This window comes from Nonlabens sp. Asnod2-A12, from assembly GCF_045063745.1.
Taxonomy (GTDB): Bacteria; Bacteroidota; Bacteroidia; order Flavobacteriales; family Flavobacteriaceae; genus Nonlabens; species Nonlabens xylanidelens.
The window spans coordinates 2,652,891-2,768,233 of sequence record NZ_JBEFOB010000003.1; the positions used below are offsets into that span (position 1 = coordinate 2,652,891).

The following is a 115,343-nucleotide window of genomic DNA, read 5'->3' on the forward strand; positions in this document are numbered from 1 at the left end:
ATTAAATCTTAACTATTAATTATTTTTTAAATCTACTAGCAACCCCTCGTAAAAATATCTTTTGGTCCCATAGCTGCATCATAAGTATAAATCATTATGGCTTCTTTATCACTAATTTTGTCTAGATAAATGTTCCAGTTGTCATTTTTTAAAATGATAAATAGTGCGTCTTCATGACTCTTTATTCTACCATCCACATAATAATCGTATTTATCTTTATGAATGTTTATAATATCAACAGGGTCACCTATTAATGTTTGGGCGGTTTCACTTTTTGAAGACCCTTCTTTTAAATGTTTTTCTACATCTTCCCATGTGCTACCTTTGACTGCTTTTTTATCTTTCTTATATATGCTTTTAACCCATTCATTTACTTCTTGCGCTTTTTGTTGAGCACTATATCCTTTATCAAAATCTTTTACCCATGTTATAGTATCGTTACTGGTACTTTTAAAATCATAATCTGGGTGATTTTCATTAAAATACATTTTCAAAGAATTCACTCCATTGACTGGCATGATCTGTACTCCTTTGTTTCCGTTTTTTTCTATGAATTCTTTTGCCTTCTCTTTGGTAACTTTTATGTTATTAATGTAATAGTTCATATTATCACCAGAGTTTTTTATATAATCCATAGGATTTGCTGGCGGCGGTGGTGGCGGTAAATCTTTTTGATCTAGATATTCTACGGTTTTATCCTTCACATCTATCTTATTTCCCCAGCGGTCATAAAAAGCCTTGTCATTATCTTTTATGGTGTAATAATGAATTTTTCCATCCACTTTAATATATCCTTGATTTTCAGATGGAGCTGCAGGTGGCGGTGGCGGAGGTAAATCAGGTAGTGGTTGTGCGTCACTTTTTTGTGATGCACTCATCTTATCATATATAGATTTATACTTAACCAAATCCTTCATTTTAATGATCGCATACTCATTGTTGCTATTTTGCTTTGCTGCTTTATTTTGATAATTAACCTTTTTTGCCCAGTCGTTATATGCGACAAATTCTTCTTCACTTACAGTTTTAGGATCTGTAGGCGACGGCGGTGGAGGAATATCTCCTGGAGTCATATCATTATCCCAATATAAATAAGGCCATGGTTCATTTTCTGCTTTTTGCTGGTCACTCATAGAATTAAAAATAAGTTGCATGCGTTTTGTGTCTTCTTTAAACACTACTACGTGGCCTTTTTCTTCTATAAATTTTTGATGCTTTTTTGCTTGAAAATTATATTCTTCAATGTCTTTAGAAGTTACATTTTCAAGAACTTCAATGATCTCTATCTCTTCATCTGTTCTTCTTATTTCATAACCTTGACTTTCAAAATCTTGAAGCTCGTCGAAGGAGTTGTAAATATCTATTTGATCACCATTGATCTTATAGTAATGAGGCTCTCCGTTTATGACGATTTTACCTTCAGGATCGTTAGGATCAACGATAATAAACTTCTGGTTTGAATCGTCTTCTACGATTACAATTTCTTCAATTTCTTGAAATTCGGTTTCTTCCTTACCACAACTTATAATAAGTAAGGCAAGAATAGGTATAAGCGCTAGACTTCTTAGGACTAGGCTGGTATTTGATGTATGTGTTTTCATGATATTAAATCTTTTTTTGATGATAGGAAATGTAAACGTGTTTGCCATCGCCTGTTGGTAGCTAGTGGTAGCATGTTTTAATAAAACCTCTTGATAGGATACCGTAGATATTCCTTGGTTTAAAACAGCGCTATCTGCAAGGAATTCATGATTCAGCTTTATGGAATACCTGATGATGTATAACAATGGGTTGAACCATAGAACGACTAAAAGCAACTCAATAAATAGTATGTCTAGTGAGTGCTTTTGATCTAAATGCGCTTTTTCATGTTCTAGAATAACCGTGGGTATGTTGTTGGATTCGTGGTCTTTCTTTGAAATGAAAATGCGTTTGAGAAAGGAATGCGGTATAGTTAGTTGATTGCGCAAAATAAGTTGATAGGCTTTGTAAGAACTGATCTCATCTTCTTGTTGGATTCTAAAAGAGCTCAAATTCTTGCCAAAACGCCAAAGCATAATTGCAACACCTATAATGTAAATACCACTGAATACATAAAACCAATTGATCTCAAAACTAGGTTGATCTACCATAGTTTCTGTTAGTACTAGAGGACTATAATTTACAAATGGAATTTCTTCCATAGGTATAATTACAGTTTTCACAACTATAAAAGGTATGATCAACGATATGATAAGTGCACCTATCAAATAGAACCTTTTAAAAGTATGCCATGAAGTATTTTCTATTAAAAGCTTGTAAGCTAACCATAAAGTAAACAAGCAAGCTGTAGAGTTGATTAAGAAATGTTCCATAACTACTTATCTTTTATTTGTTGATCGATAATTTTTCTAAGTTCTTCTAACTCGTTTTTAGTCAAGTCGGTTTCCTTAGTAAAGAACGAGGCAAATTGTGAAGCGCTATCATTAAAGAAATTCTTGATCAACCCATTTACATGTTTAGAGAAATAGTCACTTTTCTTAACCAGTGGTTTATACTGACGGCTTTTACCAAATAGTTCATAGCCTACAAAACCTTTGTCTGTCATACGTTTTAAAAGAGTAGCAATAGTTGTGGTTGCTGGTTTAGGCTCTTCATATTCTTCTAACAGTTCTTTCATAAAAGCTTTTTCTAGCTTCCATAAATGACTCATAAGATCTTCTTCGGTTTTTGATAATTTCATTTTCTCAATAATTTATTAGAATCCAACTCTACAAATGTAGAACAATATTTTAATTCTACAAGTGTAGAGCATTTAATTTTATATTGATTACAGTTTTAGTATGGTAAAAATGGCTTAGCTTTTTATTAAATGTATTTCTTTTTAATCGGTCTGAGAGCCATAGATGTAGGGTGTTTGTTAGAATCTTGTACCTATTTATGATCACATATGTGAATTAAAAAGTTCCGCTTTCGCGAAAGCGGAATTATTAAAACAGCTTTTAGTCGTGTTATTTGTGTATTAAATCGACAAAGTGAGTTAAAAACATGAGTAAAAACGTTAAAATTCTAAAATTTATTTTAAAATAAAGCTGAATATTAACTACTGTTAATTTATTTGAAGAGTTGTTTTTATTATCTCTCTAATTTTGTAAAACAAAGACGACTATATGAAATCAGCTATTACATTTATCATATTATTTGCTACCGGAATAGTTTTCTCACAGGTAGGGATTAATACTAATTTACCAGACCCTAGTGCTATGTTAGATATCTCATCTGACGATAAAGGACTTTTAGTGCCTAGAATGACCACGGCCGAAAGATTATTAATAACCGCGCCGGCAGATGGTTTAATGGTGTACGATACAGACTTACAGGATTTTAAATACTATCGTAGTGGCGAGTGGAATTATATAGGCAGGTCGCAAATAAGAGAAAACTATAAACTAGTAAAAGATATTTCAGATTTATCTGACGAGTTGATCGCAGGGTCTGGCTCTCAGTATTTATTAAATACAGATTTCTTATATGAAATTAATGGAAATGTGACATTTGACTTTCCGATTAATTTAAACGGTGCGTATGTGGAAGGTGTAGATTCTGGAGAGGATGTTATCATAAACGCTAGTGGTGCGGCATTTTTTCAGGGAACGTCTGGTGGTAGTTTGAGGAATTTAACTGTTTCTGGTAATGGGAATCCTATTTTTGATATTACTGGTTCAGGGTCAGAGTTATTAGTTAGTAACAATACTATTTATTTAGGTGCCAGCGCTGTAGGTACTCTAGATTCTTTGGGTACTGTGTTTTTTAGTATTTCGCAATTTGTAGGTAATACAGATGGTCTTGCAGTTTCTAATATGTCTACCTTTTTAATGAGTAATGTATTCTGGACGGCATCTAATACAGGAACGTTTATTGCTTTTTCTGGTACGTTCAATAATTTACAAATGAGTAGTGGTAGAATAGAGGCAGATACTGGTGAAGTAGGTGTGGATGTAAGTGCAAATCCTACTATTAATAATGATGCTACACTGTCTCAATTAAGTTTTGTAGGATCTGGTATGCATGTAAATCCTTATACCGTTGGTACTTATACAGGTTTTAATTTTACAAAACACTGGAATGTTAATTGTTCTGGACTTCCTGTAGAAACAGATCAAGTATCCGTAGCCGATATTAATTTTAATTTTACTGCTGGTGGTGGTGCTGGGACGACTTTTGGTAGTGTGAGTAATGGTACTCCTATAAAATTAGCCGGTGCAACAACATCTAATAATTTATTTAGGTTCTCTAGTTCTGGTAATAATAGAGTAGTTTATGAAGGGAAGAAAAAACGTTTTTTTAATGTTTCTTCTAGTGTCTCCTTTGAAGGAAGTACGCCAGGAGATCGTTATATCTTTTATATAGCTCGTGGACGTGCTGGAGATCCAACACCTACGGTAATAGACGCTACAGGTGTGTGGAAAGTAGTAAATAACGCTGCTTCTGTGCCTCCTTCTACAACGGTGCGCGATATTAGTGCCGTCCCTATTGTGGGTGTTTTTGATCTCGAGCCTAACGATTATATTGAGGTATGGGTAGAGCGTTTTAGTGGTACTGGGCAAATATTTACCGTGGCGTTAAATCTAGCAATCAATTAAATTATATATCGCTTTCGCGAAAGCGTAACATGAAAAAATCCCATTCTATAGAGAATGGGATTTTTTGTTTACCAGTAAGTAACTATATCTATTTACTCATCTCAGTAAAGTGTTTATAGAAATGAGGTATGGTTTCTATACCTTTAAGATAGTTCCATACACCAAAATGCTCATTAGGTGAGTGAATTGCATCGCTGTCTAGTCCAAAGCCCATTAAAATAGATTTAGAGTTTAGTTCTTTCTCAAATAAGGCAACAATTGGTATAGAGCCACCACTACGTTGTGGTATAGGTGTTTTACCGAATGTATCTTCATATGCTGCACTTGCTGCTTCATATCCTAAAGAGTCAATAGGTGTTACATAAGCAGTACCACCGTGATGTGGGTTTACTTTAATCTTTACACCAGCTGGTGCAATGCTCTCAAAATGTTTTTTGAAAAGGTCAGTAATTTCATGCCAGTCTTGATCTGGTACTAAACGCATAGAGATTTTTGCATAGGCTTTGCTAGCAATAACAGTTTTTGCTCCTTCACCAGTATATCCACCCCAAATACCGTTTACATCTAGTGTAGGTCGTATGCTGTTGCGCTCATTAGTGGTATATCCTTTCTCACCATGTTCTTGTGCGATGTCTAAGGCTTTATTGTAAGCTTCTTGAGAGAAAGGAGCTTTAGCCATTTCAGCACGCTCTTCTGCGCTTAATTCTTCTACTTTGTCATAGAATCCGGGAATGGTGATGCGGTTATCCTCATCTTGTAATTGTGAGATCATATCACAAAGAATGTTGATAGGGTTTGCAACGGCACCTCCATAAAGTCCAGAGTGTAGATCGCGATTGGGACCTGTAACCTCTACTTCGACATAACTTAAACCACGAAGTCCGGTGGTTATACTAGGTACGTCTTTTGCTATCATACCAGTATCAGATATAAGGATTACATCGTTAGCTAGTTTTTCACGATTGCGTTCTAAGAACCATCCTAGTGACTCACTACCTACTTCTTCTTCACCTTCTATCATGAATTTTACATTACAAGGTAAGTCGTTATTTGCGGTCATGTATTCCATGGCCTTAACGTGCATGTACATTTGTCCTTTATCATCGCATGCTCCACGAGCAAAAATAGCACCTTCTGGGTGTAGGTCTGTTTTTTTAATTACAGGTTCAAATGGTGGGCTGTCCCATAGATTGATAGGATCTGGCGGTTGCACGTCGTAATGACCGTAGACTAATACCGTAGGAAGGTTGGGATCTATGATTTTTTCTCCATAAACGATAGGGTAACCAGGGGTTTCACAAATTTCTACTTTGTCACAACCTGCTTCTAGAAGAGAGTTTTTTATAACCTCACTAGTCTTAATTACATCATCTTTATAAGCTGGGTCTGCACTGATAGATGGGATTTTGAGTAATTCTACAAGCTCGTTTATAAAACGATCTTTGTTTTTCTCAACGTATGATTTAGTGTTCATTTCAATTGTGTTTGATGTAAAGATAAGAAAGGTTGAAAATTTTTCTAATAAAGAATTTGTAATTGTCGAAAAGAGTGTATATTTGCCGTCCCAAATAGGGACACCAGTAAGCGGATGTGATGGAACTGGTAGACATGCTAGACTTAGGATCTAGTGCTTCACGGCGTGCAGGTTCGATTCCTGTCATCCGCACAAAGGAAAAGCTCTTCATTTATGAAGAGCTTTTTTGATTTATAGTTATTTGTAAAATATTTAATTAGTGTTGTTGTGTTTTGAATTTCAATAATTTATCGGTAGCGTGTGTTTTACTTTGATTTAAAAATTGGGCATAAAAAAACCGCTATAAAGCGGTTTTTAAAATATGAATGACCAGTTTTTAGTTACCGTTCATTTTATCTTTTAAGCTGTTAGTAGCTTTGTCAGTTGCGTCTTTAGCCTTAGCAGCAGCATCATCTACCGCTTTTCCAGCTTTGTCCATACCTTCTTGTGCAGCTCCTTTTACAGTTTCTCCAGCTTCATTAACACCTTCTTTTACTGCTTCCATTCCGTTGTTAGCTCCTTCTTTAACAGCATCGATACCGTCATTTGCAGCTCCTTTTACAGATTCTCCAGCTTCGTTTACGCCTTCTTTTACTGAATCTAATCCGTCAGCGGCAGCATCTTTCATGTCTCCTGCAGCGTCTTTCATAGAATCACCAGCTTCTTCCATTCCAGCTTTTGCGTCATCCATTCCTTTTTCTACTTCTCTACAGCTTACTGTGAAGATTAATCCTAAAGCTACTGCTCCTAAAAATACTTTTTTCATGGTTATGTTGTTTTAATTGTACGCAAATTTACATATTTATAGAACTTCTAAAATTTTGTTTTTATAATTATACAAATAGTCGTTTAAAAGCTGTTTTAATAGTTTAAATGCGTTATGATTACTTGTTTATGGTCGGTTAATTACGTCCTAGCAGTTTTCTTAATTGTATATAGATAAACTGGTTGGTCTTAACTCTATAAAGAGATAGTGCGCAAACAGTGGCAACAAATATGATTGCACCGGCGCCAGCCTGGTATGGATTGAGGTTTTTACCTATGATTTGATGTAGGCCTACACCTGTTAGGCTTCCATAAATAATTACAAAGTGTATGACGTATATGGATAGTGTTTTTTGACCTATTTTAAGTATCAACGATTGTTTGATATATTTTTCAAAACAGTAAAATATTCCCAATAGAATAAGTACGTTACCTAGCCTAGTGAATAGATAGTTATAATAAGCGACTTTTTCAAATAGATTTATATCGGACTGAAGGTAGATCCAATTAAAAAATTTAGAAGAATACCATATAAGAGTTGTTCCTATTATTAATAAGCTTGTGACTAATATAGTTTTAAATTTATTTTTTTCTAAAAAGCCGTAGAATAAAGTAGCAATGAAAGAGCCGTATGCCATATAGCCAAACCATGGAATGATAGTGAATACAGAGCCATTTGTTTTAGTAAAATAATTTGCAATAAATAATGGTAGGTGTGAGGTGTCTAGAGATCTGTACAAGGGCTCGCAAAGAAATACCGTTGTCCCGATACTAATCATGACTAGTGAGAATACTGCAGACTTTTTAAAAGTAGCTAGATATATAAGTATGGTAAGTAGTATAGAAAGTCCTATACATTGTAGTACGTCTACAATTAAAAAGTAATCTTTAAACACACCTTGTATCCAGTCAAAAACAGGAGCTCTTAATGCGTAGCCTATTGCTATAAGCATCGCGCCTCTTATAGCGCCTTTTTTAATACGGATGTTGCTGGTTCCATTCTTCTTTGACTTCATCAATAAGTATGTAAAGATGATTCCAGAGATGGTGAAAAAAGTAGGTGCTGTAATGCCTCTGAAGTATTTCCAGATTTGAAAAGCTAGATTATCCTCGTCTCTGTATTCTACAGCAAGTAATGTATCTACAAAGTGACCTTGTAGCATCATTATGATAGCAAAGGCTCTAACGGCATCAATGAAAAATAAACGATTGGCTTTCAAGGGAGGTTGATTGGTATTACAAAACTACGGTATTATTTCGATTGGAAGTGTTTGTAGGAAAAAGGAAAGGATTTAAATATTGAATAGAATGCTTAAATTCTTAAACTTCTATAAAACAAAAAAGCCTCTCCGTTTGGAAAAGCTTCTCAAAAAGTAATCTATGATTACCTTCAAAGTCCTCAATTGTATCTGAGGACACACAACTTGAATTGCATACTAAAAAGTATTGCGGTCTGGACGGGATTCGAACCCGCGACCCCATGCGTGACAGGCATGTATTCTAACCAGCTGAACTACCAGACCGTGTTCTAAAGAACGTTGCTAACTCGTTTCCTGCGTTAGCGGTTGCAAATATACGACTGTTTTGTAAACTGGCAACACTTTTTTAAAAATAATTTCAAATTAATTTAATTGTAGCGATAGTTTTGTGAGGTTAATTAGGTTTTTATTAGTTTAACTGTCTCGTATTCAGTGTTTAAAAAGTATGTAGCCATAAAGAAAAAAATAATTTAATTATTCTAAAAAAATATATATTGATCGCTGTATTAATATTAAAGAATGATGTAAATAATTATCTTTGAATTATGATAAAACTTTTTGCAACAGACATAGATGGTACTTTATTAAATGATAAAAGATACCTATCAGATAGAACAATTGCTTCTCTTGAGAAACTAGACATGCCCAAAATCCTTATTTCGGCAAGGATGCCACAGGCAATGGTTTACCTTCAAGAGGCTTTGGGTATAGTGAAGTCTCCTATGATATGTTATAACGGTGCCCTTGTATTACATGAAGAAGAGGTGTTATATGAGTTGAGTATTCCTTTTAATGAAATAAAAGCGTTGTCTGAAATAGCTCAAGAGAACGGACTTCATGTATCTCTTTATAGAAAAGAGGAGTGGTTTGTGCCTTCTATGGATAAATGGTCTGAGAGAGAAATTCATAATACTAGAGTGCAGCCTACTGTGCAGGATGTTTCTGTTACTTTGGATTATTTAGAAAAGACCCAAGATAAAGGTGGTGCGCACAAGATTATGTTTATGGGTGATAGAGATGCTATTGATTCCGCTTTCGCGAAAGCGGAACAGAAAATAGGTCCTAGTGTACGTCTTTATAGATCTAAAAGTACTTATATCGAGATCACGCCTAGTGGAACATCTAAAGAAGTAGCCTTAAGAAAGCTGTTGGATTTTAGATTTTCTGATATAGGAATGGAAAATGTTGTTGCTTTTGGTGATAATTACAATGACGAAGATATGCTAGGTGCTGTAGGTTATGGTGTAGCAGTAGAGAATGCAAGAGATGTGGTTAAAAAGGCGGCAAAATATTCTACAGTGCATCATGCAGAGGATGGTGTTGCTCTTTGGTTAGAACAAAACGCATAAAAAAAAGGCAGCCCTAATAATTAGGAGCTGCCTTCTTCATGAGTGATTAGGTTATTATTCTATAACCATAATGTCTTGTGTATCTAATCCTACAGCGTTCATAACTGCGTCATAGTTGTTTATATCTAAGTCTGAGCTAAAAAGTCCGACAGGAATTCTGACGATTCTAAATATTTGATTAGAGAGGTGTTCAGTACTTAGTTGGTTTAAATCTGTTGAGGCTGGAGAATTAATAAAAATTCTTGTATCAGTAGTTGTAGCATCGTAATTATATTGAAATTCACCAAAGTCAGTATAAAGTACTTGTGGTAATAATTCCCATACATCTCCAGCGTTTTCATCTACTTCAAAAAGCCTATATACTAATGTCATATCGTATTCAAACTGGTCAATATTATTAGGTGTTTGGATCACTACTTCATAATCAGGAGCAGTAAAGTTAACTGGTCGTGTTTCAAAAGACTGTGCGATAGTATCAGTGTCTGTGTCAATAAAATCGTCGTTACTGTTGCACGATGTTAATGTAATAGCGAGAGCAAAAAGAATAGTGATGTATTTCATAATAAGTAGTTTATATTTTTAGTTTTCAATAAGTGTGCCTAAATTTAGAACATGAGAAACTATTTACTTATTTTGTTATTATTAATCTTTGTTAAAATGCATGGACAGCTTGCTGCTGCAGATAGCTTACTATCGATAGGAGATTATAAGAATGCTATCGAGATTTATAAAACTACCGATGATAGTTATTTTAAACTTGCGAGAGCTTACAGCCAGTTAGGTGACGTGCATAGCGCTCTATCTAGTTATCAAGAAGGTTTTAAGAAGGATAGTTTAAGTGTACAGCCTAGATTTGAGTACGCTCGTCTTGCTTTAGGAAATAATAATCCTGCTACTGCTTTTGATGTTCTAGATAAATTAATAGTTGAATTTCCTGAGAATGCTACATACCGTTATTATATGGGTAAGACTTATGTAGGTTTGGGCAGGGAAGATGATGCTGTGTCTTCTTTCGCGAAAGCGGTATCATTAAATGTTTCTTACAGAGCGGCTAGAATAGAGTTAGTAAAAATTCTTATTAAAAAAAGGATGTTTAATAATGCTATTCTTAATGCAAAAAAGGGTCTTGCTTTATATGAGAACGATTTGAAACTAAATAGTCTTATTGCTCAAGCTTATCTAGGTGCAAAAAGATATGACATGGCGATTAAGCATTTTGAGTTGCTTTTTAAATTGGGGTATGATACCGATTATAACCGTAAGAATCTTGCGTGGTCTTATCTTAATGACAGTCAGTGGCAGAGAGCTGTGGATAATTATAAAATATATAACGAGGTTTATGAAGATGGTAATTCTCTTATATACTTTAATATGTCTAGAGCTTATTTAAAACTAGGTGAATTAGATCTCGCACAACAATGCATAGAAAACTCTATTGCTTTTAAAACACCAGAATTGCATCAAGAATTCTTGCAACTTGCAACTATTTATGTGAAGAAAGGAGATTATAAAAATGCGTTTTATGCTACTAAAACAGCTAAGAAAGAGAAGCCTGAAAATGATTTTATAGGTTATCAATATGTTCTAGCTGCTGATCAATTCTATGCAGATAAAGCTAAGAAGTTAGAGTTTTATGAGGAGTTTATAAGTCAGTATCCTAATAGTTCTTTTATGGAATATGTAGAGGCGCGTAGTAAGGATTTACGTAAAGAGATCTTTCTAGCTGCCAAAAAATAGAAAGGTTGTAAATTAGCTCTATGAATAAAGGGTGTTTTGTTTTAATGATACTTTTCTTAAGTGTTGGTGTTTCTTGTTTATCTGAGGAGGACAAAGAGGAGCGAGCGCTGGATATGGCTAGAAAAGAAATGCAAAATATCGATATGGATTATGTAGATCGTTATCCTGTATTTGATGATTGTGATGAGATGCTTACTACGTCAGATTGTTTTTATGAGACATTATGTAATGTTATAGATCAAAAATTGAGAGAAGATTACATCGCTATACAGCTGGAACAAAGAGACAGTGTCTATGCCTCTATAAGCGTTGATAATAAGGGTGTGATAGAGTATGATAGTATTTTTAAATGCGCTCGTACTATTAATAAGGAGCGACTCGATTCTATACTAAAAGATCGGTTAACTGATTTTCCAATTATAAAGAGCGCTGTAAAACGATCGATACCAGTATCTACTACTTATAGATTACCTATTGTTTTTATTCCTGTGGATTCTCTAGGGAATTAACTTTCCTGCCTTGCCATTTTGGTTTTAATAGGCTTTTTAACGCAATTAAAATTACTATAAATGGATATATGGTAAAGTTAATTATGGCAACTTTCCATTTTACATTTTTAAATATTTGATCTCCTATCGATAGAGTAATGAAATCCGTAAACGCCTTTGTAAGAACTAGAGCTAGAAATGTCTTGCTTGAAATTAATGAAAAATGCCATAATATAGGGCTAGAAATAAATAATAAGCTCATGGTTAAAACCTGAAAGCTTACTAGTTTATTGAGCAGGCTTTTAGTTTCACTGCCCTTTTGAGCCCAGCGTGCACGTTGGGCTATCATGTCTGCTATGTTGTTTTTAGGTTGTGTATTTACAGTTGCGTTTTTAGATTTAAGGTAATGGCATTTTGTAACATCTTTACTAGCTAGTTTTTCTAATAAGAAAATATCGTCACCACTAGATATATGATCATTGCCGTGATATCCATTTACGTCATTAAAGGCCTTTTTAGTAAAACTCATATTTGCGCCGTTGCACATAAAGGGTTTGTCAAAAGCAAAACCACCTATAGTGACTAATTGCAAGGCAATCATTTCTTGTTGTTGGAGGCTAGAAAGTAAGTTGTGATCTTCTTGTATTTGAACCGGTGCTGCGATAAAATGAGCGTTTTTATGCTGTTGATATTTTGCGTTATAGCTAGAAATCCATCTAGAAGGTAAAATACAATCTGCGTCAGTTGTAATAATATGTTTGTTTTTAGCTTGTTTTATGGCTTGAGTAATTCCATCTTTTTTTGCGCTGGCAGACTTAGGTATTCTTTCTAGTAATAAAATAGTTAGTTTAGGATGGTTGTTTTTAAAAGAGTTTAAAATATGAATGCTTTGATCTGTAGAGCTATCGTTAATAAAAATCCACTGTAATAGATTGTAGTCATATTCTTGATTTCGTATTGATTCAAGTAATGCAGGTAGGTTGTTTTCTTCATTGCGGTAATTAATGATCACGGTGAATGGTAGTGGGGTACCGTCTGTAATAGCTTTTGTTTCTGGGTAGGTTAAGCCTTCTTTAGAAAGTAATAGAATAATAAGAACGTAGCCTATCATGATTGTAGAGAATAGCCAGATCATTCTTCAACAGTTTTTAGCTTTTGAAAAGGTAATAACAAGCAGCCTAGAACTGTAGGTACGATGGAGTTAGTAAACCAGATAAGGGTTGTAATTATAATTGTAGTTTCTGAGTTATGGAAAGTTTCGGTAAAAACGTATGCGGCGACGGTCCATTTTACAGCTATATCAAACAATTGAAATACGGGAATGATAGAAACGGCTAGGTAAAAGATAGTAATGTTTCTAATCATTATTAAAAGGGAAGAGTCGTTATCTAGAAGTGCTAGTATTATTAACCAATTGCTTGAAAAAATAAGATATCTTAATAAAGAATAAGATAATATAGACCACCACTTTGTGTTATCCATAGATCCTGAATCCCATTTTTTAAGTATCCATAGAGTTAGTATAACTGCAAGCAAGCAAAGTAGTGTAACTGTAAATAAAAGTAAGAATACCGATTCTATGATTAGGTTTTTTTGCAAATAGAATAGTATCCCTGTAATCCCTAAAATGGTAGTGATTATCATTTGCGACGTGTTGCCAGCTAGTATTCTTGATAATATGCTTTTGCGTAGAGACTTGTTGTAATATAAGGACTTGACAGCAAACTCTCCTGTTCTAAAAGGAGTTATAAAGCTGGCTGCTTGCGCGGTGAGGTTTTGAGTTACACTTTCGCGAAAGCGTAACAAATAAAGGTCATTTATTAAGTATTGCCATTTTTTACTTTCTACCATCCAGCTAAGTATGCTTATTGCGATCATTAATGGTAATGTGTAAAACGGTAAATTTTTAATGGTAGACCAAATAATGTCTGTGTTTATAGAGCGATCTTGCCATTGTGAATAAAGTGCATATGCGCAAATTACAACAATGATGAATTTGATCAATGGAGCGAGGAATTGCTTAGATTTGTGAAGCGCGAGAAACATGTGCGAAAAATACAACAATTGGCAACAGAAAAAATTATTCTAGGTGTAGATCCTGGTACTGCAATCATGGGTTTTGGTATCATAAAGGTAAAAGGCAATTCCATGAGTTTTATCCAGATGAATGAGTTGGATATGAGGAAAATAAAAGATCCGTACGTGAAGTTGCGTCGTATATTTGAGCGTACTATTGAGTTAATAGACACTTATAATCCAGATGAAATGGCTCTAGAGGCACCGTTTTTTGGTAAAAATGTACAGTCCATGCTCAAGTTAGGTCGCGCTCAAGGTGTGGCGATGGCAGCAGGATTATCTAGAGATATACCAGTTTTTGAGTATGCGCCACTTAAAATTAAACAAGCGATTACTGGAAAAGGAAGCGCTAGTAAAGAACAAGTGGCAAAGATGTTGCAGAGTCTTTTAGGGATTAAAGAATTGCCTAAAAATCTCGATATGACCGACGGACTTGCTGCTGCTGTATGTCATTTTTATAACAGTGGCCGTATCGAAGTAGGTAAGAACTACAGCGGTTGGGCATCGTTTGTAAAACAAAATGAAAAGCGAATTAAAAAATAAGTTATGAGACGTATTTTAAGTTTAGTGATATTCACCTTTTTTGTTACCTATTCTACTATTGCTACTGGGCAAGAAAAGGAAGTTGTGCAAAATGATATTCCTGAATTATTAGAGACTTATAATAAAATGACTGTCCCATATTTAAGTGTGCAAAATTTGAAAACAGATTATGATCAGTATGTAATTTTAGATACTCGTAAAAAGAAAGAGTATGAAGTCAGTCACCTGCCAGGAGCCATATGGGTAGGTGAGAAGTACTCTAGTAAAAGGATGCCAGAGTTAGCCAAAGATGTGAAAATAGTAGTTTATTGTAGCGTGGGAATACGCTCTGAAGGCTTTGGAGAGAAGATGCTTAAAGATGGTTATACAGATGTTAATAATCTTTACGGCAGTATATTCTCGTGGAAAGACGCCGGTTATGAAGTTCTAGATTTAAATAATACTCCTACAGATAATGTACATGTATATAGCAAAGTGTGGGGTAGATTTTTAAAATCAGGAGTTAAGGTTTTTTAATCATTATTTCAGCCACTTTACTTTGTATAGTTGACTAGTAGTAAGCGCTTCGTCTTCTCCTAGTTTTATGTTAGTTGCTTCAGAAGATAGGTAGTACGTTTCTTTATTGCTATCACTGTGGATTGATATAATTCCTTCTATCTGTGCGCCACCTTCTATTAAAAGCTCTTCTTTTTTTGCGAACTCAAATTTGCCGTTTTGATAATTTATTCTGTACACAAATGGAATTAAGTTGCTGTTATAGCCGCATACGGTTACGGTGTTAGATCCATTATAAGTAGCTCCAGTAACTAGACCTTTAATGTTGTAGGATGTAATGTTTTGAGCAGTTTGACGTTGTTTATTTTTATCTATTTTATAGATAATTGTCGTTTGATCCTTCCAGTCTTTAGAGAGCACATAAAGATTTTCTTCTATCGCGACTATTGATTCTGCGTCATAAGGGTGATTTTGCTCGCCTCTCTCAAATGATTTTTGATCAGGGTAATTGATGTTTAACCGAGTTACTGTAGCGTTTTCATTTTGTAAATCAGTTAATGCAATTTTAAATATCGTTAAGTCTTTGCGGTCGCCATAGTTATTTCCTAAATCTGCTATGTAGAGGTACTCGTCATCCTTTGTTACATCTTCCCAATCGATAGCTGTCATGTGCTTGTATGTTTTATGATAGAGAAGGTTTCCTAGAGTGTCTAAAAAGTATAATGTGGGCGTGTCACCGCTATCGTTATGAGTAATGATCTGATTTTGATAATATTCTAGACCAGATGTTTCTGTGATTATTTGCGCTAAGTCTGTTACATGGTTGGTGGTTATTCTTTGAGGCTTATCGTGTGGGTTTGACTCTTGTTGTACTGTTTTGCAAGAGTGTATTGATAGTGCTATTAAAATAATCAGGACCAGTTGTTTCATTCTATAAAGTTCGTAAAAGTTAATTGAAGCAACGATTAATAAAAGTATTTTAACTGTTTCGCTTTCGCGAAAGCGGAATTTAAAACAAAAAAAATCCGATTCAGTTTAAAACCAAATCGGATTAATTATTATAGTAATAAAGCTTAATTAAGCGATAGATACTCTTTTGAAACCTACAACATCAGCACCTTTAGACTCTACAAACTTAGCAACAGTTTGCTTATCGTCCATGATGAAGTCTTGGTCTAATAACGCTTGCTCTTTATCAAGAGAAGTGTTGTCAGCAACAAAACGCTCTAATTTTCCAGGTATGATTCTATCCCATATAGCTTCTGGCTTTCCTTCAGCTTTAAGTTCAGCTTCATAAGTAGCTTTTGCAGTTGCAAGAGCTTCGTCAGTTAACTGAGATCTAGAGATAAATAATGGAATGTTTAAAAGATTTTTACCTAAACGTCCACGCTCGATATTATCTTTTTCGATAGCAGCGATACGAGAAGCAGTTTCTGCTTGTACATATTCTGCGTCAAAATCTTTGTAAGATAATGTAGTAGCACCCATAGAAGCTACTTGCATAGAAACAGATTTTGCAACCTCTGCTGCGTGATCACTACCAGTAGAAAGACCAGTTAAAGCACCGATTTTATTACCATGTACATAACCACCTACAAATGGAGCTTCAAAAGCTTCAAAACCACCTATTTCAATTTTCTCACCGATAACACCAGTTTGCTCAATAAGTTTTTCTTCTACAGTCATGCTGTCATCAAATTTAGAAGCAAGAACTTCTTCTTTTGAGTTACAGTTATGAGCTACAGCAGCAATCTTATTTGCTAACTCTACGTAAGTGTCGTTTTTTGCAACAAAGTCAGTCTCACAGTTAAGAGATAAAAGAATACCTCTAGTGTTACCTTCATTAATATTTGCAACAACAACTCCTTCAGAAGAATCACGGTCAGCACGCTTTGCAGCTACTTTTTGACCTTTTTTTCTAAGGATCTCAATTGCTTGATCAAAATCACCTTCAGCTTCAACAAGGGCCTTTTTACAGTCCATCATTCCAGCTCCGGTTGTTTTTCTTAGTTTTCCTACTTCAGCAGCAGATATTTTAGCCATTTTGATAAGTTTTATACTAGTTAACTAGCGTTATAAGTTTATTCTTCTTCGTCTTTTGCAGGAGCAGCAACTTTAGCTTCTTCAGCTTTTGGAGCTTTCTTTTCTGCTTTTGCAGCTTCTTTAGCTTTATCTTCAGCGTTCTTTTCAGACTTGCGATCTTCAAGACCAGCTTTGATAGCACCAGTAACTTCTTTAATGATAATGTCAATAGATTTTGAAGCATCATCGTTAGAAGGAATTACGTAATCGATATCACGTGGGTTTGCGTTAGTATCAACCATTGCAAAAATAGGAATACCTAATTTTAAAGCTTCTTTAACTGCGATGTGCTCACGTACAGTATCTACAACAAAAAGTGCGGCTGGCATACGAGTCATGTCAGTAATAGAACCTAAGTTCTTTTCTAGCTTTGCACGCATACGGTCTACTTGAAGACGTTCTTTTTTAGAAAGAGTTTCATAACGACCATCTTTCTTCATGCGGTCTACAAGAGCCATTTTCTTAACAGCTTTACGGATAGTTACAAAGTTTGTAAGCATTCCACCAGGCCATCTTTCAGTGATGTACGGCATGTTAGCTTCACCAGCATATTGTGCAACGATATCTTTTGCTTGCTTCTTAGTAGCAACAAAAAGAACCTTACGACCAGATGCAGCTATCTTACGTAGCGCTTCTGTAGCTTCGTTTAACTTTGCAGTAGTTTTATAAAGATTGATAATATGGATCCCGTTACGTTCCATATAAATGTATGGAGCCATGTTAGGGTCCCATTTACGAGTAAGGTGACCGAAGTGGACACCTGCGTCAAGTAATGACTTGACATCTGAAGTATTTGCCATAATAAATAGTTTACGTTCTGTCGATAGCAATAAAAAAGTGGTCATAAGCAATGCTTAATCGCCTTCATTATTTAGATGCTAAACTGAGCTCTGGTGGCAACCAGGCGTGACAGCAAATTAATATAAATAAAAAAAGAACAAATCCCGTTTAATTGTGAAATTAAACGGGAGTAATAATAATGTATTAACGCTTTGAGAATTGGAATTTCTTTCTCGCTTTCTTTTGACCGAATTTCTTACGTTCAACCATTCTAGGATCACGTGTCATAAGACCTTCTGGCTTCAATGCTAGACGATTTTCTTCATCTATCTCTACAAGAGCTCTTGAAATTGCAAGACGAATTGCCTCAGCTTGTCCAGTGATACCACCACCTGTTACAGTAGCTTTTACATCGTATGTGTCAGTTGTTTCAGTTAAAGTAAAAGGTTGTTTTACTTTGTATTGTAACATTCCTGTTGTGAAATAGTCAGAAAGTTCTTTTCTGTTAATTGTTACGTCACCTTTACCTTCTGAAAGGTAAACACGAGCAACGGCAGTTTTTCTTCTACCAATTTTGTGTAATGTTTCCATATTACTTTACCTCGTTAAGATTAATGGTTTTAGGTTGTTGTGCTTCATGTCCATGCTCAGAACCAGAATACACTTTTAGGTTGCGATAAATAGCGCTTCCTAACTTGTTTTTAGGTAACATACCTTTTACTGCGTGCTCTACAACACGTGCTGGATCTTTTTCAAAAAGCTCAGTTGCAGTAAGACTACGCTGTCCACCTGGGTAGCCAGTGTGTCTGATATATGTTTTCTCGCTCCACTTGTTACCGCTTAGCGATACCTTGTCGGCGTTTATTATGATTACGTTGTCACCACAGTCTACGTGTGGAGTAAAATTAGTCTTGTATTTTCCTCTCAAAAACTTTGCAGCTATTGAAGACATACGACCTAGTGGCTGTTCAGCAGCGTCTATCAGTACCCATTCTTTGTTTACTGTTGCGCTGTTTGCTGAAACCGTTTTGTAACTTAAAGTATTCACCTTGAAATAGTTTTAATTCTGTGTATGATTTTACTAACTAAAATCGGGCTGCAAATGTAATCTTTTAATTCCGATTACCAAGCGCCTTTTTTTAATTTTATTATAAAATTCTAAACTAAGAATATTTTTTGCAATAATATGACTTTGTTTTAGTTATGCGTCGTTTTTAATTCGATTCTTTTTTAATTTTTTACTTTTTAACAAAGATGTTGATTTATGCTTGATTTGTGATTGTATCTAATAACTACTTGATTCATAGTTATTAGGTAACTTTGCTTTATATTTAGATAAATTTTGATATTATGAAAAATGTTTTCTTTTTATGTATACTTATCTTATCGTTAAGTGGTTGTGAAAGTGATGACGCTGCTAGGTCTTCTTTAAACTCTACTGTCGCTGGTGATTACATTCTTACTTCCCTTATTTCTAATATCCCTGTAGATTTTAATGGAGATGGTGTCAGTAATGTAGAGCTGTTACTAGAGGCGTCTTGTTTTTCTTCTATGGATGTGTCATTCTTAATAAATGGTGACTTTACAAGTACTGTTGCTGAGCCGTCTTTTGATAGTAATAATAATTTGAGTTGTCCACTAAGTTTACAGTCTGGTAATTACTCGTTAGATACAAATAGTGTCCTTACTGTAATAGCAAATGTAAATGGTGGTACTATTACAGACAGTAAACAAGTGATTTTTACGCCTACTACTTTTGAATTTACAGTTACTGGTGCTGAAATGGATCGTTATATAAGTGGTCGTAATTCTACACCTGCTGCTGGTGTTACTAGTTTAGTGGCGGTTTATACAAAGAATTGATAGTGATAACAGTATATTTTAAAAGCCACAATTTCAAGTTTATATGAAATTGTGGCTTTTTAAATGTTGGTATATGGTGTGAACTATTCTTGTACTGTCACGCCTTTCCAGAAAGCTACGTAACCTTCTATTTCTTTTGCTGCATGTTTTGCTTCAGGATAATACCATGCGGCATCTTTGTTCTCACTGCCATTTACTTCTAAGGTGTGATAACTTGCTATACCTTTCCATGGGCAATTAGATTGTGTTTGACTAGGTTTAAAGAATTCTTTCTTTATACTGTTTGCAGGAAAGTAATGGTTGTTCTCAATTACTTTTGTTTCATTACTTTCTGCAATGATTTGATTGTTCCAAATGGCTTTCATATTAGTTTTTTTTAAATAAGTAGTTTTTGAACAGTTTTTTATTGTCTTCAAATATCTGAGTTATTTTAAGTCCAGATTGATTTGCTAACCATTCTACTATTTGGTCGTCATATTTTTGAGAAATTTCAGTATGAATGGTTTCCCATTTATTGAAACTTACTTTTAGATCTAATTTTTTAATATGAACGTCACATGCTTCGGTGGCCAAAAGATAACTCTTAGCTGTTCCTGTTTCTGGGTCATAGGCTTCCCAATGTTCAAATTGGTCTACGTTAAAATCTGCTTGCATTTCTTTATTTAATCGGTGTAATAAATTGCGATTAAATTCTTGTGTAACGCCAGTAGTATCAGCATAGGCATTTTGAATGGTTAGCGGATCTTTTTTCTGATCAAACCCCATAAATAAAACATCTTCTGGAGACATTATTTCCTGAATTTGTTTTAAGAAATTGATTGCTTCGTCATGAGATAGGTTACCTATGTTAGATCCTAAAACTATAATGGCTTTGGGTCTCTGATTGTATTTTGCTAACTCTTTAAGAACGTTGAAGTAAGTTCCTTGTTCTCCTTGCACGTCCATATTAGGCCATGTTCCTTTAATACTGCTTGCTAGATCGTCTATAGCATGTTGGCTTATGTCTATCGGTATGTAAGTGAAGTTAGTGCCGTTTTCATGCAGCTCTTTAAGGAGTACTTTGGTTTTTTTACCGTCTCCAGCACCTAATTCTATGAGGTCAAATCCTTTGTTGTTTTCAAAAAGCATTCTTAAGTCTGCTTTATACTGATCAACTATATTGTACTCTGCATTAGTTAAATAATATTCTGGTAAGGCCATGATTTGCTGAAACAGCTCATCTCCTCGATCGTCATAAATATATTTTGAACTCAAAAACTTAGGAAAAGCTTTTAGTCCTTCTGTTACGTGTTGTTCAAATTCCAGTTGGAATGATTCTTTTTTTGTCATAATGATTTTGCAAGACGCAAGCTTGTAAATTGCCATCTAAGTGGCGCGTGAAAAAAGTTTCTATAAGTAGGTCTAGCATGGTTTGCTGGTGTAGCGATAGAGCTGCCTCGCAATACCTTCTGGTTGACCATAAATTTACCATTGTACTCTCCTAGAGCGCCATCTGGTTTTTTATAATTAGGGTAGGGTAGGTAGGCGCTTTCTGTCCATTCCCATCTATTACCATGATTAAAGTGTGATTGTGCAGCTTCCCATTCAAATTCTGTCGGTAGTCTCATGCCTTTCCATTGAGCAAAGGCAAATGCTTCGTAATAAGAAATGTGAGTTACAGCTGCGTCTGGATTTATAGTAGTGTTACCTTCTAATAAATAATTATTCCATTGTCCATTATTGTTATGCCAGTACATAGGTGCTGTAATTGAGTTTTTCTTTACCCAATCCCATCCTTCAGTATGCCAAAGCATAACTTCAGAATAGCCGCCGCTATTAATAAATTCTATCCATTCTCTATTTGTTACCAAAGTAGTGCAAATTGAAAACGGCTCTAAAAACACTCGGTGTCTAGGTAATTCATTGTCATAGCAAAACTCCTCAGAGTCGTGTCCTATGTTGTAAATACCTGATTCGATTTTGATAAATTCTTTCTTCTCAGTCTCAATTAATTGCTCATTTGAGAAATCTTTATATTTAGGTTGTAATGGATTGTTACCTAGTATATATTTAATATCTGTAAGTAGTAGTTCTTGATGCTGTTTTTCATGATGTATACCTATCTCGAGAATAGGAGCAAACTCTTCATTAAAGTGATTTTCAATTAGCTCTATCATGTTAGACGTCACATGATGTCTGTACTCATAAATTTCTCTGACACTAGGTCTAGAAAGATTACCGCGATCCGTACGTACGACTCTTTTTCCTATACTCTCATAATAGCTGTTAAACACATAGGCATAGCTATCGTGATACCTTTTGTAATTAGGTAAGTAAGGATCTAATAAAAATTCTTCAAAAAACCAGGTAGTATGACCTAGGTGCCATTTAGGTGGCGATACATCAACAATAGGTTGCACAACATAATCTTCCGTTTGTAACGGTTCACATATGTGTTCAGAATCTGATCTCGTTTCTTTAAAAAGAGAAAGAATTTTGTTTTTAGGAATCATCTTCTCAAATTTATGGTGTTTTTTCTTTAAGTCTATTGTTCTCATAGACTTTTATGAAATTGTTGTGTTTTTTTATTGTTCGCTTTCGCGAAAGCGTTAACAAAAGTTAAACAACTAGCAGGTTTTCTATTCTACCTTAAGTATACTGTTAATGGGTATAGTGACTCCTTTTTTAAGAATAATTGATTTTTGGGTAAGTCCCCATATGGTTGTGTTGATCATTAAAAGATTGTTTAAAGAGTCTTTGAACGTGATGAATACCTTGTTTTTGTACAAGTTGCCTAATTGCATGCCGCGATATAGCTCATGAAATCTTAATTTCTGTTCATTTTTATCTTCTAAGACATCTGCAGTGTCAAATTTTACTAAGTAAAGAAGTTCTTTTTGTGTGCGGTAAACTTGAGATGGATATTTATGCATAGTCTATTTTTTTTATAGTGAGATAATAGTATAGGTGTGTGGTCCTATCGCTTATCGCTAATTAAAAAATAAGATATCACAAAAAGAAAACGTAAAGATCAATTTTAGATATCATTTGAGTTTATGACATACATTTTATAAAAAGACATCGTGTTAATAAGTGCAGTCGCAAATACTTTAATTCCAGCCTCGGTTATTCTTGCGGTAATTAATTTGAGAGGTTTTGTCTTTAGTAAGATAGCCTACCAGCCATATGATCAATACTATTAACACGGCTAGAAATAGTACTATGATAACTAGAATAACTACTTTAGGAGTGATGCGGTTTGCGCGTTCATCTGCTGCCTGTAGACGTAACTGTTCATAACGATATTCTTGTTCTATTCGTTTTTTATCGCGTTGTTTTGCCTGTTTTTCTTTCTCAACTGCGCGATAGTAACTTTTAGGGCTTACAGGAGCGTAGTTTCTAGCTTTGGCATCTGCCAGGTTTATTGAAATGGGTTCTCCTTTTTGTTTATAGTATAATGGGTATATAGTGAATAATCCGTTTTCAGGAAACTCTGCTATGTTAGTATAGTGTTTCTGTCTATAAATAATTTTATTAGTATCTGGATCGCGCATCTCTATCATGTGATAGGTAATGTTCTTTTGGTTTTTCCATTCTAAAATTACTTTGCCAGCGTTATGAGATTCTTTTATGGTAAGGTCGTATAGGTATAACGCATCAGTAGGTTTATACTGCGTGGTGTCTATAGCGTGATAGTTTGCATATGGATCTTCAATCGCAGTGGAAACACTGCAAGAGATTATGAATAAAAATGCAATAATTAATCTCATAAGTGTAATTTAAACCGCTACTATTCCCTTGATTGCAGGATGTGGGTCGTAGTTCTCTAGTGTAAAATCTTCATATTTAAAGTCAAATATGTTTTTCACATCTGGATTTAATTTCATTTGTGGTAATTCTCTAGGTTCTCTAGTTAATTGTAAATCTACCTGTTCTCTTAAGTTATTGTATATATGAACATCTCCAAAACTGTGTATGAAATCTCCATACTCTAGATCGCATACTTGTGCAACCATCATAGTTAATAGTGCATAGCTCGCTATGTTAAAAGGTACGCCCAGAAATACGTCTGCACTGCGCTGATATAATTGGCAACTTAATTTATTGTTAGACACATAGAATTGAAAAAAGGCGTGACATGGTGGTAAGGCTGCTTTTCCATTAGCAACGTTTTCAGAAAAACTCTTGCTAGTATCTGGCATTACACTAGGATTCCATGCGGTTACCATCATCCTGCGGCTGTTAGGATTAGTCTTAAGTGTGTCAATAACCTCTTTGATTTGGTCTATTCCCTGACTATCCCAGTTGCGCCATTGGTGACCATAAACAGGTCCTAGATCTCCATTTTCGTCGGCCCATTCATTCCATATTCTGACATTATGATCTTTTAAATATTGAATGTTAGTATCGCCTGATAAAAGCCATAGCAGTTCATGTATGATAGACTTAAGGTGTACTTTTTTAGTAGTTACTAGAGGGAAACCTTTTTGTAAATCAAAACGCATTTGATAACCAAAAAGGCTGCGTGTACCAGTGCCGGTACGGTCACCTTTATCAGTTCCGTTATCAATTATGTCTTGTAAGAGGTCTAAGTATTGTTTCATAAGAGTCTAGTAAATGATGATTCCGCTTTCGCGAAAGCGAATACAATATACAAAGAACTTGAAATTTTAGTTCAAATGATAATAAAACAAACTAAGATTACAGATTTATTAATTTAAAAGAGAGTCTGGGTTTTCTGAAACAAATGAACTTGCCCACTCTACAGCGCTTTCTACGTTATTAAAGTATCCAAATGAGCCACTGTATAACGACTGTTCACTTGCGGCTTGCATTTTTTGTTCTTTAGAAGTGCCTATTATGGCAATCCCTACGATCATTTTGGAATCAACTAATTTGTACACCTTAGGCTCTACAGCATGTCCGAACTCACGATTTGAAATAAAAACGATTTTATTTTTACCGTAAAATTCATTAATATCATTGAGAATCTTAGTGGCTATCTCATTATTTACGACAACATCTGTATGTAGTTGACCAACTACATAGTTATCATAGCAATAGATTTTGCCAAAGCTATAATTGAAAAGGTTTTTGTAGTCTTTAAAGTCCAATGCTTATCAGTTGTTATAATTTATAACAAATTTACAACATTTCTTTAACATAAAATTAGGTTAAAGAAAAAGCGATTAAATTTATCCAAAAAGCATTCCAGCTATAGTTGCAGTAAGTAACGCGGCACATGTACCGCCTATTAATGCTTTTACACCAAAGGCCGCTAGGGTTTTACGCTGACCAGGTGCTAGTACGCCTATACCTCCTATTTGAATACCGATAGAGGCAAAGTTTGCAAAACCGCAAAGTGCGTAGGTTGCGATAATGATAGATTTAGGATGGAGTATTTTACCTGCTTCTTTTAACTCTTTTAGAGATCCATAGGCTATGAATTCATTAAGAATTGTTTTTTCACCTAGCAACTGTCCTACTAGAATTATATCTTCAGAATGTACACCTATAATCCATGCAATAGGTGCAAATAGATTACCTAGTATATATTGCATAGAAAGGCCATCGTACCTACCATCGCTAGAAGATGCGATAATAGAATTAAGTCCAGAATATTCTCCTATAAGGTCTTTAAGTCCAAAGTTTACCACTGCTATTAAGGCTGTAAATACTAGTAACATAGCACCTACGTTAACAGCTAATTTTAAACCATCTGTCGTACCTCTAGAAATGGCATCTAGTATGTTCGTACCTATTTTATCCTTTGATACTTTGAGGGAGCGGTCTATCTTGTTATTTTGATCTTCTGGGTAAAGCATTTTTGCAATTACAATAGCTGCAGGAGCACTCATTATAGATGCGGTAAGCAGGTGTTTTGTAAATAATATTTGTTGCGCTTCACTTTCTCCACCTAAGAAACCGATAAATGCCGCTAGTACACCACCGGCTATGGTGGCCATACCGCCTACCATAAGACAAAGCATTTCTGATTTGGTCATTTTTTCAAGGTAAGGCTTTACTACTAATGGCGCTTCAGTCTGCCCTATAAAAATATTTGCTGCTGCTGCAAGAGATTCAGCACCACTTAATCTCATTGTTTTGCTCATAACCCATGCGAGTACATAAACGACTTTTTGAAGTATGCCTAGATAATAAAGTAAAGATGTAAATGCAGAGAAAAATACAATCGTAGGAAGAACCTTAAATGCAAATACATAGCCCCAGTTACCACTAGCGTCAATGAAGTTACCGAATACAAACTCAGCACCAGCCTCACTAACAGCTAGGAATTTTACTACTCCTGTAGATATTCCATCAAAGATGTATGCGACACTTTCAAATTTAAGTACAGATATAGCAAACACCACTTGTAATGTTACACCGACTATTACTAGTCTCCAGTCTATTTTCTTCCTGTTATTACTTAATAGATAACAAAATCCAAGGATAAAAAACATACCTATTAAACCACGATAGAAACTTTCAAAGCTAAAGCCAAGGTCATTTGATATTTGAACATTATTAGAGGTTGCTGCGACAGTTGTTTCTTCTTTTTTGATTAAGAAATGATAAGTAATATCTTTATTTTTAATTGATAAGCTATCGTTATTTACCTTTTTTAAATCAAACTGCTTTAATTGTGTATTATTTGAGTTAGGGTATAGGGCGATAAAATCATTTTGGATTATAAATCTACCGGTAGAATTAAGGCTGTCTACTCCTGTGTAAAATTTGTAATTTTGTTGTGAAAAGGAGATACTGTCTAGATCTTGAGCGTTTGCTTGTGTGTTATCAACTATTGTTGCAGTATCAAATATCCAAGTTCCTTCTATTGGTGTGTTCTCTTGTGCATTTCCTATAAATGAAAAGCAAAGTAATGCTAAAGCAGTAAAAAATCTGGCTATAAAGGATTTCATAGAATGGTAATGATTATCGTTTAGATATTTCGTCTCTAATTTGCGCTGCCAGTTCGTAGTCTTCGTTAGAAACTGCTTCGTCGAGCATTTTGTTAAGTTCTGATATGGAGAATTTGCTGTAGTCATCCACTTCTTGCGCTGCAGCGTTGATTAATTCTTCTATCATTTCTTCTCCGTCTAGCTCTTCCATTTCCAGTTCTTTGTCTGGTTTAATGTGCTGTTGTATACCTGCTTCTTCAAGAATGTTTTCATAAGTAAAAACAGGGGCTTTAAATCTTACAGCTAGTGCTATGGCATCGCTAGTGCGAGCATCTATAATTTCTTCAATTTTATCTCTTTCACAAATAAGACTGCTGTAAAAAACACCATCTACTAGTTTGTGAATGATTACTTGTTTCACCACAATAGAAAATCGTTGGGCAAATGTTTTAAACAAATCATGGGTGAGAGGTCGCGGCGGACTCAATTCTTTCTCTAGTGCAATAGCTATACTTTGAGCTTCAAAAGCTCCTATTACAATAGGTAGTTGTCTTGATCCGTCTACTTCTTTAAGCACAAGGGCGTATGCGCCATTTTGTGTTTGGCTGTAAGAGATGCCTCGTATGTTAAGTCGTTTTAGACTCATTATGTTTAATTGCTATAAATAAAAAAAAAGCTGTGCAAAAATGAGGTTTTTCTCCTATTGCACAGCCTTAAATCTAATAAATTCTTAACTAATTATTAAGAATCTTAAGCATTTGCAGCTTTAAAAGCCTTTAATTTCTCGATTAGAGCAGGTACTACCTCAAAAGCATCACCTACAACACCATAATCTGCAGCCTTAAAGAAAGGTGCTTCTGGGTCTGTATTAATAACAACTTTAACCTTTGAAGAGTTAATTCCTGCAAGGTGTTGTATCGCTCCAGATATACCGATAGCGATATATAAGTTAGATGCAACTGGCTTACCAGTTTGCCCTACGTGTTCACTGTGTGGTCTCCATCCCAGATCACTTACCGGTTTAGAACATGCTGTTGCAGCGCCTAGAACGTCTGCTAGTTCTTCTACCATACCCCAGTTTTCTGGACCTTTTAATCCACGACCTGCGCTTACTACTATTTCAGCATCTGCGATAGTCACTTTGTCGGTAGCTTTATCCACAGATTGTACAGTTACATTAAAATCTGCATCGTTTAAAGTAGGTGCAAATTCTTGTACGGCACAATCGGTTGCGTTCTCTTTAAGACCGTAAGCATTTTTAGAAAGTCCTACTAGTTTTACATTAGTAGTAATAGCAGTGTTAGAAAAAGCTTTGTTAGTAAACACAGTTCTTTTAACTGTAAATGGCTCTGTAGAAGAAGGTAGCGCTGTAACGTTAGATACATAACCTGCTTCTAGTTGTACGCTTACTAGAGAGCCTAAATACTTAGAGTCTGCACTAGAGCTGATAACGACTACTGTCGCTCCTTCAGCTTTGGCAGCTTGTGCAATAGCGCTAGCATAGGCAGCGGCATTAAATTTTTCTAGTTTTGAATTTGCTACGTTGTGTAATTTATTTACACCATATGTACCTAGTTCTCCAGCGTCATTTGCATTAAAAGATATAGCGGTAACAGTTGTTCCCATCATATCTGCAACACCTTTTGCATAACTAGCTACTTCATAAGCAGTCTTTTTAAAACCACCGTTTTCTGATTCTGTATATACGAGTACTGACATATATTTTATTTTTATATAAACATCCTAGTTATAAGGACGATTACTTGATTTGTTGTGGGTCTCGCTTTCGCGAAAGCGAAACTCTTAATAATTTTAACCTACAAGATTTAGAACCTTGAACTTTTAACCTTTAAAGATTAAATCGCTTTTGCCTCGTTGTGAAGTAAGTCGATTAATTTATCAAGATCTCCAGCGTCTACAAGAGTTACCTGGCCTTTAGGCTCTGGCTTTTCAAAAGAAACGCTATTAGTCTCTGTACTAGCATCTGTTGCTGGTACAACATTAAGAGGTTTTTTACGAGCCATCATAATTCCACGCATGTTAGGAATTCTTAGGTCACTTTCCTCTACGAGACCCTTTTGTCCACCTATTACTAGGGGTAGGCTAGCGGTAACAGTTTCTTTACCACCATCGATTTCACGTACAGCAGTTGCGTTAGTTCCTTCTATTTCTAGAGATATACATGTATTTACAAAACTAGCTCCAGTCATAGCGGCTACCATACCTGGTACCATACCACCATTATAATCGATAGATTCACGACCTGCGATAACTAGATCATAACCACCGTCTTTTATAACTGCAGTTAGTTGTTTTGACACCTGGTAACCGTCAGTTGCTGGGGTGTCTACTCTTATTGCTGTGTCTGCACCTATTGCTAGAGCTTTTCTTAAAGTCGGTTCAACTTCTGCACCACCTACAGTAACTACATCTACACTAGCGCCTTGTTTTTCTTTAAACCACATAGCTCGTGTAAGACCAAATTCATCATTTGGGTTGATGACAAATTGTACACCGTTAGTGTCAAATTGAGTATCGTTATCTGTAAAATTGATTTTGGAAGTGGTATCTGGCACGTGGCTGATACATACTAATATCTTCATATTTTATAGTCTTTAAAGTCTTTTTCAATCGTTTGCGAAGTTAGGAAAAAAACAAGTAATAAACTATGCATGCATAATAAATTTTTGTTTAATATTTCCTCAAGTATTGATTTTCAATATTTTTCATTCTAGGGTGTAACTCTTGTCTATCTTGATGTTTAGACGGTTCAGGAATGTTCTGTATGATAATAGTATGTAAAAGAGATATTTTTTAGCCTAAAAATCTAGCATACTAAGTTCATGTAAGTTATTTTTGTTTTCTTGAAAAACTGAATAACATCATATCCTAATATATGAAGACAATACAATTCCGCGAGGCAATTTGCGAAGCGATGAGTGAAGAAATGAGACGCGACGAGTCTATTTACCTTATGGGTGAAGAAGTTGCAGAATATAATGGAGCTTACAAGGCTTCTAAAGGTATGCTGGACGAGTTTGGTGCAAAGCGTGTGATTGATACACCTATTGCCGAGTTAGGTTTTGCTGGTATAGCCATAGGTTCTACCATGACTGGTAATAGACCTATCGTGGAGTATATGACGTTTAACTTTTCTCTTGTTGGTATCGATCAGATAATTAACAATGCGGCAAAAATACGCCAGATGTCTGGTGGACAGTTTAAGTGTCCTATCGTTTTTAGAGGGCCTACTGCAAGTGCAGGACAGCTAGCAGCTACTCACTCACAAGCTTTTGAAAACTGGTTTGCAAACACACCAGGTCTTAAAGTAATCGTACCATCTAACCCTTATGATGCAAAAGGTCTTCTCAAGGCAGCGATACGTGATGACGATCCAGTAATTTTTATGGAGTCTGAGCAAATGTATGGTGATAAAGGTGAGGTGCCAGAAGGTGAGTATGTTTTACCTATAGGTGTTGCAGAGTTAAAAAGAGAAGGTAATGATGTGACCATCGTTTCTTTTGGTAAAATTATCAAAGAAGCTTATAAAGCTGCAGACGAGTTAGAGAAAGAAGGTATCTCTTGTGAGATTATCGACTTAAGAACTGTGCGTCCTTATGATAAAGAAGCGATTTTAAAATCGGTAAAGAAAACAAATCGTTTAGTGATTCTTGAAGAAGCGTGGCCATTTGGTAACGTCTCTACAGAGATTTCTCACATGATACAGGCTGAAGCTTTTGATTACCTAGACGCTCCTGTTTATAAAATAAATACACAAGATACACCAGCGCCATATTCTCCAGGTTTACTTGCAGAGTGGTTACCAGATTATACTGATGTGGTAGAAGGTGTTAAAAAAGTAATGTACAGAAAGTAATTTCTGACAACATTTTTGATCAAAGCCCATCTCGTTAGAGGTGGGTTTTTTTGATTTATAGCTAGATATAATTTTTTTTGACTTAAGTTACTATCATTTACGTCAGTAGCCCTACTTTTGACTTTTGCCCTTTGCTTATGAAAACTCTTTATAAAAGTTACGCTTTCGCGAAAGCGATAACAGAATCAGTCCTGTATATAGGTATATTACTTTTCACCTTAACAAGTGTTGCACAGACTAAAGTTGGTGGTGTGATTTATGACGATTTTGGTGATACGGTGCCTTTTGCAAACGTTGTATTTCCTGGTTCTAGTGAAGGAACAATCACTAACGATAATGGTCGATTTTATTTACAATCAGAGAATACGTATGATAAAGTTGAGTTTTCTTTTGTAGGGTATAAAACGCAAACCATAAAATTAGATAATAGAGTGAATCTAAATATGAAGGTTACACTTGAAACTGATACGGCAGAGTTAGATGCGGTGGTAGTATATGCTGGTAAAACGTCTAAAAAGAATAACCCTGCTATCGATATACTACGTAAAGTATGGGAAAATAGACGTAAAAATGGTCTTTCCCAATTTAAGCAATACCAGTACGATAAATATGAGAAGTTAGAATTTGACATGAATACCATAGATAGTTCTTTGATCAACTCAAAGCTTTTCCGTGGTATGGAGTTCGTATTTGACTATGCAGACACGAGTAGAATAACAGGTAAAACCTATTTACCTATTTTTATTAATGAATCGCTTTCTACTGTTTATGGAGATAACGAGATCAATAAAGAACTAGATGATGTTAAGGCAAACAAGAACTCTGGTTTCTCAAACAACCAGACTTTAATAGCATTTGTAAAAGATTTATATAATGACATAGATGTCTATGACCGTTATTTAAAATTCTTTGATAAAAGTTTTACGAGTCCAGTGGGTAAAAGTGGTATTGACACCTATAACTATGTGTTGAGAGATACGGCTATAGTGGATGGGGTAGAGGCGTATAATATAGTTTACTATCCGCGTCGTAAAGGTGAGCTTACTTTTAAAGGTGATTTTTGGGTAGCTACAGAGTCGTATGCGATCAAGGAGATCAATATGCAAGCGACTAAAAGCGCTAACATAAACTGGGTAAAAGAAATCTATATAGAACAGGAATATGACGTACTTAATGATAGTCTGTTCTTAATTACACGTGATTATTTCTTAAGTGATTTTGCGCTTAACAAGAAAGAGAAGTCCAAAGGTATTTATGGAAAACGTACCACCTTATTCAATGACTATAAGTTTGATATAGCAAAAGAGCCAGATTTTTATAGACGTAGAGTTAATGATTATGATCCAGAAATTTATAATCGCGATGAGGCTTATTGGGATGAAAATCGATTAGAAAAACTTAATAAAGATGAGAAACAAGTGTACACCATGCTGGATACACTTAAAAAGAACAAGAAGTTTAAACGTCTTTATAATATAGGTACTGTACTAGCGTCTGGTTATTATGAATTTGATGGTTTTGATTTTGGACCTATATTTTCCACATTTGGATTTAACGATGTAGAAGGTTTGCGATTGCGTGCTGGTGGTAGGACATACTTTGGCGCTAATGACCCATGGAGAATAGAAGGTTATGGCGCATATGGTTTTGATGATAAAAAATTTAAATTCGGTATAGGTGGTAAATGGTTGTTAGATAAACAAAGTCGTTTGATACTAAGTGGTGGTTATAGAAAAGATGTAGAACAACTAGCTGCCAGTCTTACTAAAACTAATGATGTTTTGGGGCGCAGTCTAGCTTCTAGTGCGATAGTAAGTGCAGGTAATAATGGTAGGTTATCTAATATTAAACTAGGTCTTGCTGCCATTAGTTTTGAGCCGTTATATAACTTAGAATTTAGATTAGGTACTAGTTATAGAAAGATAACGACGGCTAATCCTGGATTCTTTAGTCTGGATTATTTTGATGCAGACTCTCCAGGCGGCATACAGTCAGAAACTAACCAGGCTGAAGTGGACTTTTCTATGACTTATAAACCAGGACGTAAAACGACTAATTATGGTGTAGATCGTACGGTTATAAATGAAGGAGCTTATCCTATATTATTCCTAAATTATTCTAAAGGTTTTAAAGATCTCTTTAGTAGCGATTTTGATTATGATAAGTTTCAATTTTATTATAGTCATCCTATCCAGATAGGTGCTTTTGGTAGATTAACGGCGCGTATAGAAGCTGGTAAAACCTTTGGAGAAGTGCCACTAGCATTACTAGATGTGATACCTGGTAACCAGACTTATTTCAATGTGTCAGGATCATTTAATACGATGGATTTTTATGAATTTGTAAGTGATGAGTATTTGATGGTGAATCTTGATCATAATTTTAACGGTCGTATTTTTTCTCGCATTCCTGGTTTGAGAGATTTGAATCTACGTGAGTTAGTAGGTATAAAAGCTGCTTATGGTAGAATTAGTGATGAAAACGTAGCCTTAAATGCAAGCGGTCTTAATTATCTAGCTCCAGAAGATATTTACTGGGAATATAGTGCTGGTGTAGGTAACATCTTTAAAGTACTGCGTATAGATGTAAGTTTTAGAGGTGGTTATAATTACCTGCCAGACGCTAGACAGGTAGCTGTTACTGGTAGTTTTGGTTTCTTCTTTTAATGGGTTCACTATATGAATTTATAGATTATTATTTATTTTAAAACCCCATTTACGATTAAGTAAATGGGGTTTTTTAGTTTCCGACTTAGCGAAAAGTAATAGCATAAATCTCTCTTTTTTAGTAATGTGGTGTGATAATCTTCTATTTTAGCGCAAAATATATTTTTATGAGGCTTTTTACTTTTGTAGCTGTTTTGTTTTGTGGGTTGGTTGCAAGTGCGCAGACTGCTGATTTTAGAATGACTGTTAATCCACGTTCTGGAACTGCAAGTAGAATAATAGATTTTATTATCACCGCACCTGGTACGGTATCGGTGAATTGGGGAGATGGCACTGTAGATACCTATTCAAATCAAATAGATCAACAAATATCACATCAATACCCATCTAGTGCTGGCAATTCACCAACTATTACAATTACTGGACAAATAGATGGTATCAAAGTTTCATCTAGCCGCACTACTATTTTGCAATGGGGTAATTCTCAGTGGAAAACTATGTTTGAAACGATGAGGGGTTGTCAACGATGCGCGATACAGGCGACTGATATTCCAGATTTGCGCCAAGTTACTGATATGTCATATATGTTTACTGGTTTTGACAATTTCACGGATAACAGTTTCACAACAAGAGTCGCGATGACACCCTTGAATTGGGATACTTCTAACGTAACTAATATGGAATTCTTGGCTGCTGGTAATTTTAATGAAGATATATCTATGTGGGATGTTTCAAGCGTTACTAATATGTCTGGGATGTTTATAGGTGCTGATGATTTTAATCAGACTATAAATAGCTGGGATGTTTCTAATGTTACTGACATGAGTTCAATGTTTGAGGGGTCAGAGGCGTTTAATCAACCTCTTGATAACTGGGATGTTTCTAATGTTACTGACATGAGTTCAATGTTTGAAGGGTCTGAGGCGTTTAATCAACCTCTTGATAACTGGGATGTGTCAAGTGTAACAACAATGCAATATATGTTTAAAGATAATATGGTTTTTAATAGTAGTATTGATGCGTGGGATATGACTAATGCTCCTGATCTTTCATACATTTTTGAAAATTCGATATTTAATCAACCTTTAAACAATTGGAATGTATCAAATTATACAGACTTAAGTTACGTGTTCAGAAATTCACCTTCATTTAATCAGTCATTGAATAATTGGGATGTTTCTAATGTTACAACAATGAGAGGTATGTTTCAGTCAGCAACGTCTTTTAATCAAAGTGTAGATAATTGGAATGTATCGAATGTAACTGATTTGAGAAGTATGTTTCATTCAGCATCTTCATTTAATAAAAGCCTGAACAGTTGGGTTATTTATAATAGTCCCAATTTTAATTTATATCTTGACTGTGAGAATATGTTCTATAATGCAACTTCATACAATCAGCCCTTAAATTGGGGAGTGAATAATTCCTTTAAAATCGGTGGTATGTTTTACGGTGCATCTAGTTTTAATCAAGATTTGTCCTCATGGAATTTTCGAGAAAATAGTTCATTAGGCAGTTTTATACGTGATAGCGGTTTAGATACTGAAAATTATGATCGTTTATTACAGCGGTTTGTCAATTTGCGAATTAATAACTCATCATGGTCTACATTACAGTTTAATGGCACTAATTTAGAATATTGCGATGCTTACACCAGAAATATTTTAATTTCAAGAAGATGGCGATTCACAGGAGATACACAATCTAGTATTTGTCCGGATAACAATGTAAGTGGTACCATACTTTATGACATTAATAACAATGGTTGTGATGCAAGTGATGCACCAGCAAGTAATATCGCTGTAGAAATTAATGACGGCACAAATTCTTTTAATATTTTTACAATCAATGGTCAATACAGCGTAAACCTACCACCAGGAACCTATACTATAACACCACTGCCTAATCCTAGTATTTTTGTTTTATCTCCAGCGAGCACTACAATTACCGTTGGTAATTCCAGTACATCAATAGAAAATTTTTGTTTTACAAGCTCAACTACATCAAATGACCTAGAAATAACCATTTTACCATTAGAAGATGCCAGACCAGGATTCGATACAGACTACAAACTCATCTACAAGAATAAAGGAACAACAAGATTATCTGGAACGATGGATTTAACCTATCAAGATGACTTCATGGGTTTTCTAACTGCAAGTCCAGCAACTACATCTTCAAATGTAGGAATGTTAAGTTGGGATTTTTCAAACCTAGATCCATTTGAAACTCGTGAGATTGAATTCTCCATGAATCTTAATACACCTACAGATCCTACCTTCCCATTAAATAGTAATGATCTGTTAGACTTTAGTGCGACTATAAATCCAACGGCAAATGATGATACACCACTAGATAATGTATTTGATTTACAACAAACGGTTGTGAATTCTTATGATCCTAATGACAAGACTTGTTTACAAGGTGAGACTATTTTACCGACTATGGTTGGAGAGTTTGTGCATTACCGCATCCGTTTTGAGAATGAAGGAACGGCAAGTGCGGTAAACGTAAGAATTGTGGATTATATCGATACGACTAAGTTTGATGTCGCTACTTTAACACCTTTAAGTGGTAGCCACGATTATACAACAACAATTACAGATGGAAATAAAGTAGAATTTAATTTTGAGAACATCATGCTGCCATTTACTGCGCCTGCCAGTCAAGGTTATGTGTTGTTTAAAATTAAAACGGTAGATACATTAGTTTCAGGAGATGATTTTTCTAATCAAGCAGAGATTTACTTTGATTTTAATTTTCCGATTATTACTAACTTAGAAACTACAGGGGTTGCTGTTCCGTTAAGTTTAAATGATAATAATTTATTACAAGTTAGCCTTTACCCTAATCCTGCTAAAAATAAGATTAGTTTAATGAGTAATATAGAATTCAATGAATACACTATTTATGATACTTTGGGTGCCATCGTTTCTCAAGAAAAGTTAGATGCTGCTATAATGAATAAAGATATCACATTAGATCATTTAGTTTCGGGATTGTATTTTGTTGAGGTAAAAGGAGATCAAATGAATTCTGTTTTAAAACTGATTAAAAAGTAAATCCATAACAATTTAAAGTATTCAAAAACCCATTTACTTAATCGTAAATGGGTTTTCTTCTTTTAAAGCTGCAGAGCAATCATACTTCAATAAATAACAAAAAAAACCTCCGATTCAACTAGTTGAATCGGAGGTTTTTGAAATATATAAACTTTCTAATATTTACAATTCAAAAGCTTTCTTAACTTCTTCTACAAAGTCTAATTTTTCCCAAGTAAATAACTCTACTTCTCTTTCTACTTTTCCATTGTATGGAGATTCAAAAACAAGTTTTTCAATACGTGGTGTTCTACCCATGTGACCATAAGCAGCCGTTTCAGAATAGATAGGGTTTCTTAATTTTAATCTAGATTCTATTGCAGCAGGACGCATGTCAAATATCTCTGCAACCTTTTTAGAAATCTCACCGTCAGTTAAGTTTAATGTAGAGGTACCATAAGTTTCTACATTAATAGAAGTAGGTTCTACCACACCTATGGCATAGGAAACCTGTACAAGAACCTCGCTAGCAAGACCTGCAGCTACTAGATTCTTTGCAACGTGACGTGCAGCATATGCAGCACTTCTATCCACCTTAGAAGGGTCTTTACCAGAAAAAGCACCACCACCGTGAGCACCTTTACCACCATAAGTATCTACTATAATCTTTCTACCAGTTAATCCAGTATCACCATGTGGTCCACCTATAACAAATTTACCAGTAGGGTTAATGTGATAGGTAATGTCATCATTAAATAAATCCTGAGCATAAGCAGGTAATAATGCAGTAACACGAGGAATCAATATTTCAACAAGATCTTTTTTGATCTGAGCTAGCATTGCAGCATCATCTTCATTAAATGGATCGTGTTGTGTAGAGATTACGATAGCATCGATACGTTGTGGCACGTTATCATCACTATACTCTATAGTTACTTGTGATTTTGCGTCTGGTCTTAAATAAGTAATTTCCTTATTCTCACGACGCAATGCAGCAAGCTCCACTAGTAATTTGTGTGATATGTCTAGAGCAAGAGGCATGTAATTCTCTGTCTCGTTAGTTGCATAACCGAACATCATACCTTGGTCTCCAGCACCTTGCTCTTCCTTAGTAGCACGATCTACACCTTGATTAATGTCTTGCGACTGCTCATGGATTAAAGAAATTACTCCACAAGAATCACCAGAAAACTGGTAAGCACCTTCCGTATAACCTATTTTATTGATCACATTACGTGCAATTTGAGCTGCATCGATGTAAGTGTTTGATTTTACCTCTCCGGCAAGAACCACCTGTCCAGTAGTTACAAGCGTTTCACAAGCAACCTTTGATTCTGGATCAAAAGCAAGAAAATTATCTAATAAAGCATCACTGATCTGGTCAGCAACTTTGTCTGGATGTCCTTCACTAACGGACTCTGATGTAAATAAGTAGGGCATTTTATATGTGCGCTTTCGCGAAAGCGTAATAAATACAAATCTCGCGTGATTAATAATATAAGAAAATAAAAGTGGCTGTATTGTTTTGCGCAGTACACTGTTTTAGCGTTTATGTTTTCTTTTTTGAAAACGAGGTCGCAAGCAGCCAAATCTTTCCCCTTAATTGAATTGCAAATTTAATGAATGTAATTATTTATTGGCACATCACTTATAAGATTATTAACATGTACTATAATAAGACTTTATAGATATTTTTAATTCCCTACAGATTAAGTAGGGTAAATAATGTACACGTTCATATATGATAAATTTAAAATAGAGATAAATAACATTGGATATCATATTTGGATCATTGTTTAATTTTTGATATACAGATGGTTAAGTGTAATTAATGCTGTTTGGATAACAATGGCAATATGAATTGTCTAGTGAGGGACCTAATTGCAAACTTTAATTTTGAATCGATATTCTATCATCTAAAATAATAGAAGAATTATAAGGAAGTAAGTTAACGCTTGCCCTTAAGATTTAAAAATTAAATATGTCACTCACTAAATATAGTAAAACAGTAACCCAGGATCCTACACAACCAGCTGCACAAGCTATGTTGCATGCTATAGGTCTTTCTAAGGAGGATCTGCTCAAACCATTTGTAGGTATTGCGAGTACTGGTTATGAAGGTAACCCATGTAACATGCATCTTAATGATCTTGCAAAATTGGTTAAAGAAGGAACTTTAGATGCTAACCTAGTTGGATTAATCTTTAATACGATAGGAGTAAGTGATGGTATTTCTATGGGAACACCTGGTATGCGATATTCTCTACCGTCACGAGATATTATAGCAGACTCTATGGAGACTGTGGTGCAAGCGATGAGTTATGACGCACTAGTAACAGTTGTAGGTTGTGATAAAAACATGCCAGGTGCATTAATGGCAATGATAAGACTGGACCGTCCTTCTATACTAGTTTATGGAGGTACGATAGATTCTGGCTGCCATAAGGGTAAGAAGTTAGATGTAGTTTCTGCTTTTGAAGCTTGGGGTAGTAAAGTTGCAGGTACTATGGAAGAAGAAGAATATCAGAATATAGTAGAAAAAGCGTGTCCTGGTGCTGGTGCTTGCGGTGGTATGTATACCGCAAATACCATGGCAAGTGCGATAGAAGCATTAGGAATGTCTTTACCGTTTAATTCTTCTAACCCTGCATTAAGTGATGATAAGAAAGAAGAATCTGTCAGAGCAGGACAGGTAATGTTAGAATTACTAGAAAAAGACATCAAACCGTCTGATATTATAACACGTAAATCGTTAGAGAACGCAGTACGATTAGTCACTATTCTTGGCGGTTCTACAAATGCAGTTTTACATTTTCTAGCGATAGCAAGAGCAGCACAAATAGATTTTACACTTAAAGATTTTCAAGATATAAGTGATAACACACCTTTTCTAGCAGATTTAAAACCTAGTGGTAAGTATCTTATGGAAGATATTCATCGCATAGGTGGCATTCCTGCAGTTATGAAGTACTTACTTTCTAAAGGGTTAATTCATGGAGACTGTCTTACGGTAACTGGTAAAACAGTATCTGAGAATCTAGCAAGCGTAAAAGATCTTTCTGAAGAACAAGATGTGATTAGAGCTGTAGAGAACCCTATTAAAATTTCTGGACACTTGAGAATGCTTTATGGCAATCTTGCTAGTGAAGGTAGTGTTGCAAAAATCACAGGTAAAGAAGGGTTGCAGTTCTCAGGAAAAGCTAAGGTTTTTAATGGTGAGTATGAAGCAAATGATGGCATACGTGATGGACTGGTAGAAAGAGGTGATGTAGTAGTCATAAGATATGAAGGGCCTAAAGGAGGACCAGGAATGCCAGAAATGTTAAAGCCTACAGCAGCTATTATGGGTGCAGGACTAGGTAAAGACGTGGCGCTTATTACAGATGGTCGCTTTTCTGGCGGTACGCATGGCTTTGTTGTAGGACATATCACACCAGAAGCTCAAGAAGGTGGTGTGATTGCTCTAGTTAAAGATGGTGATGTCATTACTATCGATGCAGAAGCTAATACAATACAATTAGAAATCTCAGATAAAGAATTAATTAAACGTAAAGAACAATGGCAGGCACCAGAGTTGAAGTTTAAAAGAGGTGTTCTTTATAAATATGCAAGGACGGTTTCTAATGCTTCAAAAGGTTGTGTTACAGACGAGTTTTAATAGCTTATCCCTGTAAATACCTACTCAACAAATAGAATAAAAAATTACAATAATCAAAATCGATGATTATGAAAGAACATGCGCTAATAAATTCCCCTACTTCAAGCATAGTAACAGAAAAGATATCTGGTGCAGAAGCTATCATAAAATGTTTCCTTGCCGAAGGTGTTGATACGGCATTTGGTTATCCAGGTGGTGCGATTATGCCGTTATATGATAAACTTTATGGCTATCAAAAAGAGTTGAAACATGTACTCACCAGACATGAGCAAGGAGCAACACATGCAGCACAAGGTTATGCACGTATATCAAATAAAGTTGGAGTTTGTATAGCCACTTCTGGTCCAGGAGCAACAAATCTTATCACTGGACTGGCAGACGCGATGATAGATTCTACACCTATGGTATGTATCACTGGTCAGGTAGCTTCTCATTTATTGGGGACAGATGCTTTTCAAGAAACAGATATTATAGGTATTTCTACACCAGTAACTAAGTGGAATGCTCAAGTAACTAAAGCAGCAGATATTCCTAAGGTTCTAGCCAAAGCTTTTTACATCGCTCAAAGCGGTCGTCCAGGTCCTGTATTAATTGATATTACAAAAGATGCACAGTTTGAAGAGTTTGATTTTGCATATGAAAAATGTAAATCGATAAGAAGTTATGTGCCAGTTCCTGATACAGATTTACAAACGGTAAAGGACGCTGCTCTCTTAATTAATAACGCTCAGAAGCCTATGATTATTTGGGGTCAAGGAGTCGTATTGAGCGAGGCCGAAAAAGAATTGCAATCGGTTATAGAAAAAGCAGGAATCCCATCTGCATGGACCATTCTAGGTGCAAGTGCTATTCCTACTTCTCATTCACTTAATGTCGGTATGGTAGGTATGCATGGTAATTATGCACCTAATTTATTAACTAATGAATGTGATGTTTTAATAGCGATAGGAATGCGTTTTGACGACCGTGTTACTGGTGATTTATCTCGATATGCAAAGCAAGCCAAAGTGATACATTTTGAAATAGATCCATCTGAGGTGAATAAGAATGTAAAAGCAGATATTGCTGTTCTTGGTGATGCAAGAAACACTTTAGAACTGTTACTTCCTTATTTAGAACAAAGAGAGCACCCTAAATGGTTAGCGAGATTTAAGGAACTTTATGAAGTAGAAGTAGATAAAGTTATAAGAGAAGATATGGAACCATCTGTAGATGGACTTACTATGGCTGAGGTTATACAGCAAATTAATGTACACTCAAAAAGTGAAGCAGCTATAGTAAGTGATGTGGGCCAGCACCAGATGATAGCATGTCGTTATGCTAGTTATAATCAGACACGTAGTAATATAACATCAGGTGGATTAGGTACTATGGGATTTGCACTTCCGGCAGCTATAGGAGCACAAGTAGGTGCGCCAGATAGAGATGTCGTGGCAGTAATAGGTGATGGTGGCTACCAGATGACTATTCAAGAATTGGGAACCATTTTTCAGACTAAAGTGCCTGTAAAAATTGTTGTGCTTAATAACGAGTTTTTAGGAATGGTACGTCAGTGGCAACAGCTGTTTTTTGATAAGCGCTATGCCAGTACAGAAATGACAAATCCTGATTTTATAAAAATAGCCGAAGGATATCACATCAAAGCAAAACAAGTAACAGATCGTAAAGATCTTGCTGGTGCCGTAGAAGAAATGATGAAGAGTGACGAAGCATATTTTCTTGAAGTGAGAGTGCAAAAAGAAGGAAACGTTTTCCCAATGATCCCAACAGGAGCATCAGTTTCAGAGGTGCGCCTCCAGTAGAAACGCATCGCATGCGTTCAAGCAGTGACGCACGGCATGCGTTTCTTGCAGTGACGCATCGCATGCGTCCGAAAACAAGGCGTTCAAGCAATGACGCATCGCATGTGTCTGGAATAATGCACATCGCTTGTCGAAGACGACGATATCGAGAAAAGTAAAGCAAAGCTGTTCATTAACAGCTGAACGAAATAAAAAATTATGGAAAACCAAGAACAACTTTTTACCATATCCATTTATACAGAAAACAATATAGGGTTGCTGAATAGGATTTCGGCAATATTCCAGCGTCGTCATGTGAATATAGAAAGCATAAACGGTTCTGCATCAGAAATAGAAGAGGTTTCAAAATGGACCATTCTAGTAAACATGACCGAAGAAAACATGAAGAAAATCATCGGTCAGATAGAGAAACAAGTAGAGGTTATAAAAGCCTACTATCACTCTGACGAAGAGACCATTTATCAAGAGTCCTGTCTGTTTAAAATTAAATCTGACCTTCTTTTTGAAGAACCTCAGATTCAAAATATAATTAAAGAAAGTAACGCACGCATAGTAACGGTAAATAAAGAGTTTTTTGTTTTAGAAAAATCTGGAAGAAGAAGCGAGGTCGATTTATTATACCGAGAATTAAGTGCCCACGGCATATTACAGTTCAATAGATCTGGACGTATAGCTGTAACTAAAGAACCAATGGAAATTTCAAAAATGCTAGAAGCATTAAACTCATAAAATAAGTACCATGTCAAATTATTTTAATACCCTATCACTTTCACAAAAATTAGAACAATTATCTAAATGCAGATTCATGCAACAAGCAGAATTTGAAGATGGTGTTAACGCTTTAATAGGAAAGAAAATCACGATAGTAGGTTGTGGCGCACAAGGATTAAATCAAGGTCTTAACATGAGAGATTCTGGATTAGATATTTCTTATGCATTAAGACAGGCTGCTATTGATCAAAAAAGGCAGTCGTTTAAAAACGCTAGTGAAAATGGTTTTACTGTTGGGACTTATGAAGAATTAATCCCTAATTCAGATCTAGTTTTAAACCTAACACCAGATAAACAACACGCAGCTGTGGTAAAGGCGATTATGCCACACATGAAAAAAGGGGCAACACTTTCTTACTCTCATGGATTTAATATAGTAGAAGAAGGACAGAAGATAAGAGAAGATATTACCGTGATTATGGTGGCTCCTAAATGTCCGGGCTCTGAGGTAAGAGAAGAATATAAAAGAGGTTTTGGAGTCCCTACTTTAATAGCTGTACATCCAGAAAATGATCCAGAAAATAAAGGATGGGAGCAGGCCAAAGCATATGCCGTAGCAACAGGTGGACACAAAGCAGGAGTTCTTGAATCTTCTTTTGTTGCAGAGGTGAAGAGTGATTTAATGGGAGAACAGACCATTTTATGTGGTGTTTTACAAACGGCTTCTATACTATTGTTTGATAAAATGATCGCACAGGGCGCAGACTCAGAATACGCATCTAATCTTATTCAATACGGTTGGGAACGTACCACAGAGGCTTTAAAACATGGTGGTATTACTAATATGATGGACAGACTAGATAATGCGTCAAAGATTAAAGCGCACCAACTGTCTGAAGAGTTAAAAGTTATTTTAAAACCACTTTTTGAAAAACACATGGACGATATTATGTCTGGTCATTTTTCACAAACCATGATGGAAGACTGGGCAAACGACGATGTAAATCTATTAAAATGGAGAGCCGAAACGGAGAACACGGCATTTGAAAAATCTACAGCCTCTACAGAAAAGATAGAAGATCAAGAATATTTTGATCATGGTGTAGCGATGGTTGCCTTTATTAAATCTGGTGTAGAACTCGCATTTGAGACTATGGTAGCATCAGGTATTGTAGAAGAAAGTGCTTATTACGAGTCTCTTCACGAGTTGCCATTAATTGCAAACACGGTAGCTAGAAAGAAATTATTTGAAATGAATCGCATTATTTCTGACACGGCAGAGTATGGTTGTTACCTATTTGACCATGCATGTAAGCCTTTAGTTTCTTCATTTGTAGATGGTCTCGATGCGGCTGTTATTGGTAACGCTTTCGCGAAAGCGGAATACAAAACAGACAACCTAGAACTAATAGCAGTCAATAAAGCTATAAGAAATCACCCTATAGAAAAAGTAGGAGCAGTGTTGAGAGATTCTATGATTGCAATGAAAACCATCTAGATAATAAGTTAGGATAGATGCTGGTGATGCTAGAAATTTTGAACAACAAAATTCTGTCTATATAGTACGCAGTCGAGAATCATTACTAAGTGAAAAAAGATTAAAGTGTGAGTCTATAGGACTTCTCTTTAATGAAAAGCAAAGCTGTTATGCGACGGCTGGACCATAAAAGATATGAAAACAGTGACTTATTATCCAAGATTAGAAGATGTAAAACAGGCCGCAAATCGTTTACGCGAGGTGGCCTGTTTAACACCTCTAGAGTTAAATGCACTTTACTCTGACAGGTATCAAAGTTCTATCTATTTTAAGAGAGAAGACTTGCAGCCCGTGCGTTCTTATAAAATACGTGGTGCATATAATAAGATCTCTACGTTGAGTAAAGAAGATTTATCAAACGGAATAGTTTGTGCCAGCGCAGGTAACCATGCCCAAGGAGTTGCGATGTCTTGTAAGTTACTCAAGATACATGGTACGATTTACATGCCTACACCTACACCAGTACAAAAAATCCAACAGGTAAAAATGTTCGGTGGTACGTACGTAACTATAGTCATGCATGGTGATACCTATGATGACTCTTACTATGCTGCTATGGAGGAGAATAAAAAACTAGGGAAAACATTTATCCATCCTTTTGATGATGAAAAGGTGATAGAAGGTCAGGCTACTGTAGGACTAGAGATTATGGAACAGTCTAAAGTCCCTATAGATTATGTAATCATGCCTGTAGGTGGTGGCGGTTTAAGCGCTGGTGTTTCTAGTGTGTTAAAGTACTTATCTCCTCATACTAAAATTATAGGAGTAGAGCCTAAAGGAGCTACCTCTATGGCGACTTCTATTTTTAATAGAGAAAATACGACACTTGATAAGATAGATAGTTTTGTAGATGGTGCTGCTGTTAAAAGAGTAGGAGAACGCAATTTTGAAATATGTAAACAGAATCTTACAGAAACTATTAATGTAAGTGAAGGTGCCATATGTCAGACTATTCTAGATTTATATAATAGTCAGGCGATAGTGGTAGAACCTGCAGGAGCCATGTCTATTACAGCATTAGAAACTATTAGAGAAAAGATAAAGGGAAAGAATGTGGTATGTGTCATAAGTGGTAGTAACAATGATATTACTAGAACAGCAGAGATTAAAGAACGCGCCTTATTAGAGTCGCAACTAAAACATTACTTTATAGTTAGGTTTCCGCAACGAGCAGGTGCGCTGAAAGAATTTGTAGAGAAGGTTATAGGACCTAATGACGATATTACTCATTTTGAATACACTAAGAAAACAAATAGAATAAACGGATCTGCGGTAGTGGGAATAGAATTGAAAAACACATCAGATTTTGATTCTCTAGTACAACGTATGAAGTCACTTAATTTTTATGGAGATTATATAAATGACAATCCTACACTTTTTGAGTTTCTAGTGTGATCTACACACTTATCGATTTAATAGTAAATTGTTATTTGTTTCCTTTTAAGAGTTCGTGATATATGTTTACTTATAGTTTGTATTTAATAATTCTTATAACAGATTATTATCAAAACACTAAATTTTAGAAGTTTGTGTAGGTTATTGATGACTAGTCCAAATAAATACTTACATTTACCGCATGAATTTATCTAGAAATAAAAATATATCCTTACCGGTGCGCTTTACGTTGCGACGCCGCTGTGCTTAATCTCACTTAGCATTTAGATATAATTTTTATTTTTTTTACATTGAATTCACTTCCATTAACATTTACTGCTTTTCTAACTGCTCCTTCTAGGAACGGTTTTTCTGTGCGTCCTACTTTACGACGCCGACGCCCGTAAGGGGTCTTTCTTTTTGGGAATTTAGGTGCGTCCGGTTCTTCTTTTCACAACTACACTTTACACTTTTTAATTTATAAAATCAATCACAATGGAAATTGTCATTGCTCATAAATCGCATTCAAAATATGCGCAAATCATTTGTGATACCATAGCCGACGCTGCCAAAGTGCGCGGTACAGGAATCGCAAAACGTACACCAGAATATGTCACTACCAAAATGGAAAATGGCAACGCGGTTATCGCACTGGATAACGGGAAATTTGCAGGCTTTTGTTACATAGAGAAATGGGGACACGGCAAGTTTGTCGCAAACTCAGGCCTTATTGTACATCCAGATTATAGAAATCTAGGACTGGCCAAACAAATTAAAGAACGCATCTTTTTACTATCAAAAGAAAAGTTTCCTGATGCAAAGATATTCAGTATCACCACTGGACTTGCTGTTATGAAAATGAATAGTGATTTAGGTTATAAGCCTGTTACTTTTTCTGAATTAACAGACGACCAGCAATTCTGGAACGGTTGCCAGACCTGTAAGAACTATGACATCTTACAACGCACAGAACAAAAAATGTGTTTGTGTACAGGAATGATCTATGATCCTTCTAAGAAAACAACCGAAGAAAAGAAACCTATTAAAAAGTCTGTTTTCAACAGATTAAAACAAATTAAGCAAACGCTTATTCTCAAAAAAGATCAAAATGAACAATAATAAAAAATTAGTAATAGCCTATAGTGGCGGACTGGATACCTCATATTGCGCCGTATATCTTTCACAAGATCTAGGTTATGAAGTGCATGCTGTGTGTGTGAACACAGGTGGTTTTACTCAAGAAGACCTTAAAACTATAGAATCTAATGCTTATAAAATGGGCGTGAGCACTTTTAAAGCCATAGACGCTGTCAGTACTTTTTATGATAAAGTCGTTAAGTATTTGATTTATGGAAACGTGTTGAAGAACAATACGTATCCACTATCGGTAAGTGCAGAGCGTATTGTGCAAGCCATTGAGATTATAGAATATGCAAAAACCATAGACGCACAATTTATCGCTCATGGAAGTACTGGCGCCGGAAATGATCAAGTGCGTTTTGATATGATTTTTCAAACTCTAGCACCACATATAGAAATTATTACACCTATAAGAGATGGTAAACTATCTCGTAAACAAGAGATAGATTATCTCATAGAAAACGGAATAGCCATGTCTTGGGAAAAGTCTCAATATTCTGTCAATAAAGGACTGTGGGGAACTAGTGTCGGTGGAGCAGAAACTCTGACTTCGCTCAAAGCATTACCAGAAGAAGCTTATCCATCACAACTTCAAAAAGAAGGAAAGGAACAAGTAAAACTGACCTTTAAAAAAGGAGAGTTAATTGCTGTAAATGGGAAAGAGCAATCTTCAGAACTGGCTATACAAGAGCTCAATGATCTTGCTTCTTCATATGCTATAGGTAGAGATATACATGTAGGCGATACCATAGTAGGTATGAAAGGTAGAGTAGGTTTTGAAGCGGCAGCAGCGTTGATTACTATAAAAGCACACCATTTATTAGAAAAACACACACTTACTAAATGGCAGTTACAGCACAAAGATTATCTGTCTAGTTTTTACGGTATGCACCTGCATGAAGGTCAGTACCTCGATCCTGTAATGCGTGACATGGAGGCTTTCTTAGAAAGTAGTCAGGTCAAAGTTACTGGAGATGTTTATGTCACTTTACAACCTTATCACTTTACTCTGGACGGTATAGAATCGGCAAACGATTTAATGAATGCAAAATTCGGTACTTATGGAGAGGAGAATAAAGCATGGACAGCAAGTGAGGCCAAAGGTTTTATCAAGATCATAGGAAACAGCAATAAGATTTATAACCAGATACATCAAGAATCATGATTAAAGCAGGAATAATAGGTGGTGCAGGTTACACAGCAGGAGAATTAATAAGACTTTTAATTCACCATGATGAGGTAGTTATAGATTTTATATACTCGACTTCAAACGCTGGCAATGCGGTGAGTGATGTGCATCAAGACCTTTTAGGTACTACAGATTTGGTGTTTACAAGCCAGTTAAATAACAATGTAGATGTTTTGTTTTTATGTCTAGGTCATGGCAATTCAAAATCTTTTTTAGTGAAACATCAATTTTCAACGAATACAAAAATTATCGATTTAAGTAATGATTTTAGATTGATAGAATATGCACGCTTTCGCGAAAGCGAGTTCACATATGGACTGTGCGAGTATCAAAAAGAAGAGATTAAAAAAGCTACTCATGTGGCAAATCCAGGATGTTTTGCAACAGCGATACAACTTGCCATTTTACCACTAGCAGCACAACAATTGATAAAAGAAGATGTGCATGTAAATGCGGTTACTGGTGCAACTGGTGCAGGCACAAGTCTGTCACCTACGACACATTTCACCTGGAGAGATAATAATTTCTCACACTATAAGGCTTTTACACATCAGCATCTAGGAGAAATAAATCAGACTTTAAAACAGTCACAACAAGATTTTAATTCTAATGTGTTATTTGTGCCTAATCGTGGTGATTTCAGTAGAGGAATTTTTGCGACAGCTTATACTAAAATAGACCTATCACTAGAAAAAATAAAAGACCTTTATAAGGACTACTATAAAGACTCGCCATTTGTATTTGTGTCCGATAAAGAAGTGCATTTAAAGCAAGTAGTTAATACTAATAAGTGTCTTATTCATCTACATAAGCATAATGACATTTTATTGATAACGAGTGTCATCGATAACTTATTGAAAGGAGCGTCTGGACAGGCAGTACAGAATATGAATTTGATGTTCGGTTTTCTAGAAGATCAAGGTTTACAACTTAAAGCCAACTTTTTTTAAACTCAAAATCATGAAAATAGCCATTATAGGAACTGGTAATTTAGGCCGCTCCATCGCAAAGGGATTGATTCATAATAATGCAATCACCACATTGTATTTAACTAAAAGAAATCTAGAAGATCTAGAGTTTTTTCAAGATTATTCTGGCGTGTTTTTAACTGCAGATAATGAAGAAGCAATCAAGAAATCTGACATTATCATTTTTGCGGTACAGCCAGCACATTTTACTGATATTCTAGAAACAACTAAAGATTTATTTAATGAGAACCATGTGTTGATATCGACGATAACTGGTTTTACCGTTGATAAAATAGAGGCAATTGTAGGTTCAGATCAGCATGTGATTAGAGCAATGCCCAATACAGCGATCGCGGTTGGTAAATCGATGACCTGTCTGTGTCATAATGAAAAAGGGACTCGTAGAATAAAAGTAGCTCAGGCTATTTTTAATCGTTTGGGAACCACACTAGTTATTCCAGAAACACAAATGCAAGCTGCAACCGTGGTATGTGCTAGTGGAATAGCTTTCTGGATGCGATTAATAAGAGCGAGTACACAAGCCGCGATTCAGTTAGGTTTTGACGCTAGCGAGGCACAATTATTAGCAATGCATACTGCCGAAGGTGCTGCAAGTCTATTGATAACAACAGGCAATCACCCAGAACAAGAGATCGATAAAGTTACCACGCCCAAAGGTTGCACCATAGAAGGTTTAAACGAGATGGAACATAAAGGATTGAGCAGTTCGCTTATTCAAGGAATGATAGCTTCTTTTCAAAAAATTAATACGATTAAAGAAAAACAGATATGAGTTTATTTGATGTTTATCCACTTTTTGATGTGACGCCAGTGCGTGCACAAGATGTTTATGTTTATGATCATAATGATGTCGAGTATCTAGATTTATATGGTGGTCATGCTGTTATTTCTATAGGTCATTCTCATCCAGAATATGTAAATAATATAAGTGAACAGGTTTCTGAAATAGGCTTTTACAGTAATGCGGTTCAAAACCCATTGCAAGAAGCGCTTGCTCATAAATTAGTTGACTTTTCTGGTTGTAAAGACTACCAACTATTCATGTGTAATTCTGGCGCAGAGGCAAATGAAAACGCATTAAAACTAGCTTCTTTTCATAATGGAAAGCATAAAGTAATCGCTTTTAAAAATGGTTTTCATGGTCGTACATCTGCAGCGGTGGCGGCTACAGATAATGCAAAAATTATCGCACCATTAAATGCACAACAAGAAGTAGAAATTATTGAATTAGGAGATCTGGAAGCTGTAGAAAAAGCACTAGATAAGAATAATGTTTGCGCGGTAATTGTAGAATGTATTCAAGGAGTAGGTGGTCTAGATGAAGATACTACTCTGTTTTATCAAGGTTTACAAGCTTTATGTCGTCAGTACAATACTTCTTTTATTGCAGATGAGGTGCAATCTGGTTTTGGTAGAACCGGTGACTTTTTTGCATTTCAAAAACATGGACTAGAACCAGATATTATTTCAATGGCAAAAGGTATGGGAAATGGGTTTCCTGTAGGTGGTATTTTGATTCATCCACAAATTAAGGCTTCTTATGGATTGCTGGGTACGACTTTTGGCGGTAATCATCTAGCATGTACCGCAGTTTCTACGGTGCTAGATGTTATAGAAAAGGAGCAATTAATGGATAGTGCAAAAGCAGTATCTGCTCACTTTTTAAAAAGAGCTAAAGAATTGCCGCAGGTTAAAAATGTAAAAGGACGCGGATTAATGTTAGGACTGGAATTTGATTTTCCTATTGCGACAATAAGAAAGAACATTCTGTTTAATCATCACATTTTTACTGGTAGTGCAAAGAATCCTAACGTGATAAGAATCTTGCCGCCATTAACGATTAAAGAATCTCATATCGATTTATTCTTTGACGCTTTAAAAGCTGAATTATGAAAAAATACACTGAACTTAAAGATATAAAAGACCTTGCTCAACTAGTAGATGAGGCAATTGCAATAAAACAAACACCATATAATTTTCAACATCTAGGTAAGAATAAAACTCTAGTAATGTTGTTTTTTAATGCGAGTTTAAGAACGCGATTAAGCACAGAAAAGGCAGCAAAGAATCTAGGGTTAGAAGTGCAAATATTAAATGTGAATGATTCTTGGAAACTAGAATTTGATGATGGAACGGTGATGAATGCAGACACTTCTGAACATGTAAAAGAAGCTGCTCAGGTCATCTCTCAATATGCAGATGTGATTGCGGTAAGAGCTTTTCCTTCTTTAGTGGATAAAGAAAAGGATGCTCAAGAAGTAGTCCTGAATAGTTTAATAAAATATGCATCAGTACCTGTTGTAAATATGGAAAGTGCAACAGCTCATCCTTTACAAGCTCTTGCAGATGTTATTACTCTGGAAGAATTGAAAACCAAGAAAAAACCCAAAGTCGTTATTTCTTGGGCGCCACATCCTAAAGCATTGCCACAAGCGGTTGCAAACTCATTTATTGAAGTGATGCAAATGGCTAACGTAGATCTTACGATTACACATCCGCAGGGATATGAATTATCTGATGCGGTTGTAAAAGATACACCGGTGATTTATGATCAGGAAAAGGCTTTGAAAGAAGCCGACTTTGTCTATGTGAAAAACTGGAGCAGTTATACTGATTATGGTAAGATTTTAAGTCAAGACTCGAGTTGGATGATGACTCAGGGAAAATTAGGTGAAGCAAAATTTATGCACTGTCTTCCTGTAAGAAGAAATGTTGTGGTAGAAGATGCTGTGCTAGATAGTGAGAATTCTATCGTCATCCACCAGGCTAATAATAGAACCTATGCAGCTCAAGTGGTTTTAAAAAATATTTTAGAAAACATAGAATAATGGAACAGCTTAAAGTTATAAAAATAGGTGGGCACATTATCAATGACCAGCAAGCACTAGATGATTTCTTAACCACATTTACTGCGATAAAAGGGCTGAAAGTTCTTATTCATGGAGGTGGAAAAGTAGCTACAGAATTAGCTCAAAAAATGAATCTTAAAGTAAAAATGATCGATGGTCGCCGCATCACAGATTCAGAAACACTAGACATTGCTACTATGGTTTATGCTGGTAAAGTAAATAAAACCATTGTAGCAAAGTTACAAGCTAAGCAGTGCAATGCTATAGGATTTACAGGAGCTGATGGGAATACTATTTTGTCTAAAAAACGAGATGTAGAAGAGGTAGATTTCGGTTATGTAGGAGATGTTGTAAAAGTAGATACAGAGATTGTTGAGGTTTTGCTTTCGCGAAAGCGTACTCCAGTATTTTGCGCCATAACGCACGACGGACATGGTCAATTATTAAATACAAATGCAGATACTCTTGCGGCTGAACTCGCTATTGCACTAGCCAAAAACTATGAAACAGAACTATATTACTGTTTTGAAAAAAAAGGAGTTTTGCAGAACATCACAGATGAGAATACTGTAATCAAGAATATCAATTTAGAAAATTATCAAGATTTAAAATCTCAAGGAGTTATTGCCGACGGAATGCTGCCTAAAATGCAAAATTGTTTTCACGCTATCCAAAATGGCGTGCGAAAAGTATGTGTAGGATTACCAGAAATGCTTCAAAATTCAAACAGTTTATTCACTACAATATCGAACTAATGAAACATCAAGATTTAAAAAAAGAGGCTCTAGAGTTGTTGAAAAAAATGATTGAAACACAATCGTTTTCTAGTGAAGAAGAAGGGACTGCTCTATTGATAGAATCATGGTTTAATAATCATGAGATTCCATTTAAAAGAGACCATCATAATATATGGGCGACTAACAAATATTTTGAAAAAGGGAAACCTACGTTATTGTTGAACTCACATCACGATACGGTACAACCCAATAAAGCCTACACAAAAGACCCTTTTAAAGCAATAGTTGAAGATGGTAAATTATACGGTCTAGGCAGTAATGACGCAGGTGGTTGTCTGGTTTCTTTAATCGCTACGTTTACTCATTTTTATAACCAAAAAGATTTAAAATATAACTTAGTCATAGTCGCTAGCGCCGAAGAGGAAAGTAGCGGTCCAAATGGTTTAAATAGTATGCTAGATATCATACCACATATAGATGTTGCTATTGTGGGCGAGCCTACTTTAATGAATCTAGCAGTCGCTGAAAAAGGATTGGTCGTTTTTGATGCTAAAATAAAAGGGACGCCAGGACACGCGGCTCACCCTAATGATAATAATGCGATTTACAATTCTATAGAAGTTTTAAAATGGTTTCAAGATTTTAAGTTTGACAAATCATCTGAGGCATTAGGTGATGTAAAAATGACGGTAACGCAAATTAAAGCTGGCGTGCAACATAATGCTGTGCCGTCAGAAGTAGAACTGGTCATTGATGTAAGAGTCAATGATAAATACAGCAATCAAGAGATCGCGGAAATGCTGAAAGAACAGTCGCCTTGTGATGAAATTATTGCACGAGGTTTGCGATTAAATTCTTCTTCTATTCCTGTAGAACATGAGTTGGTGCAAGCAGGAATAGCGATGGGAAGAACCACTTATGGATCACCTACTTTATCAGATCAGGCGTGTTTAAGTTGTCCTTCTTTAAAATTAGGACCTGGCGATAGTACGAGATCTCACAGCGCAGATGAATTTATATATCTAGAAGAGATTGAAGAAGGCATCGATATATACATCAATTTATTAACGAGTATTTTTTAAAGATAGAATTATGAAACTTTGGGATAAAGGAATTGCAATAGATAAAAAAATGGAACAATTTACAGTAGGTAATGATCGCGAGATTGATCTACATATAGCTCCTTATGATGTAATAGCATCTCGCGCACATGCTAGAATGCTTGCAAAGATTAATATCATTTCTAGCGAAGAGTTAAAACAATTAGAATTTGGACTGGATGCGATTGCATTACAAATAGAAGAAGGCACTTTTATTATTGATGATCAGTTTGAAGATGTACATTCTAAAATAGAACACGAACTGACTCTACAACTGGGAGAAGTAGGGAAGAAGATTCACACGGCTAGATCTAGAAATGATCAAGTTCTAGTGGCGTTACAATTGTATTACAAAGAGGCACTGGGGCAAACGAGAACTAGTGTAAAGACATTGTTTGATACATTATTAGATTTAGCCGAGTCACATAAGGATCAATTGTTGCCAGGTTACACTCATTTACAGGTGGCGATGCCATCATCATTTGGTTTGTGGTTCTCTTCTTATGCAGAGTTGCTGGTAGATGATGTGTATGTTCTAGACGCTACGATGCGTATTGTAGATCAAAATCCGTTAGGAAGTGCTGCAGGTTATGGAAGTTCTTTTCCTATCGATAGAGAATTCACTACCCAAGAAATGGGTTTTGCAGCGTTAAAGTATAATGTAGTTGCGGCACAACTCACTAGAGGTAAAAATGAGCGAAGTATAGCTGCTTCTTTATCAAACGTGGCTAATACACTTTCTAGATTTGCGATGGACATCTGTTTGTATATGAGTCAGAATTTTGGGTTTATAAGTTTCCCTGATGAGTTAACGACTGGTAGTAGCATCATGCCGCATAAAAAGAATCCAGATGTCTTTGAATTGATACGTGGTAAGTGTAATAAAATACAAGCTTTACAAACAGAAATGTTATTGATAACAAACAATTTACCTAGTGGTTATCACAGAGATTTTCAATTGCTTAAAGAGAATGTGATTGCTTCTTTTATAGAATTAAACGACATTCTAGAAATCTTTAATTATTCTATAAAGAAAATTATAGTAAAGGAAATCGATCTTAACGATGAGAAATATCATTATCTATTTACCGTAGATAATATCAATAACCTAGTGGTAGATGGAGCATCTTTTAGAGAAGCGTATAAAACGATAGGTGAGCAGGTTGAGAATGGAACGTATGTTCCAGATACATCAAAGCATCATACACATTTAGGTAGTATTCATAATCTAGGATTAGATCAAATAGGAAATAAATTTCCTGATTAATTCTTAAAGACAAAGAGGTATAGCATTTCTCTACACCTCTTTGTTTTGTTTTATATAATCGTGCTTTGGCCTAAATGTATATTTTTAAAGTTTGCATTAGAATCATGCGGATTCATAATGAAATCTGCAATGAAGTCTCCTACTTTATTAGTAGTAATGTTGTTATAAGTAGAGTTTAAATCTGGAGTAGTAATGTTAAGTTCTAGAGAACGATTTACAGCAGTTTTAATCATTTCTGATTCACTGTATAATCCAAAGTGCTCTAATAACATTGCAGCGCTAAGTATAGAAGCTAATGGATTAGGGTTCTTATAATCAGCAACATCTACATGATTATGAATTGTTGGAAAAAAAAGAGATTGCTTGTGCCCTATGTAACTAGTGGATTGTAAGCTGGTGGAGCCAGTCAAAACACTAGACTGTTGAATCAATACATTACTGATTATACGTTCTGTTAAAACGACATCAAATAAGTTAGGAGTTAATAGGAGTTGAGTAACAGCGTTTTCTAAATTAGTGATGTTAAATTCTATTTCAGGATACTGTAAAGATAAATTGCCAGCTACTTCACTCCATAAAGCAGATACTTGTGATGTACTAGATTTATTTATAAGTGTTACTTTTTTACCTCTAGTTTGCGCGGCTTTAAATGCTTTTTTTGCAACAAGTTCTATCTCTTGGCGAGTATTTTCATTTGAGTCAAAGGCATAGTTGTTATTCTTAGAAGCATGTTTTTCACTTAACTGATTGCTTAAATTCAATTCGTTAAAAAATAAAATGTTTGTTCCAGATATAACTTCCTTCTTAAGAGGAGAATTTACTGTCAAAGAATGGTAGCTCTTCACAATGGTGGAGCTTGCGTATACGTTTAATTGTGCACTAAGCGTGTTACTTTGTAAAAACGAATCATTACTAGCTAAAATAGCATCACTACTTTTACATAAATCAATGACTTCATTTGAAGAAGAATTTTTACTATTTAAGTCTGCAATTTTGATTAGAAATTGATGATCAAATTCTAATGCAATAGCTTTTAATACTTTGATCGATTGGGTAGTTATTTCTGGACCGATTCCATTCTTGGGTATAACTGCTATATTTAATCTCATTTTCTCTACTTATTTATATGAAATCAATAGATTATTACCCCTATTAAAATATTGATTTCAGGACTTGCTTTTATTTTAAAGCTGATATTATTTCTTTATTGTATTACTAAGTTATATTTTGGACTATTCTAACTAATCGTTTAATTGAATATTTTACGATGTTCAACAATTTTTTTAGTTGTTTAAAACATTGAATTAAAGTTAGTTAGGTTAATAAATTAGTTGATGACAAAGGATCAAAAAGATGGACTATTTACACTGGTTAAGTCATTAACTAAGTCAGAAAAGCGTCAGTTTAAATTATATGTAGGGAGACTAGATGTAAATGCCGATTCAAAATTTTTGAATCTGTTTATGCATCTAGATAAAGCTGCTAGTTACAATGAAAAGCAAATCTTAAAATCTACTGACATTCAAAAAAGACAATTAGCTAATGTAAAAACACATCTTTACAAGCAAATTTTAATAAGTCTTAAGACAAATCCTGCCCATCAAAATATAAGGTCTCAAATAAGAGAACAATTAGATTTTGCATCTATATTATACCATAAAGGATTATATAAACAAAGCTTAAAAATACTAGACAAAGCAAAAGAACTAGCGGTTGCTCACGAAGAGAAGAATCTCGCTTATGAAATAGTAGAGTTAGAAAAGATTATAGAATCACAATACATTACTAGAAGTATAAGTACTCGTACAGCGCAACTTACTACTCAAGCTAGAGAACTTAGTAATTCTAATATAATAGCAAGCCAGCTTTCTAACCTTTCTTTACAAATGTATACCGAGTTTATCAAAACAGGTTGTGTAAAGGACAAAGAAGAAAGTGAGAAGGTAACCGCTTATTTTCACGATCATTTACCTACTTATGAGTTTGAGGAATTAGGATTTAGAGAAAAACTATGGTTGTATAAAGCCTATTTGTGGTATAGTTTTTTAATGCAAGACTTTTTGAATTGTTATAAATATTCATCAAAATGGGTCGATTTATTCTATCAGGATAAAAAGATGATAGTTCTTAATCCTGTGTTTTTCATTAAAGGAAATCACTATTTACTAGAATCACTTTTTTTCTTAAAAGAAAAAGAAAAATATCAATCTACTTTAGATCAATTAGAGAAAACTTTAATAGGTAAGAGTTTTCCTAAAAATGAGAATCTAGAAGCGCTCAGTTTTTTATATATCAATCTCAATAAAATTAGTCAGTACTTCATAGACGGTAGTTTTAAAGATGGATTACCATTAATATCAAACGTAGAACAAGACCTATTAGGATTTAAAGACCGTCTCGATGAGCATCACCAAATGGTGTTTTACTACAAATTTGCTAGTATGCATTTTGGAGCTGGAAATTACTCAGAAACTATTTTTTACCTAGATAAAATTATCAATAATAAAACACTTACCATGCGAGAAGACTTATTGTGTTTTTCTCGTATTTTAAGTCTTATTGCTCATTATGAAGCAGGACAAGATGAACATCTTGAAACCTATTTGAGAAGCGTATATAAATTCTTAATTAAGATGAACGATCTGTATGAAGTTCAAAAAGAAATGATCAAATTTATACGTGGTTTACAAGATATTTATCCTCATGATTTGAAAAAAGCCTTCCAGGATTTGCTTCTTAAACTTAAAAATTATGAAAATCACCCTTATGAGAGGCGTGCCTTTTTATATTTAGATGTTATTTCTTGGTTAGAAAGTAAGGTTTTAAATACTCCTATAGATCAGGTTGTTAGAGGTAAATATCTAGCTAAAAACAGTATATAAATCCATTACCCTACTAGTTCAATAGGATAATAATTTGTTAAAAATTTGGAATTAACAGATAGTTTTCTGAATCTTTACACTCACGTTCATAACCATACTGAAATTATCAAGAAAGGACGAGGGAACAGACCCATCGACTCCTTAGCAACCCTTTATTTATGTCGACAATAAATAGAGAAGGTGCTACATTCTGCTCACAATTTTGTGAGACGAGATGATCAAACACATAGTAGGTTATACTACCACAAGTTTCTTTTTTGATTTTACTTTTTGATTCAGTTCAAAGAGCAAATCTATATTTCTAATTGGTTTTGAGCATAACTCAATTTTTAATTTTTAAAGAAACAATTATGTCTCAAAAATTTTCAACAAACGCACTTCATGCAGGTCATGATTTTAAAAACAACGGTGGTACAAGAGCAGTGCCTTTGTATCAATCTACTAGTTACGTCTTTAACAACAGTGATCATGCAGCAAACCTTTTTTCACTAGCAGAGCCAGGTTTTATTTACACTAGAATTAATAACCCTACAGTAGATGTTCTAGAACAACGTCTAGCAGCACTAGAAGGTGGAATAGCAGCCGTTGCAACGGCTTCTGGAACTAGCGCTATTTCTACAACATTGCTTACCTTATTGAGAGCAGGAGATCACATTGTTGCCAGTAACTCGCTTTATGGAGGTACTTATAACTTGCTTTCTGTGACCTTGCCTCGTTTAGGCATAACAACCACGTTTGTGAACCCTAATGATAAAGATGCTTTTACTAATGCAGTACAAGAAAATACTCGTGCCATATTTGTAGAATCGCTAGGAAATCCTAAACTGGATGTACTAGATCTTAAAAAAATAAGCGCGCAATCTAGAGAGGCTCGTGTACCGCTTATCGTAGATAATACGGTAGCTACCCCATATTTACTCAACCCTATTGAGCATGGAGCTAACATTGTGATTCACTCGCTTACTAAATACATAAACGGTAATGGTACTGCTCTAGGTGGTATTATAGTAGACGCAGGTACCTTCGACTGGACTAATGGTAAATTTCCAGAATTTACAGAGCCTAGTGCTGGTTATCACGGTCTAGTTTATAGCGAGGCACTAGAAGCAGCAGCTTTTATTGCCAAAGTACGTATAGAAGGTTTAAGAGATCTAGGTGGCGCTATCTCACCTTTTAATGCATGGCAAATTATTCAAGGCCTAGAAACATTACCACTTAGAATAGAAAAGCACTCTAAGAATGCACTAGAATTAGCTAAGTGGTTACAAAATAGAGAAGAAGTAGAATGGGTTAATTATCCTGGTCTAGAAACTAGCAATTATCATGATCTGGCAAAAGAATACTTGCCAAAAGGTCAAAGTGGTGTAGTTACATTCGGTCTTAAAGGCGGTTATGAAAGCGCTAAGAAAGTAGTGGATAACACAAAACTTTTCTCATTGCTAGCAAACATAGGTGATAGTAAATCCCTTATAATTCATCCTGCAAGTACAACACACCAACAGTTAAGTGATGAGGAGCAAATAAGTAGTGGTGCGACTAAAGATCTAATTAGACTTTCTGTAGGTCTAGAAGATGTCTCTGATTTAACTGCAGATCTTGAAGAGGCCTTTGCTACTATAGATAAAAAAGTTCTTGCATAAATGGCTCACAAGCTAAAATATATCGAGCTTCCTGATTTTCAATTAAGATCAGGAAAGGTGCAAGATATTAGTGTTTCCTATCAGATTTTTGGGCGTGCTTTACATACCGCGCCCATCATTCTGGTTAACCATGCACTTACAGGAAATTCTTCTGTAATACATTGGTGGAAAGAGCTGGTAGGTGATGGTAGAGTCATAGACACGACTCAATTTACCATTATCGCCTTTGACATACCTGGTAATGGTTATGACGGTAACATCGATCATTTAATTTTTAATTATCAGGACTGGACATTGTATGATGTGGGTTCCGCTTTCGCGAAAGCGTTACACATATTAAACATTTCCTTTATAGATTTAGGAATAGGTGGTAGTATAGGTGGTACAATATTATGGGAAATGCTAGCGCAACAACCAGAATTATTCGGTACCATAGTACCTATCGCTGCAGACTGGAAAGCGACAGACTGGATTATAGCATGTTGCCACATACAAGAAAATATACTCGCGACTTCTACAAAGCCAGTAGAGCTAGCAAGACAACATGCGATGACATTCTATAGAACGCCAATAGGCTTAAATTCTAAATTTGGAAATGTAAAGGAAGAAAATTCTTTTAAGGTTCAAAAATGGTTGGACTACCATGGAGTAGAATTAAAAAAGAGGTTTTCCTTACCGGCCTATAGGCTGCTCAATAGATTATTATCTAGTGCACAAGCCAGTACAGATAACCAGATAGCGCCTACGATTGCAGCTTCTCAAACAGCCATAGAGCTAGTTGCAATAGATAGCGATGGACTATTTATAGCCCATGAAGATAGAAAGACGTACTATTTATTAAAGCGAGATCGAGATATTAATTATCACGAGATCACTTCCATCCATGGGCACGATGCTTTTTTAATAGAACATGATCAGGTACAAGAAATTCTATGTCAGATTATAGAAAGTCGTTTACCTAAAACATCAAAATCGATTTGTAATAAAATCAGATTGCTTGAAACAATTTAGTGATCTATCCAAAACTCACAAATGAAACAAATACATTTATATATATTCGGAATAGGGAATGTAGGCAGTACGTTGATTAATCAAGTACTGCAATCACATTCCTTTTTTAAAAACAAACATAATTTAGACCTTAAAATTATAGGTCTTGCAAATTCAAAGAGAGTACTAATTGACCCAAATGGGATAACACAAAAATGGAAAGAAGATTTCAGCTCTATCTCTGTAGTTAGAGAAAGTGATAGTTTTTATAAAGTTGCAAACCTTTATGACGTTACTAAAATAGCAATAGATGCCACGGCAAGTAAAGAGGTGTCTCAGCATTATCCTGAATTATTAGATCATAATTTTAATATTATAACAGCAAATAAAATTGCAAACACCTTATCGCAGTCCTTTTATGATGTCATACGCACAGCTCTTAAAAATAAAGGATTGCAGTTTGAGTACGAGACTAATGTAGGAGCAGGTTTACCTATCATTAATGCGGTAAGAGATCTCTATAATAGCGGTGAGCAATTGTTTGCTATTAATGGTGTTTTTTCAGGATCATTAAGTTACATTTTTAACCGTTTCAGTGAAGAAAACAAACCGTTTTCTGAAATAGTAATCGATGCATTAAAAGATGGTTATACAGAGCCAGACCCTAGAGAAGATCTATCAGGTAATGATGTGGCTAGAAAACTATTAGTACTTGCTCGAGAAGCAGGATTAAAACTAGAATTTGACGATATAGAAATCGATAATTTAGTTATTCCTTCTTTAAGAACAGCCTCGCTTAATCAATTTCTAGACCAGGTGACTTTGTTAGATGAGGTGTTGCAGGAGAAGAAAGATGCCCTCGCTAGCGATCAAGTATTGCGACATCTAGGCGAGTTAGATGTGGTTAATGGAGTACTTAAAGTATCGCTTAAAGCTGTACCTAAAAGTAGTCCCGCAGGACAGTTAAAAGGTAGTGATGGCTTCTTTGAAATTTATTCAGAAAGCTATGCGTCTAATCCGCTGGTGATAAAAGGTGCTGGTGCAGGTAGAGAAGTAACAGCTAGAGGTTTACTGTCAGATATTATAAAGGTGAGTAAAACGTGTAAAGAGGTTTTAGTGGCTGGATAAGTAAGAATAAGAAAATTGTTTTATCTCAAAAAATTAACAAACTAACATGTATATTTACATCTTTATTAGTTAAAACTTTAAGGTAAAATGAAACTACATCTTTTTTTATGTATTAGTATTATTTCATTTTGGAGTTATTCACAAGGATATCCAGATCAATGGCCAACATCAAGTGGTACGATGGATTTTAGTCGAGGTGAGGGAGAGTTTCTCCTTCATATTAGTCCACTTTCGATTGCTACAATTGATGCAATGGCAAATGGTAGATCATTGCTTACTGGTACAACTTCTACCTATACTGTTAATTACAATCCTTATTTGATAGACCCATTTAAGGAACGTAATATTGTAAATTTATTTACAGAGGGAATTGCTACTTCTATTCCTACCCACAATACGCAGAGTCTTTTAATTGTTCCTCATCCTGAGTCCATTTATAAGTATTACCTAATCGGTAATAATTATGGAACTTATCCAATATATGATTTGATCATTTGTGAATTTGATTTCAGGTTAAATTCTGGAGCTGGTGGAATAGTAAATGGTAGTATAAGAAGAATTGAACAAGAAGTTTTCCCGAGAAATATGATGGGTTACTTCAACAAAGAAGATGGTTCTTATTGGATAATAATCCAGCGTAATGATTCAACTGATTTTCTAAGTTATAAAATTGATTCTAATGGTTTTAATCCAACACCAGTGGTCAGTTCAGTAGCGTATAACTCCTTTTCAACAGTTTATTCTGTTAATGTTAATTTAAACTCTGGAACAGGTAAAGCTGTTGTATCGCCAGATGGAAGTAAGATAGCTATTGTTAATTCTATTAATAAAGGGATATTGCATCTGTATGATTTTGATTCAACCACAGGTGTAATTTCAAATAATCAAAATATAGGTAGAGAATTAGTTGATGAAGAACGATACACAAATGCTGCTTTTTCTGGAGATTCTTCTAAGTTATATGTTCTTACCCAGGATCGGTCTCAACCATTTTATAACGCAGGACATGGTATACAATTTTCTAATTTAAGGAGTAAAGTATTTCAATATGATTTATCACTTTCTAATATTAGTCAGATAATAGCTAGTGAAACTCAAATATCTAATGATGTTGGGCCAGATAATTACTTCGCACGCTATAACAGTTTATTTCTAGCAGTTGATGGTCGTATTTATGCACCTGGTGGTACATGGCTAGCTAGAGTTGATAATCCTAATCTATTAGGTTTAACTTCTAACTTTATTGATAACTATCAAAATAATACTTCTGATTTTAATTATGGCCAACCTATTCGCGCTAATTTTATAACAAATACTATAGTAGAATATATAGAAGTAGGTGATCAGTGTCTAGGGAGTCTGACAAATTTTAGTCTTACTGAAAATGTTACTCAAGTGTCATGGGACTTTAATGACCCAGCAAGTGGTGTAAATAATACAAGTACTTCCTTAACACCTAATCATCAATTTACAGCTGCTGGAAAGTACAGGGTAGTGGCAACAGCTATCGTAAATGGATTACAAAAAGAATTTGTACGTTACATAAGAATATTTGATCCACCATTACTTAGTAGTCCTATAGATCCTTTTACGGGATGTGATTATGATGGTAATGGAATAGCATCATTTGATTTAAATAGATTGACACCACTGGTCTCTAGATTATATAAAGGTGAGAAACTTTCATTTTACGCTACGCAAACAGATGCTTTGAACCGTACTAATGAAATTGATACTAATATTTCTTTTGTTAATCAAACCCCATATTCACAAAGTCTATTTTTAGTTGTAGATAATCGATATGGATGTAGTAGTACTATTGAGTTATCATTAATAACAAAAGAATACAGTCCTATTCCTAATGATTTCATTTTAGACATTACCGTATGTGTTGATCAAGGAAGTAATGGCTCTGTTGTTGACTTAACGGTAATCGAGTCTGAGGTAGCTAATTATTATGCGAATACAAATAACTTTATTTTTAATTATTATGAAAATAGACAAGATGCCATTTTACAAAGAAATTCAATTAATTTACCATCGGCTTATGAGTTCAATTCTACTAATAGTCAATCCATTATTGTCTCTATTATTCACCCAGATACTTATTGCGATTTAATAGCGGTACCTCTCATAAGATTAAATACTATAGAAGTAACGGTAGAAGAATTATCTGATGTTTACGAGTTGTGCAGTGGTGATACTTTAAACTTAGAAGTAGATGACTCTTATCTTTCTTATTCTTGGTCTAATGGTTCAACAACTTATCAATCACAATTTAGTTCTTATGGCATGCACAGTCTAACAGTAGAAAAATTAATTAGTGGAGCAATTTGTTCTTCTACTTTTAATTTTGAAATAGTTCCTACTTCACCGCCAGTGATAGATGATATTATTATAGATTCAGTAAATAAATCTGTTACTGTGCAGATGGCTTCTATTGGTGATTTTGTTTATACCATACCTAACGTGGCCAGTCAGTCTTCAAATGTTTTTCAAAACTTAGAATATGGGGAGTATGAGATTTCAGTTCATGAAATACCAGACTGCGGTACAGTTACTAAGACTTTTAACCTAATAGGTTACCCTAGATTTTTTACTCCTAATCAGGATGGTTTTAATGATACTTGGAATATTTTAGGAAGCAAGTCTAATGAGGTTTACATAACATCGATATTTGATAGGTATGGTAAACTTTTAAGCCAAGTTGAAAGTGATGAGATAGGTTGGGATGGTACGTTTAATGGTAGTCCTATGCCTGGTAGTGATTACTGGTTTAAAACGGTAAAAAACAACGTCGTTGTTTTTCAAGGTCATTTTGCATTAAAGAGATAGGGATTAGATTTTTTTATTTAGAGAATTGAATATGGTTCAATTAATTTATAAGTCTCTTTGAAATTTATTCAGAAAGCTATGCGTCACATCCGCTGGTGATAAAAGGTGCTGGTGCTGGAAGAGAAGTAACAGCTAGAGGTTTACTGTCAGATATTATAAAGGTGAGTAAAACGTGTAAAGAGGTTTTAGTGGCTGGATAAGTACTTATGATTTTTTGGATACATGTTCCGCTTTCGCGAAAGCGGAACATGTATCATAATTTATTGAGCAATACTAAATGTAAAGGTGGTGTTTTTACCTAGTACGGAGTCTACTGAAATTTCTCCTCCTAATTTTTCTACGAGCTGCTTTACGGTGGAAAGCCCTATTCCATGTCCTTTCTGTCCCTCACGATCGTATTCTCCTACAGTAGAAAATAAATCAAAAATGGTTTCTAATTTATCCTCAGGTATGCCACGACCGTTATCCTTAATTTTGAAAATATAATGACTATCATCTAGAGTGATGCTTAAATCTATAACGGTTTCTTCTTTGTCGTTATACTTAATACTATTACCTATTAAATTCAGGAATATTTGTTCAAGTGCCACACGATTGCAGTGAATAGTATGATTCACTTCTGGCAGGTGAATGTCGCAATGGTGTTTGATGTTAATTAATTCAATTATGTTTTCTAATAAGTCATTTACATCAAAGCTTTTACGGTCATCTACATTGTAAGAAGAGCTCTCGTAATGAGCAAGAATATTTGTAATATAATCGCTTAGTGATAAAGAAGATTTTTTGAGATAACTAAGGTATTCTCTACCTGAATCATCTAAAATACTTGAGTATTTTTTATTTAAAATATCAGAAGTCACAATAAGATTTGCCAGTGGCATTTTCATATCATGCGATACGGTACCTGCAAAATCTTTTAAAAGATCATTGTGTTTTTTTAAATGGGATCTAGACACTTTAAGCTCTGTATTGAGTACGTGTAGTTTTAAGAGCTCTTGAACCTGTTGAGCTAGGTTAAGTAAGCCTTTTCTTTGTTTATTACTCAGTTTTTTAGGCTTGTTATCTAGTACACAAAGAGTTCCTAACGCAAATCCTGTCTGGTCTAGTATAGGTACACCTGCATAAAATATTACAGGATTATCCTTATCATGCACAAGTGGATTATTTTTAAATCTAGGGTCTTCTAGAGCATTAGGGATTTCCATCAACTCACTAGGATTATGAATAGCGTGTGCACAAAAACTAACCTCTCGTGGCGTCTCACAAACTGCCATACCTAGATTAGATTTAAACCACTGTCTGTTCTCGTCTACCAAAGAAATTACCGCGTTACGAGTGCCACATATATAGGACGCTAGTTCAGTGATGTTATCATATTGTTGTTCTGGTAAAGAATCTAAAATGTTAAGGCTTTCTAATGCTTTTATTCTAGCTTTTTCATTAAGTGGCAAGGGTGCTGCAATCATAAAGTGAAATTCGTGGTTTTTGCAGTTCTATGTTTGATGTAAAACTCATTCAAAGTTAAGGGTTAAGATTGGTGTTTAGGTTAAGTAGATCGGTATTTTCGATAACATGATGTTTTGGAAATTATTTATATTCAGTTGTTTACATGAGTATTGGTGATTTTTTTCTTGTAAGAAAAAATATATAATTTGTTTTATTTTCAGTTCTAATTAAGTCATTAACTAAAACAATGTTTTAAGAATCAGTGGTTTTTCAATAATTTATAAAATTTAATTTGTAGGAAAAAATATACAATATACTAATTTATTACATCTGTTTTTACATGAGTAACTAGTCATATGATCAATAATCATTCATGCCGTTTATCGATTAATTTTAATTGATTTGAGTGTGTTACTTTAACTTTTGTTCTTTTTATTCGTTTTATTGCTTGTCTCTTTTGAGCTGTTTTAATTTATTTAGCAACAATCTACCGGTAGTTAATAGCTATGAGTTTATCTTATTCTTGATTTTTTATTTAAGATAAGAGCTATAAGTATTATGGCTATGAAACAGTTAGAGCTTGTGTAATCTATTTTTTCAAAGAATTTTATATTGATTTAATTACTTGTTTCATGATGATGAATGAAAATCTAATACCTCTTACTATATAATTACTGGTTAGAACTACTATATGTAGTTGTGAGATGATTAGATAATACTATTGTATTAATGTAGATCGGTTTTGATAAAAGAAACGTTTCTATCTGTTAACGTAGAATCTAAGAATGTATTAAATTTGAGAATGCTATCTAGAAAAACAAAATACGGTATAAAAGCACTCACTTATCTTGCTAGACAAGAAGATCAGGTGCCTACTTCTATTGCTACCATTGCAGAGTCAGAAAAAATTCCACACAAATTTCTTGAAGCTATTCTTTTAGAACTACGTAAGAACAGTATTCTAGGTAGTCGCAAGGGAAAAGGTGGTGGTTATTATCTAATGCAATTACCTGAGAAAATTAGAATGTCCACAGTGCATCGCATTTTAGAAGGTCCTATTGCTATGTTGCCTTGTGTCAGTCTTAATTTCTATGAAAAGTGTGAAGACTGTGTGGATGAAGATGCTTGTGCTGTTAATAAGTTAATGATTCAGGTAAGAGATAATACGCTTGCTATTTTAGAAAATCAAACGCTTAAAGATTTGATCTAGATAAGCTGTAATCATTAAAATAATCAGTTTTGTGTGATAGGATTATCATATCCTCAAAATTTAATTAGCAAAATATTAATACGATATTATCCTATAAGGCTTGTAGGGTTTAAAAATTGTTATATATTTGCACTGTTAAGTTTTAACAATAGTTTTGGATAGGTCACACAACGCGAGTAGCTTACGATATTAAGATGGGCTGTTTTCTTATTATAACTGCTCGCGGCTGGCCGTTCAAAAACAATCACTCTCCATCTACTTAGATGGATTTTTTGTTTCTACCAATTTCTCATTTTCTAAACCGACTTTACGATTTAAATAAACACCTTAGAATATTTATTTGAATAATTACTCTACTAACCCTATAGGGTAAATCTTTTATTCTTTAATTTTGCATTTTAAATAGAAGTTCCTTTGATTTTAGATAGAATTTATAAACCTGAATTTTTTGATAATGAAAAATCTAGTGATCCCAACTGGAAAATTGCATTATGGAAAACAATAAGCTGGCGTGTCATAGGTACATTAGATACCATAATGATATCGTGGTTACTTACTTCCAAAATAGATATAGCACTTACTATAGGAGGTATAGAGGTTTTTAGTAAAATGGTTTTATACTTTATTCATGAACGTCTATGGGATAAAATCACAAATCCAAATAATGAAAAAAATAAACAAACAGTCCGTACAAAAGTATAATGAGGCTCTCAAAAATGAGCAGCCTTTGTATAGAGTTAGCCAGGTACTAGAAGAAGCGGTGAACCCTATTATAACAACTAATTTCAGACCTTATGAAGTGGCTATTCTTCATTTGGTAACACAAGTAAAAAAAGATATACCAGTCATTTGGTGCGATACAGGTTATAATACCATTCAGACTTATAAGCATGTAGAGTATGTAAGAGAGTTACTTGATTTAAATCTCAAAATATATGTACCTAAGCAATCTGTAGCATATAGAAATGTAATTATGGGTATTCCAGATTTGGATAATCCGTCTCATGCTCTTTTTAGTGAACAAGTAAAGTTAGAACCTTTTAAACGTGCTATGAAGGAATGGAGTCCTGACGTGTGGTTTACAAATCTGAGAAAAGGACAGACTGCATTTAGAGATTCTATAGATGTGCTTTCTTATGGTGCAAATGACGTTCTTAAGGTATCTCCTTTTTATGATTATGATGATAACCAACTGGACGAATACCTAGAACAAAATAATTTAAAAAACGAATTCAAATATTATGACCCCACAAAAGTTATCGAAAATAGAGAATGTGGAATCCACAATTAACAAGCTTCTAGAACCTAATATTTTAGAGTCAGAAGCTATCTATATCATAAGAGAAGTAGTTGGTCAGTTTGAAAAGCCAGTTTTATTATTCTCTGGAGGTAAGGATAGTATCACATTAGTACATCTTGCTCATAAAGCTTTTTATCCGGCGCCTATTCCTTTTCCGTTATTGCATATTGATACAGGTCATAATTTCCCTGAGACCATTTCTTTTAGAGATGAGTTGGTAGAAAAACTAGGCCTGAAATTAATTGTTGCTCACGTACAAGATGATATAGATGCAGGTATTTCAAAAGAAGAATCTGGACGTTATGCCAGTAGGAATTTATTACAAACGGCTACTTTACTTAATGCCATTGAAAAACATGGGTTTGATGTATGTATAGGTGGTGCTCGTAGAGATGAAGAAAAAGCAAGAGCAAAAGAGCGTGTGTTTTCTGTACGCAATGAATTTGGTGAATGGGACGAGAAAAATCAAAGGCCAGAAGTTTTTGAATTACTTAATGGCACCATAGATCATGGACAGAATGTACGCGCATTTCCATTATCTAACTGGACAGAACTAGATGTGTGGAATTACATAAGATCTGAAAAAATAGGAATTCCTAGTATTTATTTTGCTCATGAACGCGAGGTTTTTATTAGAGATAGTATGATCTGGTCCGTGTCTCCACATGTTTATAAAGATGAAGATGAGGTGACTCAAAAAAGTTGGGTGCGATTTAGAACGGTAGGAGACATGAGTTGTACCGCAGCGGTATTCAGTCATGCCACAGAAATTGATGCGGTTATTAATGAAATTACAGATAGTACAATTTCAGAACGTGGCGCAAGAATAGATGATAAACGTAGTGAAGGTGCGATGGAAAAACGTAAGCAACAAGGCTATTTTTAAAAGAAAGAATTATGAAGAATGTGCTTAAAATAGCAACAGCAGGAAGTGTCGACGATGGTAAAAGTACTTTAATAGGTAGACTGCTGTATGAAACTAAATCCCTAGAAGAAGATAAATTAAAAGCGATAGAGACCAGTAGTAGAAATAAAGGTTATGATTACTTGGACTTTTCTCTGGCAACAGATGGTTTAATAGCCGAAAGAGAACAAGGTATTACCATAGATGTAGCGCATATTTATTTTTCTACAAATTTGCGTAGTTACATTATTGCAGACACTCCTGGTCACGAAGAGTACACTAGAAATATGATTACAGGAGCTAGTAATAGCGATGTTGCCATCATATTAGTAGACGCTAGAAAAGGTAAGTTGCCACAAACAGAAAGACACTTTTTAATCAATCATTTGTTACTTACTAACCATATTATTGTTGCGGTAAATAAAATGGATCTAGTTGATTATAGTGAAGAAATATTCCTAGATATAAAGAAAACCATTGAAGAACTTGCAATAGAATACCCTGATGCAAATAGAACGATACATTTTGTACCTATATCTGCACTTAAGGGAGATAATATTATAGAGCCTTCATTAAATACCTCCTGGTATACACAGCAGTCTGTTTTAAATATATTAGAAAGTATAGAAGTTAATAATACCTTTAATACAGTTTCTTTAAATATTCAAAACGTTATCAGGCCTAAAACAGAACAGTACCATGATTTTAGAGGTTATGCCGCTACAGTGCGAGGTGGAGACCTTTCTGTAGGTGATGCAGTAGAAGTAGTCGCGTCCAGTCAGAAATCAACAATAAAAAGTATTTATCTAGCAGGAGAATCTTTTCAAACAGCTAGAGAAGAGTCGGCTGTGATAGTAGAATTAGAAAATGATATTAATGTAACTAGAGGTGATTTCTTAATAGTAGGAAGTGATAAATATGTAAAGCAAAAAAACATAGAAGCACAATTGTGCTGGATGGATCATACTGCTCTATCAGAAAGATCTACCTACCTTCTACAACAAGGTACTTCTAGAGTACGATGTAAATTAAAGATAAGTGGGGAAAAATTAATGAAGAATCACCATAATGAAACCGATACTTTAGCAATAAACGATATAGGTACAGTCACGGTAAAAACTAGTAAGGAGATTATAGGGACCTCTTATGCAACAGATAAAAACCTAGGTAGATTTATAATTATAGATGAAAAAACTAATAACACAGCGGGCGTAGGTTTCATCTTATAAATTCAATATCCGTTAATATAATCCAATTAAGAAAAATCTAAACGATTGCATGTTTAGATTTTTCTTAATCATTTGCTTAACAAGTTATTGATCACGACCTTTGCAATAGCCACATTATAGGCATACAAGTTGCTATGGAACAAGACATGATCACTACAGATATTTTAATAATAGGTGCAGGGCCTACAGGTTTATTTACCGTTTTTGAAGCAGGTTTATTAAAACTTAAATGCCATCTTATTGATGCACTAGCACAACCAGGTGGGCAGTGTTCAGAGCTGTATCCTAAAAAACCTATCTACGACATACCTGGTTTTCCAGAGGTTCTCGCTGGCGATCTTGTAGATAATTTAATGAAACAAATAGAGCCTTTTCAACCTGGTTTTACCCTAGGAGAAAGAGCTGAAGAGATAGAAAAACTAGAAGACGGTACATTTATAGTCACTACTAGTAAAGGCACAAAACACCACACAAAAGTAGTTGCCATAGCCGGTGGATTAGGTTCTTTTGAACCGCGCAAACCTGCTATAGATGGAATTGAAAAGTATGAAGACAACGGTCTAGCATACATGATAAAAGATCCAGAAGTTTATAGAGATAAAAAAGTTGTTATCGCTGGTGGAGGAGACTCAGCACTAGACTGGTCTATTTTTCTAGCAGACGTAGCCTCTGAAGTGACTTTAGTACATAGAAGAGAAGAATTCCGTGGGGCGCTGGATAGTGTAGAAAAAGTTCAAGATCTCGTAGATGCTAAAAAAATAAGACTTATTACTCCTGCACAAATTCTTGATGTAAAAGGTGAGGATAAAGTAGAGTCTGTTTTATTACAACATAATGATGAGGCAAAGCGTATGGAAGTTATCGAGTGCGATGCTTTTATACCATTATTCGGTCTTGCACCTAAATTAGGACCTATCGCAAACTGGGGATTAGAGATAGAAAAAAATGCTATCAAAGTAGATAACACACTAGATTATCAAACTAATATACCTGGTATTTATGCCATAGGAGATGTAAATACATATCCAGGAAAATTAAAGCTGATTCTTTGTGGTTTTCACGAGGCTACATTAATGTGTCAAAGTGCTTACCAGCGCATCTTTCCAGATAAAAGGTATGTAATGAAATACACGACTGTAGGTGGTGTAGACGGATTTGATGGTACTCGTAAAGAGGCAGAAAAAGCGGTAGTAAAAAAAATAGGTAATAAATAAATGCAAGACGTAAACATTACCATTATAGATAGAGAAGGCGTGGAGCATAAAGTTCTTGCACCTACAGACATGAACATGAATCTCATGGAAGTATGTAAATCTTATGACTTACCAGTACAGGCGGTTTGTGGTGGTATGGCCATGTGTGCGACCTGTCAGTGTTATGTGATAAGCGATCATGATCTAGGAGAACGTAATGATGACGAGCAAGCCATGCTTTGGGAGGCTGAGAACGTAAAAGAGAACTCTCGATTAGGTTGTCAGGTACCTATTACTGAGGCTCTAGACGGATTAGTTGTAGAACTAGCTCCAGAAGCAGATTAGATTTTTGTTAATTATTCCGCTTTCGCGAAAGCGGAAACTAAAAAAGCAGTTTAACTATTTAAAGTTAAACTGCTTTTTATAAATTATTAGAGCGCTAATTACTTTAAAACAATAGGAAGCTCAGCTCTGTAAGTTCCCCATCCAGCTTTTAAATGTACTGTGTTATCCTTTTTTGGAGAATAAAGTGCAATACTTAATTGCTCTAGACTTTTACCATCGTTAGTAACAGGAACAGAAACCGTTACTACATCTAGATTTGCTTTATGAGAATAGTTACCCCATCCATCATTTTCAGTATTGATGTGGAATGTCCATTCTTTTTCAGTAGGCGTTACTACTATAGAGTAACGACCAGCCTTAACTAGTTTACCACCTATCATAGCGTCTGTCATTAAAAGTAGCTCTGTACTTTCATTTGCTCCTAGTCTCCATGATTTACCATATTGAGTAATACCATCTTTTTTGTTCTCAGTAGTTCTAAAAACGTTACGGCCATTAAGAGCTGGACGTCCATAAAGAACTCTAATTTTAGGCTCTGCAGCCATTTTAGCTTCGTCAGTTTTTGCAAACGCACGGTGTGCCGCTCCAGAAGGAAAGAACGCAGCATCCATAGGACTCTTGTCTAATTTTAATTTAGTAAGATCTTGTGCAAAAAGAGCACTACTAGAAAGTACTACTGCAAGTAATAAAATGTATTTTTTCATGATTGTGTTTTTATGAACTCTAAAAATAGAGACTACTTATCACGAAAACATCACTTTAACACTTCTATAAGAATTAAGATTTATTTGAGCTCTGTTTTATAGAGCATTAAACCACTAGGCGGTGCTATGTGAGATAAATGTATTTTTTTACTGCCCTCTAGAGTTTCCTTAAACTCATCTAGCGTGAGTTTGTGCATACCTAGGTCAAATAGCATTCCTACCATTAAACGTACTTGATGACGCTTAAAACCTTCTCCTTTTACTCTAAAAACAAAGCTCTCCTCAGGAAAGAAGTTTGCTGTAAAAAGATCATTCTTTTCTATAAAACAACTCTCTATAGTCGAAGTAGTAATAGTAGTGTCTGTGGGTTTATAAGTGTACGACCAGAAATCATGCGTGCCTTCAAAGAGTCTAGCCGCTTGCATCATTATATCGATGTCTAGCGATTCCTTCATGTATACCATCATAGAAGCACAAAAGGGATGGAATTTCTCCCCATGAGAGAAAAGGTAGATGTACTCCTTTACTTTAGGAGCCTGTATCACATTAAAATGCTTATCTGTTTTTTGAACCGCTAGCGCTCTTATGTCACTGGGTAAATTCTGATTAAAATCTAATAGAAACTGCTCCATTTCTAGTTCTTCATCAGCATCTAGAAAAAGCTCTATCCATGCTTCATTCACAGACACCTTTGCATCTGTTCTTCCAGCAGCGAGAATTTTAAAATTAGAATGATCTAGAACATAACGTAAGGTCCTTGTTACCATATGTTCTACGGTAGGTATGTTGTTGGGTTGTTTCTGCCAGCCGTGAAATCTAAATCCCAGATACTGCATTTTTATCAGAAAAAACTGTCTTCTATGTTGTGCAAAAGGTCCTGGATTCATGAAATAGATTAAGAAGGTAAAAGTACAAAGTTAAAAGACCATTTATAGTTCTCCATTCCACTCTGCATGAAATTGATCTAAAAAGCCTTGCATGTAATCATGACGTTTTTGTGCTATTTCTTTACCAGAATCTGTATTCATTAAATCTTTTAAAAGAAGTAATTTTTCATAAAAATGATTGATAGTAGGTGCCGTGCTTTTTTTATACTGTTCCTTAGTCATGTTTAAGTCTGGAGCAATATTGGGGTCATAAATGGCTCTATTTTTAAAACCTCCGTAATTTAAACTACGTGCTATTCCTATCGCACCTAGTGCGTCCAGTCTGTCTGCATCTTGTACTATATCTAGTTCTTTACTAGTAAAATCTTTACTCTGGTGACCACCTTTATAAGATATGTATTTGATTATATTTTCTACATGGACTATGACCTCTTCTGGTAATTCTAGAGATGTAAGAAACTCTCTTGCGACGCGTGGGCCAACGGTTTCATCTCCATCGTGAAATTTTGAGTCGGCTATGTCGTGTAAAAGGGCACCTAATTCTACTATGCCTTTATCGCAATCTTCATTTTGAGCAATCAACTTTGCATTTTTCCACACACGTTCTATGTGGAACCAGTCATGTCCACCTTCGGCTCCTTGTAATTGTGTTTTTACAAATTGTACCGTACTCTCTATAACTTGTTGTTGTGTCATTGGGTTGTTTTATTTCGCTTTCGCGAAAGCAAAATTAGAACAAACATTTTTACTCTTAATAACATTAGATTAATCTTATCACAAATTAAACTTTCAGAAATTATTGAAAGTTTAAAAAGTAGTTGTATATTTGGCGTATGAAATTAGAAGAAGGAAGATCAAAATTTATTCAGGCATGGGGTTCTTTAGGAAGCTCTTGGGGAATATCTAAGTCCATGGCACAAATCCATGCACTATTGCTTTCTTATCCTGAAGGATTAAGTGCAGACGAGATCATGGAGCAAGTACAGTTGAGTAGAGGGAATGTCAATACCAACGTACGTGAATTAATTAACTGGAGACTGGTGCGTAAAGAAACAGTTTTAGGAGAGCGCAAAGAGTTTTTTGTAGCGTTGCACGATGTGCATACTATTTCACAAAACATCATGGAAGAGCGCAAACGCAGGGAACTGGAACCAGTAAGACGACTTTTAAACGAGCTTAAAGCAGCAACTTTAGAAGGGAAAGAAGAAGATGTAAAACACTTTCAATCTTTACTGTCTGACCTAGCTGATTTTGTAAGCCAGATGGAAAATTTAACCAACTTAATGACTAAAATTAATAACAATAACTACATGAAAAAGCTGATCAAAGCGATCTCTTAGCTTTTTTTATTTAAATCAAACTTTCAGTTTTTATTGAAAGTTCTAAAACTATAAATTATGAGACTTTTGTTTAAAATTAATAAGTATGTTTTAATTACTAACCTAGTATTATTTCTAATTCCTCCATTTGGTATGTTATTTATGATGCTTCTTGGACTATTTCAAGTCGTATCTAGTGTCTATTTATTAACTCGATATAACAAAATCTCTAAAACAGTACGTTGGATGACAATTTCTCATTTACTTCTATCCTTATTTATAGTAACATTCTTTTTTATGTTATTTAATGATATGCTTGAATTTAACCACCATCAAGACATGAATGCTTTTTCAATAGGTATGATATTATCTGGTTTGACAGCTTTTTACTTCATATTCATTTCATACAATAGTAGTGTCGGTCGTAAACAAATTTTTCTTACTCAAGGTTAGATAATAGAACCAAAAATTCTTTTTCAATTTATCAAAATTTAAAAATATGGAATCAATCAACCTATCAACTCAGTTGGAATCAAATGAAAAGGAAATCACTACCGTAGATTTATACGATGAGGCTACTCAGGATTATGAATTTTGGAGTAAGGATTTTAATATGCATTTTGGTTACTATAGCTTTAATAGCACTTCTTTGTTAAAAAGAGATACCATGCTCAATGAAATGAATAACCAAGTGCTCAAAAGATTACATGTCTTAAAAGGTGACAAAACGATGATCGATTTAGGATGTGGTGTCGGGAACTCCATGCGCTATGCACTTTCTCGCAATTCTGATTTAAAAGCTACCGGTGTAACCTTATCAAAATATCAAGTTGACCTAGGGAATCAACTGCTAGAGCCTTATAATACTTCAATTGAATTACAAAACTATAATAACACCTCTTTTGATTCTAATAGTTTTGATGCGGCTCTCGCGATAGAAAGCTTTTGTCATGGTGGACATTCTATTACTTCATTAAGAGAAGCGCATAGAATTCTTAAACCAGGTAGACGACTTGTTATTGCAGATGCATTTTTAAAGAAAAATCATCAACAATTATGCTCAGGTGGGCGATTTGCATACAATAAACTATGTAATCACTGGGATTTAGATCAATTAGAAAACATCAATAATTATAAATTCAATCTGGAAAAAGTAGGTTTTAAGAATATAAAAGTAGAAGATGTATCATTTAGAGTAGCACCATCAGTACTACACGTGCCATTTGCTATTGCTGGTTTTGTAATTAAAGAGTTATTCAACAAAAGAACATTTAAAAAAGAAAGTTTACATAACCTAAAAGGTTCTTTCTATGCACTTTTATCTGGCTTACATATGAAAAGCTTTGGATATTACTTGATTACGGCTACTAAAGGGTAATTCAGCTCAATTTAAATTAACTACAATGATCTCAAACCACAAATTACTCATCGATAAAAACTGTCCTATGTGCAATATATACGGCTGTACGTTTAAAAAGTTAAACATGGTAGATCAGGACACTATAAGTCCTTATCAATTAGTAGGTCAGGATCTTACCGCAACCATCGATATGCATCGTGCACAAAATGAAGTAGCGCTGCACGATACAGTTACGGGCACAACCATCTATGGACTGGATTCTATGATTGAGCTTTTCTCGCAAGGGAAAAGCTGGATCAAGAAACCTTTGAAGTTTCCTTTCATCTACTTTCCACTAAAACAGTTGTATAAATTCATTACCTACAATAGAAAAGTCATTGCTGGAAATAAAAGGAGCCCTGTAGAAGATAGAATCTGCGAGCCAGACTTTAACTACTTCTACCGTACATTATTCATCTTTTTTACAGCAATTTTTACAGGTCTAGTTCTTAATAACTATACATATCAAATTACTGATTATTTCGGATTTCAAACTCCTTGGTATGTAGAATATATGATCTGCTTCGGTCAGGTAGTATGGCAAGGTGTGATGATTCTTTTATGGTCACGTAAAAACAGTTGGGATTATCTAGGTAACATGAGTGCTGTTTCTACACTAGGTGGGATTTTGTTGTTGCCCATTTTACTACTACAGCAATTTATAGAATTGCACCCATTCCTTTATATAGGTTACTTTATGCTGGTAGTAGGAGTCATGTTGTTGGAACATATAAGGCGTTGTGGTAATATGAAATTGGGTTATTTACCTACCGTTTCTTGGTTATCTTTCCGCTGTGTAGTATTAGTTATCATTCTTACATTGTTTAATTAAAAAACTATTCTTATTCCCTTTCCTCTGGAAAGGGCTAGGGGTAGGCTCTATTCTCATGAAAAAAATAATCATTGCTGGTGGTACTGGCTTTTTAGGAATGGCTCTCAAGAATTATTTTGAGGAGAAAGGGTTTGTTGTAGTTACGCTTTCGCGAAAGCGAGATCAACAAACAACTTACTGGAATGGTAGAGATCTAGGAGTGTGGAGCGAGCATCTAGAAGGTGCAACGGCGCTCATTAATCTTGCAGGAAAATCGGTAGACTGTCGTTATACGGATAAAAATAAAGCGGCTATTTTGAGTTCTCGTATAGACAGCACACGCGCGCTAAATCTTGCGATGGAGAAAGCAGTAAATAAGCCAAAAGTATTTATAAATTCTAGTACAGCGACCATTTATGTGCATTCTGAAACGACTATTAATACAGAAGAAACTGGTGTGATAGGAGATGATTTCTCGATGAATATTGCCAAATCATGGGAGAAGGAATTCTATTCAACTACTATAGAAAATGTGCGTAAAATAGCCATACGTAGTTCTATAGTCATGGGTAAAGATGGTGGTGCTTTTCCAAAATTAAAAACCATCACTAGATTAGGAATGGGTGGCAAGCAAGGAAATGGAAACCAATTTATAAGTTGGATTCATATTAATGATTTTTGCAAAGCAATCGATTTTTTAATCTCATCTCAATTATCAGGATCTGTAAATATTACTGCGCCCCAGCCTAGACCAAATAGAGAATTCATGGGTATTTTAAGGAAAGAGTTGTCTGTTCCTTTTGGCATATCACAATCTAAATGGCTCGTAGAATTGGGCAGCGCGATTATAGGATCAGAATCTGAATTGTTGATGAAAAGTAGATATGTATATCCGCAACGATTATTAGACGCTGGTTTTAAGTTTGATTATGAGACTGTAGAGGATTGTTTAAAAGAATTAGTTTCTTAGCACTATAGATTTTACTATGGAATCATGAATAGCTTGTTTCTTTGGGCTACTACTTATAGTTAATAGAGAGATCCAACCTAGAGAATATTTTAGTAAGGTTCTTATAATAGCTAGAAAAAAGTTGACTGCTGTTCCTTGATCGTTATCCTTTTCTACTTTAATATTTATATACTGCTGTCCTATGGTTCCTTTAAAAAAGGATATACATATAGGTTCATACAAAAAGAAGAAGGATATAAATAATAGCATCCTTAGTGACGTAGGTACATTTTCAAAATTAGAAAGTAATTCTGAGGTAATAAACATAGTGACTATGAGTATTATTTGATCAATTGTAAAAGCTTTGATTCTATCGGAAAGGCTGGCATAATTCATATTAGCTCAATTTACTCCTTTTCTTATACTTCACATAATAATCTTCAACCACTTCAAAATCTGATTTTTTAGACGGTAACTTCATTTTTTGAATTTTTGAAGAAGGAGTAATCCAGACTTTTTTTCCATCTATCAATACTTGAATAGGCATTTTAAAACCATCTACTACATCTACCCAGCGGTAGTGCAGGTTTCTTTTTTTGATAGAATATTCTAATTTAGGAATGCGAGTATCACGCAAGTATTGATTAAAAACAGGATTTAAATCCATTTCCATTTGATCAGAAATATAATTTTCTATTTGTGCGGTGGTTACTGTTTTATGATAGAATTCAAAATTAAGACCACGCAAGATCTGTCTCCATTTTTCGTCATCATTAGTAATCTGTCTCAGAGTATGTAAAAAGTTGGCGCCTTTATAATACATGTCTCCAGAGCCTTCATTATTAACATCATATTTACCTATCAAAGGCTTGTCATTCATCACTTTGCGACGCGTGCCTATTACATAAGCTGCGCTTGCTTCTTTACCATAATAATAGTCGACAAATAGGTTTTCTGAATACGAGGTAAAGCTTTCATGAATCCACATGTCTGCTATATCCTTGTTTGTAATATTGTTTGCAAACCATTCATGACCAGATTCATGTATGATGATAAAGTCAAATTTCATTCCCCAACCGCTACCAGAAAGGTCACTACCTAAGTAACCATTTACATATCTGTTTCCATAAGTTACAGAGCTTTGATGTTCCATACCTAAATAGGGTACTTCTACAAGTTTATAGCTGTCTTCATAAAATGGGTAAGGCCCGAACCAGTGTTCAAAGGCTTTCATCATTTTAGGTGCGTCCTTAAATTGTTTTTTGGCTTTATCTAGGTTATCACGTAAAACATAGTAATTCATATCCAGCGGGCCAGCCTCTCCTTGATATACTTCAGAGAAGTTTACATAATCACCTATGTTTATATTCACACCATAATTGTTGATAGGATTTCTTACTTCCCATGTGTAGGTAGAACTACCGTCTGGTTTTAATTCTGTACCGGTTAAACGTCCATTAGACACATTCATCAATCCTGCTGGAGCGTTTACAGAGATAGTCATACCATCTACTTCTTGATACATATGATCTTTACATGGCCACCACACACTAGCACCTAGACCTTGATTAGAAGTAGCAATAAAATCTTTTCCGTTGTTATCTTTTCTCCAAGAAAAACCACCATCCCAAGGCGCATTTCTAGCCTCACGTGGATGCCCTTCAAAATCTATTTTTATTTGATTCTTAGAACCAGTAGTTTGGTTTTCTTGTAGGGTGATAAAATGAGCATTTCCTTCATGTTTTACTTCTAGTTCTTTACCTTTTTGTGTCACCATAGTAATGTACATAGGCTCTTGCAGGTCTATTTGCATAACCTGATATGGTTCTAGCACTTTATAAGTTATGGTATTAGAACCGTAAATGAATTTATCTTCTGGTAGTACAGTTACATCTAGATTATAATAGGTAATATCCCACCAGGCACGTTCTGGAGTAATAGAGCCACGTAAAGAATCTTGTCTTGTAAATTGATCTTTGTCGTGTAGTAATTGCGCTGTACTCAAAGAACTTGCACTGAACAGAATAAATAGAAATACTATAAATGGATACTTGTTAAAACTCATAAAGAAGATGTTGAAATGCACTAACTATTAATACTGTTTGCTGTAAGCGGCATGCACGGTTTTTTGTGCTTTTTTATCTTGCGTAGTAAATCTTTTTTCAAGACTGCGTCTGCCTTTTACAGGATGGTGTTTCCATAAAAAGCCGCCAGCCATCCAGTTTTCATGCCATACATTATTATATAGACCTTCTAGTAATATATGTTGTGCTTCTTGATTCACAGCTTTGTCTTCACCAGCATTTGCCCACGGCTCTTTACCTGCATAATCGGCACTTATATAACCGTATTCAGTAAAAAGAATTTGTTTGTTGTATTTATCTGAAACATCTTTAAGTTCTTTTTTCCATTTTTTCCAACTGTTAGTGATGGTATTATGGTCAGGTGTTTTTTCTTCACTCATAGGGAAATAAGCATCTACTCCTATATAGTCTAACTGATCCCAAAAAGAAACATATTTATAACTATCCCAGTTACCGGCATAAGTAAGTTTACCCTTGTAGATTTTACGTATTTCTTTAATAAGTTTTTTCCAGTAAGCTGGTCGTGCTTTTACAAAAGAATCTAATTCTGTACCTATACAAAACATACTTATATTTTCTTGAGCAGCAACCTGGGCAAATCTCATGATGTATGCTGTGTAACTATCTTCTAGAATCTTCCATTCGGCATCGGTTTTTAAATTTATATGACCTGTGTACTGTCCGCGACCTATCCATAATTGAGGTTTTAAAAGAACCTTTAAATCTTGGTTTTTCATGTGCTTAGACGTTACAGAAACGCCATGTGATTTTTCACCCCACCAGCCTTCTCTTTCATTAAAAACAACTAGAGGTTCTTCTAGACTTCTCATCCACGCATATGGGATTACCGCAGCATAATTTGCATGATACTTTTTTAACGGTGTTATAGAAGATTCTTTAACGGTGTCTCGAGTTGCGACAAATGATATACCGTTAATCTTTGTTTTACTAGTGTTTTGAGATAGGCAAGAAAACGTGCTGATCAATAGAAATAGGGGCAAATAAAATTTCATAAATAGAAGTGTTGAGAAGCTACCGTAAAAGAATTAATATATAGTTGTAGCTACAATAATCTTCTTTTTTTTGGTAAAAACAATTTAATTAATACAATTTTAGCTTTGAGTTTGAATATGTAGGAAATATCAATTTTCTTGCCAGCTTGTTTTAAGCTTGTTTTTAACTCGCTTTCGCGAAAGCGGAACTTTTAAACATACCCTTGTTATTAAAATGTGATATGTATTACGGATTATTGTGTAAATTAGAAACGTCAATATTTTCTTAATATAATGTTTAGGGAATAATGTACTATGCGAAGTGTGGTATGTGATTATTTCTAATATAAAGAAAATAGTTGATTTGTCATTTTTAATAATCAAGCCATGGAACATATAGTTATAATAGGAAACGGTGTCGCAGGAGTCACGGTAGCAAGGCATATCAGGAAAAATTCTGATAAGCGCATCACAATCATTTCTGGAGAGACAGATTACTTTTTTTCTCGCACAGCATTAATGTATGTCTACATGGGGCATATGAAATTTGAGCATACACAACCGTATGAGAGTTGGTTTTGGAAAAAGAACCGCATCGAGTTAAAAAGCGCTTGGGTAGAAAGTGTTTCTGGTGCAAATAAAAGTATACAATTTACTGATGGTCAGTCTATGAGCTTTGATAAGTTGATTATAGCTACCGGTAGTATTCCTAATAAATTTGGCTGGCCAGGTCAGGATTTAGACGGCGTGCAAGGTATGTATCACAAGCAAGATTTAGAAAAATTAGAAAAAAATGCGCCTAATAACAAGGTGTGTAAACGTGCTGTAATAGTAGGTGGTGGTTTAATAGGGATAGAGATGGCAGAGATGCTTCACTCACGTCATATACCAGTCACCTTTTTAGTAAGAGAAAGCAGTTTCTGGAACGGTGTTTTACCTGCAGGAGAAAGTGCGCTTGTTAATGAAGAGATTCTTGCAAATGGTATTGATTTACGATTAGAACAAAATCTAGAAGAAATTATAGACGACGGAAACGGGAAGTGTAAAGCAATTAAAATCCAAGAAACAGGTGAAATTATAGAGTGTGATGTAGTTGGTCTAACAGCTGGCGTGTCGCCTAATGTAAGTTTCTTAAAAAATTCTGATATAGAATTAGGCCGTGGTGTCATGGTAAATAGATTGCTCGAGACTAGTGTTAAAGATGTTTATGCCATAGGTGACTGTGCAGAGCAACGCGAGGGAATAGGTAGACGTAGACCTATTGAGGCCGTATGGTATACAGGCCGTATGATGGGTGAGGCGCTAGCACAAACTATATGTGGCAATGCTACAGAGTATAATCCAGGTCACTGGTTTAATAGTGCTAAGTTTATGGATGTCGAATATCAAACTTATGGATGGGTAAGTGGTTCTAGAAAACCAGAATTTGAAGATCAATTTCACTGGAGACATCCTGTAGAGAATATATGTGTAACAGTAGCATATCATAAAGATACAGACGAGTTTTTAGGTATCAACACCTTTGGTATAAGAATGCGTCACGAGATATTTGATCGCTGGTTAACAGAAAATCGAAAAGTAGATGATGTAATGGCTTATCTTAAAGATGCCAATTTTGATCCTGAATTTTATTCTAAGCATGAAGATGCGATCATCTCACACTACAATCAAGAAAGAGGAAAACAAATTAAACCGGTTAAAAAAAGCTGGAAACGCATTTTTGCTTAATTAAACACAATCTCAAATAATCACAGCTTTATGAAAGCAATACACCATATAGGATTAGTCATTTTTTTAATAGGACTAACCATTTTTACAGGATCTATTTTTGCAGGTTCTTTTGATCTTCAAAAAGAGCAGCTTAACTCATTTCTGGAGTCTAAAGGAATAGCAAATGAGTTTATAATTAAAGAATTAAATGAAGACGTGGTCTCTAAAGGACCTATGGGGATTTTTGAATTCTCCAGCAGTGTGCGAGGTGCATTAGAAAAAAACAATGTGCATTATGATGCGCTTATTGCAAAGTATGATGCCGCAAAGGACTGGGATAATAAAGGGAAACAGTATCAGTATAGAATTAACGAGAAGGATTTCCGTGCGATGAGTTTTTCTCTAGCTAAAAAGTCTGCAATAGGCTTTGTGGTAGAGAACAAAGGCTTAATGTGGTTCCTAACTTTTGGGTTAGGTATTCTAGGTGCGCTTATGTTTATAGCACCTCAATTGCAACTATTAGGTAGAAAAGGAATTAAGAATAACGGTATTTATCACAGTGCTGCGACTAATCGTGGTTGGATAGCCTGGTTGGTACTTGTGTATCTAGTAACATTTTATATTGTACTCTACTTCATGGCAGACTATGTGGTAAACTGGACGTTTATAGTAGATCCTATTAGTTTATTCCTTAGTGGTAATGAAGCGAGCCAGTGGTTTGTTTACGGTTTCCTTTACTGTGTTCTTATGTCTGTAATGGCTGTGAGAATGTATATCAAATACCGTCATAATAAATATCAAGTATTAAGAACGACATCTGTATTGTTTTTTCAGATTGTACTAGCTTTCTTAATTCCTGAAATAATGACCAGCTTGCAAATGCCAGCTTATGATTTTAAAAATGCATTTCCGCTAGATTATGATTTCTTCTTCTCATGGAATCTGGATAGTTTACTAGATAGTGGTGCAATAGGTTTATTTATATTAGTTTGGGGAATTGTACTTACCGTAATTATTGTACCGGTTATGGTATACTTCTTTGGTAAAAGATGGTACTGTAGTTGGGTATGTGGATGTGGTGGACTAGCAGAAACACTAGGAGATCCATATAGACAGAATTCTAGTAAGAAATTAATTTCATGGAAACTAGAACGCTGGTTAATTCACTCGGTTTTAGTATTCTCTCTAGTAATGACCATAGTAACACTTTATGCTTATTTTACAGGTGCAAATTCTTTACTAGGTATTCCAGCAGACTGGATTAAAGATGCTTATAGTGTATTGATAGGAGCATGGTTTGCAGGAGTTATCGGTACTGGTTTCTATCCTATTTTTGGTAACCGTGTATGGTGTCGTTTCGGTTGTCCACTAGCTGCTTATTTAGGGCTTGTACAACGTTTTAAATCTCGTTTTAGAATTACTACTAACGGTGGTCAGTGTATCTCATGTGGTAACTGTTCTACCTACTGTGAGCAAGGTATCGATGTAAGAGCTTATGCACAAAAAGGAGAAAACATTGTAAGAGCTAGTTGTGTAGGTTGTGGTGTGTGTAGTGCGGTATGTCCTCGTGGTGTATTGAAACTAGAAAATGGTCCTGAAGATGGACGTATCAATCCTACAGAAGTATTACTGGGTAATGATGTTGATTTAATGGACTTACTTAATAAAGGAAAATAATAGTTAGTGGTGTGTTCCGCTTTCGCGAAAGCGGAACACATATCCTTTTTCAAATAAAGAAAAAGACTATAATAGATTTGCTTTCAATTGAAAACACCTTATCCAGCCGTGATGGTTAGACAAGGTGTTTTTGCTTTTAATAATAATGGGACGGTTGTTATGGCGCGATAGTGTTCATGATTTGAGAAGCATGTACTCGACTATTTTCTATAAACCATTTATGAGTTTCTAGGCCACCGCAAATTACACCTGCTAGATAAAGTCCCTTTACATTAGTCTCCATAGTTGTATCATTATACGTAGGGATTTGTTTTTCTCCGACTAGTTCTACTCCCATAGATTTTAAGAAACTGAAATCAGGTCGGTAACCAGTGAGTGCCACCACAAAATTATTGGCGATTTTAATGATTTTACCTCCGTTATTAATAACAATATTATCTTCTAGTATTTCTTTTACTTCACTGTTGTAATAAGCCTTTATAGAACCTTCTTTAATGCGATTTTCTATATCGGGCTTTACCCAGTATTTAACTCGGTCTCCTATAGAGTCTCCACGTATAATCATAGTTACATGACCTCCTTTTCTATATATTTCTAAAGCAGCATCTACAGCACTATTACTTGCTCCTATAACAGCTACATTTTGAAATGCATATAAGTGTGGGTCGTTATAATAATGAGTTAGTTTAGGGAGTTCTTCTCCCTTTACGTTCATTTTATTAGGTAGGTCATAAAACCCTGTAGAGACGATAATGTTCTTTGCGTGATAAGAGCATGTGTCTGTTGTGACTTTAAAGTTTTTAATTTGATCTACAGAAAGTACTTTTTCAAACAAATTAATGTTTAAGCCGTTAGATACAGCAATGCGTCTATAGTATTCTAGAGCTTCTTGCTTACTAGGTTTAGGGTCTTTAGAAATAAATGGAATGTTGTCCAGTTCTAGTTTTTCACTTGTAGAAAAGAACTGCATGTTTGCAGGATAATTATATAGTGAGTTTACTAGTGGTCCTTTTTCTATGACTAGATAAGATAATTTTTTCTTCTTTGCTTCTAGTGCACAATTAATACCTATAGGTCCAGCACCTATGATGATAACGTCAAATAACTTTCCATTTTTCATAATCTTCAAAGTTAATTTTACTGTAGAATAATGCTCTTAAGAAAAGATTAATGATTGTTAATTATTGTGTTTAAATGGGATATGAGAAATAGAATCCAGCAGAATTGTTGGGGTCAACTTGAGAATTTTATTTTTAATGCATAAAAAAATCGTCTTGAGAATAAGTTAGTTTCTCAAGACGATTTATCTTTTAAAAAAGAAGACACCGTATTATGCGCTTATCTCTACTTTTCTATTTAATATCAAATTAAGGTAAAGGTTTACTTTGTCCTTTAATTCATGTCTAGGACATATAAAGTCTAAGAAACCTTTTTCAAGAAGAAACTCTGCGGTTTGAAAACCTTCTGGTAATTCTTTTCCTGTTGTATCTCTTACTACACGTGGACCTGCAAAAGCAATTAATGCACCTGGTTCTCCAATGTTAATGTCTCCTAACATAGCAAATGATGCTGTTGTACCACCAGTAGTTGGATCTGTACATAAAGAAACATAAGGAATACCAGCGTCACTTAATTGAGCAAGTTTTGCACTAGTTTTTGCAAGTTGCATTAATGATAATGCAGCTTCCATCATACGGGCACCACCAGATTTTGAAATAATCATGAATGGAATATTGTTCTTAAGAGAGTAGTCTGCAGCGCGAGCAATTTTTTCTCCTACTACACTACCCATAGAACCACCTATGAAGGCAAAATCCATACAGGCTACAACTAGGTCGTTTCCTTTTGATTTACCTACAGCAGTGCGCACAGCGTCTTTAAGACCTGTTTTCTTTTGAGCTGCCTCTACACGGTCTGTGTATTTTTTAGTGTCCTCAAATTTTAATGGATCTTTTGAAACAATGTTAGGGTTCAATTCTTTGAACTCATTGTTGTCAAATAAAATTTCAAAGTATTCATTACTTCCTATTCTTACGTGATAACCATCTTCTGGACTAACGTAAAAATTATTTTTAAGTTGATCTGTGTCTACTACTTTACCAGTAGGTGACTTATACCACAAACCTCTAGGAGTGTCCTTCTTTGCCTCTGTAGGTGTAGTAATACCTTTTTTATCTCTTTTAAACCAAGCCATATTCTAGTTCTAAATTAAGTGTTGAAGTAAGGAATATTACCTAAATCACTTATTGTTTTTAATGTTTCTACCAGTATAATTACAAAATACTTATCGTAAAAAGTTGAAACAGTTATTATAATGTATTGATATTATTTAAATCTTCAAAAGCTTGTTTTAGTCTAGCTTTAAAAGACTCTTCTCCATGACGCAACCATTTACGTGGGTCATAATATTTTTTATTAGGAAGGTCTGCTCCATTAGGGTTTCCTATTTGAGAAAGTAGGAAATCGTTGTTAGCATCCATGTATTTCTTTACACCGTCAGAAAATGCCCATTGAAGATCTGTGTCAATATTCATTTTTACAACACCGTAACCTATAGCTTCTCTTATTTCCTCTAGTGTAGAACCAGAACCACCGTGGAATACAAAATCGATGTGATTATGCTCTACGTTATATTTCTTAGAGATAAATTCTTGAGAATTCTTAAGAATTTTAGGAGTAAGTTTTACATTACCAGGCTTGTATACACCATGAACGTTACCAAATGCTGCGGCGATAGTAAATTTATCGCTCACCTTCATAAGCTCTTCATAAGCATAGGCTACCTCTTCTGGTTGTGTGTATAATTTAGACTCATCTACATCGCTATTATCAACACCATCTTCTTCACCACCAGTAATACCTAATTCTATTTCTAGAGTCATGTCCATTTTAGACATTCTTTCTAGATATCTTTTACATATTTCTATGTTTTCTTCTAGAGGTTCTTCACTCAAGTCTATCATGTGTGAAGAGTATAAACTTTTTCCGCTTTCGCGAAAGCGTGCCTCACTAGCATCTAATAAACCATCTATCCAAGGAAGTAATTTCTTTGCACAGTGGTCGGTATGAAGAATTACACTAGCTCCATATGCTTCAGCTAGTCTGTGAACATGCTCGGCACCTGCAATACCACCTAAAATAGCAGCTCTATGGTTGTCATTATTTAAACCTTTACCAGCATTAAATACACTACCTCCATTAGAGAACTGAATAATTACTGGAGAGTTTAACTCTGCAGCGGTCTCCATCACAGAGTTTACCGTGTTAGATCCTACAACATTAACAGCAGGAAGTGCATATCCATTTGCTTTTGCATGATTAAAAATCTCTTGTACTTGGTCGCCAGTGGCAACACCTGGTTTTATATTGTGACTCATAATTTTTATTCTTGGAATAGCAAAAATAAGCAAAAATAAACGCCTATTTTCAGATTCTAGAACGGATAATTAATACCTACGTTAAGAACAGATTTTGAAATTTTAAATTCTTTAAACCATCTTCTATCTTCTTCTAGTGCAGGGTTGTAGGTTTTAAAGCCCATGTCAAATCTCAACACAAAAAAACCGAAGTCATATCGTAATCCAGCACCTGTACCTAGTGCTAGGTATTCTAGGTCGCTTATATCATTAAAAATGGCGTCAGGATCTTCTTCACTATCTAGAACGTTATAGATGTTACCTATGTCTGCAAATACGGCACCTTTAAAGGCTCCAGAAATAGGGAATCGATATTCTGCATTGAGGGCTATTTTCATATTAGCCTCATTAAAATCATTTAATCCGCCTGTTTTACCTGGTCCTAATTCATAGGCTTGCCACGCTCTATTATCATTAGGTCCACCTGCAAAGAAAGATCTTATGAATGGTATGTTATCAGAATTACCATATGGAATGGCAATACCACCGAAGGCTCTTATGGCAAAAACATGATTGTTTACATATTGCCAGTGTTTAATGTAGTCAATCTCAGTCTTTACATACTGACTGTATTCTACACCAAAAACACGTCTTCTATTGTTTTCGTTTTTATCTATTCCAGCAAGACTAGAAATACCAGAAAGTACATTACCGGCGCCTTCTATTCTAAAGTTGAATCTCGAGAAGTCGTCATCATAAATTCCCTCTCTATTGTTACGAGTCCAGCTATAACTGGTAGATACGATCAGGTTATTTTGTGATAACCTGTCTCTACGTTCTCTTACGTTTCTTATTTGTTCTCTTTGATCATCACTTACAGATAGGCTTCCATTTAGGGAATTGTTAATGAAGGCCGTAGTACCATCTGGTATGGTAAGATTACCAGAGTCATTAACATAAATAGGATCGGTAAGGTTAAGGTCGCTAGCTATATCATTAATACTGCTGTAACTACTTTGATATACATTAAAAAAGTTACCAGGATCTAGGTTGCGCACATACTGAGCATTGATTAAATCTAATCTAGTACTTTTTATCTCAGTCTGTCTCCAGTTATAAGTAAGTGCTCCATTTAAGCTCTGTTTATCGAGTCCTATATTAGTCTGACTGAAATATCCTAGAGAAAAATTAGTAGATGGTGACATGTACTTAGGTATCAAGTTATCTACATTAAAGGGTAAAAATAATCTAGGGAAACTAAGCTTAGCATCTGCTCCTAATTCTTGTAAGTCAAAAAATCTTGAATCGCCATTAGCAGCATTGGTACTCGCACCTATATTACCTCTAAAAGAAATGTCTAAAAGCTCACTACCTCTAAATAAATTTCTAATTAAAAGAGATGTGTTAAGACCTACACCTATAGCCTGTATATTACTATGTGTTGCTTCTACTCCATAAGTGAATTCAAACTTTTTCTTTGACGTAAGTAACACATTTGCTATAAGATCAGTACCTGTTGAGTCTCTAGGATCTTCAACATATCTTATGGTAGGATATTGAAAACTTTGTAGCTCTGTGATTCTCCTATATGTTCTATCTCTATCTATGTCTTTATAAAGATCGCCTTTGTGAATAAATATGGCATCTGTTAAGGTAGATTTTTTGTACTTGCGCTCTCCAAAACGTAATATGTTGTAATCTTCATAAGCCAGTGTATCTGCCTCTTTGTTACTTATCGCGTTTTGATAATCTGGTATAATGTTAACTTCACTTATTTTGTGCACTTTATAGGGTACGCTTATCGTGGAGTCTGCATCTTGTATTTCTCTATCTTTGATGATAAGAGTGATGTTTGCTTTATTTTTAGTGTTTACCGTATCTCCCTCAAATCTTATATTATCTTTTTCCATATAATAGACTCCATTATTACGGAAATATGTATTCAATCGGTCCTTCTCGGCATTTATATCTGGAGTGTAATATTGCTCACCTTTTTTAAGAATACTTTCAGAATCGACCTGTTGATATAAAGAGTCAATAACAGGTGTTGCGATTTGAGTATTGAGACTATCGATAAGATAAGGGGTGTGCCTATTTACATAATATTCAATACGAGCCTTTTTATCATCTTTAGAATCTATGATTTTATGATCTACCTCTGTATTGAACCATCCTTGATTCCAGTACCATGCTCTTAATCTTTCTTTTGATTTCTCAATAGCTGTTTTATCAATTAAGCTAGGCGCTTCTCCAGTTCTTTTAAGCCAGTTATTAAAATCAACAAGACTTTGACCTAATTCCATGGTTTGCTTTTCTGAAAGTATAGCATTACGTCTTTTTAAGCCTTTAGGATTATCCTGCATCCATTTTAAGTAAATGGAATCTCTATGAGGTCGTGCTAGGTTATAGATATGGAGTCTTAAAGGATAATTAAGAAGTTTTTGATTAGGCTGTAGTGTAGGTAGAGTAAGTACTCTTGGGTCTTTAGGTGACAGACTATCAACTAGAATCGTGTTTTTAGTAAGCAGTTGCTTACCATCAGGTACTCGTTTTATTGCATTGCAAGAAACCAATAAAATAATAAGCAATATAAATAAGCCTATTTTTGCATGAAGTCCCGATTTTCCCATAGTACAATATTCAAAAATACGATTATAAATGATTACCAAAAGTAAGTTAAAGCTTATCAAATCTCTCAGCAGAAAAAAAACTCGAGAAGAGCATCAGCTTTTTATTGTTGAAGGATACAAATCTATAAGAGAACTAGTTAATTCTGGTCTTATTGTAGAAGATATTCTCATAACTTCAGGAAATAATCACTTAGATGGATTAGATCCAGTAACAATTAGTGAAAAAGACATGAATTCTATCTCTAGTTTAAAGACTCCACCAGGTTATCTGGCCGTTTTTAAAATGAATAAGAAGTTAGAATTGCCTCAAGTGGGTAAAGTAATAGCGCTAGATGATATTAAGGACCCAGGTAATTTAGGGACTATTATTAGACTAGCAGACTGGTTTGGGATTTCAGATATTGTGTGCAGTAAAGAAACGGTAGACGTTTATAATTCTAAATGTGTGCAAGCAAGCATGGCTTCTCTTGCTAGAGTACAAGTTCATTATACTGACTTGCATGACTATTTAAAACAGTCTTTGCTACCTATATATCCTACGGCAATGAATGGGGAGAATATTTATACCAGTACATTACCAGAAGAAGGTATTATAGTCATGGGAAATGAGTCTGCTGGTGTAAGTGATGCTATTCTTAAAATAGGAAACTCTATCAGTATACCACAATATGGAAAAGTTCAAGAAACTGAAAGTCTCAATGTAGCCATGGCAACATCTCTTATACTAGGCGAGTGGTTGCGTACTACTGGAATGTAAAGTTGATAAAAATACCTCTAGTCTGCATGCTGTCTATGTTTCCAGTCCACGGACTGTTAGGATCTGCGTCGCGTACTAGTTCGTCTTCTATAGCAAATACACCTCTTATCGATGGTGAAAACTTAAAGTAATATAAGTATAGATCAAATCCTATACCTAGTTCATAATTAAGAACACTAGACGTCTGTCTAAACTGTCCAGAACTATTGTCATCTGGATTATCAAAATTACTTGATAAGTTATTGGACCATGATGCTCCAGCAACAACAAAGGGTTTCCAGTTATTTAATCTTTTAGTAGAAAACTTAACTAATAATGGTATGTGTATGTACGTAGAAGTAACCTCACGCTCCATTTGTGCAGCAGTAGTAAGTGATGCGTCTGGAAAGGTTAGATTTCTAGTAGCAAACACGATACCTGGTTCTAGTCTTAAGTTAATGTATTCATTAATGCGCATGTCACCTATAAGACCTACATTAAAACCGGCACTAGATTCTGTAACGATCTCTTCGGTAATCTCGTTATAATCAAATTTATAATCATAAGAGTTAAAACCTAAATAGTAACCCCAAGTAAGAAATTGCTTGTCAAAGTTTTCTAGGTTTTTAATTTTTTCTTTTGAAAATAATTGAGCACTAGCGGTTTGAAAACCTAGTGCTAAAATAATGATGACTATAACTTGTCTCATATTATGCTTTTACTGCTTTATAAATGGTAGATGCACCATGAAATTGTAACTCGTTTTCTACCTCTTTAAACCCTACTTTCTTTAAAATATTGTTGAAACGCTCTCCATATGGAAATTTAGAAGCGCTTTCTGATAAATATCCATAAGCGATTTTATCCTTAGAAAACAATTTACCTAAGGTAGGTACGATAATGCCTGAGTAAAAATAATACCCTTGTTTAAATGGAAACTTTGTAGGGACACTAGTTTCTAGCACCACTAGAATACCACCAGGTTTTAAAACTCTTAATATTTCACCCAGTCCTTTTTCCAGATCTTCAAAATTACGTACTCCATAAGAAACGGTAACGGCATCTATAGAATTATCTTCAAACTGTAGGTTTTCAGAATCTCCTAATACCATTTCTATGCGGCTATCTAGATTTTCTTCTTTTACCTTAACCTTTCCTACTTCTAACATACCGCTAGAAATATCGAGTCCTATTAATCTTTTTGCATCGGTTTGTTGCGCCATTTTAATGACTAGGTCGCCAGTACCGGTAGCGATGTCCATAATCACTTGTGGCTTATGAGCAGCTATCATTTTAACAACGTTATCTCTCCATTTTTGATCCAGGCCTAAAGATATCATTCTATTTAGTCCATCATATTCACCACTAATGGTGTCAAACATTTTGGTAACCTGTTCTTTTTTTCCAGAATCTTCTCCGTTATATGGCTTTACTTCTTCAGACACGAGCTTTAATTTAGATAGCAAAGATAATGCAGCGCGTTGAGGTTATTGCTATTCCGCTTTCGCGAAAGCGAGATAAACATCCATAAAACCGTTAAAAATCAAGCTTTTTTTAAATTATAGATCACATAACAGTATCTTTGGGACACTACAGAAACGATTGTATGAAAATCATTATTGCAGGTGCTGGTGAGGTAGGTTTTCACCTAGCCAAGCTGTTATCCTACGAGTCACAGAATATTACATTAATAGATCCAGAACAGGATAATTTACATTATGCTGATACTCACCTAGATATTAGGGTGGTACGAGGCGATTCTACCTCTATAAAAATTCTTCAAGATTCTAGAGTAGACGAGGCAGATCTGGTAATAGCTGTTACTAGTAGCGAGACGACTAATATTACTATTTGTGTACTGGCCAAACAATTAGGTGCAAAACGTACCGTTGCTCGTATTACAAATACAGAGTTTCTAGAGCATCAAGATGCTATAGGTTTTTCTGGTTTTGGTATTGATGAGTTGATATCTCCAGAGGCACTGGCGAGTAAAGAGATAGAATTACTGCTCAATCAAAGTGCGTTTAATGATAGTTATGAATTTGAGGACGGCGCTCTAACTATGGTAGGTGTTAACCTGCAACGTACGGCACAATTTGTAGGTAAAACAGTGCAACAAGCTGGTGAGATTTTTCCAGAGATTCATTTTATGCCTATTGCTATACAAAGATTTGGTACCCAATACACGTTAATACCTCGTGGTGATACACAGTTTAAAGAAGGAGATCAAGTGTATTTTATTACCACAGCAGGTGGTGTAGAAGAACTATATAAGTTAACTGGTAAGACTAAACATGCCATGCGCAATGTGATGATTTTAGGCGGTAGTAATATAGGTAAGCAAACGGCACAACAACTTTCTAAAGCAGGGATTAACGTAAAGTTGATAGAGAACGATGCAAAAAAGGCATTTGACCTAGCAGACGCTCTACCTGAAGTTCTTGTTTTAAATGGCGACGGACGTAACGTAGAGTTGCTTCAAGAAGAAAACATTCATGAAATGGATGCATTTATAGCTGTAACGGGAAATAGTGAGACTAATATTATCTCTTGTCTTATGGCAAAGAGTAAAAGTGTGAAGAAAACTATTTCTCTAGTAGAGAACATGGATTATTTTCAATTATCTCACAGTATAGGAATAGACACACTGATTAATAAAAAATTACTTGCAGCCAATAATATTTTTAGATACGTACGTAAAGGTGAGGTAGTGGCTATGACTAAGCTTAACAACATGAATGCAGAGCTACTAGAGTTTATCGTACAGCCAGAAAGTGCTGTATGTGGTAAAACTATTGCCAATGCTGGCGTACCTAGAAGTGCTATTATAGGTGGTGTAATAAGACAGGGAATAGGTAATATAGTTTTAGGTAGTTTTAAGATAGAGGCTGGTGATAGAGTGGTAGTTTGTTGTTTGCCACGTTCTATTACTAAGGTAGAAAAACTGTTTTTATAATGACTAGAATTACTAAACTTAATTATAAAATTATAGTCTTTATCATGGGACTACTACTGGTTTTTAACGGTGGTTTCATGTCTGTGTCGGCTCTAGTTAGTGCTATTTATAGAGAGAGTGAAGGATTTGATATTCTAGCAGCATCTGGTGTTGCAGTTTCTATAGGAGCTATCTTGATGTACTTAACTCGCAATCATGTAAAGGAACTGCGTAAAAAAGAAGGGTATTTAATTGTGACACTTGGTTGGTTGATCATGGCTTTTGCCGGGACGATGCCTTATATGTTTACAGGTTCAATACCTAATTATACTGACGCATTTTTTGAAACCATGAGTGGTTTTACAACTACTGGTGCCAGTGTGGTTAATGATATAGAGATTTTACCTAAAGGAATATTATTCTGGCGTAGTATGACGCACTGGATAGGAGGTATGGGAATTATAGTTCTAGCAGTTGCCATATTGCCATTATTAGGAATAGGCGGTATGCAGCTATTTGCTGCCGAAGCTCCTGGACCTAGCGCAGATAAATTGCATCCACGTATAACAGATACTGCAAAAAGACTATGGCTTATTTATGTAGGTTTTACAGCTATAGAAACCGTACTTCTTAAAATAGCAGGTATGGGCTGGTTTGATGCTATTAACCATGCATTGAGTACGCTGTCTACAGGAGGTTTCTCTACAAAAAATGCGAGTACAGCTTACTGGAATGATAATCCAGCTATACAGTGGATTATCATAATCTTTATGTTTATAGCTGGAGCTAACTTTGTACTAAGTTACTTTGCTTTTAAGGGTAAATTCAGCAAGGTGTGGCGAGATACTGAGTTTAAATGGTATACCAGTTTTGTGGTTGGTTTTTCTGTTTTGGGAGGCACATTAATCTATTTATATGCAGACCCTTCCATATCTTCTATAGATCATCCTATGGTATTGGGTGAGATGGAGAGTGCTTTTAGACACAGTACATTTCAGGTGCTTGCAGTAATGACCACGACAGGTTTTGTTACGGCAGACTATACTTTGTGGACTCCATTTCTTACCATTATGTTTTTTGGTTTGTTCTTTTTAGGTGGTAGTGCAGGATCTACGTCTGGTGGTGTTAAAGTAGTGCGACACATTATATTAATACGTAATGGTATTATGGAATTTAAAAGAACATTACATCCTAATGCAATATTACCTGTGCGATATAATGGTAGAGCATTACAGAGTGGTATTGTTTTTAATGTGCTAGGATTCTTTATTCTTTATATGCTTTCCTTTATAGTCGGTGCGATTGTGCTTGCTGCTCTCGGACTAGATTTTGATACCGCTATAGGTGGTGCGTTAAGTACGCTAGGTAATGTAGGTCCAGCATTTGGAGACCTCTCTCCAGTAGATAACTTTGCCGGATTGCCACAACTAGGTAAATGGTGGTGTAGTTTCTTGATGCTTATAGGTAGGCTAGAATTATTTACGGTATTGATCTTATTGACGCCTTTCTTTTGGAGGAATAGGTAGAAACTAAAATAATGATAAAAAAAAAGGTTGATTAGATAATTCTAATCAACCTTTTTTTTTATGAATGAAATCTAGATTGATTAATCTAGCACCTCTTTAATTCTTCTCATCGCTTCAACGATTTGTTCTTCACTTGCTGCATAAGAAATACGTATGCAATTAGGTGCACCAAAGGCATCTCCAGAAACCGTAGCAACATTTGCTTCTTCTAGAATCATAAGGGAGAAATCTGTTGAGGTTTCTATTTTATGGCCTTTTACCGTTTTACCAAACCACTCAGAAACATCTGGGAATATATAGAAAGCTCCTTCTGGACTGTCTGTTGTAAATCCTTTTATTTCTGACGCTAGTCCTAGTATCAAGTCACGACGCTTTGCAAAAGCATCGATCATGTATTGAATCTTAGAAATCGGTGCTTCTAATGCTGTAATAACCGCACGTTGTGCAATACAGTTGGTACCACTAGTAATCTGTCCTTGCATCTTGTTACACGCTCTTGCTATCCATGTAGGTGCGCCTATGTAACCTACTCTCCAGCCAGTCATGGCAAATGCTTTACTAACTCCATTAATAGTAACCGTACGGTCATACATACTAGGTATAGCAGCGATACTTGCATGTTTACCAGTATAATTAATGTGCTCATAGATTTCATCACTTACTACCACGATATCTGGATAGTCTGCAAGTACGTCTGCAAATGCTTGTAACTCTTCTTCACTAAATAAACTACCACTAGGGTTGTTAGGAGAAGAGAACAACATCATCTTAGTCTTAGGCGTGATGGCAGCTCTCAGTTGCTCTGCAGTTATTTTAAAGTTTTGTTCTACACCAGCTCTTACTTCTACAGGAACACCTTCGGCCAGTTCTACTATAGCGGCATAACTTACCCAGTAAGGAGCAGGAAGAATACATTCATCACCTTTGTTAAGTAAAACCATGGCTACATTTGCAATAGATTGCTTTGCTCCAGTAGATACTACTATCTGACTGCGGTCATAAGTAAGGTTGTTATCTCTTTTAAATTTATTGATAATAGCATCCTTTAATTCTGGATAACCATCTACAGGAGTGTAGCTATTATAGTTCTCGTTAATAGCATTTATAGCTGCTTCTTTAACAAAGTCTGGTGTGTTAAAATCAGGCTCACCTAGACTTAAACCTATAATGTCTTTTCCTTGTTCTTTTAATTCACGAGCTTTTGCGGCCATAGCTAGCGTTGCACTTACAGGTAAATTATTGATGCGATCAGATAATTGAGATTTCATAACGATATAATTGAATTACAAAAATATCATAACACTTGAATTAACAATCGCATTGAACGAGAATTATTATTTTATTTTTGCACAAACTTATAAATAGTGCATCAAATTATAAAAGAACATTTTCCGCATATTACAGACCATCAATTAGAGCAGTTTTCTAGACTAGGTGATTTGTATGCAGAATGGAACGCTCAGATCAATGTTATCTCAAGAAAAGACATCGATCAACTGTATACTCGACATGTTTTACACTCTCTAGGAATTGTGTCTGTAGTCCGCTTTCGCGAAAGCTTACCTAATAAAACAGGTGGTACGAGAGTACTGGACGTAGGGACTGGTGGTGGATTTCCTGGAATACCACTCGCTATTATGTTTCCTAAAACTAGTTTTCATCTTATCGATGCGATAGGTAAGAAGATCAAAGTAGTAGATGCTGTAGTTGAAGCGTTGGGACTTACTAACGTAACTACAGAGCATGGAAGAGCAGAAAAAGTTAAGGGACGTTTTGATTTTGTAGTCTCTAGAGCAGTGACTAATATGCCTGATTTTGTAAGTTGGGTAAGAAATAAAATCAGAAAAGAGAGTTGTCACAACTTAAAAAATGGAATTTTGTATCTTAAAGGTGGTGATCTTACAGAAGAATTAAAAGATTTCCCCAAGGCACAAATCTATGAACTAGAAGATGTTTTTGAAGATCCATTCTTTGAAACTAAAAAGGTGGTTCATTTACCGTTAAAGTAAGTGATAATCTTGTAATTAAGAATCAAAAAAAAGCCGTTATCAAATTAATGATAACGGCTTTTATTATTTTATAGAGAGATAAATTACTCTCCTAAGAAAGGATATCTGTAATCTACTGGAGTTACAAATGTTTCTTTAATCATACGTGGAGAAACCCATCTAAGTAAGTTCAATTTAGAACCTGCCTTATCATTAGTTCCAGAAGCACGAGCACCACCAAAAGGTTGTTGACCAACCACAGCACCTGTACATTTATCATTGATGTAGAAGTTACCTGCACAGTTTTCTAATGCTGTAGTTGCTTGAGATACTGCATAACGATCTTGACCTAAAATAGCACCAGTTAATGCATATTCACTAGTTTCATCAACTAACTTCAACATTTCAGCATATTGATCATCTTCATACACATAAATAGTAATCACAGGACCGAATAATTCAGTCTCCATAGTTACATACTTAGGGTCTGTAGTAACGATAACAGTTGGGTCTACAAACCATCCTTTAGATTTGTCATAGTTACCACCTATAACCACCTCTGCATTTGAGTCGCTTTTTGCACCGTCTATATACTTAGCAAGTTTATCAAAAGAACCTTCGTGAATCACAGCAGTAATAAAATTACTCATGTCTTCTGGAGATCCCATTTTAAAGCTCTCTACATCTGTTCTAATTAACTGTTCTACCTCTGCCCACATACTTTTAGGTATGTAAGCACGAGAAGCAGCACTACATTTCTGACCTTGGAATTCAAAGGCACCTCTAACTATAGCAGTTGCAACCTGTGCAGGTACAGCGCTACTGTGAGCTACTATAAAGTCTTTACCACCAGTTTCTCCTACTATTTTAGGATAGGTTTTATAAGTATTAATGTTCTCACCTACTTTAGTCCATAGACTTTTAAATACGGCTGTAGAACCAGTAAAGTGAACACCAGCAAAATCTGGGTGTGTCATTACCTCGTCAGTCATCATAACAGGATCTGCATTAACCATGTTGATAACACCATCAGGTACACCAGCTTCTCTAAATACTTCTACAATTACTTGAGCACTTAACATCTGGTGGTCACTAGGTTTCCATACACAAACGTTACCCATTAAGGCAGCACTAGCAGGTAGGTTACCAGCAATAGCAGTAAAGTTAAATGGAGAGATACAGTATACAAAACCTTCTAGAGGTCTGTATTCTAGTCTATTCCATGCTCCAGAAGTAGATTCTGGTTGTTCTGCATAGATCTCTGTCATATACTGTACGTTAAATCTTAAGAAGTCTATAAGTTCACAAGCGGCATCTATTTCTGCTTGGAAAATAGTTTTAGACTGGTTGATCATAGTGGCCGCATTGATACGTGCTCTATATGGACCAGCAATAAGCTCTGCAGCTTTTAAGAAAATACCAGCTCTTTGTTCCCATGGTAATTGTGACCATGATTTACGAGCTTCTATAGCAGTTTCTATAGCTTGTTGAACTTCTTTCTTACTACCTCTGTGGTAGTTACCTACTACATTTTGGTGATCATGTGGCGGTCTTATAGCTGCGGTATTACCGGTTTTAACCTCTTTACCATTAATATATAGCGGTACTTCTGTGTTAGCATTCCACAATTCTTTGTAAGCTGCTAGCACTTGATCTCTTTCTACAGTTCCTGGAGCATAAGTCTTAATAGGCTCATTTACAGCAACTGGGACTTTGAAAAATCCTTTTCCCATGATATAATTTTGTTTATTAATTTGAGCGTGAAATTACAAAGAATCTATCGCATCAGGAAGTGGTAAGGTGGTAAAGTAGTCTTAATGTCGTTGAGGTGGCGGTTGTGGGTTCCGCTTTCGCGAAAGCGAGATCTACAACTATCTAATTTAAAGCAAATGGAGCACTTAGTTTAAATGCTGGTATGATAACGCTGAATTGTTTACTGTTAGAAAAGTTTACCATATTATAAAAGCCACTCATATTACCAAAAGGCGATGCAAGAAGGCAGCCACTTTGATAGGTGTGAGATTCTCCTGGTTTGAGTACAGGTTTTTTACCTATAACGCCCTCGCCATCTACATGTTCTGTGCGGCTTAGACTATCTTTAATTCTCCAGTGGCGTGTGTGCAGTTGTACAGAGTCCTTGCTCTGGTTTTCTATGGTTATGATATAGGCAAAGGCAAAGTGCATCTTATAGTTTTTATAAAATGTACCTTCAAAACTCGTTTGAACCGAGATCTTAATTCCTCTGGTAACCTGTTGTATCATAATTTAATAAAGCGCTATTCCTACCAAAAGTAGTAAACTTACTCCTGTAATGAGTCCGATTACAAATATAAAACTTACTAAAAGAAATTTTAGTATAGTTTTTATGCGTCGCTGCCCATAAAAATTGCGCATGGATTTGTAAAAATAGAAAGGTCCTATAAACCAGAAAAAGAATTGAGCAAGATTAATATACCCAAAGGTGATCCATTTTACTAAGAATAGCAATATCATACTTAGAAAAACAAAGGTAAACACGTTAAATGCAAATACCAGATGTTCCATGTAAGTGAAATCTCTACGTGCGTATAATAGCCAAAGAAACAGAGTTAAAACTGGAGTAAATAGAAATAAGAATATAGGTAGTTTAGGTAATATAATATCAACTAGTACAGAAGGGTCTCTACTTATACTTTCCATTAATACCATTTTCTCATATAAAGACTGATTCCATTTGGTGTTATTGTGCCCCATTTTTCTTAATGCCGTTTCTGGGTCTGCTATTTTATGTTTCTCTGTGTAAGACTCATAATAATTAACTTGTTTAAAAAATCTCTTAGTAGAACTTAGACTGTCTAGTTGTGCTTGGGTAACAGGTGTAAGCTCGGTTTCTTTGTGATCTTTTGTAGCTTCAGAAACTATACTGTCGGTTTGTGCTTGTATGTTTTGTTGTTCTCTTATTTGCTCAGCAACGATCTTACCTACATATGGCTGGCTCTCTATCTCTTTAAGTTGTTCTTCGGTTAAGGGTTCGTTATTATTAGTGTCATCTAGTTTTACTGAGAATAAGCCATTACCTACATCTATATCTGCTTCTTGATTTTTAGCTTTTGTATTTTCTACTACGCTATCGGTAAATAACTCAAAAAACTCTTGTGCTTGTATCATTAAGAAAAAGACAATACAGACACTAAGGAAGAAACGAAATGGATTTGCATAGCTCAGTCGTTTTCCTTTGATAAACTCCTTACTTACAAAACCAGGTTTGAACAGTAATTGTTTAATCGTGCGCCATATTCTACTATCATAAGAAAACAAATTAGAAAAGAACTCACCAAAGAAATCTTTTAATGCCAGTTGCTTAGTAGAATTAAGCTGTCCACATTGATGGCAGTACTTGTCTTCTGCATCTAACGGAGTACCGCAATTGAGGCATTCTTCTCCTCTATATCTAATAAGCGATCTTGTAGTAGGTTTCATGGGCGGTGGTTAGTCGCTGGTAAAAATAGGGAAACTTAACCTTTATAACGCTCAGTTTACTCTACTCTTAATTTAACAGGTAGAGCAAAAAGTACTCTCACTAATTCACCGTCTGAGTTTAAAGCAGGTGTTAGAGTAGGTACAGCGTTGATAACCCTAATGGCTTCTTCGGCAAATTTCACATCTTTGAAGCCATGAGCCGATATAACTGTTATTTCACCTTTTTTATCAATGTAAAATTGAAAATACATATTTTCATTAATAGATTTATTACGTGGCTTATCAATGATGTATGTTTTATTTATAAATAAATTGATCTCTTTACCTAAGCACTTTTTAGCTTCTTTGACGTCAGAAAATTCATCGCAATGAGGGTGTTTAGGGTAACGACTCATTTTATGATTGTCCACTGGTTTGGTAGTCATTTGATAACTGTAATAATCATGCTTAAATTCAATGGGTAAATTTGTTAGAATAGGCTTTTCTTGATCGTCAAAACTTAATTTGTAAAAAATATTTATGGTAGAACTGTAGTAATCTAGATTAGATGGGATTGTTTTAAATAATGGTTCAAATGTCATTAGATGCAATGCGTCTTCAATAGAATCCAAAGGATCATTTGAATTAAGAATGCTTGCTCTAGTTAATGTTGTGTCTAATCCGTCTACTTTATGCATGTATAGATTAAGTTGAAGATTGATGACATCATTTATGGCACTGGTATTTAGTTGATCGTTACCTAGTTCAATAATTGCTGAAGATAACTCTTCTTGTAAATGATTGTAAAATGCTACTTCTGGATTGTTATCGTTTTTAGAACTCGTGGTTACTAAGTTAATTCTATCGATATTATTTTTAATTAACTTTCTTCGTGGTATATCGTATACTGTTTCAAATGGAATAGGTTCTAAATTTCCGCTTTCCTTCAACACGTAGAGGAGATCATAATTGATATAATTATAATCAGAAAATTTTCTTTTAACCCTTTTATTCGGTTTAAATTTTTCTAATGTTATTCCTTCAACGGCTATAGGTGTTGAAAATAAATTTTTATAAAATGCATCCATTAAGAAAGCTTTTCTAGCATTGCCTTTTTTATTTATCTGAATAGAAAGTGCAACAACTACAGTGTCTCGTATTGTTTTTTCTCTTAGTTGTTCAACTTGTTCTACAGATAAATATTTAATTACCTTAGATTGAAAGTTTTCATACATAATTCTATTGAAATCGTCATCCTTTTCTAAGCCTTTTGCAATAGCATCTTGGTTTTTATCGCTGTTTTTTATCGTACTGCTAGTTCTTCTTTGATACGATTGAGCAATGGAAAGTTGACAGGTCATGATGATGACCAGCAGTGTAGAGATTTTCTGAAACATTAAAATTTGATTGATTGGTTTTAAAGCTATTGCAAAAGTAATTAATTCGTAATATTCTGCGAGTTGGCTTCGCCTATTCCTATTAATCTGTCATAGCGACCACCTAGTTCTCGATAATATGCAAGTACAGAATATTGATTTTCTGTTTGCCATTTGTTACCACTTATAAATCCTGGGTCTTGAGAACCGTCATTGTAGACTATCGTGTATCGGTAATTGTAAAACCCTTGTTTAAGTAAAATAATAGCCTCGTATTTTCCTGTTTTTGGATTTAAAACAGCCTCGTTCTCTGGTTGTAATTGGTAAGCGTTATAGTTACCTAATATATAAATCTTTGCATCTGGCGGCACCTCGATTCCTTGTGCGTCTAGAGCAAAATGAATATTCACATATTCTGCCTGTATGTCGTTATCTTCATTATCTAGTGTTGTTACTAGGTAGTTACCATTGATGTCAGGATTGTAAGTGTATTCAATATCTCTGCGTGCACCATCTATAAAAAGGTAAGCGTTGTACAGGTCTTTCTTACGCACAAAATCAATGTTGATGTTAGGAGATCTAAAATCTTTATTCTCAAAATTAAGAAACTCATTTCCTGCCCAGAAAGAAGTCTCTTCATCATACTTGTATACCTGTTTATTGCCTAGATTAAATTGAGGTTTTACATTAGTAATAGCAGTCTTTAAATCACTATTTTGTAGAATCACCGTTTTTAATTGCTGGTCTGGATTGATAAAATTGATCTCTTGAGAGTCGATAAAGAACTGTACCCTTTGCTGGTGTAAAACATAATTTAAATCTCTAGCACGTTTAATTTCTACACCTACAGACGCTTTTTCATCTAAGACCATAAATTTTCTAGAAAAAATAAGTTCATGAGCGTCATTATAAAAATGAATCATGTAATTACCACTTACTTTAAAACCTTTGGTAAACTGATTAGGTACCGTTAAGTCATAATGAGAATAAGGTTGTATGGTAGTAAAAGAGTTGCGATAGTTAAAAATGCGCATGTCATCGATACCTTCTAGAAACTCATTTTTAAATAATTTACTAGGTTTCCAGTCATAATCGTAGTGCTCAAATTGATAATAATAATCTGCCTCGTCACCTATCACATCGTCAAAACTGATCTGAAAAGTGTCTCCTAGATTGAAAATAGGGAGCATGTTTTCAGGCGGTTTGTTAAAAGTTACCGACTTAATGTAGTCAGGGTCAATAACTAGTTCTTTTTCACTTTGAGAATTGCCTTGAAAAAAGAAAAGAAAAACTGTAATAAAAAGTAAAATATACGACTTCATAAATGGTTTACACTAAGTGATAAATATAATATAATTGTTAGTTATAGTTACGCTTTCGCGAAAGCGATGCCAAAACAGGCTATTTTGTTTATTTAGATTATTTCTAAATAGTTATATCTACCGGTTTTAAAGGCTTTATTGCGTAAATTTGCGAACTTTAAAAAAAGACTAAATATAACATCCTATGTCAAAGGACATTAGAGTAAGAAAAGGGCTTGATCTAAAGCTCAAAGGTGAGGCTGACAAGAAAATTGTCAATGCGCCGCAGTCTTCCATTTATGCAATAAAACCTGCCGATTTTCACGCTGTAGTACCTAAGTTAGTACTTAAGGAAGGAGCGTCTGTAAAGGCTGGGGAAACCGTATTTTATTCCAAGTATGATGAAAAAGTAAAGTTTGCTGCTCCTGTGAGTGGAACTATTACTGAGATTCTACGTGGTGCTAAAAGAAGGATTCTTGAGGTTAAAATTACTGCAAATGGAACTAACGACGCTATAAATCGTGGTAAGGTGAATCCTGCTTCTGCTAGTGCAGACCAGGTACGTAGCTTACTTCTAGAAAGCGGTTGCTGGCCATTTATTATACAACGACCGTACAGTATCGTTGCAAATTCTGAAGATACACCTAAATCTATCTTTATATCTGCTTACACAACAGCGCCTCTAGCAGGTGATGCTGAGGTAATTCTAGCAGATAAAAAAGAAGCTTTTCAGGCTGGAGTTACCGCTCTTAGTAAACTTACTTCAGGTGCAGTGCACTTGTGTGTAGGGAAAGGGTCGGATCTTAAGAATATTAAAGATGCTGAGGTACATACGGTAAAAGGGCCGCACCCTGCTGGAAATGTAGGTGTGCAAATTCATAAACTAGATCCTGTGAATATGGGAGATAGAGTATGGACTGTAGGTGCTGAAGATGTTGCTACCATAGGTAATCTATTCTTAACTGGTGAGTTTAAACCAGAAAGAACTATTGCTCTAGTAGGTACTGATGCAAAAGAGTCTGATCGTAAGTATTACCGTACTGTAGTAGGTGCAAATGTGAATAGCATAGCAGGTACTGTAGATACTAATGATACACGTATTATTTCTGGTGATGTTTTAACTGGAGATAAGTTATCAAATGATCAGTTTCTTAACTTCTACAACAATACATTAACTCTTATTCCGGAAGGTAATGAATATGCATTACTAGGCTGGTTGCCATTTACACGTAATAAAGTACCGTCTAATGCAGGTACATCTTTCTCTAGATTATTAGGAGGAAAACGTAAGGTAGATACTAACTTAAATGGTGAAGAAAGAGCTCTAGTAGTAACTGGTGAGATGGAAGAAGTTTTACCGATGGATATTTATCCTTTACAGCTTATCAAAGCCTGTATGAGCGGTGATATTGAAAAAATGGAAAATCTAGGTATCTATGAAGTAGCGCCAGAAGATTTTGCTCTTATTGATTTTACAAATACGTCTAAACTAGAAGCACAAGAAGTGATACGTCTAGGATTAGATTTAATGATAACAGAAGTAGGATAGACTATGAAATGGGTTAGAAACAAATTAGACCAAGCTAGAAAGCCATTTGAACCTGGACAAAAATTAGAAAAGTTTGCTCCAGCGATCAATGCTTTTGATACTTTTTTATATACTCCTAATCACACGACTAAAAAAGGAGCGCATATACGCGACGTTGTAGATTTAAAGCGTACAATGATTACCGTTGTATTTGCTTTGATACCAGCACTTCTTTTTGGAATGTGGAATACAGGTGCTCAGTACTTGTATCAAGATATGGGATTAGAAAATGTAACTGACGTTCCTTTTTGGGATGCTTTTATAGAAGGAGCGCTTTTAGTAACTCCTCTTATTTTAGTGAGTTATATAGTAGGACTTACAATTGAATTTATTTTTGCGATTTATAGAGGTCATGAGGTTAATGAAGGTTACTTAGTAACTGGTATGTTAATTCCTATGATTTTCCCTGTAGACATTCCATTATGGATGCTTGCCATATCTGTAGCTTTTGCTGTATTGATAGGTAAAGAAGCTTTCGGTGGTACAGGAATGAATATCTTAAACCCTGCTCTTACAGCACGTGCATTTGCATTCTTTGCATATCCATTGTACATGTCTGGTAATGCGATATGGGTACATGAAGGTTCTACAGATGGTATTTCTGGAGAGACTATTTTAGGTACTCTTGCACAAGGTAAATCGGTTGCATATAGCTTCTTTGATGCAGCTGCTGGATTTATTCCAGGTTCCGTGTCAGAAACATCTACTATTGCAGTTTTAATAGGTGCAGCAATTCTTATACTTACTAAAGTAGGTAGTTGGAGAATTATCCTTAGTGGTTTTGCTGGTGCAGCGATCATGGGATTAATATTCAATGCTTTTGGATTAAATGCTCTAATGGAATTTAAATGGTACATGCACTTAGTAGTAGGTGGGTTATCTTTTGGTATTGTCTTTATGGCTACCGATCCTGTAAGTGCAGCACAAACCTTAAAAGGTAAGTGGATATATGGATTCCTTTGTGGATTCTTTGGTGTTATGATACGTGTATTTAACCCAGCATATCCAGAAGGTATCATGCTTGCTATTTTATTGATGAACGTATTTGCTCCAACTATTGATCATTATGTAGTACAGGCAAACGTGAATAAACGTAAAAAACGCCTTTCTAAAGCAAAGGCAAAACTTCAAACAGCTTAGAAATGGATAGAAATTCAAATGCTTATACATTCATATTTGCAGTGATTCTTGTAGCTGTTGTAGCAAGTGCTCTTGCATTTGCAGCAACACAATTACAACCAGCACAAGCAGAGAATGTAAAGAACGAAAAAATGCAAAACATTCTTGGTACCGTAGGTATCGAGGTGTCTAGAGATAGTGCAGCTGTACCTTTTGATAAATACATTGTGGAGCGTATTGCTCTAGATAGTAAAGGTCAGGAAAAAACAGAAGTAAATGCCTTTGAAGTAGATCTTAAGAAAGAACTTAAGAAAGATGTAGAAGAGCAGTCTTTTCCACTATACGTTGCAAACGTAGAAGGAGCAAAATACTATATCGTACCATTAAGAGGTAAAGGTCTTTGGGATGCTATATGGGGTTATATCGCTCTTAAAGATGATGTGAACACTATTAAAGGTGCTGTTTTTGATCACAAAGGAGAAACTCCTGGTTTAGGTGCTGAGATTACACAAGTATGGTTTAAGAAAAGATTTGATGATGAAAAAGTCTTTGATCAATCAGGAAACTTTATAGGTGTGTCTGTTGCTAAGGGTTACCAAGGTGGAGATAATAAGGATGATAATGCAGTAGATGCTATTTCTGGTGCAACTATTACAGGTGATGGTGTTACTGACATGATCTCTGAGCGTCTTGAGAGATACCTTCCTTACTTTAAAAATAAAACTAACGTAAAAGTGGCAGCTAACTAGTAGTTAGTTACGCTTTCGCGAAAGCGATATAAAAAAACAACGGCAATGGCTGAAAATAAAGAATTAACTAAAAAAGAAGATCTTATTCTTTTCTTATCAGATACTGATGAGAGAGAAGGGCTTCTAGGTAAGAAAAATAGAAAGTTACTTTCTGATCCACTTACAGACAATAACCCAATTACAGTACAGGTATTAGGTATTTGTAGTGCACTAGCAATTACAGTTCAATTAGAGCCGGCGATTGTAATGTCTCTTGCGGTTATGGCGGTAATGGCTTTTAGTAACATGATCATATCGATGTTACGTAATTTAATACCTTCTCGTATTCGTATTATCGTACAACTAGTAATTGTTGCAGCGTTAGTAATTCTTGTTGATCAAGTATTAAGAGCTTATGCATACGATGTGTCTAAACAACTGTCGGTATTTGTAGGTCTTATTATTACTAACTGTATCGTAATGGGGCGTCTAGAGGCATTTGCTTTAGGTAACGGTGTTTATAAATCATTCTTAGATGGAATAGGTAATGCAGCAGGTTATGCATTTATCCTTATTCTAGTAGCTTTCTTTAGAGAGTTATTAGGAGCAGGTAAATTATTTGGTGCTCAAATCATTCCAGATTCATGGTATGAAGCTGGTTATTCTAATAACGGTTTAATGCTATTATCACCTATGGCATTGATTACAGTAGGTATCATTATATGGGTACAGCGTAGTCGCAATAGATCTTTAATAGAACAAAATTAATTTAAGAAATAGAACAAAATGGATTTAATCAATCTTTTCGTAAGAAGTGTTTTTATAGAGAACATGATATTTGCCTATTTCTTAGGTATGTGTTCTTACTTAGCCGTTTCAAAATCGGTTAAGACTGCGGTAGGTCTAGGAGCTGCTGTTGTATTTGTACTAGGTATTACAGTACCTATTAACTGGTTACTTGATACTTATTTGTTAAAGCCTGGTGCTTTAGAATGGTTAGGTACTGAGTATGCTGATGTTGATTTATCATTCTTAAGTTTTATCATGTTTATCGCTGTTATCGCGAGTATGGTACAACTAGTAGAAATGGTGGTAGAGCGTTTTGCTCCGTCACTTTATAGTGCTTTAGGTATTTTCCTTCCTTTAATTGCTGTAAACTGTGCCATTTTAGGTGGTTCGTTATTTATGCAACAAAAAGATTTTTCAGGAATATCAGAATCACTTACTTACGGTGTAGGTAGTGGTGTAGGTTTTTTCCTTGCAATATTAGCCATTGCTGCTATACGTGAGAAAATATCTTACTCTAACGTGCCAGCACCCTTAAGAGGTCTAGGTATTACGTTTATTATAACTGGACTTATGGCGATAGGCTTCATGAGTTTTATGGGAATAGAAATTTAAAAAGGAAACATAGATATGGATTCTAATATGATAACGATTTTAGCGAGTGTAGTGATTTTTCTTACACTTATCTTATTACTGGTTTCTCTTTTACTAGGAGCAAAGTCTAAGCTACTTCCTTCTGGACCGGTTACTATTAATGTAAATGGAGAGAAAGATATTACTACAGGTTCTGGTGGGACACTACTAGGTACTTTGGGTGATAATAAATTATTCTTACCATCTGCCTGTGGTGGTGGTGGTACCTGTGTACAATGTAAATGTATCGTATCTGACGGTGGTGGATCTATTCTACCTACTGAGGTGCCTCACTTTACAAGAAAAGAAATTGCCGAAGGATGGAGATTAGGATGTCAGGTTAAAGTAAAGCAAGACATGAAAATCGAGATTCCAGAAGAAGTTTTTGGTATCAAGAAGTGGGAAGCAGAGGTTGTACGTAATTACAACGTAGCATCTTTTATTAAGGAATTTGTAGTGCTTCTTCCAGAAGATATGCATTATGAAGCTGGTGGTTATATCCAAATCGAAATTCCTAAGTGTGAAGTACGCTTTGAGGATATGGACATCACGGCTCACCCAGAAGAACATGAAACGCCGGATAAATTTCAAGCAGAATGGGATAAGTTCAACTTATGGCCACTTGTAATGAAAAATAATGAAACGGTAGAAAGAGCTTATTCTATGGCTTCTTTCCCTGCAGAAGGTCGTGAAATCATGCTTAACGTGCGTATTGCTACGCCGCCATGGGATAGAGCAAAGAATGGATGGATGGATGTAAATCCTGGTGTAGCTAGTTCTTATATCTTTAACCAAAAGAAAGGAGACAAAGTAGTAGTTTCTGGACCTTATGGAGAATTCTTTATCAACCACTCTGAGGCAGAAATGCTTTACGTAGGTGGTGGAGCAGGAATGGCACCGATGCGTTCTCACTTGTATGAGCTTTTCAAAACATTGAAAACTAACCGTAAAGTGACTTACTGGTATGGTGGTCGTTCTAAAAGAGAATTATTTTACATCGAGCACTTCCGTTCACTAGAACGTGAGTTCCCTAACTTTAAATTCTACCTAGCCCTTTCTGAGCCTGCTGAAGAAGATAACTGGAAAGTAAAAGATGATATTCATGCAGAAGGAGATGGATTTGTAGGATTCATTCACCAGGTAGTAATTGATCAATATTTAACTAAACATGATGCTCCAGAAGATCTAGAAGTTTATTTCTGTGGACCACCATTAATGAATAACGCGGTAGGTAAAATGGCCGAAGACTTTGGAGTTGATCCTGAGAATATTCGTTTTGATGATTTCGGAGGATAGTAAATATTCACCTAACTCTATTAAAAAGCCTGATCTTATTAAGATCAGGCTTTTTTGTGTCTATTAATCAATTGAATTATTTAGACCTTCATTGATTATTATAATTATTTATATCACTTCTTGAGGCTTAAATCTTCCTTTTTAAAGGGGTTTATAAGCCATTGCTTTGATCTCTATCAGTAAGTGTGGATGTGGCAGTTGATGTACCGCTACAGTTGTTCGAGTAGGTCCATCATAATCAAAGAAAGTACCATAGGTCTCATTATAACCACCAAAGTCATTCATGTTTACTAGGAAGGTAGTCACATCTACCACATCTTTTATAGAAGCGCCTTCGGTTTTGAGAATAGCGTCTATATTTTTTAATACTGCCGCGGTTTGGGCTTTTATATCAAGATTAGTGGTTCCCATTTCATCCACTTCGACGCCTGCAAAAGTGTTGTCTTTTCGACGACTACTAGTTCCTGATACGAAAAGAAAATCACCTACACGTTTAATGTGTGGATATTTACCTCTAGGTGTCGCTTTGTCTTTTAATACTGCCATGTTTATTTTTTTTCTATTTCACACCCCAAAGGTTTTGAAAACCTTTGGGGTATAGTTTAATATCTTTATTTTAAATTATCCACGCAACCAAAGAACTTCTTCCGTCTTTACCTTAATCTTGCTCAACAATGAATCTAATTCATCATTAACGGTTATGTCTCCATTTTCTAGTAACCACAAAATTGCTTTGTCTTGGGCACGTCCTTTAAGCATGGCCTCTTCATAGCCTATTCCTTTTTCAGGGAACGTTACAAGTGAGTATTTGGATTGGTATTCCGCTTTCGCGAAAGCGGATTCTAAACGCATCTCAATCTGGCGTTTTAATTGAAAGTTAGGGTTTGCAACGCTATCCCTCATCTCTACAAAGTTGTCTAGAGCAAGATCTGCGATAGCATCTGCATCTGGTTTTCTACTGGTAGAGAATGATTTGAATGCATCTGCCCAAGTTTCATTTGCATCAATCATTTCATCAAAGACAACTACATCTTCAAAACTCGCATTCATTCCTTGTCCATAGAAAGGTACAATCGCGTGTGCAGCATCTCCTAAAATAAGACTTGTACCATTTGCTGTCCATGGAGAACAACGTACAGTACCTAATGGGGGCGATGGGTTGGTTTTATATTGCTCAACAAGATCTGGAATATGTTCTATGACATCTTTAAAGTAAGTGTTGAAAAAGTCTTTTATTTCTTGATCTGTATGTATATTATTAAACGCTGGTCCATCTCCATCATATTGCATGAATAGAGTTAGTGTAAAACTACCATCGAGATTAGGTAAGGCGATTAACATAAAACCACCACGTGGCCATATGTGCAAGAAATTTTTCTCGATGCGCCATTTTCCACCTGCTGTAGGTGGTATGCTCAATTCTTTATATCCATGAGGCAACCAATTCATACTGTGTGAAAAAAGAAAATCACGCTGTTTCATCATCGCTTTACGGACTACAGAGCCTGCACCATCTGTTCCTAAAAGTATATCAGCCTTCCATTCTTTATCAGTACTAGTTTCAGAATCATGATAAGTAACCGATGCGTTTTTTAAATCAACGGCTGTAACTTTATCATCAAAGTCTATTTGAACATCTTCATATTTATCGGCCTCGTCGAGTAGTAGTTTGTTGAGCTCTTCTCTAGAGATGGAATTGATATATTCTCCATCACGACCACTGTAATTAGAAGAGAAGGTATTGCCTTCTACATCATGAATTAATCTACCATTCATAGGTATGCATAATTCGCGTACTTTTTCTTCTAACCCTACCAATTTTAATGCAGCTAGACCACGATCAGAAAGTGCGAGATTAATAGAACGACCACCATCTACTACTGCCTTGCGCATATCGGGACGTTTTTCTAATATATCAACATGATATCCTTTTTGTGCCAGTCGCAATCCTAAAAGCGAACCGCATAGCCCAGCGCCGGTGATTAATATTTTGGTTTTTTTATTGTTCGTTTTCATGTAGTATAAATTTCGGGCTTAATGGTAATAACTTTGTAAATCAAATATGAAGAATACGATACTAGTATCGTAGATATACACAGTACTAAAACATGTGTAAAGTCTATTAAGTCTAATGATCCTTTATATAGTAAGAAAGAATAAACAAATATTTGAGAAATGAAAATTGGCAAAATCGGAAGATTTACAATTAGGATAGTGAATTTAAAAAGCGTCAGATTATATTTTTTCTTAAACATTATAAAAGTGAAAATATTAAATATGAATGTTGGCACTAAAACGATGGCGAAAAGAATGTAGATGTAATTGAAAGTTCCTAGTGAAGTCAAACCTAAAATAATCAACCAAACTTTTAATTGACAATCTAATTTCATAACTCACTCTTCAACACCTTTACAAATCTCCAGCAGTCTTCAAAATTGTTATATAAAGGAACTGGTGCAATGCGTATTACATCTGGTTCTCTCCAGTCTGCAATAACGCCTTTTGCTGTGATGGCGTCAAAGAGAGATTTATCTGCATTTTTAACAGCTAGTGATAATTGACAACCGCGATCTTTAGAATCGCTAGGGGTAATAATAGAAATGCGATCACCATCCAGTTCTTGTAATAAAAATTCTAGATAATTAGTCATTTTAATTGACTTCTCTCTTAGGTTTTCAAAACCTGCTTGGGCAAAAAGATCTAGACTTGCTCTTATAGCTACCATACTCAATATAGGAGGATTTGATAATTGCCAACCTTCGGCACCGCGTATAGGTTCAAAATCGTCGCGCATTTTAAAACGTGTGTCTTTATTATGTCCCCACCAGCCAGTAAAACGTGGTAAGTCGGCATTATCTGCATGGCGCTCATTTACAAAACAACCACCCAAACTACCAGGGCCAGCATTCATGTATTTGTATGTACACCATACGGCAAAGTCTGCTCCAGAATCGTGCAGCTGTAAGTCTACATTACCGGCACCGTGCGCACAATCATAACCGACCATGATGCCGTGAGAATGACATAAATCGGCTATTTTTTTAAGTTCAAAAAGTTGTCCTGTATAGTAATTTACCGCACCTATCATAACTAGTGCAATCTCGTCACCTTGATTCTTTAAAATAACTTCTAAGTCTTCAAATGATGGTGTATGATCGCCAGGTCTAGGTTGCCAGGTGATTAAATCGGTTTCTGGATCGCCACCATGAAATTTAATTTGTGATGCAACTGCATATCGATCACTTGGGAAAGCATCTCCTTCTATAAGAATTTTAGTGCGATTACCTTTAGGCTGATAAAAACTAACCATCATTAAATGCAAGTTAGTAGTCAGTGTATTCATAATGACTACTTCATGAGGTTTTGCACCTACTATCTGAGCGGTAGTTTCTGTTAAAAATTCATGATACGGCATCCATGGATGCTTTGCATGAAAATGTCCTTCTACACCTAGATTTGCCCAGTCTTCTAGCTCTTTATTTAAAAAGTCTTTAGTCTGTCTCGGTTGCAAGCCTAGAGAATTACCACATAAATAGATAGAGTCTGTTCCATCTTTATGCTTTGGAATATGGAAGCTTTCGCGAAAGCGAGATAATGAATCTTCTTGATCTAATTGTAATGCAAAGTTATGGTCAGTCTTGTAAGTCATTATTTCTTTTTAATAATTTCTATATCGGTAAAGTTAATACGAGTAAAACCGTCTGGTGTGAGATGGTCCGTTGCGATAGTTATTCCCTCAATGGTTTTATATTCTTTAAATGTGGTAGCCATAGTGATCATACTATCATTCTTACTGCGGTATGCCCATTCTTTAAATTTATGATCTTTATCATAATAAATGTCATAAGCGTCACCTGGAGTATAACCGCCTTCATTATTGTAAAGAATAGTAATCATATCTAGCTTTTCCTTTGATATAGGTGCTATTTGTGATTTTTTTTCTGTTATCTCGGTACCTTCATCCCATACTAATTTAAACTCTGGAATTAACCAGTAAACGTCGTTTATAAAACCACGATCAGTACTGGCTTGTATGCTGTCTAATTTTGAATTGCGGTTGTAATTAATGGTGTCGCCTAGTGCGATAAGTTGTACGTTATCTGTATTAGGATTCCATTTCCAGTTTCTAGTTAAAACGGTACGTCCATCCTTACCTACGTTAAAAGAAAATTTGATTTCTTCTACATTATTCCAGTTAGATATCCCTGCGTTTTCTGCTAGATGTTGAGCAATGGTAATTGCTGCGGTTTCTTTTTCTATCTCGTTATCTAGAGAGTTTTGAGATTTAGAATCGTTTTTACAGCTAGTTATTAAAGCAATTATAGATAATAGTAAAAAAGCTTTTTTCATTATAATGTTTTATTTGGTTTAAAAGTACGAATTATCGGTCGTTATGAAATGGTAAAGCTTTGTGAATAATCCATCTTAAGAAAACGCTAAAACGTAGTTTTGTAAAATGAAAGTGAAGCTGGTAGAAAAGAATAAAATGAGCAAAGGACGTAGAGCAAGTGTGATACTTGTTCTAGGGACACTGATAGCAGTAGGACCTTTTTCTATAGATGCATACTTGCCTGCTTTTAAACAGATAGCTGGCGATTTTAAAGTAGATACTAGTGCTATAGGTATCACGCTAACTACTTATTTTATAGGAATAGGGTTGGGGCAGCTGGCATACGGTCCTTTAATGGATAGATATGGTAGGAGAAAACCATTAATTTTTGGACTAGTACTATACATACTCACTAGTATTTTAAGTGCTTATGCATGGGATGTAACTTCTCTTGCGACGTTGAGATTTTTTACATCTTTAGGAGCTTGTGCCGGTATGGTGGCTAGTAAAGCGATAGTTAGAGATCTATTTGACGAAGAAAAAGTGGCAGACGTTCTCTCTACGCTCATGTTAATAATGGGTATTGCACCTATCATTGCGCCTACCATAGGTGGCTTTGTAATCCAGCATTATCATTGGGAAATGATATTTTATGGATTAGCTGGTTTCGCAACCTTAATGTTGTTTAATGTTATTTTTATATTACCTGAAAGTACTAGGCCTAATAAAGCGACTAGTTTACATCCGGTACCTGTTTTACGAGAGTATATAGGGATTTATAAAAACAGAGACTTCTTTGTGTTTTCAACCACTCGTGGTTTTGTTGTAGGTTTATTATTAGGATATGTAGCAGCGGCTCCCTTTATTTTTATGGAATACTTTGGGATGAGTCAGGATAGCTTCGGTTATATATTCGGTAGTAACGCAGCTGGATTAATAACAGGTAGTCAGTTAAATCGTTTGTTTTTAAAACGTTATACAACATTTCAAATTACCTACGTAGTAAGTACATTGCTCGTTTTAGTTACTGGTTTTGGATTTATTTATGTGTGGAATTTTATACCAACATTTTGGGTGGTTTATCCAACTTTGTTTTTTATGATGCTGTTGATAGGTTTTCAAAATCCTAATGCAACAGCTCTAGCTTTAAATCCATTTACACAACGTGCAGGTAGTGCTAGCGCTTTTGTCGGTGCGGTAAGTATGATTTTTGGTTCTATAGCGAGTTGGTATGTATCTCGATTTGTCACGGTTTCTTTGTTTCCTTTATTTGCTATGTTAGCAACTAGTGCAACGATGGCTCATATTGCAGTAGAATATTTTAGAATAAATTATGCTCGTGGTTACGCTTTCGCGAAAACGTATCTAAAACATCCCTATAAGTTTAAGAAGAGAGAAGAGCATATGTCAGATAACTAAGATAGATTAGTCCTGATTTAGTTTCTTGCAGATAGACTTCTAGTAAAGAACGAGAAAAGCTCAAAATTTTATAAAAGAAAACGCCCTATGAACTTTAACATAGAGCGCTTTCAAACTAACTAACCAACCAAAAA

104 protein-coding genes, 2 tRNA genes and 1 riboswitch are annotated in these 115,343 nt (G+C 35.2%); of the genes, 56 read left to right on the top strand and 50 right to left on the bottom strand.

From position 1 onward, the window contains the following. Positions 1 to 35: 35 nt before the first annotated feature. Together ACJJVJ_RS12055 and ACJJVJ_RS12060 are read right to left on the bottom strand one after the other, a co-directional pair. Positions 36 to 2,354 (bottom strand): M56 family metallopeptidase, encoded by a 2,319-nt coding sequence (locus ACJJVJ_RS12055; RefSeq protein WP_405370553.1) that lies wholly within the window; start codon positions 2,352 to 2,354, stop codon positions 36 to 38. 2 nt (positions 2,355 to 2,356) lie between these two features. Continuing rightward, on the bottom strand, positions 2,357 to 2,722 hold the full coding sequence (locus ACJJVJ_RS12060) for a BlaI/MecI/CopY family transcriptional regulator (protein ID WP_104513872.1): 366 nt from the start codon (positions 2,720 to 2,722) through the stop codon (positions 2,357 to 2,359). A gap of 427 nt (positions 2,723 to 3,149) precedes the next feature. Here ACJJVJ_RS12060 and ACJJVJ_RS12065 point away from each other — a divergent pair, with 427 nt between their 5' ends. Further along, positions 3,150 to 4,622 carry a cell wall anchor protein gene (locus ACJJVJ_RS12065; RefSeq protein ID WP_405370555.1) on the top strand — a complete coding sequence of 491 codons (1,473 nt, stop codon included), beginning with the start codon at positions 3,150 to 3,152 and terminating at the stop codon, positions 4,620 to 4,622. Positions 4,623 to 4,710: 88 nt separating this feature from the next. On the opposite strand, the gene ACJJVJ_RS12070 is transcribed toward ACJJVJ_RS12065, so the two are convergent. Further along, positions 4,711 to 6,096 (bottom strand): dipeptidase, encoded by a 1,386-nt coding sequence (locus ACJJVJ_RS12070; RefSeq protein WP_405370557.1) that lies wholly within the window; start codon positions 6,094 to 6,096, stop codon positions 4,711 to 4,713. 110 nt (positions 6,097 to 6,206) lie between these two features. Here ACJJVJ_RS12070 and ACJJVJ_RS12075 point away from each other — a divergent pair. After that, positions 6,207 to 6,288: transfer RNA gene (locus ACJJVJ_RS12075), tRNA-Leu, on the top strand. A 184-nt stretch (positions 6,289 to 6,472) separates the two neighbouring features. On the opposite strand, the gene ACJJVJ_RS12080 is transcribed toward ACJJVJ_RS12075, so the two are convergent. The 3 genes from ACJJVJ_RS12080 to ACJJVJ_RS12090 form a co-directional block, all read right to left on the bottom strand. Then, the gene (locus tag ACJJVJ_RS12080) at positions 6,473 to 6,901 is read right to left on the bottom strand and encodes a hypothetical protein (protein ID WP_405370559.1); all 429 of its coding nucleotides are present in this window, start codon (positions 6,899 to 6,901) and stop codon (positions 6,473 to 6,475) included. A gap of 136 nt (positions 6,902 to 7,037) precedes the next feature. Next, a complete protein-coding gene (locus ACJJVJ_RS12085; RefSeq protein WP_405370561.1) occupies positions 7,038 to 8,120 on the bottom strand; it encodes a heparan-alpha-glucosaminide N-acetyltransferase domain-containing protein in 1,083 nt (360 codons plus the stop codon). A gap of 229 nt (positions 8,121 to 8,349) precedes the next feature. After that, a tRNA-Asp gene (locus ACJJVJ_RS12090) sits at positions 8,350 to 8,423 on the bottom strand. A 281-nt stretch (positions 8,424 to 8,704) separates the two neighbouring features. Between ACJJVJ_RS12090 and ACJJVJ_RS12095 the strand changes: the two genes are divergently transcribed. After that, positions 8,705 to 9,508, top strand: a complete 804-nt coding sequence (locus ACJJVJ_RS12095) for a Cof-type HAD-IIB family hydrolase (RefSeq protein WP_104513867.1) — start codon at positions 8,705 to 8,707, stop codon at positions 9,506 to 9,508. Between the two features lie 54 nt (positions 9,509 to 9,562). Here ACJJVJ_RS12095 and ACJJVJ_RS12100 read toward each other — a convergent pair whose 3' ends face one another. Then, entirely contained in the window at positions 9,563 to 10,069 is a 507-nt protein-coding gene (locus tag ACJJVJ_RS12100; protein ID WP_405370562.1) for a dihydrolipoamide dehydrogenase, read from the bottom strand. A 51-nt stretch (positions 10,070 to 10,120) separates the two neighbouring features. Between ACJJVJ_RS12100 and ACJJVJ_RS12105 the strand changes: the two genes are divergently transcribed. Beyond that, positions 10,121 to 11,245, top strand: coding sequence for a tetratricopeptide repeat protein (locus tag ACJJVJ_RS12105; protein ID WP_405370564.1), 1,125 nt, complete (start codon positions 10,121 to 10,123; stop codon positions 11,243 to 11,245). A gap of 20 nt (positions 11,246 to 11,265) precedes the next feature. After that, the gene (locus tag ACJJVJ_RS12110; RefSeq protein WP_405370566.1) at positions 11,266 to 11,754 is read left to right on the top strand and encodes a hypothetical protein; all 489 of its coding nucleotides are present in this window, start codon (positions 11,266 to 11,268) and stop codon (positions 11,752 to 11,754) included. Here the strand turns inward: ACJJVJ_RS12110 and ACJJVJ_RS12115 are convergent. Together ACJJVJ_RS12115 and ACJJVJ_RS12120 are read right to left on the bottom strand one after the other, a co-directional pair. After that, positions 11,726 to 12,868: a glycosyltransferase gene (locus ACJJVJ_RS12115; RefSeq protein ID WP_405370568.1), complete on the bottom strand. Its 1,143-nt coding sequence runs from the start codon at positions 12,866 to 12,868 to the stop codon at positions 11,726 to 11,728. The genes ACJJVJ_RS12110 and ACJJVJ_RS12115 overlap by 29 nt on opposite strands. Then, the gene (locus ACJJVJ_RS12120) at positions 12,865 to 13,779 is read right to left on the bottom strand and encodes a lysylphosphatidylglycerol synthase domain-containing protein (protein ID WP_405370570.1); all 915 of its coding nucleotides are present in this window, start codon (positions 13,777 to 13,779) and stop codon (positions 12,865 to 12,867) included. Before ACJJVJ_RS12120 ends, ACJJVJ_RS12115 begins: the two co-directional genes overlap by 4 nt. A gap of 18 nt (positions 13,780 to 13,797) precedes the next feature. On the opposite strand from ACJJVJ_RS12120, the gene ruvC reads away from it, so the two are divergent. Beyond that, positions 13,798 to 14,352 (top strand): crossover junction endodeoxyribonuclease RuvC, encoded by a 555-nt coding sequence (ruvC, locus tag ACJJVJ_RS12125; RefSeq protein ID WP_405370572.1) that lies wholly within the window; start codon positions 13,798 to 13,800, stop codon positions 14,350 to 14,352. A gap of 3 nt (positions 14,353 to 14,355) precedes the next feature. Then, entirely contained in the window at positions 14,356 to 14,868 is a 513-nt protein-coding gene (locus ACJJVJ_RS12130; RefSeq protein ID WP_405370574.1) for a rhodanese-like domain-containing protein, read from the top strand. Positions 14,869 to 14,871: 3 nt separating this feature from the next. Here the strand turns inward: ACJJVJ_RS12130 and ACJJVJ_RS12135 are convergent, their stop codons facing one another. The 5 genes from ACJJVJ_RS12135 to rplM form a co-directional block, all read right to left on the bottom strand. After that, positions 14,872 to 15,777 carry a hypothetical protein gene (locus ACJJVJ_RS12135; protein WP_405370576.1) on the bottom strand — a complete coding sequence of 302 codons (906 nt, stop codon included), beginning with the start codon at positions 15,775 to 15,777 and terminating at the stop codon, positions 14,872 to 14,874. 147 nt (positions 15,778 to 15,924) lie between these two features. Next, entirely contained in the window at positions 15,925 to 16,890 is a 966-nt protein-coding gene (gene tsf, locus ACJJVJ_RS12140) for a translation elongation factor Ts (protein WP_405370578.1), read from the bottom strand. A 38-nt stretch (positions 16,891 to 16,928) separates the two neighbouring features. Then, the gene (gene rpsB, locus ACJJVJ_RS12145) at positions 16,929 to 17,729 is read right to left on the bottom strand and encodes a 30S ribosomal protein S2 (protein ID WP_104513859.1); all 801 of its coding nucleotides are present in this window, start codon (positions 17,727 to 17,729) and stop codon (positions 16,929 to 16,931) included. Positions 17,730 to 17,913: 184 nt separating this feature from the next. Continuing rightward, the gene (gene rpsI / locus ACJJVJ_RS12150; protein ID WP_104513858.1) at positions 17,914 to 18,300 is read right to left on the bottom strand and encodes a 30S ribosomal protein S9; all 387 of its coding nucleotides are present in this window, start codon (positions 18,298 to 18,300) and stop codon (positions 17,914 to 17,916) included. Position 18,301: 1 nt separating this feature from the next. Then, positions 18,302 to 18,757, bottom strand: coding sequence for a 50S ribosomal protein L13 (gene rplM / locus ACJJVJ_RS12155; protein WP_104513857.1), 456 nt, complete (start codon positions 18,755 to 18,757; stop codon positions 18,302 to 18,304). Between the two features lie 302 nt (positions 18,758 to 19,059). On the opposite strand from rplM, the gene ACJJVJ_RS12160 reads away from it, so the two are divergent. Next, the gene (locus tag ACJJVJ_RS12160; protein ID WP_104513856.1) at positions 19,060 to 19,572 is read left to right on the top strand and encodes a hypothetical protein; all 513 of its coding nucleotides are present in this window, start codon (positions 19,060 to 19,062) and stop codon (positions 19,570 to 19,572) included. 83 nt (positions 19,573 to 19,655) lie between these two features. Here ACJJVJ_RS12160 and ACJJVJ_RS12165 read toward each other — a convergent pair whose 3' ends face one another. The 11 genes from ACJJVJ_RS12165 to ACJJVJ_RS12215 all read right to left on the bottom strand — a co-directional run bounded on the left by ACJJVJ_RS12165 (position 19,656) and on the right by ACJJVJ_RS12215 (position 29,056). Next, positions 19,656 to 19,937, bottom strand: a complete 282-nt coding sequence (locus ACJJVJ_RS12165) for a DUF427 domain-containing protein (protein ID WP_405370581.1) — start codon at positions 19,935 to 19,937, stop codon at positions 19,656 to 19,658. Position 19,938: 1 nt separating this feature from the next. After that, positions 19,939 to 20,901 carry an L-histidine N(alpha)-methyltransferase gene (locus ACJJVJ_RS12170; RefSeq protein WP_104513854.1) on the bottom strand — a complete coding sequence of 321 codons (963 nt, stop codon included), beginning with the start codon at positions 20,899 to 20,901 and terminating at the stop codon, positions 19,939 to 19,941. Further along, a complete protein-coding gene (gene egtB, locus ACJJVJ_RS12175; RefSeq protein WP_405371257.1) occupies positions 20,898 to 22,064 on the bottom strand; it encodes an ergothioneine biosynthesis protein EgtB in 1,167 nt (388 codons plus the stop codon). Before egtB ends, ACJJVJ_RS12170 begins: the two co-directional genes overlap by 4 nt. A gap of 126 nt (positions 22,065 to 22,190) precedes the next feature. Continuing rightward, the gene (locus ACJJVJ_RS12180) at positions 22,191 to 22,484 is read right to left on the bottom strand and encodes a hypothetical protein (RefSeq protein ID WP_104513852.1); all 294 of its coding nucleotides are present in this window, start codon (positions 22,482 to 22,484) and stop codon (positions 22,191 to 22,193) included. Positions 22,485 to 22,661: 177 nt separating this feature from the next. After that, positions 22,662 to 23,321 carry a hypothetical protein gene (locus ACJJVJ_RS12185; RefSeq protein WP_405370584.1) on the bottom strand — a complete coding sequence of 220 codons (660 nt, stop codon included), beginning with the start codon at positions 23,319 to 23,321 and terminating at the stop codon, positions 22,662 to 22,664. A gap of 9 nt (positions 23,322 to 23,330) precedes the next feature. After that, positions 23,331 to 24,155: a thymidylate synthase gene (locus tag ACJJVJ_RS12190; RefSeq protein ID WP_405370586.1), complete on the bottom strand. Its 825-nt coding sequence runs from the start codon at positions 24,153 to 24,155 to the stop codon at positions 23,331 to 23,333. Positions 24,156 to 24,263: 108 nt separating this feature from the next. After that, the gene (locus tag ACJJVJ_RS12195; RefSeq protein ID WP_104513849.1) at positions 24,264 to 24,665 is read right to left on the bottom strand and encodes a thymidylate synthase; all 402 of its coding nucleotides are present in this window, start codon (positions 24,663 to 24,665) and stop codon (positions 24,264 to 24,266) included. Positions 24,666 to 24,746: 81 nt separating this feature from the next. Further along, on the bottom strand, positions 24,747 to 26,474 hold the full coding sequence (locus tag ACJJVJ_RS12200; RefSeq protein ID WP_405370588.1) for a NupC/NupG family nucleoside CNT transporter: 1,728 nt from the start codon (positions 26,472 to 26,474) through the stop codon (positions 24,747 to 24,749). 13 nt (positions 26,475 to 26,487) lie between these two features. Continuing rightward, positions 26,488 to 27,099 carry a bifunctional nuclease family protein gene (locus ACJJVJ_RS12205; RefSeq protein WP_104513847.1) on the bottom strand — a complete coding sequence of 204 codons (612 nt, stop codon included), beginning with the start codon at positions 27,097 to 27,099 and terminating at the stop codon, positions 26,488 to 26,490. 104 nt (positions 27,100 to 27,203) lie between these two features. Beyond that, entirely contained in the window at positions 27,204 to 28,172 is a 969-nt protein-coding gene (locus ACJJVJ_RS12210) for an electron transfer flavoprotein subunit alpha/FixB family protein (protein WP_104513846.1), read from the bottom strand. A 137-nt stretch (positions 28,173 to 28,309) separates the two neighbouring features. After that, on the bottom strand, positions 28,310 to 29,056 hold the full coding sequence (locus ACJJVJ_RS12215) for an electron transfer flavoprotein subunit beta/FixA family protein (protein ID WP_104513845.1): 747 nt from the start codon (positions 29,054 to 29,056) through the stop codon (positions 28,310 to 28,312). A gap of 293 nt (positions 29,057 to 29,349) precedes the next feature. On the opposite strand from ACJJVJ_RS12215, the gene ACJJVJ_RS12220 reads away from it, so the two are divergent. From ACJJVJ_RS12220 to ACJJVJ_RS12230, 3 genes are all read left to right on the top strand, one after another. Continuing rightward, positions 29,350 to 30,330: a pyruvate dehydrogenase complex E1 component subunit beta gene (locus ACJJVJ_RS12220; protein WP_104513844.1), complete on the top strand. Its 981-nt coding sequence runs from the start codon at positions 29,350 to 29,352 to the stop codon at positions 30,328 to 30,330. Positions 30,331 to 30,467: 137 nt separating this feature from the next. Continuing rightward, positions 30,468 to 32,996 (top strand): DUF5686 family protein, encoded by a 2,529-nt coding sequence (locus ACJJVJ_RS12225; RefSeq protein WP_405370590.1) that lies wholly within the window; start codon positions 30,468 to 30,470, stop codon positions 32,994 to 32,996. 167 nt (positions 32,997 to 33,163) lie between these two features. After that, positions 33,164 to 36,058 carry a BspA family leucine-rich repeat surface protein gene (locus tag ACJJVJ_RS12230; RefSeq protein WP_405370592.1) on the top strand — a complete coding sequence of 965 codons (2,895 nt, stop codon included), beginning with the start codon at positions 33,164 to 33,166 and terminating at the stop codon, positions 36,056 to 36,058. A gap of 162 nt (positions 36,059 to 36,220) precedes the next feature. On the opposite strand, the gene metK is transcribed toward ACJJVJ_RS12230, so the two are convergent. After that, complete coding sequence (metK, locus tag ACJJVJ_RS12235) at positions 36,221 to 37,477, bottom strand: methionine adenosyltransferase (protein ID WP_405370594.1); 1,257 nt, start codon at positions 37,475 to 37,477, stop codon at positions 36,221 to 36,223. Between the two features lie 541 nt (positions 37,478 to 38,018). Here metK and ilvD point away from each other — a divergent pair. The 14 genes from ilvD (at position 38,019) to argH (ending at position 54,390) form a co-directional block, all read left to right on the top strand. Next, on the top strand, positions 38,019 to 39,695 hold the full coding sequence (gene ilvD, locus ACJJVJ_RS12240; RefSeq protein WP_405370596.1) for a dihydroxy-acid dehydratase: 1,677 nt from the start codon (positions 38,019 to 38,021) through the stop codon (positions 39,693 to 39,695). A gap of 68 nt (positions 39,696 to 39,763) precedes the next feature. Next, on the top strand, positions 39,764 to 41,497 hold the full coding sequence (gene ilvB / locus ACJJVJ_RS12245; protein WP_104513839.1) for a biosynthetic-type acetolactate synthase large subunit: 1,734 nt from the start codon (positions 39,764 to 39,766) through the stop codon (positions 41,495 to 41,497). 198 nt (positions 41,498 to 41,695) lie between these two features. Beyond that, positions 41,696 to 42,226, top strand: coding sequence for an acetolactate synthase small subunit (gene ilvN, locus ACJJVJ_RS12250; protein ID WP_104513838.1), 531 nt, complete (start codon positions 41,696 to 41,698; stop codon positions 42,224 to 42,226). A 10-nt stretch (positions 42,227 to 42,236) separates the two neighbouring features. Next, a complete protein-coding gene (ilvC, locus tag ACJJVJ_RS12255) occupies positions 42,237 to 43,706 on the top strand; it encodes a ketol-acid reductoisomerase (RefSeq protein ID WP_405370599.1) in 1,470 nt (489 codons plus the stop codon). A gap of 174 nt (positions 43,707 to 43,880) precedes the next feature. Beyond that, positions 43,881 to 45,140 (top strand): threonine ammonia-lyase IlvA, encoded by a 1,260-nt coding sequence (ilvA, locus tag ACJJVJ_RS12260; RefSeq protein WP_405370601.1) that lies wholly within the window; start codon positions 43,881 to 43,883, stop codon positions 45,138 to 45,140. Positions 45,141 to 45,614: 474 nt separating this feature from the next. Continuing rightward, positions 45,615 to 46,238: a GNAT family N-acetyltransferase gene (locus ACJJVJ_RS12265; RefSeq protein ID WP_036580426.1), complete on the top strand. Its 624-nt coding sequence runs from the start codon at positions 45,615 to 45,617 to the stop codon at positions 46,236 to 46,238. Continuing rightward, on the top strand, positions 46,228 to 47,424 hold the full coding sequence (locus tag ACJJVJ_RS12270) for an argininosuccinate synthase (RefSeq protein ID WP_405370603.1): 1,197 nt from the start codon (positions 46,228 to 46,230) through the stop codon (positions 47,422 to 47,424). Before ACJJVJ_RS12265 ends, ACJJVJ_RS12270 begins: the two co-directional genes overlap by 11 nt. Beyond that, the gene (gene argC / locus ACJJVJ_RS12275; RefSeq protein ID WP_405370605.1) at positions 47,421 to 48,398 is read left to right on the top strand and encodes an N-acetyl-gamma-glutamyl-phosphate reductase; all 978 of its coding nucleotides are present in this window, start codon (positions 47,421 to 47,423) and stop codon (positions 48,396 to 48,398) included. The genes ACJJVJ_RS12270 and argC overlap by 4 nt, the downstream gene beginning before the upstream one ends. Before the next feature lie 10 nt (positions 48,399 to 48,408). Beyond that, on the top strand, positions 48,409 to 49,209 hold the full coding sequence (gene proC / locus ACJJVJ_RS12280; RefSeq protein WP_042247998.1) for a pyrroline-5-carboxylate reductase: 801 nt from the start codon (positions 48,409 to 48,411) through the stop codon (positions 49,207 to 49,209). Continuing rightward, on the top strand, positions 49,206 to 50,330 hold the full coding sequence (locus tag ACJJVJ_RS12285) for an aspartate aminotransferase family protein (protein ID WP_405370607.1): 1,125 nt from the start codon (positions 49,206 to 49,208) through the stop codon (positions 50,328 to 50,330). The genes proC and ACJJVJ_RS12285 overlap by 4 nt, the downstream gene beginning before the upstream one ends. After that, positions 50,327 to 51,265 (top strand): N-acetylornithine carbamoyltransferase, encoded by a 939-nt coding sequence (locus ACJJVJ_RS12290; protein ID WP_405370608.1) that lies wholly within the window; start codon positions 50,327 to 50,329, stop codon positions 51,263 to 51,265. The genes ACJJVJ_RS12285 and ACJJVJ_RS12290 overlap by 4 nt, the downstream gene beginning before the upstream one ends. Next, complete coding sequence (gene argB / locus ACJJVJ_RS12295) at positions 51,265 to 52,041, top strand: acetylglutamate kinase (RefSeq protein WP_405370610.1); 777 nt, start codon at positions 51,265 to 51,267, stop codon at positions 52,039 to 52,041. The genes ACJJVJ_RS12290 and argB overlap by 1 nt, the downstream gene beginning before the upstream one ends. Then, positions 52,041 to 53,105 carry a M20 family metallo-hydrolase gene (locus ACJJVJ_RS12300; protein WP_405370612.1) on the top strand — a complete coding sequence of 355 codons (1,065 nt, stop codon included), beginning with the start codon at positions 52,041 to 52,043 and terminating at the stop codon, positions 53,103 to 53,105. The genes argB and ACJJVJ_RS12300 overlap by 1 nt, the downstream gene beginning before the upstream one ends. A gap of 10 nt (positions 53,106 to 53,115) precedes the next feature. Next, positions 53,116 to 54,390 (top strand): argininosuccinate lyase, encoded by a 1,275-nt coding sequence (argH, locus tag ACJJVJ_RS12305; protein ID WP_405370613.1) that lies wholly within the window; start codon positions 53,116 to 53,118, stop codon positions 54,388 to 54,390. Between the two features lie 50 nt (positions 54,391 to 54,440). Here argH and ACJJVJ_RS12310 read toward each other — a convergent pair whose 3' ends face one another. Next, positions 54,441 to 55,499 (bottom strand): isocitrate/isopropylmalate family dehydrogenase, encoded by a 1,059-nt coding sequence (locus tag ACJJVJ_RS12310; RefSeq protein ID WP_405370615.1) that lies wholly within the window; start codon positions 55,497 to 55,499, stop codon positions 54,441 to 54,443. A gap of 225 nt (positions 55,500 to 55,724) precedes the next feature. Here ACJJVJ_RS12310 and ACJJVJ_RS12315 point away from each other — a divergent pair, with 225 nt between their 5' ends. From ACJJVJ_RS12315 to ACJJVJ_RS12340, 6 genes are all read left to right on the top strand, one after another. After that, on the top strand, positions 55,725 to 57,272 hold the full coding sequence (locus ACJJVJ_RS12315) for a hypothetical protein (RefSeq protein WP_104513826.1): 1,548 nt from the start codon (positions 55,725 to 55,727) through the stop codon (positions 57,270 to 57,272). Positions 57,273 to 57,372: 100 nt separating this feature from the next. Continuing rightward, positions 57,373 to 57,493: riboswitch (SAM riboswitch) on the top strand. Between the two features lie 126 nt (positions 57,494 to 57,619). Beyond that, positions 57,620 to 58,912 carry an O-acetylhomoserine aminocarboxypropyltransferase/cysteine synthase family protein gene (locus ACJJVJ_RS12320; RefSeq protein ID WP_405371259.1) on the top strand — a complete coding sequence of 431 codons (1,293 nt, stop codon included), beginning with the start codon at positions 57,620 to 57,622 and terminating at the stop codon, positions 58,910 to 58,912. Then, positions 58,913 to 59,923 (top strand): alpha/beta fold hydrolase, encoded by a 1,011-nt coding sequence (locus ACJJVJ_RS12325; protein ID WP_405370617.1) that lies wholly within the window; start codon positions 58,913 to 58,915, stop codon positions 59,921 to 59,923. It begins immediately after the preceding gene. Between the two features lie 21 nt (positions 59,924 to 59,944). Next, positions 59,945 to 61,030, top strand: coding sequence for an aspartate kinase (locus tag ACJJVJ_RS12330; RefSeq protein WP_405370619.1), 1,086 nt, complete (start codon positions 59,945 to 59,947; stop codon positions 61,028 to 61,030). A gap of 87 nt (positions 61,031 to 61,117) precedes the next feature. Beyond that, positions 61,118 to 63,865, top strand: coding sequence for a T9SS type B sorting domain-containing protein (locus ACJJVJ_RS12335; protein ID WP_405370620.1), 2,748 nt, complete (start codon positions 61,118 to 61,120; stop codon positions 63,863 to 63,865). Positions 63,866 to 63,927: 62 nt separating this feature from the next. Further along, entirely contained in the window at positions 63,928 to 64,065 is a 138-nt protein-coding gene (locus tag ACJJVJ_RS12340; protein WP_405371261.1) for a hypothetical protein, read from the top strand. A 60-nt stretch (positions 64,066 to 64,125) separates the two neighbouring features. Here ACJJVJ_RS12340 and ACJJVJ_RS12345 read toward each other — a convergent pair whose 3' ends face one another. Continuing rightward, positions 64,126 to 65,331 (bottom strand): ATP-binding protein, encoded by a 1,206-nt coding sequence (locus tag ACJJVJ_RS12345; protein ID WP_405370622.1) that lies wholly within the window; start codon positions 65,329 to 65,331, stop codon positions 64,126 to 64,128. Between the two features lie 782 nt (positions 65,332 to 66,113). Here ACJJVJ_RS12345 and ACJJVJ_RS12350 point away from each other — a divergent pair. The 7 genes from ACJJVJ_RS12350 to ACJJVJ_RS12380 all read left to right on the top strand — a co-directional run bounded on the left by ACJJVJ_RS12350 (position 66,114) and on the right by ACJJVJ_RS12380 (position 71,492). Then, positions 66,114 to 66,521 carry an Rrf2 family transcriptional regulator gene (locus ACJJVJ_RS12350; RefSeq protein WP_104513822.1) on the top strand — a complete coding sequence of 136 codons (408 nt, stop codon included), beginning with the start codon at positions 66,114 to 66,116 and terminating at the stop codon, positions 66,519 to 66,521. 414 nt (positions 66,522 to 66,935) lie between these two features. Then, a complete protein-coding gene (locus ACJJVJ_RS12355; RefSeq protein WP_405370623.1) occupies positions 66,936 to 67,223 on the top strand; it encodes a DUF2061 domain-containing protein in 288 nt (95 codons plus the stop codon). Continuing rightward, the gene (locus ACJJVJ_RS12360) at positions 67,186 to 67,812 is read left to right on the top strand and encodes a phosphoadenosine phosphosulfate reductase family protein (protein ID WP_405370625.1); all 627 of its coding nucleotides are present in this window, start codon (positions 67,186 to 67,188) and stop codon (positions 67,810 to 67,812) included. The genes ACJJVJ_RS12355 and ACJJVJ_RS12360 overlap by 38 nt, the downstream gene beginning before the upstream one ends. Continuing rightward, a complete protein-coding gene (gene cysD / locus ACJJVJ_RS12365) occupies positions 67,796 to 68,707 on the top strand; it encodes a sulfate adenylyltransferase subunit CysD (protein ID WP_394340822.1) in 912 nt (303 codons plus the stop codon). Before ACJJVJ_RS12360 ends, cysD begins: the two co-directional genes overlap by 17 nt. Before the next feature lie 11 nt (positions 68,708 to 68,718). Continuing rightward, complete coding sequence (locus ACJJVJ_RS12370; protein WP_405370627.1) at positions 68,719 to 69,954, top strand: sulfate adenylyltransferase subunit 1; 1,236 nt, start codon at positions 68,719 to 68,721, stop codon at positions 69,952 to 69,954. A gap of 146 nt (positions 69,955 to 70,100) precedes the next feature. Then, a complete protein-coding gene (locus ACJJVJ_RS12375) occupies positions 70,101 to 71,168 on the top strand; it encodes an NAD(P)/FAD-dependent oxidoreductase (protein WP_405371263.1) in 1,068 nt (355 codons plus the stop codon). After that, entirely contained in the window at positions 71,169 to 71,492 is a 324-nt protein-coding gene (locus ACJJVJ_RS12380) for a 2Fe-2S iron-sulfur cluster-binding protein (RefSeq protein ID WP_104513817.1), read from the top strand. 98 nt (positions 71,493 to 71,590) lie between these two features. Here ACJJVJ_RS12380 and ACJJVJ_RS12385 read toward each other — a convergent pair whose 3' ends face one another. From ACJJVJ_RS12385 to ACJJVJ_RS12395, 3 genes are all read right to left on the bottom strand, one after another. After that, a complete protein-coding gene (locus tag ACJJVJ_RS12385) occupies positions 71,591 to 72,196 on the bottom strand; it encodes a DUF2911 domain-containing protein (protein WP_405370629.1) in 606 nt (201 codons plus the stop codon). A gap of 80 nt (positions 72,197 to 72,276) precedes the next feature. Continuing rightward, the gene (locus ACJJVJ_RS12390) at positions 72,277 to 73,083 is read right to left on the bottom strand and encodes a tRNA pseudouridine(38-40) synthase TruA (protein ID WP_405370631.1); all 807 of its coding nucleotides are present in this window, start codon (positions 73,081 to 73,083) and stop codon (positions 72,277 to 72,279) included. Positions 73,084 to 73,125: 42 nt separating this feature from the next. Further along, on the bottom strand, positions 73,126 to 73,779 hold the full coding sequence (locus tag ACJJVJ_RS12395) for an HD domain-containing protein (RefSeq protein ID WP_405370633.1): 654 nt from the start codon (positions 73,777 to 73,779) through the stop codon (positions 73,126 to 73,128). 137 nt (positions 73,780 to 73,916) lie between these two features. Here ACJJVJ_RS12395 and ACJJVJ_RS12400 point away from each other — a divergent pair, with 137 nt between their 5' ends. From ACJJVJ_RS12400 to ACJJVJ_RS12420, 5 genes are all read left to right on the top strand, one after another. Then, the gene (locus ACJJVJ_RS12400; RefSeq protein ID WP_104513810.1) at positions 73,917 to 74,423 is read left to right on the top strand and encodes a GbsR/MarR family transcriptional regulator; all 507 of its coding nucleotides are present in this window, start codon (positions 73,917 to 73,919) and stop codon (positions 74,421 to 74,423) included. A gap of 291 nt (positions 74,424 to 74,714) precedes the next feature. Then, a complete protein-coding gene (locus tag ACJJVJ_RS12405) occupies positions 74,715 to 74,855 on the top strand; it encodes a hypothetical protein (protein WP_405370635.1) in 141 nt (46 codons plus the stop codon). Positions 74,856 to 74,901: 46 nt separating this feature from the next. After that, positions 74,902 to 75,780 carry an SAM-dependent methyltransferase gene (locus ACJJVJ_RS12410; RefSeq protein WP_405370637.1) on the top strand — a complete coding sequence of 293 codons (879 nt, stop codon included), beginning with the start codon at positions 74,902 to 74,904 and terminating at the stop codon, positions 75,778 to 75,780. Between the two features lie 25 nt (positions 75,781 to 75,805). Next, positions 75,806 to 76,633, top strand: coding sequence for a hypothetical protein (locus tag ACJJVJ_RS12415; protein WP_405370639.1), 828 nt, complete (start codon positions 75,806 to 75,808; stop codon positions 76,631 to 76,633). Positions 76,634 to 76,688: 55 nt separating this feature from the next. Beyond that, entirely contained in the window at positions 76,689 to 77,582 is an 894-nt protein-coding gene (locus tag ACJJVJ_RS12420; protein ID WP_405370641.1) for a TIGR01777 family oxidoreductase, read from the top strand. Here the strand turns inward: ACJJVJ_RS12420 and ACJJVJ_RS12425 are convergent. The 3 genes from ACJJVJ_RS12425 to ACJJVJ_RS12435 are packed head-to-tail and all read right to left on the bottom strand — an operon-like array spanning position 77,571 to position 80,658. Next, complete coding sequence (locus tag ACJJVJ_RS12425) at positions 77,571 to 77,957, bottom strand: RDD family protein (RefSeq protein WP_405370643.1); 387 nt, start codon at positions 77,955 to 77,957, stop codon at positions 77,571 to 77,573. The genes ACJJVJ_RS12420 and ACJJVJ_RS12425 overlap by 12 nt on opposite strands. Before the next feature lies 1 nt (position 77,958). After that, positions 77,959 to 79,626: a M1 family metallopeptidase gene (locus ACJJVJ_RS12430; protein ID WP_405370645.1), complete on the bottom strand. Its 1,668-nt coding sequence runs from the start codon at positions 79,624 to 79,626 to the stop codon at positions 77,959 to 77,961. Positions 79,627 to 79,653: 27 nt separating this feature from the next. After that, the gene (locus ACJJVJ_RS12435) at positions 79,654 to 80,658 is read right to left on the bottom strand and encodes a glycoside hydrolase family 113 (protein ID WP_405370647.1); all 1,005 of its coding nucleotides are present in this window, start codon (positions 80,656 to 80,658) and stop codon (positions 79,654 to 79,656) included. A gap of 366 nt (positions 80,659 to 81,024) precedes the next feature. On the opposite strand from ACJJVJ_RS12435, the gene ACJJVJ_RS12440 reads away from it, so the two are divergent. Both ACJJVJ_RS12440 and ACJJVJ_RS12445 read left to right on the top strand, forming a co-directional pair. Next, positions 81,025 to 82,365, top strand: a complete 1,341-nt coding sequence (locus tag ACJJVJ_RS12440; RefSeq protein WP_405370648.1) for an NAD(P)/FAD-dependent oxidoreductase — start codon at positions 81,025 to 81,027, stop codon at positions 82,363 to 82,365. Between the two features lie 30 nt (positions 82,366 to 82,395). Then, the gene (locus ACJJVJ_RS12445; RefSeq protein ID WP_405370650.1) at positions 82,396 to 84,024 is read left to right on the top strand and encodes a 4Fe-4S binding protein; all 1,629 of its coding nucleotides are present in this window, start codon (positions 82,396 to 82,398) and stop codon (positions 84,022 to 84,024) included. A 157-nt stretch (positions 84,025 to 84,181) separates the two neighbouring features. Here ACJJVJ_RS12445 and ACJJVJ_RS12450 read toward each other — a convergent pair whose 3' ends face one another. The 4 genes from ACJJVJ_RS12450 to ACJJVJ_RS12465 form a co-directional block, all read right to left on the bottom strand. Continuing rightward, a complete protein-coding gene (locus tag ACJJVJ_RS12450) occupies positions 84,182 to 85,144 on the bottom strand; it encodes a YpdA family putative bacillithiol disulfide reductase (protein ID WP_405370652.1) in 963 nt (320 codons plus the stop codon). Positions 85,145 to 85,354: 210 nt separating this feature from the next. Continuing rightward, positions 85,355 to 86,218 carry an acetyl-CoA carboxylase, carboxyltransferase subunit beta gene (gene accD / locus ACJJVJ_RS12455; RefSeq protein ID WP_104513800.1) on the bottom strand — a complete coding sequence of 288 codons (864 nt, stop codon included), beginning with the start codon at positions 86,216 to 86,218 and terminating at the stop codon, positions 85,355 to 85,357. Positions 86,219 to 86,333: 115 nt separating this feature from the next. Next, positions 86,334 to 87,401, bottom strand: coding sequence for a class II fructose-bisphosphate aldolase (gene fbaA / locus ACJJVJ_RS12460; RefSeq protein ID WP_104513799.1), 1,068 nt, complete (start codon positions 87,399 to 87,401; stop codon positions 86,334 to 86,336). Between the two features lie 56 nt (positions 87,402 to 87,457). Continuing rightward, positions 87,458 to 90,010 (bottom strand): BamA/TamA family outer membrane protein, encoded by a 2,553-nt coding sequence (locus ACJJVJ_RS12465; protein ID WP_405370654.1) that lies wholly within the window; start codon positions 90,008 to 90,010, stop codon positions 87,458 to 87,460. A 28-nt stretch (positions 90,011 to 90,038) separates the two neighbouring features. Here ACJJVJ_RS12465 and ACJJVJ_RS12470 point away from each other — a divergent pair, with 28 nt between their 5' ends. Then, positions 90,039 to 90,767 (top strand): RNA methyltransferase, encoded by a 729-nt coding sequence (locus ACJJVJ_RS12470; protein WP_104513797.1) that lies wholly within the window; start codon positions 90,039 to 90,041, stop codon positions 90,765 to 90,767. Here ACJJVJ_RS12470 and ACJJVJ_RS12475 read toward each other — a convergent pair. Both ACJJVJ_RS12475 and ubiE read right to left on the bottom strand, forming a co-directional pair. Further along, positions 90,754 to 91,455, bottom strand: a complete 702-nt coding sequence (locus ACJJVJ_RS12475) for a porin family protein (RefSeq protein WP_104513796.1) — start codon at positions 91,453 to 91,455, stop codon at positions 90,754 to 90,756. The two genes, ACJJVJ_RS12470 and ACJJVJ_RS12475, sit on opposite strands and share 14 nt — an antisense overlap. A 1-nt stretch (position 91,456) precedes the next feature. Then, a complete protein-coding gene (ubiE, locus tag ACJJVJ_RS12480) occupies positions 91,457 to 92,191 on the bottom strand; it encodes a bifunctional demethylmenaquinone methyltransferase/2-methoxy-6-polyprenyl-1,4-benzoquinol methylase UbiE (RefSeq protein WP_104513795.1) in 735 nt (244 codons plus the stop codon). A 161-nt stretch (positions 92,192 to 92,352) separates the two neighbouring features. Here ubiE and trkA point away from each other — a divergent pair, with 161 nt between their 5' ends. Together trkA and ACJJVJ_RS12490 are read left to right on the top strand one after the other, a co-directional pair. Beyond that, positions 92,353 to 93,702 (top strand): Trk system potassium transporter TrkA, encoded by a 1,350-nt coding sequence (trkA, locus tag ACJJVJ_RS12485; protein ID WP_104513794.1) that lies wholly within the window; start codon positions 92,353 to 92,355, stop codon positions 93,700 to 93,702. Next, positions 93,702 to 95,207 carry a TrkH family potassium uptake protein gene (locus ACJJVJ_RS12490; RefSeq protein ID WP_104513793.1) on the top strand — a complete coding sequence of 502 codons (1,506 nt, stop codon included), beginning with the start codon at positions 93,702 to 93,704 and terminating at the stop codon, positions 95,205 to 95,207. The genes trkA and ACJJVJ_RS12490 overlap by 1 nt, the downstream gene beginning before the upstream one ends. A gap of 80 nt (positions 95,208 to 95,287) precedes the next feature. On the opposite strand, the gene ACJJVJ_RS12495 is transcribed toward ACJJVJ_RS12490, so the two are convergent. Continuing rightward, positions 95,288 to 96,475: a pyridoxal phosphate-dependent aminotransferase gene (locus ACJJVJ_RS12495; RefSeq protein WP_104513792.1), complete on the bottom strand. Its 1,188-nt coding sequence runs from the start codon at positions 96,473 to 96,475 to the stop codon at positions 95,288 to 95,290. 96 nt (positions 96,476 to 96,571) lie between these two features. On the opposite strand from ACJJVJ_RS12495, the gene rsmG reads away from it, so the two are divergent. Beyond that, positions 96,572 to 97,216, top strand: a complete 645-nt coding sequence (gene rsmG, locus ACJJVJ_RS12500; protein ID WP_104513791.1) for a 16S rRNA (guanine(527)-N(7))-methyltransferase RsmG — start codon at positions 96,572 to 96,574, stop codon at positions 97,214 to 97,216. 83 nt (positions 97,217 to 97,299) lie between these two features. On the opposite strand, the gene pruA is transcribed toward rsmG, so the two are convergent. The 5 genes from pruA to ACJJVJ_RS12525 form a co-directional block, all read right to left on the bottom strand. Continuing rightward, positions 97,300 to 98,928 carry an L-glutamate gamma-semialdehyde dehydrogenase gene (gene pruA, locus ACJJVJ_RS12505; RefSeq protein ID WP_405370656.1) on the bottom strand — a complete coding sequence of 543 codons (1,629 nt, stop codon included), beginning with the start codon at positions 98,926 to 98,928 and terminating at the stop codon, positions 97,300 to 97,302. A 142-nt stretch (positions 98,929 to 99,070) separates the two neighbouring features. Next, entirely contained in the window at positions 99,071 to 99,457 is a 387-nt protein-coding gene (gene apaG, locus ACJJVJ_RS12510) for a Co2+/Mg2+ efflux protein ApaG (protein ID WP_405370657.1), read from the bottom strand. Positions 99,458 to 99,460: 3 nt separating this feature from the next. Then, on the bottom strand, positions 99,461 to 100,654 hold the full coding sequence (locus tag ACJJVJ_RS12515) for a DUF3667 domain-containing protein (RefSeq protein ID WP_405370658.1): 1,194 nt from the start codon (positions 100,652 to 100,654) through the stop codon (positions 99,461 to 99,463). Between the two features lie 56 nt (positions 100,655 to 100,710). Beyond that, complete coding sequence (locus ACJJVJ_RS12520) at positions 100,711 to 102,030, bottom strand: hypothetical protein (RefSeq protein ID WP_405370659.1); 1,320 nt, start codon at positions 102,028 to 102,030, stop codon at positions 100,711 to 100,713. A 41-nt stretch (positions 102,031 to 102,071) separates the two neighbouring features. Beyond that, positions 102,072 to 103,331 carry a DUF5103 domain-containing protein gene (locus tag ACJJVJ_RS12525; RefSeq protein WP_405370660.1) on the bottom strand — a complete coding sequence of 420 codons (1,260 nt, stop codon included), beginning with the start codon at positions 103,329 to 103,331 and terminating at the stop codon, positions 102,072 to 102,074. A gap of 184 nt (positions 103,332 to 103,515) precedes the next feature. Here ACJJVJ_RS12525 and ACJJVJ_RS12530 point away from each other — a divergent pair, with 184 nt between their 5' ends. The 6 genes from ACJJVJ_RS12530 to nqrF are packed head-to-tail and all read left to right on the top strand — an operon-like array spanning position 103,516 to position 109,460. Next, complete coding sequence (locus ACJJVJ_RS12530; protein WP_104513784.1) at positions 103,516 to 104,859, top strand: Na(+)-translocating NADH-quinone reductase subunit A; 1,344 nt, start codon at positions 103,516 to 103,518, stop codon at positions 104,857 to 104,859. A gap of 3 nt (positions 104,860 to 104,862) precedes the next feature. Then, the gene (locus tag ACJJVJ_RS12535) at positions 104,863 to 106,038 is read left to right on the top strand and encodes an NADH:ubiquinone reductase (Na(+)-transporting) subunit B (protein ID WP_104513783.1); all 1,176 of its coding nucleotides are present in this window, start codon (positions 104,863 to 104,865) and stop codon (positions 106,036 to 106,038) included. 2 nt (positions 106,039 to 106,040) lie between these two features. Next, positions 106,041 to 106,766: a Na(+)-translocating NADH-quinone reductase subunit C gene (locus tag ACJJVJ_RS12540; RefSeq protein ID WP_405370662.1), complete on the top strand. Its 726-nt coding sequence runs from the start codon at positions 106,041 to 106,043 to the stop codon at positions 106,764 to 106,766. 45 nt (positions 106,767 to 106,811) lie between these two features. Next, the gene (locus ACJJVJ_RS12545) at positions 106,812 to 107,513 is read left to right on the top strand and encodes an NADH:ubiquinone reductase (Na(+)-transporting) subunit D (protein WP_104513781.1); all 702 of its coding nucleotides are present in this window, start codon (positions 106,812 to 106,814) and stop codon (positions 107,511 to 107,513) included. Between the two features lie 18 nt (positions 107,514 to 107,531). Beyond that, a complete protein-coding gene (gene nqrE, locus ACJJVJ_RS12550) occupies positions 107,532 to 108,146 on the top strand; it encodes an NADH:ubiquinone reductase (Na(+)-transporting) subunit E (protein WP_104513780.1) in 615 nt (204 codons plus the stop codon). Positions 108,147 to 108,173: 27 nt separating this feature from the next. After that, a complete protein-coding gene (gene nqrF, locus ACJJVJ_RS12555) occupies positions 108,174 to 109,460 on the top strand; it encodes an NADH:ubiquinone reductase (Na(+)-transporting) subunit F (protein WP_405370664.1) in 1,287 nt (428 codons plus the stop codon). Between the two features lie 141 nt (positions 109,461 to 109,601). Here the strand turns inward: nqrF and ACJJVJ_RS12560 are convergent, their stop codons facing one another. From ACJJVJ_RS12560 to ACJJVJ_RS12575, 4 genes are all read right to left on the bottom strand, one after another. Continuing rightward, on the bottom strand, positions 109,602 to 110,006 hold the full coding sequence (locus ACJJVJ_RS12560) for a RidA family protein (protein WP_405370666.1): 405 nt from the start codon (positions 110,004 to 110,006) through the stop codon (positions 109,602 to 109,604). Between the two features lie 75 nt (positions 110,007 to 110,081). Further along, positions 110,082 to 111,476 (bottom strand): FAD-dependent oxidoreductase, encoded by a 1,395-nt coding sequence (locus ACJJVJ_RS12565; RefSeq protein WP_405370668.1) that lies wholly within the window; start codon positions 111,474 to 111,476, stop codon positions 110,082 to 110,084. Positions 111,477 to 111,846: 370 nt separating this feature from the next. Further along, positions 111,847 to 113,109 carry a kynureninase gene (kynU, locus tag ACJJVJ_RS12570; protein WP_405370670.1) on the bottom strand — a complete coding sequence of 421 codons (1,263 nt, stop codon included), beginning with the start codon at positions 113,107 to 113,109 and terminating at the stop codon, positions 111,847 to 111,849. Continuing rightward, entirely contained in the window at positions 113,109 to 113,810 is a 702-nt protein-coding gene (locus tag ACJJVJ_RS12575) for a selenophosphate synthetase (RefSeq protein ID WP_405370671.1), read from the bottom strand. The genes kynU and ACJJVJ_RS12575 overlap by 1 nt, the downstream gene beginning before the upstream one ends. A 106-nt stretch (positions 113,811 to 113,916) precedes the next feature. Here ACJJVJ_RS12575 and ACJJVJ_RS12580 point away from each other — a divergent pair, with 106 nt between their 5' ends. Further along, the gene (locus tag ACJJVJ_RS12580; RefSeq protein ID WP_405370673.1) at positions 113,917 to 115,209 is read left to right on the top strand and encodes a multidrug effflux MFS transporter; all 1,293 of its coding nucleotides are present in this window, start codon (positions 113,917 to 113,919) and stop codon (positions 115,207 to 115,209) included. The last annotated feature ends 134 nt before the right edge of the window (positions 115,210 to 115,343 follow it).

Coding starts and splice junctions, on each gene's coding strand:
- ACJJVJ_RS12325 (WP_405370617.1), top strand. CDS start 58,913: ATGGCTCACAAGCTAAAATATATCGAGCTTCCTGATTTTCAATTAAGA.
- ACJJVJ_RS12565 (WP_405370668.1), bottom strand. CDS start 111,476: ATGAAAACGAACAATAAAAAAACCAAAATATTAATCACCGGCGCTGGG.
- argB (WP_405370610.1), top strand. CDS start 51,265: ATGGAACAGCTTAAAGTTATAAAAATAGGTGGGCACATTATCAATGAC.
- ACJJVJ_RS12170 (WP_104513854.1), bottom strand. CDS start 20,901: ATGACAAAAAAAGAATCATTCCAACTGGAATTTGAACAACACGTAACA.
- ACJJVJ_RS12405 (WP_405370635.1), top strand. CDS start 74,715: ATGCTTGAATTTAACCACCATCAAGACATGAATGCTTTTTCAATAGGT.
- ACJJVJ_RS12445 (WP_405370650.1), top strand. CDS start 82,396: ATGAAAGCAATACACCATATAGGATTAGTCATTTTTTTAATAGGACTA.
- ACJJVJ_RS12185 (WP_405370584.1), bottom strand. CDS start 23,321: ATGAGATTAATTATTGCATTTTTATTCATAATCTCTTGCAGTGTTTCC.
- ACJJVJ_RS12545 (WP_104513781.1), top strand. CDS start 106,812: ATGGCTGAAAATAAAGAATTAACTAAAAAAGAAGATCTTATTCTTTTC.
- ACJJVJ_RS12120 (WP_405370570.1), bottom strand. CDS start 13,779: ATGTTTCTCGCGCTTCACAAATCTAAGCAATTCCTCGCTCCATTGATC.
- ACJJVJ_RS12070 (WP_405370557.1), bottom strand. CDS start 6,096: ATGAACACTAAATCATACGTTGAGAAAAACAAAGATCGTTTTATAAAC.
- nqrE (WP_104513780.1), top strand. CDS start 107,532: ATGGATTTAATCAATCTTTTCGTAAGAAGTGTTTTTATAGAGAACATG.
- ACJJVJ_RS12440 (WP_405370648.1), top strand. CDS start 81,025: ATGGAACATATAGTTATAATAGGAAACGGTGTCGCAGGAGTCACGGTA.
- ACJJVJ_RS12490 (WP_104513793.1), top strand. CDS start 93,702: ATGACTAGAATTACTAAACTTAATTATAAAATTATAGTCTTTATCATG.
- ACJJVJ_RS12290 (WP_405370608.1), top strand. CDS start 50,327: ATGAAAAAATACACTGAACTTAAAGATATAAAAGACCTTGCTCAACTA.
- ACJJVJ_RS12430 (WP_405370645.1), bottom strand. CDS start 79,626: ATGAGTTTTAACAAGTATCCATTTATAGTATTTCTATTTATTCTGTTC.
- ACJJVJ_RS12265 (WP_036580426.1), top strand. CDS start 45,615: ATGGAAATTGTCATTGCTCATAAATCGCATTCAAAATATGCGCAAATC.
- rpsI (WP_104513858.1), bottom strand. CDS start 18,300: ATGGAAACATTACACAAAATTGGTAGAAGAAAAACTGCCGTTGCTCGT.
- ACJJVJ_RS12350 (WP_104513822.1), top strand. CDS start 66,114: ATGCTATCTAGAAAAACAAAATACGGTATAAAAGCACTCACTTATCTT.
- ACJJVJ_RS12450 (WP_405370652.1), bottom strand. CDS start 85,144: ATGAAAAATGGAAAGTTATTTGACGTTATCATCATAGGTGCTGGACCT.
- ACJJVJ_RS12470 (WP_104513797.1), top strand. CDS start 90,039: ATGATTACCAAAAGTAAGTTAAAGCTTATCAAATCTCTCAGCAGAAAA.
- apaG (WP_405370657.1), bottom strand. CDS start 99,457: ATGATACAACAGGTTACCAGAGGAATTAAGATCTCGGTTCAAACGAGT.
- ACJJVJ_RS12055 (WP_405370553.1), bottom strand. CDS start 2,354: ATGGAACATTTCTTAATCAACTCTACAGCTTGCTTGTTTACTTTATGG.
- ACJJVJ_RS12315 (WP_104513826.1), top strand. CDS start 55,725: ATGACAAAGGATCAAAAAGATGGACTATTTACACTGGTTAAGTCATTA.
- ACJJVJ_RS12335 (WP_405370620.1), top strand. CDS start 61,118: ATGAAACTACATCTTTTTTTATGTATTAGTATTATTTCATTTTGGAGT.
- ACJJVJ_RS12310 (WP_405370615.1), bottom strand. CDS start 55,499: ATGAGATTAAATATAGCAGTTATACCCAAGAATGGAATCGGTCCAGAA.
- kynU (WP_405370670.1), bottom strand. CDS start 113,109: ATGACTTACAAGACTGACCATAACTTTGCATTACAATTAGATCAAGAA.
- ACJJVJ_RS12100 (WP_405370562.1), bottom strand. CDS start 10,069: ATGAAATACATCACTATTCTTTTTGCTCTCGCTATTACATTAACATCG.
- ACJJVJ_RS12400 (WP_104513810.1), top strand. CDS start 73,917: ATGAAATTAGAAGAAGGAAGATCAAAATTTATTCAGGCATGGGGTTCT.
- ilvD (WP_405370596.1), top strand. CDS start 38,019: ATGTCACTCACTAAATATAGTAAAACAGTAACCCAGGATCCTACACAA.
- trkA (WP_104513794.1), top strand. CDS start 92,353: ATGAAAATCATTATTGCAGGTGCTGGTGAGGTAGGTTTTCACCTAGCC.
- ACJJVJ_RS12425 (WP_405370643.1), bottom strand. CDS start 77,957: ATGAATTATGCCAGCCTTTCCGATAGAATCAAAGCTTTTACAATTGAT.
- ACJJVJ_RS12515 (WP_405370658.1), bottom strand. CDS start 100,654: ATGAAACCTACTACAAGATCGCTTATTAGATATAGAGGAGAAGAATGC.
- pruA (WP_405370656.1), bottom strand. CDS start 98,928: ATGGGAAAAGGATTTTTCAAAGTCCCAGTTGCTGTAAATGAGCCTATT.
- ACJJVJ_RS12360 (WP_405370625.1), top strand. CDS start 67,186: ATGAAAAAAATAAACAAACAGTCCGTACAAAAGTATAATGAGGCTCTC.
- ACJJVJ_RS12160 (WP_104513856.1), top strand. CDS start 19,060: ATGAAAAATGTTTTCTTTTTATGTATACTTATCTTATCGTTAAGTGGT.
- egtB (WP_405371257.1), bottom strand. CDS start 22,064: ATGATTCCTAAAAACAAAATTCTTTCTCTTTTTAAAGAAACGAGATCA.
- ACJJVJ_RS12375 (WP_405371263.1), top strand. CDS start 70,101: ATGATCACTACAGATATTTTAATAATAGGTGCAGGGCCTACAGGTTTA.
- ACJJVJ_RS12345 (WP_405370622.1), bottom strand. CDS start 65,331: ATGATTGCAGCACCCTTGCCACTTAATGAAAAAGCTAGAATAAAAGCA.
- accD (WP_104513800.1), bottom strand. CDS start 86,218: ATGGCTTGGTTTAAAAGAGATAAAAAAGGTATTACTACACCTACAGAG.
- proC (WP_042247998.1), top strand. CDS start 48,409: ATGAAAATAGCCATTATAGGAACTGGTAATTTAGGCCGCTCCATCGCA.
- ACJJVJ_RS12220 (WP_104513844.1), top strand. CDS start 29,350: ATGAAGACAATACAATTCCGCGAGGCAATTTGCGAAGCGATGAGTGAA.
- ACJJVJ_RS12475 (WP_104513796.1), bottom strand. CDS start 91,455: ATGAGACAAGTTATAGTCATCATTATTTTAGCACTAGGTTTTCAAACC.
- ACJJVJ_RS12225 (WP_405370590.1), top strand. CDS start 30,468: ATGAAAACTCTTTATAAAAGTTACGCTTTCGCGAAAGCGATAACAGAA.
- rpsB (WP_104513859.1), bottom strand. CDS start 17,729: ATGGCAAATACTTCAGATGTCAAGTCATTACTTGACGCAGGTGTCCAC.
- ACJJVJ_RS12520 (WP_405370659.1), bottom strand. CDS start 102,030: ATGTTTCAGAAAATCTCTACACTGCTGGTCATCATCATGACCTGTCAA.
- ACJJVJ_RS12105 (WP_405370564.1), top strand. CDS start 10,121: ATGAGAAACTATTTACTTATTTTGTTATTATTAATCTTTGTTAAAATG.
- ACJJVJ_RS12135 (WP_405370576.1), bottom strand. CDS start 15,777: ATGAAACAACTGGTCCTGATTATTTTAATAGCACTATCAATACACTCT.
- ACJJVJ_RS12495 (WP_104513792.1), bottom strand. CDS start 96,475: ATGAAATCTCAATTATCTGATCGCATCAATAATTTACCTGTAAGTGCA.
- ACJJVJ_RS12165 (WP_405370581.1), bottom strand. CDS start 19,937: ATGAAAGCCATTTGGAACAATCAAATCATTGCAGAAAGTAATGAAACA.
- metK (WP_405370594.1), bottom strand. CDS start 37,477: ATGCCCTACTTATTTACATCAGAGTCCGTTAGTGAAGGACATCCAGAC.
- ACJJVJ_RS12435 (WP_405370647.1), bottom strand. CDS start 80,658: ATGAAATTTTATTTGCCCCTATTTCTATTGATCAGCACGTTTTCTTGC.
- ACJJVJ_RS12525 (WP_405370660.1), bottom strand. CDS start 103,331: ATGAAGTCGTATATTTTACTTTTTATTACAGTTTTTCTTTTCTTTTTT.
- ACJJVJ_RS12205 (WP_104513847.1), bottom strand. CDS start 27,099: ATGAGTCTAAAACGACTTAACATACGAGGCATCTCTTACAGCCAAACA.
- ACJJVJ_RS12540 (WP_405370662.1), top strand. CDS start 106,041: ATGGATAGAAATTCAAATGCTTATACATTCATATTTGCAGTGATTCTT.
- ilvC (WP_405370599.1), top strand. CDS start 42,237: ATGTCAAATTATTTTAATACCCTATCACTTTCACAAAAATTAGAACAA.
- ilvN (WP_104513838.1), top strand. CDS start 41,696: ATGGAAAACCAAGAACAACTTTTTACCATATCCATTTATACAGAAAAC.
- ACJJVJ_RS12180 (WP_104513852.1), bottom strand. CDS start 22,484: ATGCATAAATATCCATCTCAAGTTTACCGCACACAAAAAGAACTTCTT.
- ACJJVJ_RS12530 (WP_104513784.1), top strand. CDS start 103,516: ATGTCAAAGGACATTAGAGTAAGAAAAGGGCTTGATCTAAAGCTCAAA.
- ACJJVJ_RS12285 (WP_405370607.1), top strand. CDS start 49,206: ATGAGTTTATTTGATGTTTATCCACTTTTTGATGTGACGCCAGTGCGT.
- ACJJVJ_RS12230 (WP_405370592.1), top strand. CDS start 33,164: ATGAGGCTTTTTACTTTTGTAGCTGTTTTGTTTTGTGGGTTGGTTGCA.
- ACJJVJ_RS12190 (WP_405370586.1), bottom strand. CDS start 24,155: ATGAAACAATACTTAGACCTCTTACAAGACATAATTGATAACGGAACT.
- ACJJVJ_RS12200 (WP_405370588.1), bottom strand. CDS start 26,474: ATGAAATCCTTTATAGCCAGATTTTTTACTGCTTTAGCATTACTTTGC.
- ACJJVJ_RS12115 (WP_405370568.1), bottom strand. CDS start 12,868: ATGATCTGGCTATTCTCTACAATCATGATAGGCTACGTTCTTATTATT.
- ACJJVJ_RS12415 (WP_405370639.1), top strand. CDS start 75,806: ATGATCTCAAACCACAAATTACTCATCGATAAAAACTGTCCTATGTGC.
- ilvA (WP_405370601.1), top strand. CDS start 43,881: ATGAAAACAGTGACTTATTATCCAAGATTAGAAGATGTAAAACAGGCC.
- ACJJVJ_RS12210 (WP_104513846.1), bottom strand. CDS start 28,172: ATGTCAGTACTCGTATATACAGAATCAGAAAACGGTGGTTTTAAAAAG.
- ACJJVJ_RS12270 (WP_405370603.1), top strand. CDS start 46,228: ATGAACAATAATAAAAAATTAGTAATAGCCTATAGTGGCGGACTGGAT.
- ACJJVJ_RS12330 (WP_405370619.1), top strand. CDS start 59,945: ATGAAACAAATACATTTATATATATTCGGAATAGGGAATGTAGGCAGT.
- fbaA (WP_104513799.1), bottom strand. CDS start 87,401: ATGAGTCACAATATAAAACCAGGTGTTGCCACTGGCGACCAAGTACAA.
- argH (WP_405370613.1), top strand. CDS start 53,116: ATGAAACTTTGGGATAAAGGAATTGCAATAGATAAAAAAATGGAACAA.
- tsf (WP_405370578.1), bottom strand. CDS start 16,890: ATGGCTAAAATATCTGCTGCTGAAGTAGGAAAACTAAGAAAAACAACC.
- ilvB (WP_104513839.1), top strand. CDS start 39,764: ATGAAAGAACATGCGCTAATAAATTCCCCTACTTCAAGCATAGTAACA.
- ACJJVJ_RS12065 (WP_405370555.1), top strand. CDS start 3,150: ATGAAATCAGCTATTACATTTATCATATTATTTGCTACCGGAATAGTT.
- ACJJVJ_RS12385 (WP_405370629.1), bottom strand. CDS start 72,196: ATGAAAAAATACATTTTATTACTTGCAGTAGTACTTTCTAGTAGTGCT.
- ACJJVJ_RS12395 (WP_405370633.1), bottom strand. CDS start 73,779: ATGACACAACAACAAGTTATAGAGAGTACGGTACAATTTGTAAAAACA.
- ACJJVJ_RS12130 (WP_405370574.1), top strand. CDS start 14,356: ATGAGACGTATTTTAAGTTTAGTGATATTCACCTTTTTTGTTACCTAT.
- ACJJVJ_RS12580 (WP_405370673.1), top strand. CDS start 113,917: ATGAAAGTGAAGCTGGTAGAAAAGAATAAAATGAGCAAAGGACGTAGA.
- nqrF (WP_405370664.1), top strand. CDS start 108,174: ATGATAACGATTTTAGCGAGTGTAGTGATTTTTCTTACACTTATCTTA.
- ACJJVJ_RS12215 (WP_104513845.1), bottom strand. CDS start 29,056: ATGAAGATATTAGTATGTATCAGCCACGTGCCAGATACCACTTCCAAA.
- ACJJVJ_RS12420 (WP_405370641.1), top strand. CDS start 76,689: ATGAAAAAAATAATCATTGCTGGTGGTACTGGCTTTTTAGGAATGGCT.
- ACJJVJ_RS12370 (WP_405370627.1), top strand. CDS start 68,719: ATGAAGAATGTGCTTAAAATAGCAACAGCAGGAAGTGTCGACGATGGT.
- ACJJVJ_RS12380 (WP_104513817.1), top strand. CDS start 71,169: ATGCAAGACGTAAACATTACCATTATAGATAGAGAAGGCGTGGAGCAT.
- ACJJVJ_RS12410 (WP_405370637.1), top strand. CDS start 74,902: ATGGAATCAATCAACCTATCAACTCAGTTGGAATCAAATGAAAAGGAA.
- argC (WP_405370605.1), top strand. CDS start 47,421: ATGATTAAAGCAGGAATAATAGGTGGTGCAGGTTACACAGCAGGAGAA.
- ACJJVJ_RS12465 (WP_405370654.1), bottom strand. CDS start 90,010: ATGGGAAAATCGGGACTTCATGCAAAAATAGGCTTATTTATATTGCTT.
- ACJJVJ_RS12390 (WP_405370631.1), bottom strand. CDS start 73,083: ATGAATCCAGGACCTTTTGCACAACATAGAAGACAGTTTTTTCTGATA.
- ACJJVJ_RS12560 (WP_405370666.1), bottom strand. CDS start 110,006: ATGGCAGTATTAAAAGACAAAGCGACACCTAGAGGTAAATATCCACAC.
- ACJJVJ_RS12080 (WP_405370559.1), bottom strand. CDS start 6,901: ATGAAAAAAGTATTTTTAGGAGCAGTAGCTTTAGGATTAATCTTCACA.
- ACJJVJ_RS12110 (WP_405370566.1), top strand. CDS start 11,266: ATGAATAAAGGGTGTTTTGTTTTAATGATACTTTTCTTAAGTGTTGGT.
- ACJJVJ_RS12095 (WP_104513867.1), top strand. CDS start 8,705: ATGATAAAACTTTTTGCAACAGACATAGATGGTACTTTATTAAATGAT.
- ACJJVJ_RS12060 (WP_104513872.1), bottom strand. CDS start 2,722: ATGAAATTATCAAAAACCGAAGAAGATCTTATGAGTCATTTATGGAAG.
- ACJJVJ_RS12535 (WP_104513783.1), top strand. CDS start 104,863: ATGAAATGGGTTAGAAACAAATTAGACCAAGCTAGAAAGCCATTTGAA.
- ACJJVJ_RS12575 (WP_405370671.1), bottom strand. CDS start 113,810: ATGAAAAAAGCTTTTTTACTATTATCTATAATTGCTTTAATAACTAGC.
- ACJJVJ_RS12300 (WP_405370612.1), top strand. CDS start 52,041: ATGAAACATCAAGATTTAAAAAAAGAGGCTCTAGAGTTGTTGAAAAAA.